Source organism: Streptomyces sp. NPDC048288, assembly GCF_043201555.1.
In the GTDB taxonomy this organism is placed as follows: domain Bacteria; phylum Actinomycetota; class Actinomycetes; order Streptomycetales; family Streptomycetaceae; genus Streptomyces.
Genome location: NZ_JBICZD010000015.1, coordinates 1 through 112,277 on the forward strand (window position 1 = coordinate 1; position 112,277 = coordinate 112,277).

99 protein-coding genes and 1 pseudogene (1 of these 100 running past the window's edge) are annotated in these 112,277 nt (G+C 71.2%); 44 read left to right on the plus strand and 56 right to left on the minus strand.

Annotated features, from left to right (window positions below):
- A partial coding sequence (locus ACGFZS_RS40655) for a hypothetical protein (RefSeq protein ID WP_393799367.1) occupies positions 1-739 on the minus strand: 739 nt, incomplete at its 3' end.
- Between the two features lie 172 nt (positions 740-911).
- Here ACGFZS_RS40655 and ACGFZS_RS40660 point away from each other — a divergent pair.
- Positions 912-1,349 carry a glutaredoxin domain-containing protein gene (locus tag ACGFZS_RS40660; protein ID WP_393799368.1) on the plus strand — a complete coding sequence of 146 codons (438 nt, stop codon included), beginning with the start codon at positions 912-914 and terminating at the stop codon, positions 1,347-1,349.
- A gap of 40 nt (positions 1,350-1,389) precedes the next feature.
- On the opposite strand, the gene ACGFZS_RS40665 is transcribed toward ACGFZS_RS40660, so the two are convergent.
- The 3 genes from ACGFZS_RS40665 to ACGFZS_RS40675 all read right to left on the minus strand — a co-directional run bounded on the left by ACGFZS_RS40665 (position 1,390) and on the right by ACGFZS_RS40675 (position 4,399).
- Positions 1,390-2,766, minus strand: a complete 1,377-nt coding sequence (locus ACGFZS_RS40665) for an MATE family efflux transporter (protein ID WP_393799369.1) — start codon at positions 2,764-2,766, stop codon at positions 1,390-1,392.
- A gap of 355 nt (positions 2,767-3,121) precedes the next feature.
- Entirely contained in the window at positions 3,122-4,006 is an 885-nt protein-coding gene (locus tag ACGFZS_RS40670; protein ID WP_393799370.1) for an SDR family NAD(P)-dependent oxidoreductase, read from the minus strand.
- Between the two features lie 36 nt (positions 4,007-4,042).
- Positions 4,043-4,399: a nuclear transport factor 2 family protein gene (locus tag ACGFZS_RS40675; protein ID WP_393799371.1), complete on the minus strand. Its 357-nt coding sequence runs from the start codon at positions 4,397-4,399 to the stop codon at positions 4,043-4,045.
- 152 nt (positions 4,400-4,551) lie between these two features.
- Between ACGFZS_RS40675 and ACGFZS_RS40680 the strand changes: the two genes are divergently transcribed.
- Complete coding sequence (locus ACGFZS_RS40680; protein WP_393799372.1) at positions 4,552-5,391, plus strand: MerR family transcriptional regulator; 840 nt, start codon at positions 4,552-4,554, stop codon at positions 5,389-5,391.
- Positions 5,392-5,487: 96 nt separating this feature from the next.
- Here ACGFZS_RS40680 and ACGFZS_RS40685 read toward each other — a convergent pair whose 3' ends face one another.
- The 3 genes from ACGFZS_RS40685 to ACGFZS_RS40695 all read right to left on the minus strand — a co-directional run bounded on the left by ACGFZS_RS40685 (position 5,488) and on the right by ACGFZS_RS40695 (position 7,426).
- On the minus strand, positions 5,488-5,967 hold the full coding sequence (locus tag ACGFZS_RS40685) for a hypothetical protein (RefSeq protein WP_393799373.1): 480 nt from the start codon (positions 5,965-5,967) through the stop codon (positions 5,488-5,490).
- 209 nt (positions 5,968-6,176) lie between these two features.
- Positions 6,177-6,839 carry an epimerase gene (locus ACGFZS_RS40690; protein WP_393660651.1) on the minus strand — a complete coding sequence of 221 codons (663 nt, stop codon included), beginning with the start codon at positions 6,837-6,839 and terminating at the stop codon, positions 6,177-6,179.
- A 32-nt stretch (positions 6,840-6,871) separates the two neighbouring features.
- Complete coding sequence (locus tag ACGFZS_RS40695) at positions 6,872-7,426, minus strand: TetR family transcriptional regulator (RefSeq protein ID WP_393799374.1); 555 nt, start codon at positions 7,424-7,426, stop codon at positions 6,872-6,874.
- A gap of 126 nt (positions 7,427-7,552) precedes the next feature.
- Between ACGFZS_RS40695 and ACGFZS_RS40700 the strand changes: the two genes are divergently transcribed.
- The gene (locus ACGFZS_RS40700) at positions 7,553-8,986 is read left to right on the plus strand and encodes an aldehyde dehydrogenase (protein ID WP_393799375.1); all 1,434 of its coding nucleotides are present in this window, start codon (positions 7,553-7,555) and stop codon (positions 8,984-8,986) included.
- Positions 8,987-9,316: 330 nt separating this feature from the next.
- Here the strand turns inward: ACGFZS_RS40700 and ACGFZS_RS40705 are convergent, their stop codons facing one another.
- Entirely contained in the window at positions 9,317-10,099 is a 783-nt protein-coding gene (locus ACGFZS_RS40705; RefSeq protein ID WP_393799376.1) for a phosphotransferase, read from the minus strand.
- Positions 10,100-10,188: 89 nt separating this feature from the next.
- Entirely contained in the window at positions 10,189-10,485 is a 297-nt protein-coding gene (locus tag ACGFZS_RS40710; RefSeq protein ID WP_393799377.1) for a hypothetical protein, read from the minus strand.
- Between the two features lie 186 nt (positions 10,486-10,671).
- On the opposite strand from ACGFZS_RS40710, the pseudogene ACGFZS_RS40715 reads away from it, so the two are divergent.
- Positions 10,672-10,818: pseudogene (locus ACGFZS_RS40715) on the plus strand (DUF4188 domain-containing protein); the annotation flags it as partial.
- An 81-nt stretch (positions 10,819-10,899) separates the two neighbouring features.
- Here the strand turns inward: ACGFZS_RS40715 and ACGFZS_RS40720 are convergent.
- Positions 10,900-12,018: an XdhC family protein gene (locus ACGFZS_RS40720; RefSeq protein WP_393799378.1), complete on the minus strand. Its 1,119-nt coding sequence runs from the start codon at positions 12,016-12,018 to the stop codon at positions 10,900-10,902.
- A gap of 264 nt (positions 12,019-12,282) precedes the next feature.
- On the opposite strand from ACGFZS_RS40720, the gene ACGFZS_RS40725 reads away from it, so the two are divergent.
- From ACGFZS_RS40725 to ACGFZS_RS40755, 7 genes are read left to right on the plus strand one after another with little or no spacing between them, the layout of a single operon-like run.
- Positions 12,283-13,164: an FAD binding domain-containing protein gene (locus ACGFZS_RS40725; protein ID WP_393799379.1), complete on the plus strand. Its 882-nt coding sequence runs from the start codon at positions 12,283-12,285 to the stop codon at positions 13,162-13,164.
- Between the two features lie 2 nt (positions 13,165-13,166).
- Complete coding sequence (locus tag ACGFZS_RS40730) at positions 13,167-13,691, plus strand: (2Fe-2S)-binding protein (protein WP_393539367.1); 525 nt, start codon at positions 13,167-13,169, stop codon at positions 13,689-13,691.
- On the plus strand, positions 13,688-16,084 hold the full coding sequence (locus ACGFZS_RS40735; RefSeq protein WP_393539369.1) for an aerobic carbon-monoxide dehydrogenase large subunit: 2,397 nt from the start codon (positions 13,688-13,690) through the stop codon (positions 16,082-16,084). Before ACGFZS_RS40730 ends, ACGFZS_RS40735 begins: the two co-directional genes overlap by 4 nt.
- 46 nt (positions 16,085-16,130) lie before the next feature.
- Positions 16,131-17,018 (plus strand): XdhC family protein, encoded by an 888-nt coding sequence (locus ACGFZS_RS40740; RefSeq protein WP_393799380.1) that lies wholly within the window; start codon positions 16,131-16,133, stop codon positions 17,016-17,018.
- Between the two features lie 3 nt (positions 17,019-17,021).
- The gene (locus ACGFZS_RS40745) at positions 17,022-17,915 is read left to right on the plus strand and encodes an AAA family ATPase (protein ID WP_393799381.1); all 894 of its coding nucleotides are present in this window, start codon (positions 17,022-17,024) and stop codon (positions 17,913-17,915) included.
- A 3-nt stretch (positions 17,916-17,918) separates the two neighbouring features.
- Complete coding sequence (locus ACGFZS_RS40750) at positions 17,919-18,734, plus strand: SRPBCC family protein (RefSeq protein ID WP_393799382.1); 816 nt, start codon at positions 17,919-17,921, stop codon at positions 18,732-18,734.
- A gap of 15 nt (positions 18,735-18,749) precedes the next feature.
- Positions 18,750-20,006, plus strand: a complete 1,257-nt coding sequence (locus tag ACGFZS_RS40755) for a VWA domain-containing protein (protein WP_393799383.1) — start codon at positions 18,750-18,752, stop codon at positions 20,004-20,006.
- Positions 20,007-20,093: 87 nt separating this feature from the next.
- Here the strand turns inward: ACGFZS_RS40755 and ACGFZS_RS40760 are convergent, their stop codons facing one another.
- Both ACGFZS_RS40760 and ACGFZS_RS40765 read right to left on the minus strand, forming a co-directional pair.
- The gene (locus ACGFZS_RS40760) at positions 20,094-21,056 is read right to left on the minus strand and encodes a LysR family transcriptional regulator (RefSeq protein ID WP_393799384.1); all 963 of its coding nucleotides are present in this window, start codon (positions 21,054-21,056) and stop codon (positions 20,094-20,096) included.
- A gap of 114 nt (positions 21,057-21,170) precedes the next feature.
- A complete protein-coding gene (locus ACGFZS_RS40765) occupies positions 21,171-21,617 on the minus strand; it encodes an anthrone oxygenase family protein (RefSeq protein WP_393799385.1) in 447 nt (148 codons plus the stop codon).
- Positions 21,618-21,708: 91 nt separating this feature from the next.
- Between ACGFZS_RS40765 and ACGFZS_RS40770 the strand changes: the two genes are divergently transcribed.
- Complete coding sequence (locus tag ACGFZS_RS40770) at positions 21,709-22,287, plus strand: TetR/AcrR family transcriptional regulator (RefSeq protein ID WP_393799386.1); 579 nt, start codon at positions 21,709-21,711, stop codon at positions 22,285-22,287.
- 29 nt (positions 22,288-22,316) lie between these two features.
- Here the strand turns inward: ACGFZS_RS40770 and ACGFZS_RS40775 are convergent, their stop codons facing one another.
- From ACGFZS_RS40775 to ACGFZS_RS40785, 3 genes are all read right to left on the minus strand, one after another.
- Positions 22,317-22,697 carry a toxin Doc gene (locus tag ACGFZS_RS40775; RefSeq protein WP_393660667.1) on the minus strand — a complete coding sequence of 127 codons (381 nt, stop codon included), beginning with the start codon at positions 22,695-22,697 and terminating at the stop codon, positions 22,317-22,319.
- Positions 22,697-22,936, minus strand: coding sequence for a hypothetical protein (locus ACGFZS_RS40780; protein WP_393799387.1), 240 nt, complete (start codon positions 22,934-22,936; stop codon positions 22,697-22,699). Before ACGFZS_RS40780 ends, ACGFZS_RS40775 begins: the two co-directional genes overlap by 1 nt.
- A gap of 133 nt (positions 22,937-23,069) precedes the next feature.
- Positions 23,070-24,293, minus strand: coding sequence for an FAD-dependent monooxygenase (locus ACGFZS_RS40785; protein ID WP_393799388.1), 1,224 nt, complete (start codon positions 24,291-24,293; stop codon positions 23,070-23,072).
- 226 nt (positions 24,294-24,519) lie between these two features.
- On the opposite strand from ACGFZS_RS40785, the gene ACGFZS_RS40790 reads away from it, so the two are divergent.
- The 4 genes from ACGFZS_RS40790 (at position 24,520) to ACGFZS_RS40805 (ending at position 28,605) form a co-directional block, all read left to right on the plus strand.
- Positions 24,520-25,596 carry a fatty acid desaturase family protein gene (locus tag ACGFZS_RS40790; RefSeq protein WP_393799389.1) on the plus strand — a complete coding sequence of 359 codons (1,077 nt, stop codon included), beginning with the start codon at positions 24,520-24,522 and terminating at the stop codon, positions 25,594-25,596.
- A 91-nt stretch (positions 25,597-25,687) separates the two neighbouring features.
- The gene (proS, locus tag ACGFZS_RS40795; protein ID WP_393799390.1) at positions 25,688-27,100 is read left to right on the plus strand and encodes a proline--tRNA ligase; all 1,413 of its coding nucleotides are present in this window, start codon (positions 25,688-25,690) and stop codon (positions 27,098-27,100) included.
- Between the two features lie 65 nt (positions 27,101-27,165).
- Complete coding sequence (locus tag ACGFZS_RS40800) at positions 27,166-27,456, plus strand: hypothetical protein (RefSeq protein ID WP_393799391.1); 291 nt, start codon at positions 27,166-27,168, stop codon at positions 27,454-27,456.
- 66 nt (positions 27,457-27,522) lie between these two features.
- On the plus strand, positions 27,523-28,605 hold the full coding sequence (locus tag ACGFZS_RS40805) for a protein kinase family protein (protein WP_393799392.1): 1,083 nt from the start codon (positions 27,523-27,525) through the stop codon (positions 28,603-28,605).
- Here the strand turns inward: ACGFZS_RS40805 and ACGFZS_RS40810 are convergent.
- Positions 28,588-29,235, minus strand: coding sequence for a hypothetical protein (locus tag ACGFZS_RS40810; RefSeq protein WP_393799393.1), 648 nt, complete (start codon positions 29,233-29,235; stop codon positions 28,588-28,590). The two genes, ACGFZS_RS40805 and ACGFZS_RS40810, sit on opposite strands and share 18 nt — an antisense overlap.
- 155 nt (positions 29,236-29,390) lie before the next feature.
- Between ACGFZS_RS40810 and ACGFZS_RS40815 the strand changes: the two genes are divergently transcribed.
- Together ACGFZS_RS40815 and ACGFZS_RS40820 are read left to right on the plus strand one after the other, a co-directional pair.
- Positions 29,391-30,029, plus strand: a complete 639-nt coding sequence (locus ACGFZS_RS40815; RefSeq protein WP_393799394.1) for a hypothetical protein — start codon at positions 29,391-29,393, stop codon at positions 30,027-30,029.
- Positions 30,030-30,175: 146 nt separating this feature from the next.
- Positions 30,176-30,742, plus strand: coding sequence for a hypothetical protein (locus tag ACGFZS_RS40820; protein ID WP_393799395.1), 567 nt, complete (start codon positions 30,176-30,178; stop codon positions 30,740-30,742).
- Positions 30,743-30,865: 123 nt separating this feature from the next.
- On the opposite strand, the gene ACGFZS_RS40825 is transcribed toward ACGFZS_RS40820, so the two are convergent.
- Positions 30,866-31,087, minus strand: a complete 222-nt coding sequence (locus ACGFZS_RS40825; protein ID WP_393660678.1) for a helix-turn-helix domain-containing protein — start codon at positions 31,085-31,087, stop codon at positions 30,866-30,868.
- Positions 31,087-31,578, minus strand: coding sequence for a DUF2975 domain-containing protein (locus ACGFZS_RS40830; protein WP_393660679.1), 492 nt, complete (start codon positions 31,576-31,578; stop codon positions 31,087-31,089). Before ACGFZS_RS40830 ends, ACGFZS_RS40825 begins: the two co-directional genes overlap by 1 nt.
- A gap of 92 nt (positions 31,579-31,670) precedes the next feature.
- Between ACGFZS_RS40830 and ACGFZS_RS40835 the strand changes: the two genes are divergently transcribed.
- The 3 genes from ACGFZS_RS40835 to ACGFZS_RS40845 all read left to right on the plus strand — a co-directional run bounded on the left by ACGFZS_RS40835 (position 31,671) and on the right by ACGFZS_RS40845 (position 34,940).
- A complete protein-coding gene (locus tag ACGFZS_RS40835; protein WP_393799396.1) occupies positions 31,671-33,815 on the plus strand; it encodes a hypothetical protein in 2,145 nt (714 codons plus the stop codon).
- 49 nt (positions 33,816-33,864) lie between these two features.
- Complete coding sequence (locus tag ACGFZS_RS40840) at positions 33,865-34,467, plus strand: HD domain-containing protein (RefSeq protein WP_393799397.1); 603 nt, start codon at positions 33,865-33,867, stop codon at positions 34,465-34,467.
- Positions 34,468-34,607: 140 nt separating this feature from the next.
- A complete protein-coding gene (locus ACGFZS_RS40845) occupies positions 34,608-34,940 on the plus strand; it encodes an antibiotic biosynthesis monooxygenase family protein (RefSeq protein ID WP_393799398.1) in 333 nt (110 codons plus the stop codon).
- 10 nt (positions 34,941-34,950) lie between these two features.
- On the opposite strand, the gene ACGFZS_RS40850 is transcribed toward ACGFZS_RS40845, so the two are convergent.
- Positions 34,951-35,577 (minus strand): hypothetical protein, encoded by a 627-nt coding sequence (locus ACGFZS_RS40850; protein ID WP_393799399.1) that lies wholly within the window; start codon positions 35,575-35,577, stop codon positions 34,951-34,953.
- A gap of 310 nt (positions 35,578-35,887) precedes the next feature.
- Positions 35,888-38,158, minus strand: coding sequence for a M4 family metallopeptidase (locus ACGFZS_RS40855; RefSeq protein WP_393799400.1), 2,271 nt, complete (start codon positions 38,156-38,158; stop codon positions 35,888-35,890).
- 740 nt (positions 38,159-38,898) lie between these two features.
- Here ACGFZS_RS40855 and ACGFZS_RS40860 point away from each other — a divergent pair.
- The 3 genes from ACGFZS_RS40860 (at position 38,899) to ACGFZS_RS40870 (ending at position 41,302) form a co-directional block, all read left to right on the plus strand.
- Positions 38,899-39,426 carry a hypothetical protein gene (locus tag ACGFZS_RS40860; protein ID WP_393799401.1) on the plus strand — a complete coding sequence of 176 codons (528 nt, stop codon included), beginning with the start codon at positions 38,899-38,901 and terminating at the stop codon, positions 39,424-39,426.
- Positions 39,427-39,533: 107 nt separating this feature from the next.
- Complete coding sequence (locus ACGFZS_RS40865; RefSeq protein WP_393799551.1) at positions 39,534-40,640, plus strand: sensor histidine kinase; 1,107 nt, start codon at positions 39,534-39,536, stop codon at positions 40,638-40,640.
- Complete coding sequence (locus ACGFZS_RS40870) at positions 40,637-41,302, plus strand: response regulator transcription factor (RefSeq protein ID WP_365678073.1); 666 nt, start codon at positions 40,637-40,639, stop codon at positions 41,300-41,302. Before ACGFZS_RS40865 ends, ACGFZS_RS40870 begins: the two co-directional genes overlap by 4 nt.
- A gap of 109 nt (positions 41,303-41,411) precedes the next feature.
- On the opposite strand, the gene ACGFZS_RS40875 is transcribed toward ACGFZS_RS40870, so the two are convergent.
- The 3 genes from ACGFZS_RS40875 to ACGFZS_RS40885 all read right to left on the minus strand — a co-directional run bounded on the left by ACGFZS_RS40875 (position 41,412) and on the right by ACGFZS_RS40885 (position 44,484).
- A complete protein-coding gene (locus tag ACGFZS_RS40875) occupies positions 41,412-43,193 on the minus strand; it encodes a serine/threonine-protein kinase (RefSeq protein WP_393799402.1) in 1,782 nt (593 codons plus the stop codon).
- A gap of 113 nt (positions 43,194-43,306) precedes the next feature.
- Positions 43,307-43,981, minus strand: a complete 675-nt coding sequence (locus ACGFZS_RS40880; RefSeq protein ID WP_393799403.1) for a TetR/AcrR family transcriptional regulator — start codon at positions 43,979-43,981, stop codon at positions 43,307-43,309.
- 86 nt (positions 43,982-44,067) lie between these two features.
- Positions 44,068-44,484, minus strand: a complete 417-nt coding sequence (locus ACGFZS_RS40885) for a MarR family winged helix-turn-helix transcriptional regulator (RefSeq protein WP_393799552.1) — start codon at positions 44,482-44,484, stop codon at positions 44,068-44,070.
- Between the two features lie 179 nt (positions 44,485-44,663).
- Here ACGFZS_RS40885 and ACGFZS_RS40890 point away from each other — a divergent pair, with 179 nt between their 5' ends.
- A complete protein-coding gene (locus tag ACGFZS_RS40890; protein ID WP_393799404.1) occupies positions 44,664-46,112 on the plus strand; it encodes an MFS transporter in 1,449 nt (482 codons plus the stop codon).
- A gap of 343 nt (positions 46,113-46,455) precedes the next feature.
- Here the strand turns inward: ACGFZS_RS40890 and ACGFZS_RS40895 are convergent, their stop codons facing one another.
- From ACGFZS_RS40895 to ACGFZS_RS40910, 4 genes are read right to left on the minus strand one after another with little or no spacing between them, the layout of a single operon-like run.
- The gene (locus ACGFZS_RS40895; protein ID WP_365678087.1) at positions 46,456-47,067 is read right to left on the minus strand and encodes an ATP/GTP-binding protein; all 612 of its coding nucleotides are present in this window, start codon (positions 47,065-47,067) and stop codon (positions 46,456-46,458) included.
- A complete protein-coding gene (locus ACGFZS_RS40900; RefSeq protein WP_359217823.1) occupies positions 47,048-47,422 on the minus strand; it encodes a DUF742 domain-containing protein in 375 nt (124 codons plus the stop codon). The genes ACGFZS_RS40895 and ACGFZS_RS40900 overlap by 20 nt, the downstream gene beginning before the upstream one ends.
- Positions 47,419-47,856: a roadblock/LC7 domain-containing protein gene (locus ACGFZS_RS40905; protein WP_359217825.1), complete on the minus strand. Its 438-nt coding sequence runs from the start codon at positions 47,854-47,856 to the stop codon at positions 47,419-47,421. The genes ACGFZS_RS40900 and ACGFZS_RS40905 overlap by 4 nt, the downstream gene beginning before the upstream one ends.
- Complete coding sequence (locus ACGFZS_RS40910; RefSeq protein WP_393799405.1) at positions 47,853-50,468, minus strand: nitrate- and nitrite sensing domain-containing protein; 2,616 nt, start codon at positions 50,466-50,468, stop codon at positions 47,853-47,855. The genes ACGFZS_RS40905 and ACGFZS_RS40910 overlap by 4 nt, the downstream gene beginning before the upstream one ends.
- Positions 50,469-51,216: 748 nt before the next feature.
- Here ACGFZS_RS40910 and ACGFZS_RS40915 point away from each other — a divergent pair.
- Positions 51,217-51,999, plus strand: a complete 783-nt coding sequence (locus tag ACGFZS_RS40915; RefSeq protein WP_393799406.1) for an SDR family NAD(P)-dependent oxidoreductase — start codon at positions 51,217-51,219, stop codon at positions 51,997-51,999.
- 17 nt (positions 52,000-52,016) lie between these two features.
- The gene (locus tag ACGFZS_RS40920; protein ID WP_393799407.1) at positions 52,017-52,838 is read left to right on the plus strand and encodes a sugar phosphate isomerase/epimerase family protein; all 822 of its coding nucleotides are present in this window, start codon (positions 52,017-52,019) and stop codon (positions 52,836-52,838) included.
- Between the two features lie 207 nt (positions 52,839-53,045).
- On the opposite strand, the gene ACGFZS_RS40925 is transcribed toward ACGFZS_RS40920, so the two are convergent.
- The 3 genes from ACGFZS_RS40925 to ACGFZS_RS40935 form a co-directional block, all read right to left on the minus strand.
- A complete protein-coding gene (locus ACGFZS_RS40925) occupies positions 53,046-54,221 on the minus strand; it encodes a cytochrome P450 (protein WP_393799408.1) in 1,176 nt (391 codons plus the stop codon).
- Between the two features lie 363 nt (positions 54,222-54,584).
- Positions 54,585-55,079 (minus strand): OsmC family protein, encoded by a 495-nt coding sequence (locus ACGFZS_RS40930; protein ID WP_393799409.1) that lies wholly within the window; start codon positions 55,077-55,079, stop codon positions 54,585-54,587.
- Positions 55,080-55,106: 27 nt separating this feature from the next.
- A complete protein-coding gene (locus ACGFZS_RS40935; protein WP_365678098.1) occupies positions 55,107-55,841 on the minus strand; it encodes a hypothetical protein in 735 nt (244 codons plus the stop codon).
- A gap of 197 nt (positions 55,842-56,038) precedes the next feature.
- On the opposite strand from ACGFZS_RS40935, the gene ACGFZS_RS40940 reads away from it, so the two are divergent.
- Positions 56,039-57,061, plus strand: coding sequence for a D-cysteine desulfhydrase family protein (locus ACGFZS_RS40940; RefSeq protein WP_393799553.1), 1,023 nt, complete (start codon positions 56,039-56,041; stop codon positions 57,059-57,061).
- A gap of 159 nt (positions 57,062-57,220) precedes the next feature.
- Here ACGFZS_RS40940 and ACGFZS_RS40945 read toward each other — a convergent pair whose 3' ends face one another.
- Complete coding sequence (locus ACGFZS_RS40945; protein WP_393799410.1) at positions 57,221-59,062, minus strand: FAD-dependent oxidoreductase; 1,842 nt, start codon at positions 59,060-59,062, stop codon at positions 57,221-57,223.
- Positions 59,063-59,195: 133 nt separating this feature from the next.
- The gene (locus tag ACGFZS_RS40950) at positions 59,196-60,182 is read right to left on the minus strand and encodes an SDR family NAD(P)-dependent oxidoreductase (RefSeq protein ID WP_393799411.1); all 987 of its coding nucleotides are present in this window, start codon (positions 60,180-60,182) and stop codon (positions 59,196-59,198) included.
- A 329-nt stretch (positions 60,183-60,511) separates the two neighbouring features.
- Here ACGFZS_RS40950 and ACGFZS_RS40955 point away from each other — a divergent pair, with 329 nt between their 5' ends.
- From ACGFZS_RS40955 to ACGFZS_RS40975, 5 genes are all read left to right on the plus strand, one after another.
- Complete coding sequence (locus ACGFZS_RS40955; protein WP_393799412.1) at positions 60,512-63,724, plus strand: alpha-L-rhamnosidase; 3,213 nt, start codon at positions 60,512-60,514, stop codon at positions 63,722-63,724.
- A gap of 201 nt (positions 63,725-63,925) precedes the next feature.
- Complete coding sequence (locus ACGFZS_RS40960; protein WP_393799413.1) at positions 63,926-64,453, plus strand: hypothetical protein; 528 nt, start codon at positions 63,926-63,928, stop codon at positions 64,451-64,453.
- Between the two features lie 158 nt (positions 64,454-64,611).
- On the plus strand, positions 64,612-66,318 hold the full coding sequence (locus ACGFZS_RS40965) for an MFS transporter (protein WP_393660715.1): 1,707 nt from the start codon (positions 64,612-64,614) through the stop codon (positions 66,316-66,318).
- A 92-nt stretch (positions 66,319-66,410) separates the two neighbouring features.
- Positions 66,411-66,944 (plus strand): GNAT family N-acetyltransferase, encoded by a 534-nt coding sequence (locus tag ACGFZS_RS40970; RefSeq protein ID WP_393799414.1) that lies wholly within the window; start codon positions 66,411-66,413, stop codon positions 66,942-66,944.
- 146 nt (positions 66,945-67,090) lie between these two features.
- Positions 67,091-67,651, plus strand: a complete 561-nt coding sequence (locus tag ACGFZS_RS40975) for a hypothetical protein (RefSeq protein WP_393799415.1) — start codon at positions 67,091-67,093, stop codon at positions 67,649-67,651.
- Between the two features lie 42 nt (positions 67,652-67,693).
- On the opposite strand, the gene ACGFZS_RS40980 is transcribed toward ACGFZS_RS40975, so the two are convergent.
- Complete coding sequence (locus ACGFZS_RS40980) at positions 67,694-68,317, minus strand: TetR/AcrR family transcriptional regulator (protein ID WP_393799416.1); 624 nt, start codon at positions 68,315-68,317, stop codon at positions 67,694-67,696.
- 383 nt (positions 68,318-68,700) lie between these two features.
- Between ACGFZS_RS40980 and ACGFZS_RS40985 the strand changes: the two genes are divergently transcribed.
- A complete protein-coding gene (locus ACGFZS_RS40985; RefSeq protein ID WP_393799417.1) occupies positions 68,701-70,035 on the plus strand; it encodes an NAD-dependent succinate-semialdehyde dehydrogenase in 1,335 nt (444 codons plus the stop codon).
- A gap of 102 nt (positions 70,036-70,137) precedes the next feature.
- Here ACGFZS_RS40985 and ACGFZS_RS40990 read toward each other — a convergent pair whose 3' ends face one another.
- The 7 genes from ACGFZS_RS40990 to ACGFZS_RS41020 form a co-directional block, all read right to left on the minus strand.
- Positions 70,138-70,806: a TetR/AcrR family transcriptional regulator gene (locus ACGFZS_RS40990; RefSeq protein ID WP_393799418.1), complete on the minus strand. Its 669-nt coding sequence runs from the start codon at positions 70,804-70,806 to the stop codon at positions 70,138-70,140.
- Entirely contained in the window at positions 70,803-72,809 is a 2,007-nt protein-coding gene (locus tag ACGFZS_RS40995; RefSeq protein WP_393799419.1) for a CocE/NonD family hydrolase, read from the minus strand. The genes ACGFZS_RS40990 and ACGFZS_RS40995 overlap by 4 nt, the downstream gene beginning before the upstream one ends.
- A complete protein-coding gene (locus ACGFZS_RS41000; protein ID WP_393799420.1) occupies positions 72,806-74,533 on the minus strand; it encodes a dipeptide ABC transporter ATP-binding protein in 1,728 nt (575 codons plus the stop codon). The genes ACGFZS_RS40995 and ACGFZS_RS41000 overlap by 4 nt, the downstream gene beginning before the upstream one ends.
- Positions 74,533-75,432 (minus strand): ABC transporter permease, encoded by a 900-nt coding sequence (locus ACGFZS_RS41005; protein ID WP_393799421.1) that lies wholly within the window; start codon positions 75,430-75,432, stop codon positions 74,533-74,535. The genes ACGFZS_RS41000 and ACGFZS_RS41005 overlap by 1 nt, the downstream gene beginning before the upstream one ends.
- Positions 75,429-76,385, minus strand: a complete 957-nt coding sequence (locus ACGFZS_RS41010; protein WP_362596970.1) for an ABC transporter permease — start codon at positions 76,383-76,385, stop codon at positions 75,429-75,431. Before ACGFZS_RS41010 ends, ACGFZS_RS41005 begins: the two co-directional genes overlap by 4 nt.
- Before the next feature lie 2 nt (positions 76,386-76,387).
- A complete protein-coding gene (locus ACGFZS_RS41015; protein WP_393799422.1) occupies positions 76,388-77,983 on the minus strand; it encodes an ABC transporter substrate-binding protein in 1,596 nt (531 codons plus the stop codon).
- Between the two features lie 157 nt (positions 77,984-78,140).
- Positions 78,141-78,350, minus strand: a complete 210-nt coding sequence (locus tag ACGFZS_RS41020; protein ID WP_393799423.1) for a hypothetical protein — start codon at positions 78,348-78,350, stop codon at positions 78,141-78,143.
- On the opposite strand from ACGFZS_RS41020, the gene ACGFZS_RS41025 reads away from it, so the two are divergent.
- Positions 78,331-78,996, plus strand: coding sequence for a carbon-nitrogen hydrolase family protein (locus ACGFZS_RS41025; protein ID WP_393799424.1), 666 nt, complete (start codon positions 78,331-78,333; stop codon positions 78,994-78,996). The two genes, ACGFZS_RS41020 and ACGFZS_RS41025, sit on opposite strands and share 20 nt — an antisense overlap.
- Before the next feature lie 124 nt (positions 78,997-79,120).
- Here the strand turns inward: ACGFZS_RS41025 and ACGFZS_RS41030 are convergent, their stop codons facing one another.
- The 7 genes from ACGFZS_RS41030 to ACGFZS_RS41060 all read right to left on the minus strand — a co-directional run bounded on the left by ACGFZS_RS41030 (position 79,121) and on the right by ACGFZS_RS41060 (position 87,881).
- A complete protein-coding gene (locus ACGFZS_RS41030; RefSeq protein WP_393799425.1) occupies positions 79,121-79,759 on the minus strand; it encodes a GPP34 family phosphoprotein in 639 nt (212 codons plus the stop codon).
- A 114-nt stretch (positions 79,760-79,873) separates the two neighbouring features.
- The gene (locus tag ACGFZS_RS41035; RefSeq protein ID WP_393799426.1) at positions 79,874-80,533 is read right to left on the minus strand and encodes a response regulator; all 660 of its coding nucleotides are present in this window, start codon (positions 80,531-80,533) and stop codon (positions 79,874-79,876) included.
- Positions 80,530-81,729: a sensor histidine kinase gene (locus tag ACGFZS_RS41040; protein WP_393799427.1), complete on the minus strand. Its 1,200-nt coding sequence runs from the start codon at positions 81,727-81,729 to the stop codon at positions 80,530-80,532. Before ACGFZS_RS41040 ends, ACGFZS_RS41035 begins: the two co-directional genes overlap by 4 nt.
- Positions 81,730-81,799: 70 nt before the next feature.
- A complete protein-coding gene (locus ACGFZS_RS41045; protein ID WP_393799428.1) occupies positions 81,800-82,390 on the minus strand; it encodes a TetR/AcrR family transcriptional regulator in 591 nt (196 codons plus the stop codon).
- A gap of 15 nt (positions 82,391-82,405) precedes the next feature.
- Positions 82,406-84,421, minus strand: coding sequence for a discoidin domain-containing protein (locus ACGFZS_RS41050; RefSeq protein WP_393799554.1), 2,016 nt, complete (start codon positions 84,419-84,421; stop codon positions 82,406-82,408).
- A gap of 177 nt (positions 84,422-84,598) precedes the next feature.
- A complete protein-coding gene (locus tag ACGFZS_RS41055) occupies positions 84,599-85,825 on the minus strand; it encodes an aminotransferase class V-fold PLP-dependent enzyme (protein ID WP_393799429.1) in 1,227 nt (408 codons plus the stop codon).
- 577 nt (positions 85,826-86,402) lie between these two features.
- A complete protein-coding gene (locus tag ACGFZS_RS41060; protein ID WP_393799430.1) occupies positions 86,403-87,881 on the minus strand; it encodes a glutamate--cysteine ligase in 1,479 nt (492 codons plus the stop codon).
- 285 nt (positions 87,882-88,166) lie between these two features.
- Between ACGFZS_RS41060 and ACGFZS_RS41065 the strand changes: the two genes are divergently transcribed.
- Together ACGFZS_RS41065 and ACGFZS_RS41070 are read left to right on the plus strand one after the other, a co-directional pair.
- Entirely contained in the window at positions 88,167-89,300 is a 1,134-nt protein-coding gene (locus ACGFZS_RS41065) for a S1 family peptidase (protein WP_393799555.1), read from the plus strand.
- Positions 89,301-89,441: 141 nt separating this feature from the next.
- Positions 89,442-90,356, plus strand: coding sequence for a class I SAM-dependent methyltransferase (locus ACGFZS_RS41070; protein ID WP_393799431.1), 915 nt, complete (start codon positions 89,442-89,444; stop codon positions 90,354-90,356).
- Positions 90,357-90,460: 104 nt separating this feature from the next.
- Here ACGFZS_RS41070 and ACGFZS_RS41075 read toward each other — a convergent pair whose 3' ends face one another.
- From ACGFZS_RS41075 to ACGFZS_RS41095, 5 genes are all read right to left on the minus strand, one after another.
- The gene (locus tag ACGFZS_RS41075; RefSeq protein ID WP_393799432.1) at positions 90,461-90,679 is read right to left on the minus strand and encodes a hypothetical protein; all 219 of its coding nucleotides are present in this window, start codon (positions 90,677-90,679) and stop codon (positions 90,461-90,463) included.
- A gap of 54 nt (positions 90,680-90,733) precedes the next feature.
- Positions 90,734-91,060 carry a hypothetical protein gene (locus tag ACGFZS_RS41080; protein WP_393799433.1) on the minus strand — a complete coding sequence of 109 codons (327 nt, stop codon included), beginning with the start codon at positions 91,058-91,060 and terminating at the stop codon, positions 90,734-90,736.
- A gap of 11 nt (positions 91,061-91,071) precedes the next feature.
- The gene (locus ACGFZS_RS41085; protein WP_393799434.1) at positions 91,072-94,659 is read right to left on the minus strand and encodes a DNRLRE domain-containing protein; all 3,588 of its coding nucleotides are present in this window, start codon (positions 94,657-94,659) and stop codon (positions 91,072-91,074) included.
- Positions 94,660-94,956: 297 nt separating this feature from the next.
- Positions 94,957-99,027: a beta-galactosidase gene (locus ACGFZS_RS41090; RefSeq protein ID WP_393799556.1), complete on the minus strand. Its 4,071-nt coding sequence runs from the start codon at positions 99,025-99,027 to the stop codon at positions 94,957-94,959.
- A 210-nt stretch (positions 99,028-99,237) separates the two neighbouring features.
- A complete protein-coding gene (locus tag ACGFZS_RS41095) occupies positions 99,238-100,737 on the minus strand; it encodes a PucR family transcriptional regulator (RefSeq protein WP_393799435.1) in 1,500 nt (499 codons plus the stop codon).
- 154 nt (positions 100,738-100,891) lie between these two features.
- Between ACGFZS_RS41095 and speB the strand changes: the two genes are divergently transcribed.
- From speB to ACGFZS_RS41115, 4 genes are read left to right on the plus strand one after another with little or no spacing between them, the layout of a single operon-like run.
- Positions 100,892-101,860 (plus strand): agmatinase, encoded by a 969-nt coding sequence (speB, locus tag ACGFZS_RS41100; protein WP_393799436.1) that lies wholly within the window; start codon positions 100,892-100,894, stop codon positions 101,858-101,860.
- Positions 101,857-103,425 (plus strand): purine-cytosine permease family protein, encoded by a 1,569-nt coding sequence (locus tag ACGFZS_RS41105; RefSeq protein ID WP_393799437.1) that lies wholly within the window; start codon positions 101,857-101,859, stop codon positions 103,423-103,425. Before speB ends, ACGFZS_RS41105 begins: the two co-directional genes overlap by 4 nt.
- Positions 103,426-103,430: 5 nt before the next feature.
- Positions 103,431-104,084, plus strand: coding sequence for a cyclase family protein (locus ACGFZS_RS41110; protein ID WP_393799438.1), 654 nt, complete (start codon positions 103,431-103,433; stop codon positions 104,082-104,084).
- Positions 104,081-104,476, plus strand: a complete 396-nt coding sequence (locus ACGFZS_RS41115) for a nuclear transport factor 2 family protein (RefSeq protein ID WP_365678166.1) — start codon at positions 104,081-104,083, stop codon at positions 104,474-104,476. Before ACGFZS_RS41110 ends, ACGFZS_RS41115 begins: the two co-directional genes overlap by 4 nt.
- A gap of 53 nt (positions 104,477-104,529) precedes the next feature.
- Here ACGFZS_RS41115 and ACGFZS_RS41120 read toward each other — a convergent pair whose 3' ends face one another.
- Positions 104,530-105,447, minus strand: a complete 918-nt coding sequence (locus tag ACGFZS_RS41120) for an MBL fold metallo-hydrolase (protein ID WP_393799439.1) — start codon at positions 105,445-105,447, stop codon at positions 104,530-104,532.
- A 101-nt stretch (positions 105,448-105,548) separates the two neighbouring features.
- Between ACGFZS_RS41120 and ACGFZS_RS41125 the strand changes: the two genes are divergently transcribed.
- The gene (locus tag ACGFZS_RS41125; protein WP_393799440.1) at positions 105,549-106,508 is read left to right on the plus strand and encodes an AraC family transcriptional regulator; all 960 of its coding nucleotides are present in this window, start codon (positions 105,549-105,551) and stop codon (positions 106,506-106,508) included.
- Positions 106,509-106,569: 61 nt separating this feature from the next.
- Positions 106,570-107,007, plus strand: a complete 438-nt coding sequence (locus ACGFZS_RS41130) for an amidase family protein (protein WP_393799441.1) — start codon at positions 106,570-106,572, stop codon at positions 107,005-107,007.
- 95 nt (positions 107,008-107,102) lie between these two features.
- On the opposite strand, the gene ACGFZS_RS41135 is transcribed toward ACGFZS_RS41130, so the two are convergent.
- The gene (locus ACGFZS_RS41135) at positions 107,103-108,041 is read right to left on the minus strand and encodes an Ig-like domain-containing protein (RefSeq protein ID WP_393799557.1); all 939 of its coding nucleotides are present in this window, start codon (positions 108,039-108,041) and stop codon (positions 107,103-107,105) included.
- Between the two features lie 193 nt (positions 108,042-108,234).
- Positions 108,235-108,675 carry a VOC family protein gene (locus tag ACGFZS_RS41140; protein ID WP_393799442.1) on the minus strand — a complete coding sequence of 147 codons (441 nt, stop codon included), beginning with the start codon at positions 108,673-108,675 and terminating at the stop codon, positions 108,235-108,237.
- A gap of 134 nt (positions 108,676-108,809) precedes the next feature.
- On the opposite strand from ACGFZS_RS41140, the gene ACGFZS_RS41145 reads away from it, so the two are divergent.
- Positions 108,810-109,193 carry a hypothetical protein gene (locus ACGFZS_RS41145; RefSeq protein ID WP_393799443.1) on the plus strand — a complete coding sequence of 128 codons (384 nt, stop codon included), beginning with the start codon at positions 108,810-108,812 and terminating at the stop codon, positions 109,191-109,193.
- A gap of 86 nt (positions 109,194-109,279) precedes the next feature.
- Here the strand turns inward: ACGFZS_RS41145 and ACGFZS_RS41150 are convergent, their stop codons facing one another.
- Positions 109,280-112,277, minus strand: the 3' portion of a protein-coding gene (locus tag ACGFZS_RS41150; protein ID WP_393799444.1) for a discoidin domain-containing protein. 1,244 nt of this gene lie beyond the right edge of the window; the window shows 2,998 of its 4,242 coding nt (coding positions 1,245-4,242); its start codon lies beyond the right edge, outside the window; it ends in the stop codon at positions 109,280-109,282.

Consider the following 112,277-nt stretch of genomic DNA (forward strand, 5'->3'; position numbering starts at 1 on the left):
GCGAAACACCCGCCGGTCCCCGCACTTGTGGGGGTATGTGGGCCCTTTTAGCGATCCATACATTAAAAACCCGGCCCCCCCCCCCCCCCCACGGCTTCAGGCCTTGCTCTGCGGCCCGCAGTACCTCACCCGGGGACAGCTCGTCAGCTCCCTCGATCATGATGAGACCCCAGTTCTTCCGGCGGGCCGCGCCGAGTGTCACCGCACGCTCGCGCAACAGGTACTTGACCGCCGAAGCCGCGTCGGCCACGGGAGGACTCACGTGGTAGGCGGCGAGTTTGCCGATGTACCAGTCCAGCCACTGCTCGCCCTCTCGTGCCACGGCCCGGGACAACGCGGACTCCGCATCGCCATCGAGAAAGACCATGACCGGCCGGAGCCGGGCGAGAACCTCGGTGAGGTCCGTCATGAAGGCGTCGATCGTCTCCTCGTCGTGCCCCATGGCCAAGAGCGTGGGTACGAAAGGCATCAGCGCGTCCGTGATCACCACGTGATCGCCGCTCGCCACCACCGCATCGACGAACTCCGCCGTCGCCGCGATCAGTGTCTCCAGGGCGACCGTGCCCGTTGCCTTGAATTCGTCGGCCACCGCGGAGAACTGAGCCCGGGTCAGGATCTCTTCCTCGCGGAAGTGGTCCACCCGCAGTCCGGTATCGGTCAGCCGTTGAGAGAGCCCAGCGCACAGCGTCGACTTGCCCACTCCGGGAGATGCTCCCCACACCGTGATCAGAACGGTCATGGGTGCTGAGCCTAGGGTTGCCGGCCACGACAGCCAACTGCGCGGCGCGGCCGGACCCCGACCGGAGGAGCCGGTCTCGGCCTGTCCATCGTCGACGCGGGCAGGCGTCCGCTGTCTTCCGTACCGGGGCTGGTTCGAGGAGCTGTTCGACCCGTCGGTAGCCTGCATCACCATGATGCGTGCTTGGACCTTGCCGATGCTGCTTGTGCTCAGCGGCGCAGTCGTCGCGGCTGGGCAGATCCTCAAGGGGAGCCCCGGCATGGCCGCAGCACTCCTGCTGGCGTTCCTGGCGCTCGCCGCCGCGACCTCACCCCTGATCTTCCCGAGGTCGATCGGTGCGCAGGAGGCACAGCGCCGCAGCGCGGTCGACGGCCGGCCGATCGTCTTCTGGCGGCCGGGCTGCGCGTACTGCATGCGACTGCGCATCCGGCTCGGCCGCAGCGCCCGCCAACTGCACTGGGTCAACATCTGGCGCGACCCCGCAGGAGCCGCAGCGGTGAGAGCGGTCAACGACGGCAACGAGACCGTGCCGACCGTCGTCGTGGCCGGCCGGCCCCACACCAACCCCGATCCCGGATGGGTGCGCGAACAGCTCTCCCCCTCCGCGTGATCAGGAACCGCGCCCTACGGAGAGGCACCCGCAGGCACCCTCAGCGTTCTGCCCCGGTTCCGGGTACGACGGCGGCAGTCGCGTTCGGCTCTGTCGACGGAACGGACGCACCACCGATCCGGGTGGTGCGGCGCAGGAAAGACCTCAACTTGGTGACGGCCTGGAGCAGGTTCGCACACGCCAGGGCGGTCCACAGACCGGGCAGCCCGGCCGCGTCGGCGACCGGGACGGAGAGCGCGGCCAGGATCCCGAACCAGACCGCGGTGGACACCAGACTCGGCCCGGTGCGTTTGAGCCCGACGAGGCCGAAGCCCGCCACCGCTTGCAGGGCGTCGGTGGCCACCACCGCCAGGATCAGCGGCAACAGCCGGATCACCTGGCTCTCCAGTGCCGGAGACTTGGTGAACAGGCCCAGCAACGGGCCTCGCAGCATGAACAGGACGGTCCCGAGTACGGTGACCGCGCACAGCGCCACCTGGACACCGGCCCACACGCTGCGCCGGATGCGCGCGGCGTCCCCGGCGTCGGCGTATTCGGCGATCAGCGGGACCGTGGCCTGGCCGACCGCGACCGCCGCGGTGAAGACGACGTTCACCAGCGACTCGGACACACTGTGCACGGCGGCGCTGTCGGTGCTGATCCGGGCGGCCGCGAAGGTCAGCATCCCGAGCACCGAGAACTTGACGAATACGGTCGCGCCGAGCGGAAGTCCTACCCGGGCCAGGCGCAGTATCCGGCGTGGATCCGGCCGACCGGGTCGTATCCGCCGGCCGGCCAGCACCGTGCGGTGGCGCAGCGCGTACTGGTTGAGGCCGGTACTGACCAGGCTGGAGGCGAGCATGGCCAGGCCCGCACCGGTCAGCCCGTAACCCGGCACCGGTCCGGGGCCTCCGACGAGCAGCACCGACAGGGTCACCGAAGCCGCGGTACCCACCAGACCGGACCGCATGACGAGGCCGGAGTGGCCGAGAGCGACCAGCACGGACGTCGCCGACTGGCCGACCGCGATCACCAGTACGCTGCACGCCAGCATCCATGGAAATGCGCCCAGCTGGGTGAGGACACCGGGCCGGACTCCCCACAGTCCACCGAGCAGCGGCACCGCGGCCACCGCAGCCGCACACACCCCGCCCACGGCGAACGACAGCCACATACCGCTGCGCACCAGCGGCAGCAGGTTCTCGGGTGCGTTTCGGTGCGGCGCGATGAACGGCATCACCCCGCGGAGCGCCCCCGCCACGGTGGCCGTCGCCGGGCTGAAGACCGCCATCGTCACGGCGAAGGCGGCCAGTGAGACGGTGGCGTGGCGGCCGAGAAGCGCGGTGTCGACAAGAGAGCCCGCCGAAGCCGCGAAGGTGGTCACGTAGAGCGGCGCGGCCGCCTTGGCTATGGCCACGAATGCGCTGCGCTCGCTCACATACACGGATCCTGCCACTCAACCTCGCCTCAGGGCGGACCAGTTGACGATGACGCAGTTCGAGGGCGGCGGTCTCCGTGCCGGTTGTGCTGGTGGGGAAGCGGGCGGGACCCGTGGCTCACGGTGCCTCGCACGTGGGCCTGTCCTTCAGGGCAGTCGGCCGGATGTGTGAAGCACGTCGAACACCAACTGGTCCGGCGCCGAGACCCGCGCACGATCGCCGTAGCCGAACCAGTCCGACTCCGCGATCGTCGATCTCACGCGCCAGGGTCTCGGCATCGGACTCACCCGGCTCCCGCCTCGATGTTCCCCATCCCGGACCCTGCCCAGCCACACCGGCGCACCACCAAAACCGTCAGGATCCAGCACGATCGCGATCACCTGACGAGAGCCCGAGGTCAGGGAAGTCCGCGGCACGGGAGGCGGTCTCCTGGGCGCGCAACTCGGCCAGGGCGCCGTGCAGTTGGTCGTGGACGGCGTCGTAGCCGCCGTTGCCCAGGACGATGCGGCGGGGCGGTGAGTCCTGCCGCATGGCGTCGACCACGGTCCTGACGCCTCGGTGGGGGTCGCCGGGCTGACGGCCGTCCTGAAGGACCATGGCCGCCCGCACCGTCTCCACGAACGCCCGGTAGGCCTCCACGGTCTCGGTCACCGGCTCCTCGACGAAGCCGGCATAGGCCCGGGTACGGAAGGCCCCAGGCTCCACGGCGAGGACCCGGATCCCAAACGGCTCCACCTCGGTGCGCAGCGCGTCCGTCATGCCCTCCACCGCGAACTTGGCCGCACTGTAGAAGCCGAAACCGGGCACGCTCGCGATCCCGGCGACCGAGGACATGTTCACGATCCATCCGCTGCGCCGCTCCCGCATGCCGGGAAGCACCGCGCGGACGAGGTCGACGACGGAGAAGAAGTTCAGCTCGAAGGAACGCCGTACGTCCGCCTCCGGGGAGCCCTCCACCGATCCGTACCAACCGCGGCCGGCGTTGTTGACCAGCACATCGATCCCGCCGAAGTGCGCCTCCGCGGCCCGGACCGTTTCCCGGACCTGCTGGGGGTCCGTGGTGTCCAGCTCCAGCAGCAGGATCCGCTCACGCGCCTCCGTGCCGCGCAGATCGGCCCATTCCTTCAGCTGCCCGGGCCGGCGGGCAGTCAGTACGACGTTGTCGCCCAGCTCCAGCGCGACGTCGGCGTAGGCCCTGCCGAAACCACCGGTACCGCCGGTGATGAACCATGTCTTCACGGAGTCTCTCCTTGGAGTGTGCGGGGCGGCAGTGCGTCAGGGGGCGATGACCAGGCTGCTGATCAGTGCGCCCTCAAGGGTGAAGCGGTACGTGAGGTCGACGCTGCCGCCGGGGAAGTCGCCCTCCAGGTGCTGGATGAGGGTGAACCGGTGGGAGCCGGTGCGCTCGGCGGCCACCGGGGTGGTGGTGTAGGTGAACTCGGAAGCGGCGTTGGCGATCCAGTCGGTGATCGAGGGGATGCCTGTGTGGGTGTGGCCGTCATCGGTCACGCTCGCCTGCGGGGTCAGGATCCCGGCCACCGTGGTGGTGTCCCGGGTGTCGAGCGCGGTCACGAACTGCTGGACGGCCGCGGGCAGGTCGGTGATGTCGATACGGACAGTGCTGTCGGTCATGGGGTGCCTTACATGGGTGACGGCGTGGCGCTGACGGCCGCTGTGGTGATCGCGCCCGTGGACGCCCCGCAGGTGGTTCATGTCGATCACGATGGGGGCTCCCCCAGGGAGAGGGTCAAGCACGTCGAGGCAGGCGGATGCACACTGGGGGCATGGCCTGCGGATTGACGATCGGCGAGTTCTCGCAGTTGACGCACCTGAGCGTGCGGACGCTGCGCCGGTACCACGAGTCCGGGCTGCTGGAGCCCGCCTCGGTGGACCCCGTCAACGGCTACCGCTGCTACACCGGCGACCAGATCCCCACCGCGCAGGTCATCCATCGGCTGCGTGAACTGGACGTACCGCTGGCCGACGTGGCCAAGATCCTTGCCACCGAGGACACCGTGGAGCGCGCGGAACTGGTCGGTGAACACCTTCGGCGGCTGGAGGCAGAGCTGGACCGCACCCGCGCCGCTGTGACCTCCCTGCGCAGCCTGCTGCGCGCCGACGGCGGCGGCCTGCGGGTCGAGCTCCGCCCGGTGGCGGCCAGAACGGTCGCCGGGGTCGAGGACGTCGTCGGCCACGAGGAGGTGCTCTCCTGGTTCGACGGGGCGATGGCCGAACTCGACGCCGCCGTCGCGGGTCTGCCGGCAGGGGGGCCGCCGGGCGGGTGCTACGCCAACGAGCTGTTCACCCGCGGCCGGGGAACGGCGCTGGTCTACCGGCCTGTGGCCGACCCGCCGACCCGAGGCCGGGTGCGACCGGTGGATCTCCCGGCCGGCGAGCTCGCCGTGGTCGTCCATCCCGGACCGCATGACGACATCGACGTCACCTACGGCCGGCTCGGCGCCTGGGTGGTCGACCACGCCCTGGCGGTCGACGGTCCGGTGCACGAGACGTATCTCGTCGGCCCGCGCGACGACCCGGATCCGACGGCCTGGCGTACCGAGATCGGCTGGCCGGTGTTCCGGCTCGCCCCCACACCTGGTCGACAGCAGGCCGACGACTCCTGACCCGCAGGGCGAACCCTTGCTTCCGCCGACGCCAGAACACACGGTTCAAGCGCTTCAACCCCATCTCGGCCAAGCCCCTCCACCCGCGCCCGCGGCTCAATGCCCCTGGCGCTCGGCGAGCCGCTTCAGGTTCAGCAACTGCCGACGGGCCATGATCAGATCGCCGACCGACAGGCCGACGGCCGTCCAGCGGCCGGTCCGCATGACGACTTTCAGCAGCAGACGCGTCCTGTCGTGCTCCTGGGGCACGAGGACGTAGGAGAGAAAGGCACCCATGACGGTGCCCGTCAGCTGCAGTCCGGGTTCGACCGACACGATCCGGCCCAGCCGGCGCCCGCCGACGGCGGTGAACCGCTCTCCCACCCGAGGCTCGGGAAGGCCGGCCAGTTCGCGAGGCGAGCGGCGGCCGAGGTTGTCGATCCAGTCGTACGCGTACGGCGCAAGCCTCACTTGTGCGACCCACGGCCACAGCGTTTCGGCAGGCACCTCCACACCCACGCCGCGCCACGCCTGCAGCGCGGGTGAGGTGACGAAGTCGTCGCACGGATAAGGGCGTGCGATCTCTGCGTCGCTCACACCCCAACGGTCACCGATCACGCATCCGCCCTCCGCCGACATCCCCGTCAGCCGGTACTCGAAGGTTGATACACGCGTCAGCGGACAGGACAACTGAACCGCACGTCGCTGACATCAACCCACCAGTTCAGGCCAGCCGGCTGCTCGGTGAGTGGCCGATGGCCGCGTTCATCGGGCGGCGCCGGACCTGACCGCTGCCAGGCCCGGTCTCAGGCGCCCAGGCGGTTGATGTCCGGGCTGAACAGAATGCGGCTCTCCACGGGGTGACGGGTGACGGCGAGCATGGCGCGGCCGAGGTGTTCGGTGGTCGTGGTGTGTTTCGGGGCGATGCGGTGCAGCAGGGGATACAGCCAGGCGGTGAGGGCGTAGGTGAGGCGGTAGACGGTGGTTCTGGAGACGGCGCCGTGCCGTGGCTGGATATAGCCGGGGCGGAACATGAACGCGCTCATCGGGAGGGCCAACAGGGCGTTCTCCGTGCGGCCCTTGACGCGAGCCCACATGGACCGGCCCTGTTCGGTGCTGTCCGTGCCCTCGCCGGAGACATAGGCGAAGGTCAGTCGGGGGTTGTGCGCCAGGAGCGTATGCGCGGCCGCGAGGGTGAAGTCGTAGGTGACGCGGGTGTACTCCGCCTCGCTGAGGCCGGCGGACGACACACCGAGGGGGTAGAAGCAGGCGTCCACGTCCGTGAGCCGGTCGCTGATGGCGGACAGGTCGGCGAAGTCCTGGTGGATGATCTCCTGCAGCTTGGGATGGGTGGTGCCGAGCGGGCGGCGGTTCACGACCAGGACGCGAGTGACCTCGCTGTCCAGCAGGCAGGCGCGCAGGACGCCGTGTCCGACCATGCCGGACGCGCCGAAGATGACGACGTTCATGAGGGGCTCCGTGCGGAGAGGCGAGGCTGGGATCAGGTGCGCAGGATCGCGGTGGCGACGGCGACGATCGTCGCCCGGCGCCGCTCACGGTCGACCTCGGACCCCATGACGGGCATCAGCGGGGTGTTGCTGAGGGAGAGCAGGATCATGAGGTCACGCAGTTCCCCGGCGGGCAGGCTGTCGGGGACGGCGCCGTCCTTCTGCGCCTGGGCGATGCTCTCGGCCTTCTCCCTCTGCGCGTCGTAGACGACCTGGGGGAGGGTGTGCTCGGGACGCTCCAGCTGCCGCCAGGCCGCGAGGCGCACCACGTCAGGATGCGCCTCGTAGTAGTCGTACAGTCGCCCGGCGTAGCCCGGCAGGTCCGCCGGCTCCATCGGGACCGCGTTGACGATCTCGGTGACGAGGCGGCTGTACACCGTGTCGAACAGCTCCGTCTTGCTGCCGAAGTAGCGGTACAGCAGGGCGTTGTTGACGCCCGCGGTCCGGGTGATGCGATCGACCCGGGCACCGGCGATGCCGTGCTGCGCGAACTCCTCGGTGGCGGCCTCCAGGATCTTGCGCCGGGTCTCGTCTGCGTTGCGTGCCATAGGCACAGCATAAGTAAGTAAGTGCCCACTTGCATAGTTGCCACGACAGTCGTACGGTCGAAAAGTAGGTAACCACTTACATTCCTTCCGGCCCCCTTACGCCGGATCAGCGCAACAGAAGGCATCATGATCAATTACGAGAAGCTGTACATCGGCGGCCACTGGGTCGCCCCGTCCCTCGACGAGCGGATCGAGGTCCGCTCCCCGCACGACCACTCACTGGTCGGCCGGGCGGCGCAGGCGGCTCCCGTCGATGTCGACGCGGCCGTCGCCTCGGCCCGGCAGGCGTTGGACCACAGCCCCTGGCCGACCCTTCCGCCCGAGCGACGCCGCGCGCTGGTGGCCCGGTTCAACGAGCTGCACGCCGCCCGCGCCCAGGAGATCGCCGCTCTGGTCACCTCGGAGAACGGGTCCCCGGCCTGGTTCACCCAGTCGCTGCAGACCTCGCTCACCGAACAGACGGCCGCCTATCTGAGGTCCTCGGAGAGTTTCGGCTGGGAGGAGGAGGTGACCGGCCCGTCGGGTGCCCGGTCCCTGGTCCGGCGTGAGCCGGTCGGCGTCGTGGCGGCGGTGGTCCCCTGGAACGCTCCCCACCAGTCCGCGCTGGTCAAGGTGGTCCCGGCGCTCCTCGCGGGCTGCACCGTGATCCTGAAGGTGGCCCCGGAGACGCCGCTGGACGGTCTGCTGCTGGGTGAGCTGTTCACCGAGGCCGGCTTCCCCGACGGGGTCGTCAGCATCCTCCCGGCAGGCCGGGAGACCAGTGAGTACCTGGTGTCCCACCCCGGCATCGACAAGATCGCCTTCACCGGCTCCACCCGTGCGGGACGCCGGATCGCCGCCATCGCCGGCGAGCAGCTGAAGCGGGTCAGTCTCGAACTCGGCGGCAAGTCGGCCTCCATCGTCCTGGACGACGCCGACCTCGACGCCGTCGCCGGGGCCGCCCCGCTGCTGGCGTTCGCCAACAACGGGCAGTCCTGCGTCGCCCACACCCGCCTGCTGGTCCCCCGGAGCCGCTACGAGGACTTCGTCGCCGCGGTCGCCGCTGCCGCCGAGCAGGTCACGGTCGGCGACCCGGCCGATCCCCGGCACATGGTCGGCCCGCTGGTCACCGCCGCCCAGAAGGAGCGGGTCGAGTCCTACATCCGGTCAGGACTGGACGACGGCGCCCGGCTCGTCGTAGGCGGCCTCGGTGCCCCCGAGGGCCTGCGGCAGGGAAACTACGTCAAGCCCACCGTCTTCGCCGACGTCGACAACTCGATGCGCATCGCCCGGGAGGAAATCTTCGGCCCGGTGCTCGTCGTCATCCCGTACGAGGACGAGGACGACGCCGTGCGAATCGCCAACGACTCTCCCTACGGCCTCGGCGGCGGCGTATGGACCCCGGACACCGAGCGCGGCCTCGCCGTGGCCCGTCGTGTCCGTACCGGAACCTTCCTCGTCAACGGCGCCCCCATCGGCTTCGACGCTCCCTTCGGCGGATACAAGGCCAGCGGCATCGGCCGGGAGTTCGGCACGGTCGGCCTCTCCCAGTACGTCGAGCACAAGTCGATCTCCGTGTAGCCCTTCCGCCCGACGACCACCCACTCCCCCGACCAGTCGTCACAACCGGCGGCGGACCGTGGCCACGGGCTTCGCCGACGTCAAGGACGCCTTCGCCGACGCGCAGAACAAGGACCCCGGCAACGCCCAGTTGTGCGTCCACCACCAGTGCCGCCCCGTGGTCGACCTGTGGACCACGTGTGCCTCACCCCTCTGGAGATCACCGTGTTCGTCTCACCGCACTACATTCGCTCGACTGCCGCCTCCAGCCGTAACCGCTCCCGAAACTACCGGCGTTCAGCGGTCAGTCTGCCCCCTTTGTACTACGCCTCGGCGTCCGGCCAGGTCGTGTCAATCGCGGCCGAGGAATTCCTCGCGCCGAGCCAGTGCCCACGCGCGCTCCTCCTCGACGTCAGGGATGAAGTTCTGTCGTAGAAATGCCGCCCAGGGATCCGCGCCGAGCGGGCCCAGGCGCGCTATCCGCTCGGTCTCGGCGCGTTGCAACCGTGCGAGCGCGTCCAGTACGTCGCCTGGATCCGTCCCGTAGGCGTGGCAGAGCAGCCGCAGCCGTCGAGCCAAGGGGGCGCCGCCCGCGCCGTAGCCGACCTTGTGCTGACGGTCCGGAAGCCGCAAGGGCACGCTGTACCAGGCGAGTTGCGCGAGGTCGTCCAAGGCCTCGCCGGGGATGGCCAGGTCCCAGTCGATGACGCCCACCAGGCGGTCGTCGGCCCAGACCGAGTTCCAGCTCGTCAGGTCACCGTGGCGCATGATCAGCCCGGGACGCCAGCGGGCGTCCGGGTCGCACCAGACGGCCTGCGAGGAGGGGCGGAAGTCGCGTACGGCCTCGTGATAGTCACGCAGCCACCGCCCGAGCGCGGTGACGCCCTCGTCCGCGAGGAGCGCCCGCGGCCACGGGTACAGCCCGACTTCGCCCCGCAGCAGCGACACCAACTCGTGGCCGTCCACGGGACCGTCACCCAGGGCGCGCGGCGCGCCGGTGAATCCCACCTGCTCAAGGTGGCGCAGCAGTTCTCGCACTGCGGGGGTCCACGCGCGCCAGGGCCTGTGAATGGTCTCGCCCTCACGACGCACCGTCGACAGGCCGCCGCGCATCGATTCACCGTCCGCGATCATGCTGGAATCCTAGTGAGCGGGGGGATTCTGGGGCCGGGCGCGGTACCGCCTCCGGAGAGGGATCCGGTCTGCTGTGGTCGGGGCGGCGGTCAGGGTGTGTCGCCGGAGTAGTAGAGGCGGCACATCACACCCGGGCCCGGCGTGCGCGCCTCACCCGGGCGTGGGTCGTACAGGGCGCGGCCGCCGGGCCATCGTGACAGCTCTGTGGACAGGGCAACACCGTCGTCGACTTCCTCGGTCGGCCAGCCGTGGATGTCCAACAGCAGGCCGTCCAGCGGTCCGCCGACCAGTTCCGCATAGGTCCGGTGCGCAAGCGGGCCGGGGTGGGCGTCGTCGTGGTCCGCGCCGTACACACGGCCGTTCAGCAACTGCTCATCGCCGTTCATGCGGTCCAGACTCGCAGCCGCCACCGACAACGCGGGTTTGCCCACCGTCACCCTGGGCTTGCCCGCGCCGCCGTCGCGAGGCCTGCCCGGCAGACGCGTTCGTCGGCTTCGGGCTGGTGCTCGGCCGCTACAGCCCCGGTGTCATCCCTTGGAGCAAGGACGGCAGCCCGCTCTCCCCCTCACCGTCACCGGACGTTTCTCGTCCCGGCGGGCTCCTACCAATCGGTGTACGTCGACATGCCCGCGTACGGCCTCGCCGCCGCGACCGGTGTCGTACCGGTCGGCCGGCGCGGCGACACGGCGGCCCAGCGGCTGCGGGCGGCAGAGAGGTAGGCGTCCGGTCGAGGAGGGGCGCTGTCGTGCGGCACCGGCGCCGCGCAGTCCTGGACGCCATCTGCGGCGGGAGCGAGGGCGTCAGCGGTGAATGGGGAGGGGGGTCGTCTCGACGAGGCGGCGGCCGGTGCCGCCCCAGCGGAGGGCGATGATCTCGGCCATGATGGCGACAGCGGTCTCCTCGGGGGTGCGGGCGCCGAGGTCCAGGCCGATGGGGGAGGAAAGTCGGGCCAGTTCCGGCTCGTCGAGTCCCGCCTCGCGCAGTCGGCGCAGCCGGTCCTCGTGGGTGCGGCGGCTGCCCATGGCGCCGATGTAGCGGGCGGGGGTGCGCAGGGCGCGCTGGAGGAGGGGGATGTCGAACTTGGGGTCGTGGGTGAGGACGCAGATGACCGTGTTCTCGTCCACCACGGTCTCGTCGAGGTAGCGGTGCGGCCAGGAGACGACCAGTTCGTCGGCGTCGGGGAAGCGCCGGCGGGTGGCGAAGACGGGGCGGGCGTCGCACACGGTGACGTGATAGCCGAGGAACTTGCCGATGCGGGCGACCGAGGAGGCGAAGTCGATGGCGCCGAACACCATCATCCGCGGCGGCGGGGCGAAGGACTGCACGAACACGGGGAGATCGTCACGCCGCTCCTCCCCCGCTCTTCCGACGTGTACGACGTCGGTGCCGCCCCGCGCGAGCAGACCCCGGGTCCGCTCGGCCACGGCGCTGTCGAGGCGGGAGCCGCCGAGCGTGCCGAGGACGGAGGCTGGGGTGACGACCAGCTCCCCGGTCAGCTCCCCGGTCGCCCCTCCGGCGGCGCCTTCCCCCGGCAAGGGCATCGCCACCGCCACGGGACGGCCCGCCGCGATGTCCTCCAGGACGGCCGGCAGCTCCGGAAACCGCCCCGCGCCCGCCGGGCGGACCAGGATCTCGATGATCCCGCCGCAGGTCAGTCCCACCGCCAGCGCGTCGTCGTCGCTGACGCCGTAGGTGGCGAGGGCCGGCTCGCCCGTCCGCAGCACCTCGCGGGCCAGTTCGTACACCGCCCCCTCCACACAGCCACCCGAGACGCTGCCGATCACCTCGCCGTCCTCCGCGACCGCGAGTGACGCGCCGGGTCTGCGGGGCGCCGAGTTCCAGGTCCGTACGACGGTCGCCACGGCGAACCGCAGGCCCGCCGCGCTCCAGGCGGCCAGGCCCTCCGCGATGTCCCGCATCCGTATGCCTCCTTCGCCCGCGTCCAACACGGCGTGCCGTGCCGCCGGGGCGTCGGGCCCGGCGTCCGGAGCATGCGAAGGCGGTCCGGCCCATGTCAACGGCTCCTTAAGGCTTCGCTTAGGTCGGCGGAGGGATCGGACGCGAGTGAGTTAAGCGATCGGTTAAGCAGCCGTTGACACCCCTCGCGGCCGAGGGCCCAATGAGGGCGGACACGGCGCCCGAGGCGTCCGGCCGCGCGCCGGGCGGGACAGGGGGAGTTCGGTATGCAGGTTCCCGCTCCGTTCGAGTACCAGCGGGTGAGCACGGTGGACGAGGCGGTCACGCTCCTGGACCGGCTGGGCGACACGGCGCGGCTGGTGGCCGGCGGGCACAGCCTCATCCCGATGATGAAGCTCCGGCTGGCCAACTTCGAGTACCTGATCGACATCAACGAGCTGCACGACGAGCTGGGTTACATCCGCGTCGAGCCGGGAGAGATCCGCATCGGCGCGATGACCCGCCACCGCGAGCTGCTGGAGTCCGACGAACTGGCCGCCGCGTTCCCGATCTTCCGGGACGCGGAACGTGTGATCGCCGACCCCGTCGTCCGCAACCGGGGCACGCTCGGCGGCTCCCTGTGCCAGGCGGACCCCTCGGAGGACCTCTCGGCGGTGTGTACGACGCTCGACGCGTCCTGCGTGATCCGCGGGGTGGACGGCGAGCGGGTGGTGTCGATGGAGGCCTTCCACCAGGGGCCGTACGAGACGGCCGTCGGCGACGCCGAGATCCTCACCGAGGTCCGCTTCCCGGTCCGGCCGCGCGGGTCGAGCGCCTACGAGAAGGTCGAACGGCGGGCCGGCGACTGGGCCGTGGTCTCGGCGGGCGCGGCGCTCTGGCTGGACGGGGCGGGACTGATCACGGACGCCCGGGTCGGGCTCTCGGCCGTCGGGCCGAACACCGCCGGGATTCCGGGGATCGCGGACGCCCTGCGCGGACGGCCGCCCGCCGAGGAACTGTGGGCGCGGGCCGGCGACATCGCCACCGAGGCCTGCGCCCCGGTCACCGACCGGCGCGGCAGCGCCGAGTACAAGCGGCATCTCGCGCGCGAACTGACCGTACGCGTACTGCGCCGGGCCGTGGCCCGGATCAACGGACAGGAGGTGTGATCGTGCAGGTCACCATGACCGTCAACGGCGAAGAGGTCACCCGGGAGATCGAGGGGCGGCTGCTGCTGGTGCACTTCCTGCGCGACCACCTGCGGCTGACCGGCACCCATTGGGGCTGCGACACCAGCAACTGCGGTACGTGCGTGGTGTGGTTGGACGGCGAACCGGTCAAGTCCTGTACGGTGCTGGCCGCGATGGCGGGCGGCCACGACGTGCGTACCGTCGAGGATCTGGAGCAGAACGGCCAATTGGACCCGGTCCAGCGCGGGTTCATCGAGTGCCACGGGCTGCAGTGCGGGTTCTGCACCCCGGGCATGATGATGACCGCGCGCGCCCTGCTCGACGCCAACCCGGACCCCTCGGACCAGGAGATTCGCGAAGCGATCTCGGGGCAGATCTGCCGCTGCACGGGCTACGCGACCATCGTCCGCTCGATCCGCTGGGCCGCGGCGGAGGAGGCCGGGACCCGCACGACGGCCCCGGACACCGAGCACACCGTCGCGACCGCCCCGGGGAGCGCGTCATGAGCACCGTCGCGTCGAACGGCCACCGCACCGCGTTCGTGGACAACGACCAGAAGCCCACCGGGCACGGCCGGATGCTCCGCAAGGAGGACCCGCGCTTCGTCCGTGGCAAGGGCCGTTACGTCGACGACCTCCAGCTGCCCGGCATGCTGCACCTCGCCGTCCTGCGCTCCCCGCTGGCGCACGCCCGCATCGTGTCCGTGGACACCACCCTGGCCGAGGCCCATCCGAAGGTCCGGCTCGTGGTGACCGGTGCCATGCTCGCCGAGAAGGGCCTGGCCTGGATGCCGACCCTCTCCAACGACGTGCAGGCGGTGCTCGCCACCGACAAGGTCCGCTTCCAGGGCCAGGAGGTCGCCTTCGTCGTCGCGGAGGACCGCTACGCGGCGCGCGACGCACTGGAGTTGATCGACGTCGAGTACGAGGCGCTCGACCCGGTGATCGACGTCCGCACCGCCCTCTCCCCCGACGCGCCCGTCATCCGCGACGACCTGGAGGGCAAGAGCGACAACCACGTCTTCGACTGGGAGACCGGCGACGAGGCCGGGACCGACGCGGTGTTCGCCCGCGCGGACGTGGTGGTCACCGAGGACATCGTCTATCCGCGTGTCCACCCGGCGCCGATGGAGACGTGCGGCGCGGTCGCCGACTACGACGCGGTGGACGGCAAGCTCACCCTGTGGTCCACCACGCAGGCCCCGCATGCCCACCGCACGCTGTACGCGATCGTGGCGGGGCTGCCCGAGCACAAGATCCGGGTCGTCTCACCGGACATCGGCGGCGGCTTCGGCAACAAGGTGCCGATCTACCCGGGTTATGTGTGCGCGATCGTCGGCTCGCTGCTCACCGGAAAGCCGGTGAAGTGGATGGAGGACCGCGCGGAGAACCTGATCAGCACGGGCTTCGCCCGCGACTACGTGATGCGCGGCGAGATCGCGGCGACCCGGGACGGGCGGATCCTCGCCGTCCGCACCAACGTGCTGGCCGACCACGGCGCGTTCAACGGCACGGCGGCACCGGTGAAGTACCCGGCGGGCTTCTTCGGTGTCTTCACGGGCAGTTACGACCTGGAGGCCGCGTACTGCAAGATGACGGCCGTCTACACCAACAAGGCGCCGGGCGGGGTGGCGTACGCCTGCTCGTTCCGCATCACCGAGGCGGTGTACCTGATCGAACGGATCGTCGACTGCCTGGCGTTCGAGCTGGGGATGGACCCGGTCGAGCTGCGCATGAAGAACTTCATCCGGCCCGAACAGTTCCCGTACCGCACGAGAACGGGCTGGGTGTACGACTCCGGGAACTACGCCCCGACCATGGAACTCGCCAAGGAGCTGGCGGGCTACGACGCGTTGCGCGCCGAGCAGGCCGAGAAGCGGGCCCGGGGTGAACTCATGGGCATCGGCGTGTCGTTCTTCACGGAGGCGGTCGGCGCGGGGCCCCGCAAGGACATGGACATCCTCGGCCTGGGCATGGCCGACGGCTGCGAACTGCGGGTCCATCCCACCGGCAAGGCGGTCGTGCGGCTGTCGGTGCAGTCGCAGGGGCAGGGGCACGAGACGACGTTCGCGCAGATCGTCGCCGAGGAACTGGGCATCCCGCCGCAGGACATCGAGGTCGTGCACGGTGACACCGACCAGACGCCGTTCGGTCTCGGTACCTACGGCAGCCGGTCCACGCCCGTCTCGGGCGCGGCGGCGGCGCTGGTCGCGCGCAAGGTGCGGGACAAGGCCAGGCTGATCGCGTCCGGGATGCTGGAGGTGTCGGTCGCGGACCTGGAGTGGGAGAAGGGCTCCTTCCGGGTGGCGGGCGACCCGAACGCGTCGGTGACCATCCAGGCCATCGCGATGCGCGCGCACGGCGCAGGCGATCTGCCCGAGGGCGTCGAGGGCGGCCTGGAGGCGCAGATCTGCTACAACCCGGAGAACCTGACCTATCCGCACGGCGCGTACATCTGCGTGGTCGACATCGACCCGGGCACGGCGAAGGTGACGGTACGGCGGTTCGTCGCGGTCGACGACTGCGGCACCCGTATCAACCCGATGATCATCGAGGGGCAGGTGCACGGCGGGCTCACCGACGGTGTCGGCATGGCGCTGATGGAGATGATCGCCTTCGACGAGGACGGCAACTGTCTGAGCGGTTCGCTGATGGACTACCTCATCCCGACCGCCCTCGAAGTCCCCGACTGGGAGACCGGGTTCACGGTCACGCCCTCGCCGCACCATCCGATCGGCGCCAAGGGCGTCGGCGAGTCGGCGACGGTCGGATCGCCGCCGGCGATCGTCAACGCGGTGGTGGACGCGCTGGCGCCGTTCGGGATCCGGCACGCGGACATGCCGCTGACGCCCTCCCGGGTGTGGGAGGCGATGCGGGGCCGTCCGGTACCGCCGATCTGAGCGACGGGCCGGGACACAGGCGAAGGCGGCGGTGGAGGTGACAGGAATGGCCGGCACGGTGAGCGCACGGGCCCGCGAACTGGCCGAGCGGCGCGTGCCGTTCGTCCATGCCCGCGTCGTGCGCGCCCAGGCTCCCGCGTCCGCGCACCCGGGCGACGAGGCGATCGTGTTCGGCGACGGCACGATCGACGGGTTCGTCGGCGGGGTGTGCGCCGAGGGCTCGGTGCGTACGGCGGCCCTCGGTGCCCTGCACGGCGGCGGCCCGCTGCTGCTGCGGGTGCTGCCGCAGGGGGCGGCCGTGTTCCCGGACGCGCCGGGGGCGCAGGTGGTGGTCAATCCCTGCCTGTCCGGAGGGGCGTTGGAGATCTACCTGGAGCCCGTACTGCCACCGCCGCTGATCGAGGTCGTCGGACACACCCCGATCGCCGAGGCGTTCGTCGCCCTCGCGGACATCCTCGGCTACACCACGGCCCGTTCGCTGCCCGACGGTCCGCCGGCCGAGCAAGCGGACGCGGTGATCCTGGCCGGGCAGGGCCGCGGTGACGCCGAGGCGCTGCGTGCCGCGCTCGACGCGGGAGTGCCGCACATCGCGCTGGTCGCCAGCCGCCGCCGGGGCTCCGCCCTGTTCGACGAACTCGGCCTCACCGAGCAGGAGCGGGCCCGGATCCACTCCCCGGCCGGGCTGGACATCGGCGCCCGTACGGCACCTGAGGTCGCGCTGTCGATCCTGGCGGAGGTCGTCGGGTCCGTACTCCCGACCCACCGCCTCGGCCGGCCGGTAGCCGACGGCCGCCCGGCGGAGGCGGTGGACCCGGTGTGCGGGATGACCGTGACCGTGGGCGCCGACACTCCTCATCTGGCCGCCGGGGACGAGGAGTTCTGGTTCTGCGGGACCGGCTGCCGGGACCGCTGGGCGGCAAGGACGGTGGGCTAGCGGGTGAGCGAGTTGTTCTCCGACGCCAAGGACGTACGACGGCGCCTCGCCGAGGTCGGCCACCTGGTCGACGAGGGCACCGCGACCGCTCTCCACCTGGCCACGGTCCTCGACCGGCCGCTGCTCCTGGAGGGTGAGCCGGGTGTGGGCAAGACCAGCGCGGCCAAGGCGCTCGCCGAGGCACTGGACACCCCGCTGATCCGGCTGCAGTGCTACGAGGGCCTGACCGCGGGCGAGGCGCTGTACGAGTGGAACTACCAGCGTCAGCTGCTCGCCGTACGGCTCACCGAGGCGCACGGGACGCACCTCGCCGACGCGGACCTGTTCACCGAGGAGTTCCTGCTCGACCGGCCCCTGCTGCGGGCCGTACGGCATCCGGGCCCGGTGCCTCCGGTGCTGCTCGTCGACGAGATCGACCGGGCCGACGACGAATTCGAGGCGCTGCTCTTCGAGTTCCTCGGCGAATGGGCGATCACCATCCCGGAGCTGGGCACGTTCGCCGCCGTCCGGCCGCCGGTCGTGGTGCTCACCTCCAACCGCAGCCGCGAGCTGCACGACGCGCTGCGCCGCCGCTGCCTCTACCACTGGATCGACTTCCCCACCCCCGAGCGTGCCGTGGAGATCCTGCGCCGCTCGGTGCCGGCCGCGAGCGAACCGCTGATCGCGTCCGCCGCCGAGTTCATCGGCCGGGTGCGCGCCCTGGATCTGGACAAGGCGCCCGGCATGGCGGAGGCCATCGACTGGGTCTCCGCCCTCGCCGCGCTGCGGGTGTCCCGGCTGGCCCGCCGGGACGTCGTCACCACCCTGAGCGCGGTCGCCAAGAGCCCCGACGACCGCACCACCATCACGGCGGCCCTCGAAGAACTCGGCCACCCCGAAGAGGCGAGGAGACCATAAGCCATGAGGATTGACAACGAGTTCGGCGTCGACGTACCCGTCGAGCGGGCGTGGGAGGCGCTCACCGATCTGGAGGCCCTCGCCCCGTGCATGCCGGGCGCCCAGCTCACCGGCGTGGACGGCGACGTCCACCGCGGCAAGGTCCGGGTCAAGGTGGGGCCGGTGATCAGCCAGTTCCAGGGCACGGCCCGGTTCGTGGAGAAGGACGAGGCCGCGCACACCGCCGTGATCAAGGCGGCGGGCAGGGACATGCGGGGGCAGGGCAACGCGTCGGCGACCGTCCACGCGCGGTTGCGCCCCGAGGGCACCCGCACGATCGTGTCGGTCAGCACGGATCTCAGCATCAGCGGAAAACTCGCCCAGTTCGGCAGCGGCATGATCAAGGAGATCTCGGAGAAGCTCTTCGCCCAGTTCGTCGCGAACGTGGAGGAACAGCTGCTGGCCCCGGCCGACCCGCCCACCCCGGCACCGGAGCCCGTACCTACGGCGAGCGTGCGAGCGGATGCGGCACAGGCCTCGGCAGTCGTACGACCCTCCCCCGCCCCCGAGACGGTGAGCGACCCGGAGCCGGAGCCGGTCTCGGACCCTTCGTCCGGCGCACCGCGCGAGGCGGCGTCCCCGTCGGCGTCGGCGTCCCCGTCGGCGTCGGCGTCGGCGTCGGCGTCGGCCGAGGCACGACCGGTGTCCGTGCCGGCCGGGGAGGAGAGCGAGCCGCTGGACCTGATGCGGCTGGCCGGCAAGTCGGTGTACAAGCGGCTGATCCCGTTGGCCGTGGCTGCTTGTGTCATCGGTGTGCTGGTCTATCTGCTGGTGCGCTGATCCGGAGCCGGTGTGATGACACGGACCGACCTGTTCCTGCCCGCCGTCGACCGGGCCGCGTTCGCCGTGGCGCTGGCGGACCGGCTACGGCTGCGGGGCGTGCCCGTGGGTCTGACCGCGACGCAGGACTTCGTGGCCGCGCTGGCCGCGTCGCCGCCGGTCACGCGCACGGCGCTGTACTGGGCGGCGCGCGTCACGCTCGTCCGCGACCAGCCGCACCTGGCCCGGTTCGACGAGGTCTTCGACACCGTCTTCGGCGAGGCCGTACTGGCGGTGGACCCGCACGCGCGCCGCGCCGGCCGCACCGGCTCGTCCCCGCGCGGGGACGGCACCCATGCGCCACCGCCCGGAGCACCGGGCGACCCGGTCGAGGGTGCCGGGCTGCCGTGGGTGACGCTGCCGCCGGTGGTCGCGGCCACCGCCCACGACGACGCGTACGCCCTGACCGTGCCGGAACGACTGCCGACCGATGTGGCCGGTGCCGTGGGCACACCGTTCGAGCAACTCGGTGAGCGGGAGGCCGAGTTGCTCGGGCGGTGGCTGGAGAGGGCGCTGACGCGGTGGCCGACACGGCGTTCCCGACGGCATGCGGTGCGGCCGGGCGGGCACCGGGTGGCGATCCGGGAGACGGTGGCGCGGGCCCGCCGCACCGGCTGGGAACCGGTGCGGCTGGTGCGCACGGGGCCTGTGGACCGCCCGCGCCGGGTCGTCGTGCTGTGCGACGTGAGCCGGTCGATGCAGGCACAGGCCGTGGCGTACCTCCACCTCATGCGGGCGCTCGCGCTGACGACGCGGGCCGAGGTGTTCGCCTTCGGGACATCGCTGACGCGGCTCACCACGGTGCTGGCGCACCGCTCGGCCGAGACCGCGTTCGAGGAGGCGGCGGAGCGGGTCGTCGACCGGTTCGGCGGGACCCGGATCGCGTCCTGCCTGGAGACTCTGCTGGCCTCGCACCACGGCGGCACGCTGCGTGGCGCGGTCGTCCTGATCGCCTCGGACGGCTGGGACGGCGACCCGCCCGAACGCCTGGCCGCGGCCATGGCCCGGCTGGGCCGCCGCGCGCACACGGTGGTCTGGCTCAACCCCCGTGCGGGCGCCCCGGGGTTCACCCCGCGCACGACGACGATGGCGGCGGCGCTCCCCCATGTCGACCTGCTCCTCCCGGCCGAAACGTTCGCGGCGCTGCTGCGGGTGCCGGGCGAGATCGCCCACCGCACCGGCCGCGGCGCCGGGCGGTCGGGCAGCACTCCGAAGGGGCGCGGGGCCGTATAGATGTGCGGTTGCCGCCGCGCGGGCGCGAGCAGCCACGACAGCGCTGCGGACGATCCACGACACAGCGCGGCACTTCGAGCGGAGCGCTCAGCTCCAGAGCGTCACATGGATGGCCGGCCGGAAGCGGCCCGGGGTGACGCCCGCACCGCGCAGCATGGCCTGGATGGCGCGGGGCGTGGTGACGAAGCGGCGCAGCTCGGCGGCGGCGGGCAGGGCTTCGCGGTCACCGAGGGCGAGGAGGTTCCAGGAGCCGCGGGCGGGCAGCTGCGGCCCGTTCAGCTCGTGGAGGCCGCCGTCGGCCAGGTCCTTCGCGACGGCGGACGCCACCGCGAGCGCGATGCCCTTGCCGTGCTTGGCCTCGTCGACGGCGGCGGCATGGCTCTGGAAGATGCGCTGGTTGTGCTCGGCCACCCCGATGCGGCGGACCACGGCGGGCACCAGACCCACCCGCCCCACCGCCGACGGACCGAGCAGCCACGTCTGGTCGCGCAGTTCGGCGATCCGAGCCGGTCCGGTCCTGGACGCGAGGGGATGGTCGGCGCCGACGACGGCGATGAGCTGGTAGTTCAGGAAGTGGGTGCACGTCATCGTGTCGTCGATGGTGGCGGGCCGGGGCCCGATGGCGACGTCGACGGTTCGCTCGGCGAGCAGGAGTCCGAAGCGCTGCGGGTCGTGGAGGCTCAGCTCGACGTCGAGGTCGTCGGCGCGGCCGGCGAACAGCTCGATGAGTCCGGGCGCGGCGTACTCGGCGAACAGGCTCGACGCGGCGACCCGCAGCAGCCGCCGCCCGGAACCGGCCTGCCGGACCTCCAGGACGGTCTGCTCCTGCAGTCCCAGCATCTCGGCGGCGCGGCTGGCGAGCCGCAGCCCACCGGGTGTGAAGGCGAGTCCGTTGGCGGTCCGGGTGAACAGCCTGTCACCGAGTTCCTTGCGCAGATGCGCGATGTGCATCGAGACCGCGGCTTCCGTCACGCTCAGGTCCGCCGCTGCGGCCTTCACAGAGCCGAGGCGGACGGTCACCGAGAACGCCCGCAGTTGTGCCGGGGTCAACAACCACCTCCCGCACCACGGATGCCCATTCACCTGTGACGTGTGTTTCAAGCTAGCGCACAGATCCATCGGGAACCGTGGAAACGACCAAACCCGCCACCGGGGTTCTCGGGTTCAGGCGAGGGCGGCGACCAGCAGGGTGAAGGCGGCGATGAGGACGGCGACGCGGACGTAGTGGTAGCGGCCCCACCGGTTCAGCTGCTCCTTCCAGTCGGCGGGACGGTTCTCGGGGGTCCAGGTCTTGTTCCGGTTGTTGATCGGGACGAGCAGCAGTATCGACATGACCACGCTGACGATCAGCAGTGCGGCGGCGACGACGACAAGTCCGGCGCCGTGGTGGTGCCGTCCGGCGATGGCCCAGATCGCGCTGAGGACGAGCGAGCCTACGTACCAGAACGGCATCAGGGCACCGAGCATCCGGCCGCCGTGGGCGTGGCCGAGCTGCCCGCTGTCCTCGGGAAGCGCGTCCAGGATCCGGTTCATGATGAAGGCGACGGAGAACTCCACCCCCACCAGCAGGCCGACGACGACGGTGGTGACGACCTCAAGTGCGTTGAGCATGACGATCCCTCCGTTGATCTAGCGTTGCTAGCAGATAAGGCAACACTAGACCTGCTGCCGCTCCGATGTCTAGCAGTGCTAGGATCGATGCATGTCGGTACAGGAACGCAAGGAGCGCGAACGGGCGGCCCGAGAGCGCCTCATCGTGGCGACGGCCCGCGAACTCGCCGAGCAGCAGGGCTGGGACGCGGTCACCACCCGCCGGCTCGCCGAGCGCATCGAGTACAGCCAACCCGTCCTCTACAGCCACTTCCGCGGCAAACGGGAGATCATCGGCGCCGTCGCCCTGGAGGGCGCCACCGAGATGGCCGCGTTCCTGCGGGCCGCGACCGCCGCCGAGGACGACCCGCGCGCCCGTGTCGCCGCCCTGGCCCGGGCCTACCTCGACTACGCCGCACGCAACCCGGCGGTCTACGACGCCTTGTTCCAACTCGACGGCGGCCTGCCGTACGCGCGGGAGGACACCCCGCAACCCCTCAAGGACGCCTTCGCCGCCCTCATGGAGAGCCTCGGCGAAGTCGCCGGGGACGGCGTAAACCCCGGGCTGTTCACCGAGGTGTTCTGGGCGTCCCTGCACGGCCTGGCGACCCTGACCCGCGCGGGCCGCCTGCTGCCCGAGTACGCCGAGCCGCGGGTGGAGCTACTGGTGGACCGGCTCGCCATGATCTGACACACCGCCCCGGTGGGCCGAGTTCTTCGCTACAGCTTCCAGTTGCGCAGCTGGTCGGCAACGTCCTGGACGCCGATACGAGTGTCGCGGACCTTGCGGACCAGATCCGACAGCGCGCCATAGGGGGGATCGATGCCCTCGCCGGCCTGCGCCATGTACTGGGCGGCGATGAACGCGGCATACAGGCTGTTGCGGTGCGGCAGCGGCTCCAGGCGCACGATCGTGTGCAGCAGCGCCGCGGCACGCCAGGCCGTGTCCGGGTCGGCGGCCGCGAGGGTGGGCAGCCGGGTCTTGTGGCGGGCGACGGCGGCGACCAGCGCCGAGTAGTCCGAGACGGACAGGTCGTCGTGACCGAGCGCGTTCTCCTGGACGTCCAGCAGCCAGGAGACGTCGATGTAGAGGGGCGGCATCAGGCGGCGGCAGCTCCGTCGCCGCGATCGGCGGGTGGCACCTCGTCGGGGAAGGCCTCGTCGAACTCGCCGCGCAGCCGCTCAGCCCATTCGGACGCGCCGGCGACGAACCGCTTGCGCTGCATCTCACGGACGCCGAGGTCGTGAAGGTACTGCTTGAGGCTCTTGCCCTCGGCCGCGGCAGCGGCCCGGACACCCTCGAGTTCCTCGTCGGTGAAGGACACGTTCAGGGATGGCATGCCCCTCATGGTACCTACTTGGTGCCAGCCGAGTGAAGCGGCCATGGGCAGGGGCGCAAACCCCGGCAAACCCCGGCCTCACTCCCGCACCGTCCGCACTGCCCGCACCGCCCGCACCGCCATCACCGCCGCGCTAATCCGTCGTCGGGTAGTCGTCGACGCTCACGGAGTCGTAGAAGCGAGCGCTCTTGGTGATGAGGCGAAGAAGGGCGCGGCTGGGGCGCGCGGGCAGAGCGGAGATCAGGCGCGCGCCCTGGGCCAGCCCCCACACGCCGCTGCGGGACGTGGGAATCAGTGTCCTCGCCGCACTCAGCGCGACCGTGCGGCTGCCTCGTACATGCGCTGCCATCGCCCGCTCGTACGCGGGAAAGGCCCGCTCGTGGTCGCCGCCCGCCCGTGCCAGCTCTCCGGCGAGGACGTACGCGCCCACGACGGCCAGGCTGGTGCTGCCGCCGACGGCCGGACCGGGGCAGTAGCCCGCGTCCCCGACGAGCGTGACCCGCCCGCGCGACCAGGTGTCCATGTGGAGCTGGGTGATCGAGTCGAAGTAGAACGCAGGAGTGCGGTCGAGCTCGTCCAGCCAGCCGTCCACGTGGGCGTGCATACCGGCGAACGCGGCGCGCAGCAGTTCCTTCTGCCGGAGCACGTCGCGGTGGTGGTAGTCGAGTTCGCGCTCGCTGCGGAACAGGAACAGCGCCCGCGCGTCGCCGAGATGCCGGGCACCGTACAGGCCGGCGGTGCGGCCGACGCCGACGTGGATGAGGAGTTCACGGTCGAGGCCGGGGGCGTTCGGCAGGGTCAATACCCCGAAGTAGGCCCCGATGAAGGCGTGATCGTGGCTCTCCTCACCGAAAACGAGGCGGCGCACGGTGGAGTGCAGTCCGTCCGCGCCGACGACGAGGTCGAAGCGGCGCAGCGCGGCGTTCTCGAACCGCACTTCACCGTCGGGTGAGATCGCGGTGATCGAGTCGCCGAAGACGTACTCGACGTCGTCGCGTGCGGCGTCGTAGTAGATCTCGCTCAGGTCGTCGCGCATGATCTCGACGTGCCGTTCGGAGGTCGCACCGAAGATCTTGGAAAGGTCCGCCCGCACGGGACCGCGCAGGCCCTCCCCGTAGACGGTCATCCGCTTCGTGCCGGTGGCCCGCTCCTCGACGCGCGCGAGCACGCCCATCTTCTCCGAGATGTTCATCGCGGGCCGGAACAGGTCGACCGCGTGCCCGCCGGTCCTGCGCAGACCCGGCGCACGCTCGACGACGGTGACGGAGAAGCCGTGCCTGGTGAGCCAGTAGGCCAGCACCGGACCGGCGACGCTGGCGCCCGAGACCAGAATCCGCATGGAACTCTTCTCTCTCATTCAGTGGTCATAGGCCCACTGTGTCCGCCGGTGGGCGCCGGTGGATTGGACGAATGTTCCCCCCAGTCGCGCCGGGCCTGTGCCTCGCTGCCTGCGAGCGTGCAGGGCCAGGTCAGGTGGTACGGGGGTGGGGACAACCCCATGGGGTGGTGGGGGCTCGGCCCCCGGGGAGGCCTGCAGCTGACCGGCTGGTCCCGGTGGGAGGGCCGTAACGAGACTCGGGTGCATGACGACTTCTTCCGACGCCTCGGTCGCGACCGCAGCGGCCGCCGTGCGTCCCAGCAGACTCCGCACCGACGTCGGCAGCGACTTCGCCGGGCTCTCCCGGCGCATCACCGAGGCAGGTCTGCTGCGGCAGCGGCACGGCTATTACGCGGTGCGGCTCACTGTGGTGATCGGACTCCTGGCGGCGGGCTGGGCGGCGTTCGCCGTGCTGGGTGACAGCTGGTGGCAGCTGGCGGTCGCCGCCTTCATGGCCCTGGTCTTCGGCCAAGTGGCGCTGGTGGCCCACGACCTGGCGCACCGGCAGGTGTTCCGGCACCGCCGCACGAGCGCGATCTGGGGCCGGCTCTTCGGCAACCTGGGCATCGGCATGAGCTACGGCTGGTGGATGAACAAGCACACCCGCCACCACGCCAACCCCAACCACGAGGAACTCGACCCCGACGTCGCCCCGGACATCCTGGTGTGGTCCACGGAGCAGGCCCGCAACAGCAGTGGGCTGGCCCGCCTCATAGGCGGCCACCAGGCGTTCCTGTTCTTCCCGCTGCTGACGCTGGAGGGCTTCAACCTGCACGTGTCGGGCATACGGGCGCTGTTCTCGCCTTCCTTGAAGAGCCGCCGGCTGGAAGGCGGCCTGCTCTTCCTGCACATGGCGCTCTACCTGTCCGCACTGTTCCTGGTGCTCTCCCCCGGCAAGGCGGTGGCGTTCCTCGCCGTCAACCAGTGCCTCTTCGGGGTGTATTTGGGGTGCGCCTTCGCCCCCAACCACAAGGGCATGCCCACCTTCACCGGCGACGACCGGCCCGACTTCCTGCGCCGCCAGGTACTCACCTCGCGCAATGTGCGGGGCGGCCCGCTCACCGACCTGATGCTGGGCGGGCTCAACTACCAGATCGAGCACCATCTGTTCCCCAGCATGCCGTCTCCGCATCTGCGGCGGGCCCAGGTCGTCGTACGCGCGTACTGCGAGGAGATCGGCGTGCCCTACCACGAGACCGGGCTGATCCAGTCGTACCGCGAGGCACTCACGCACCTGCACCGGACCGGGGAGCCCATCAGGCGGCAGCGAAAGGCGTCATGACCGCGGGGCGGCTCGTGTGCCGTTGACGTGCGAGAAGTACGACGGGTAATGGGTTCGCGCCCGGGCGGGCCCGCCCCCTACTCTGCGCGCCATGGCGAAAGCACGCGTGCTCACACCCCGGGCGGACGATTTCCCGCGCTGGTACCAGGACCTGATCAACAAGGCTGAACTGGCCGACAACGGGCCGGTGCGCGGCACCATGGTCATCCGGCCCTACGGATACGGACTGTGGGAGCGGATGCAGCAGGAAGTCGACGCCCGGATCAAAGGGGCCGGCGCGCAGAACGCGTACTTTCCCCTCCTCATCCCGCAGTCCTATCTGACCAGGGAAGCCGAACACGTCGAGGGCTTCGCACCCGAACTGGCCGTCGTCACCCACGGCGGCGGCAAGGAACTGGAGGAACCCGCCGTCGTCCGGCCCACCTCCGAGACGATCATCAACGACTACTTCGCCAAGTGGGTACAGAGCTACCGGGACCTGCCGCTGCTGATCAACCAATGGGCGAACGTGGTCCGCTGGGAGCTGCGGCCGCGTGTCTTCCTGCGCACGACCGAGTTCCTGTGGCAGGAAGGTCACACGGCGCACGCCACCCAAGACGACGCCCGTACCTACGCGGCACGTATCCACCAGGAGGTCTACGCCGACTTCATGGAGAACGTCCTCGCCCTGGACGTCGTACCCGGACGCAAGACAGCCCGGGAACGCTTCGCCGGCGCCATCAACACCCTCACGCTCGAAGGCATGACGGGCGACGGCAAGGCCCTCCAAATGGCCACCAGCCATGAGCTCGGCCAGAACTTCGCCAGAGCCTTCAACACCCGCTACCTGACGAAGGACGGCCGACAGGAATACGTCTGGCAGACCTCCTGGGGCTCCACCACCCGCATGGTCGGCGCGCTGGTCATGATGCACGGCGACGACGACGGCCTGCGCGTCCCGCCGCGCCTGGCCCCGGTCCAGGCGGTCGTTCTCGCCGTCAAGGACGACGAGGTCGTGGTCGCCAAGGCCCGCGAACTCGGCGAACGGCTGACGGCCACGGGCGTCCGTGTACACGTGGACGACCGCACCGACGTGCCCTTCGGTCGCCGCGCGGTCGACTGGGAGCTCAAAGGGGTCCCCGTACGGATCGAGATCGGACCCCGCGACCTCCACGAGGGCACCGCCGTACTCGTCCGCCGCCTGCCCGGTACCAAGGAACCGACACCACTCGACGCCCTGCCCGCACTCCTGCCGACCGTCCTCGAAGACGACCAGGCTCTGCTGCTGGCGCAGTCCCGCAAACACCGCGAAGACCACACCGTCGAGGTCACCACCGTCCAGGAGGCCCTGGAGGCGGCGAACACCGGCTGGGCGCACATTCCCTGGACAGCGCTGGGACCTGAGGGCGAGGCGAAACTCGCCGAACACGGCGTGACCGTACGCTGCCTCACCACCGCGGACGGATCAGTGCCCCACGACGACAACCAACCAGGCACCACCGCCGTCATCGCACGCGCCTACTGACCCCGATAACATCACGTCGGCCGACACACCCGCCGCGCCGCCAAAGAGAAACGGACTCGACGAGGATGACCCGATGGATCGTGCTGGCCGTACCCGTCGCCGGCGTCGCGGACATGGATCGGGAGGCGCAGACCGTCGCGGAATTCGAGGGAAGCGCGGAAGAAGCGGCGGCAACACTCCTGCAAGCGGCGACCGGCTTTGACCACGGCCGGCGGAAGACCCGCCGCCGCGAAGTCTTCAAGGCCTCCGACCGCTCCTACTTCGTGCGCCTTCAAGGACGGCTGTCAACATACAGCTTCCTCATCCAGCTCGCTGAACTCGTCCACGACACGGATGCAACGCCCGGGGCCCGCTGAGAAGTCGCGTCCGCCGAGCCGGAATGATCAAAAGATGCCGGATCTGATGTCAGGTGGGAGTCGCCGATGGACATGACCGACTCAGCGCATAGCGCGCGGGTGTCCGCTTGCGCGGCCGTGGGAACACGGCTGTCCCTGTTCAGCGACCGTCGGCTTGCGGATGCGGTCTCCGCCGCGCCAGGTCTTGGCTCCGGTATCGGCGGCAGGTCGGCGGAGATGGAGGTCGAGGGCGTACGCGTCTTCGTCAAACGGGTCCCGCTGACGGACGTCGAACTGCGGCCGGAGCACGTGCGGTCGACGGCGAACGTGTTCGGGCTTCCTCTCTTCTACCAGTACGGGGCGGGGTCGGCGGGGTTCGGTGCCTGGCGTGAGCTGGCCGCGCACATCATGACGACAGGCTGGGTGCTGAAGAACGAGTACGCCGGTTTCCCGCTGCTGTACCACTGGCGAGTCCTGCCCGACACTCCCCCGGACGGTTTCGTCGACGGGCTCGGCGGCGTCGAGGGGGCCGTAGCGCATTGGGAGGGTTCGTCGGCCGTTCGGCGTCGGCTGGAGGCCATCGGACAGTCCTCCTACAGCCTCGTGCTCTTCCTGGAGCATGTGCCACGAACGCTCGCCGCATGGCTCGGCGACACCCGTGACGCGGCCCCGTCGCGGCGCGGAGGCGAATCGCCCTATCAGTGGGTCGAGAACGCGCTGGCGCGCGGGACGGAGTTCCTGAGCGCGCGCGGACTGGTCCACTTCGACGCGCACTTCACCAATCTGCTCACGGACGGCCGGCGGGTGTACTTCGCCGACTTCGGGCTCGCGCTGAGCCGCGATTTCGAACTCTCGGCGGAGGAGCGCGATTTCCTCGCCGATCATCTCGTCTACGACCGCTCCTACGCACCGAACCACCTCCTTCGCCACCATCTGCCGGACGGCGTGCGCGACGGTGCCGAACACGGGGATTTCCTGCGCGAATGGGTGGACGGCCGCCAACCCACCGGCATTCCCGCCGACATCGCCGCGGTCATCAACCGTCACGCTCCACACGCCATCGTCCTGGACGATTTCCACCGTCGATTCCTTACCCAGAGCAAACGCACTCCCTTCCCCGCAGCCGAAATCCAGCGGGCTCTGGCCGACGCGTCATCTCCAGGGACGTAGGGGCCCGCTGCTCCGCTCCGGTCTTCGGCGCAGGAGCAGGTCCGCGGGCCGCCACAGGGCGAAGGTCATGCCGAGGCCGAGTGGGATCTGCAGGAGCTGCTGGATCACCGGGGGCCCTGGCTTGTCCCCCCGCCTGGGCGGGACACGGCCCTGCGGATCGACGGTCACCGGGTAAGTGCCGCCTACCACCCACTTCCAGCCGATGAGCCCCCCGTTCTCCTCGATCGGAGCCAGCGGTGGGCCGTCGAGGACGGTGACCGTGTAGAGGTGGGCGCTGTCGCCCATGCCGTCGCCGTCGGTCCACTGAATCTGTCGGACCCTGACGTGTTCGGTACGCCCGCGCTCGTGCAGTGCCTGCTGATCCAGCTCCTTGTTCTGCAGGAACAGCACCCCGAGGAGGCATACCGCACACAGCAGCCAATGGATGCCCAAGTACCAGGACGTGGACAGGAACACGCAGCCGAGAAGCGCCAGCGCGCACAGCACGTCGATCCACTGGGCATGCGTGACGAAGGCTGTGCGCTCGATCAGCCGTACGGCAGCCCACAGTGCCAACGCCGCGCCGCTGCTCGCGGCACCCACCAGCACCCGCCGGCCCACGCCTGTCCGCCCTTTGTGTACTTCCTCCACGCTCAACTTCACCCCTGCTCTCGATGAAACCGCCGGCCTGGTGGTGCACGCGTTCCAAAGTATGGATTGTTCAACGATCCTTCAATAGGATCGTTCAAGAATCCATCGTCGGCATCGCGGACGCGGAACGGCAACCAACCGGAGGGCTGCAGAAGATGAGCCGGTATCAGTTCGAACAGATCGACGACCTCGGGCGGATCCTGTTCTGCGACGACCCCGCGCTGCGGCTCGAGCACGTGCGGATGGCTCCGAAGACCGCCGAAGGCACGGTCACCCTCGATCACGCGCAGACACGTCACATGCCCGCCGCCCTCTTCGAGTTCAGGCAGGCCCTGGGCGTGGGCTACTTCGGGTACATCGCGCCGAAGGGGGCCTCGCCCGACGAGATACCCGAGGAACCGCAGATCGAAGGCGCCATCCTGTTCGGCATGAGGCGCCTACCGCCCGAACCCTCCGACCTGCACTGGATCCCCGGATGGGAGCTGCACGAGACGCCCGATGAACAGCCAAAACTGGAGCAGCGCTTCGGATACACCTACTCCCGGCTGGAACTGCGCACGCCCGACGGTGAGATCTACTCCCGCACCTGGGTCCCGCACGACCCCGAGTGGAAGGCCGCCGCCCTGCGTCACGGGTACGTCGTGTGCCTGTGCGGCGTGGAACTGGGGATCCGCGCACCGTACGCGATGACCGACGCGCAGCACACCCCGCCCATGCGCTACGAGGCCTTCCGCAGCGGATGCGCGGTGGGTCTGACCATCGGCGGACTCGTCGCCTACGTCAATCACCGCTGACACGCGAGACCGACCCGGCACGCATCGAGTACGAACCGGGCCGCGACGCGCGTTCGAGCGGGCCCGGCGGACGACGCGGTTCGGCGTCTTGGCTTGTGCGTGCGTCTCTGATCGCGCAAGGCTTCGGCTGACGTGGAGTTCGGGGTTTGTTCGGACAGGACGGGGACAGGCAGGTGTGCAGTACGAATCTGGTCGCCAAGGAGACAGCGATAACTCGGTTCCGCCAGGAATATCCGCTGGCTGCTGAGGCCGGCCGTGGCCATCACGCCCTCCTCGGATGCGAGGATGTCCGCTGGTCCGAGTTCCCGGAGTGCCCGGCGGCGATCCCGGTGCTGCTGCACGGCCTTCTCGATGAGGCTGCCGCGCCCGAGGCCACGCGCGTACTCACCAATTCCCTTCTCGACAGCGTCAGAGAGATGAACCCGAGCGTTCCGACAGCGCTGCCGTTCCTGATCCGCCTGGCAAGCGACCCGCGGGTTCCCGTGCGGTCCCGGCTGCTGGGTCTTCTGGTCTGCATCGCCGGCTTCTCCAAGCCGACGGACGGACGCAACGAGGGCGTGGTGCGCTGGTTCGGCAGTGACAGCGATCATCCCGAGCGTGAACAGTGCCGGGCTGTGTTCGCGGAGCACGCGAGCGTCGTGGCGATGTTGGCGGAGGATGTGACCCGACCCGACGATCGAGCAACACTTCGGCAGGCCGCCGGACTTGAGTGAGTCACCGCGTCCAGGTCACTGCCGCGACCGCGGGTGGCGATACGGGGAGGGCGACCACCTCGTCGATGAACGCGCCCTGCCCACGCCGGAATTCGCCACCCGCTGAACGTCAGCAGGCCCGGTTCATTCGCTCACGGCGTCCAGGGCCTCCCAGCGGAGCAGGTCGCCCGGCTGGCATTCCAGCACCTCGCAGAGCGCGGCGAGTGTCGCGAAGCGGACCGCCTTGGCGCGGCCGTTCTTGAGTACCGCCAGGTTGGCCGGTGTGATCCCGACGCGGTCCGCGAGTTCACCCACGGACATCTTGCGCTTGGCCAGCATCACGTCGATGTCGACGGCGATCGGCATCAGATCACCTGGTCCAACTCGGCCTGCATCCGCGTCGCTTCGACGTCGCGTGCGACGGCCTGGGCGAGCAGCATCCGCAGTACGAGCACGATGAGCGCGACCCCGAGGATGGCCACGCCGATCCCGCCCATGATGAGAGTGACGCCCGGGTCGTCCCGCTGGCCCGGCGCGTTGACGGCCGTGACCGCGAACCACACGAGGGCGGCCGCCACGATCGCGCCGATCACACCGTCCACGTACCGGAACGCGGCGTGCGAGAACACCGTTCCGCGCCGCACCATCGTCACCAGCCGCCCGACGCAGACCAGCGCGACCTGGACCGCCACCATGCCCAGGATCGTGATCACCCGCAGCGAGGTCAGTGGGAGCGTCCCGTCCTCCGGGTCGTTCTTGCCGACCAACGCCCACACCATCCCCGCCTGCACGAACAAGGTGCCGACCAGTACCACCCCGAGCACGGTGCGCAGCGCACCTACCGCCAGCTTTCCCATGACCCGCCCTTCCATCGATTCACGATGGGAATCTATCGAAATTCGATAGACAAGGCAAGGTGATGTCAGAGGTCGGTGACACGATGCTCCGCATGGATCTCGCACACGCCCTCGATGGCCTGGATGACCGTCCCTGGTCCTCTCTTTCCCACGCGTACGGCAGCGCGGAAGACGTTCCCGATCTGCTGCGCGCGCTGGCCGGCGCGGACGCCGAGGAGGCGTTGTCGGAGCTCTACGGGAGCGTTCTGCACCAGGGGACCGTCTACGCGGCCAGTGCGGAGGCGGTGCCGTTCCTGGCCGGGATCGCGGCGGCCGGGCACGGTACGGCGGACGTTCTGGCGTTGCTCGGGGGCATGGCCGAGAGCGAGGACGAGTACGGCGTGGCAGCGGGCGAGGTCCGGGCGGCCGTGACGGAGCAGCTCCCGTTGCTGCTTCCCCTGCTGGCCTCCCCGGAGCCGGAGGTCCGCCGGATCGCCGCCTGGACGGTGTCCCACACCCGTGCGACCGGGATCGTGCTTCCGCGCCTCCGTCCGCGCTGGGACGAGGAGTCCGAGGCCGCCGTACGCGCCGAGGTCCTGGCCGGCATTGCCCGGCTGGATCCCCCGGGCGGCGCGGCGTTGGCCGCCACGGTCCTGGAACCGTCCTCCCCCGCCCAGGTGCGTCTGGCCGCCGTCTTCGCCGGCCTCGACGCGGACGCTCCATGGACCGAGGCCCTGCAGACCACAACGCTGTCCCTGCTGCCTGCCGACTCCCTGCGCTCTGATCTCGACCACGCACGCGCCGAGCCACTGACCGCTGTTGTCCAGGCCCTTCTCGGCCGAGGCCACCATGCGGCGCGCGACGCGGCGTTCACCCTGGTCGACGCGGCTCTGCGCGACGGCAGGGCCCCGGTACGGGCTGAAGGACTCTGGGCGGCCGATCGCGCGTGCATGCTCTCCCGCAGTGCCCCGCGGCGACTGGTGCGGAGCCTGATTGCGGCGGCCGTGGACGAAGAGTCGGCGCTCGCCATGGCGTCTCTCCTGGGTCGTCTGGGCCGCGTCGCCGCACCGGCCGCTGACGTACTCGCCCCGCTCGCCGGGCGGAATCCGCACCGGGACGACGACCATGCGGACCGGGCCCTGGCCGCGCTCGTGCTCATCGCGCCGACGCAGGCCGCACCACTCCTCGCCGCCGGCATCGGGCGACGGCCGCGCGCCCTCGACGCGGCCGCCGGGTTCCGGCGGCCGCAGGACTTCGCCTTCCCCTACGACGGCGAGCTCCTCGACGCCGTCCGGGACCGTCTCGCCCGGCCCGAGGACCTGAGCGGCAACGAGCCGTCCCAGTTGACAAGCCTGCTAGCGGGTTGGGGCGCCGAGGCGGCGCCGGCATTGCCGGAGCTGTGTGCGGCGCTCCCGCGCTTTCCCGGCCAGGCCGCTCGGGCCATCGCCTCCGTCGCCGCCGACCGAGCCCCGGCGGACCGCGCCCGGGCCGTCGCCGTCTCCGCGTTGCGGGAGCGGGCCGAGCAGGGCGTCCTCCTCGCGGCGAAGGCCTTGTACGACCTCACCGGCGAAATCGCGCCCCTACTGCGCTGCCTGGAACAGGAACTCCAGTGTGGTGGCGGTCAGTTGCGGGACGCCGCCAGAACGGCCGGTGCGCTCGGTCCCCGCGGAGTGGCGCTGGCGCCGGTCCTTCGTGAGGCGCTCAGCTCTCCCGAGGACGAGGCCACGCCTGCCCTGGACAAGGACACGGAGGTCGCCGAGGCTCTGTGGCGCGTCACGGGGAAGGCGGACGAAGCGGTCGCCGTTCTGGATTCGGTCTTCTCCCGCGCCGGACAAAATCCCTGGTCCCGGTGGTCGGTGGCGCGGGCCTCCCGCACTGCGGCGCTCCTCGGCCCCGCCGGACGACCGCTCGCCGCCCGCCTGGAAGCCGCACTCGACGATCCGGCGCAGGCACCGGCAGCGGTAGCGGCCCTCATGGCCGTGGCCGATCCCGACGCACTGGACCGCACCGCGCTCGCCACCGCCGCCTTGCGGTCAGCCGAGGTGGACGCCGATCCGGCGGGTGCCTGTGATGCGCTGCAAGCTCTCGGCCCTGGCGCGTTGACCGGCGAGCACCTACGGCGGCTCGCCGTCCTTGCCGACGGCGACGCCCGGGTGGTCCGCTCGGGAGTCGAAGACCGCGTCATCGACCAGGACGACGCCTTCCGCAGCCGCGCTCAAGCGCTCCTCAACGTCTTCACGGATGCCACGGCCCGCTGACCTGCCGACCGGTTTTCTCGGCTGCTTGTCGATCGGTAATGTCTGCGGGATGACCGCGACGCCCACGGACTTCTTGGTACTTGCCCTGGACACCCCGGGCGAGCCGCCTCTGCGGCCGCTGCCGGCCGCGGTGGCAGAACTGTTGCGTTCGCTGGACGCCCCACCCCGGCTGGCGGCGCATCTGCGTGCGGTCCACGACGTTGCGGTGGAACTGACGGACTGGGCGCGGGATCGCTACCCGGAACTGGGCGTGGACCGTGACAGTGTCCTCTTCGGTTCGGCAATCCATGACGTGGGCAAGGTCCTGCATCCCGAGGAACTCACCGGGGCCGGCTCAGCCCACGAGGACGCCGGTCGTGAGCTGCTGCTGAGCCGTGGCTTCCCGCCTTCCCTGGCCCGGTTCGCCGCCACTCACGCCAGCTGGGACGACCCCCTCGTGACGATCGAGGACCTCCTGGTCAGCACAGCCGACAAGGTGTGGAAGGACAAGCGCGTCACCAGCCTTGAGGACAGGCTCGTCAAGGCGCTGGCCGCGGCGACACAGCGGGAGCCGTGGGAGGAGTTCCTCGCGCTCGACGATGTCCTCGCTCGGCTCGGGGCAGGCGCCGGGCCTCGCCTGGCCTTCCAGTCGGCCTTTCCGGTGTACACCTGACTCGGTTGCTCGATGCACGTGCGTCAGTTTCAACCAGGAGATACGCGCACAGGACTGCCGACGCGGACCCTTTCCGGACCGCTTTGGTCAAGAGTCGGATCCCTCGTGGATCCCGTTCAGGAAAGACGCGGTATCGCCGGGTGCGTCCGCCCTACAGTCGACGTCATGAGACTCTGGTCCTGGGTCCGCATGGCTACAGCGAGACCAACGCGCGTATGGAGGACCTGGTGAAGGACATTCCCGGGTACCTGGGAATGGATTACGCGCAGAGTCCTGGCGGGCTGGCCATCACCGTCGGGTACTATCGCGACGCCAAGGCCCTTGCGGAGTGGCGGTACAACGCCGAGCACCGTGCTGCGCAGAAGCGCGGGTGGGCGGAGTGGTACGAGAGCTACTCGCTGCATGTGGCCAAGGTGGAGCGGAGCCACGGGTTCGTGCGGGCAAGGGCCCCGCAGAGCCCAGCAACGGGCTGACCCGACGCGGTCACCCCGCCGGCCGTCCCACCACCCGGTCGGACCGCCGCCGCGCTCCCGCGTAGAAGAGCGTCGCGGTCGTGGCGGTGAACAGGCCGGCCGTGGCATACAGGCCGACGACGTCCACAGTTCGGTCGTCCGTGGCCTCGGCCCACGGTTCGAGGACGTCCAGTGGATCCTTGTACAGGACGATGTGCTGGCCGCGCTTGAACTGGCCTTGGCAGTTCTGCTGTTCGGTCAGGTCCTGGACCTTGCCCGAGGTGTCCACGACGCGGCAGACGGTGCGCTCGCTGTTCCTAGCGTTCTTGTACGTCGCGGTGTCGGCGACCAAGGCGTCGGTCTTCTCGCCGACCTGCTTGACGTACGTCTCGAACAGGCTGGGCCCCGCGAAGAGACCGAGGGCGAACGTCGTCACGGCTGCGAAGGTCGCGGCCCCCGCGCGATTCCAGACGCCGCCTGCCACGGCGGGCGCGGTGAACCCCGCGAGGACCACCACGACGATGCCGATCAACGACCAGGGAAACTGGGCAAGGACCGCTCCCGTCACAGCTACCAGCGGGATCGCCAGCGCCCACATCAACGAGTTGAGCGTCTTGGTGCGGCTCGGGGCGGCGGCTTCCTCTATCGGGTCGGCCATGCCCGCTGTCCCGGACGTTCCCACGCTGATCCCCCTGTTTGCGACTGGCAGTTGCTGTGAAGATCAGCTTAAGCGAGCTCGGGCACTGTCCTGGGCCCGCACGCACCGGCGTGGCCTCAGAGAAGGCAACGGCCCTCTCCGCGACAGGTCGGGACGACGTCGACGATCTTCCCGTCCCCACGCGCGGACCACCTGCTCGATGTGGTCGCGGGCGTGATCCTGACGGACCGGCCGGCTTGAACGGGTTGTCCCGGGACGCGGTGGGCGTCCCGGGACGAGGGGTGTCTACGACCGTTGCGGCCGAGTGGGGTCAGGGGATGAGCCGCCACTGGGCGATGTAGCCGACGTCGATCGCGGCGTGGTCCTGGACCCGGAGTTTCCAGGTGCCGGAGAGGGGTTGTGCGGAGGCGTCGAGGGTGAACGTCTGGTCGACGTTGTCGGCGGAGCCGCCGCTGCGGTTGAGGAGCGAGTAGACGGTTCCGTTCGGGCCGACGAGGTCGACGGTCAGGTCGCCACGGTAGGTGTGGACGATGTTGACGTAGACCTGGGTGGTGGCGGAGGCATTCCCGGTGCGGCCGGTCACGGTGACCGGGGACTCCACCGCGGCGGCGTTGTCAGGGATGTCGACCCGGGTGGCGTTGGCGTAGACGTAGGCGATCTGCCAGGAGAACCGCTCCGTGGCGGAGGCACCGGTGTCGTCGGTGACCGTGACGGTGACGTCGCTGGTGCCGAGGGTGGTCGGGGTGCCGGATATCAGGCCCGTGTCGCTGATCGTGAGGCCGTCCGGGAGGCCGGTCGCCGTGTATGTCAGGCCGGCGCCGGAGTTGGTGGTGTAGGCGTCCGTCTGGAAGGACACCGCCTGCCCGATTCCGCTGATCTGGTCGGCGATGGGCGCCACGTTCACGCCGAGCGCGATCCGGTTGCCGACGTTGATCGCCGCCCACGCGTCGGCCACGGCGAGGTAGGAGGGGCTGTAGGCGCCGAAGAGGTCGGCCGCGGCCTGGAGGGTGGCCGTGCGGGCGCCCGCGTAGTTCGTGCTGGACGTCATGTAGGTGGTCAGCGCCCGGTACCAGACGCGCTGGGCGTTCTCGATGCCGATGCCGGTCACCGGCTGGCCGTCGTAGGTGGGGCTGTCGTACGAGACCCCGTTGACGGTCTTCGCTCCGCTGCCCTCGGAGAGGAGGTAGAAGAAGTGGTTGGCGGGGCCCGAGGAGTAGTGGACGTCGAGTCCGCCCAGGGACGGGCTCCAGTAGTCGCTGGACGCGCCGTCCTTGGAGGGCTTGTCCATGTAACGCAGGGGCGTGCCGTCGCCGTTGATGTCGATCTTCTCGCCGACCAGGTAGTCCGGGACGTCGGCGGGCAGGTTCTCGTAGAACTCGACGGCGGCGGCGAAGATGTCGGAGGTCGCCTCGTTCAGGCCGCCCGACTCGCCGGAGTAGGTGAGGCCCGCGGTGGCGGCGGTGACGCCGTGGCTCATCTCGTGTGCGGCCACGTCGAGCGCGGTCAGCGGATGGGTGTTGCCCGATCCGTCGCCGTACGTCATGCAGAAGCAGGTGTCCGACCAGAAGGCGTTGACGTAGCCGTTGCCGTAGTGGGCGCGGCTGTAGGCGGCGACGCCGTCGTTGCGGATGCCGTTGCGGCCGAAGACGTTCTTGTAGAAGTCCCAGGTGGCGGCGGCACCGAAGGCGACGTCCACGCCCGCGGTCTGCCGGTTGGCCGGTGTGCCGTCGCCCCAGACATCGTTGTCGTCCGTGAAGAGGGTGCCGGTGCCGGAGGTGCCCTGGTTCAGGTCGTAGGTGCGGTGTCCGGCGCGGTCGCCGTCGACGAGTTGGTAGGTCGAGCCGGAGAGCGTGGTGCCGAGGGGCACGGTTCCGTTGAACTGGCCGGTACCGGTGCCGGTTTCGATGCCCTGGTACTGGAAGATCCGCTTGCCGGAGGCCGCGTCGGTGATCACGTGGAGTTCGTTGGGCGTGCCGTCGTCCTGGAAGCCGCCGACCACGGACTCCCAGGCCAGGGCGGGCTTGCCCGAGGCGGCCCAGACGACGAGACGGGGGCTGGCGTCGACCGCGGGCCGTTCGGCGCCCGCCTTCGCCGCGAGGGTGAGCGCCTGGGCCTTCGCCGCGGCCGAGGAGATCTTCGCCTTGGTGGACGGGACCGCGAGGTTCGCCTTCGAGGCCCGGGACACGGTCAGGCGGCCCGCGCTGTCGTGGACGACCAGGTCGCCGCCGAGGACGGGGAGGCCGGCGTAGGTGCGGGCGTAGCGGGTGTGCGTGGTGCCGTCGGCGTCCTGGGCGACGTCCTTGACGAGGAGTTTCTCGTGGGTACCCAGGCCGAGGGTCTTCGCGGTGCCCGAGGCGCCGGCTGCGGCGTTCTTGAGCAGGGCGGCCCGCTTGGCCGGTGAGAGCGGGGTCGGGGCCGCGCCGGCCCGGGGCGTGGCGTGGATCCTGGCGGGGCCGGGGTCGCCGGGCGCGGCCAGGGCGGTGCCGTTCTGGAGGCCGGCCGCGAGGAGGGTGGTCGCCGCGGTCAGCGCCAGGGTGATGCTGTGTCTGACACGGCGGTGGTGACGGTCCTGCCGGAACATGGCGTTCTCCTTCTGTGGGGTGGTCGGGCTCGGTGGAGCCCGGGAGAGCGGGTCGGCTGGGTCGAGCCGTCCGGCGGCGCGCGGGTCCTGGGGGTGGGCAGGGCGGGAGAGCACGGTGCGACGGGGTGACGTCTGCTCGGCCGTGCGGTGAAGTGGGGGCTGAGATAGGGATATTGCGTGAGGGAGCTGTGAGTTCGCGGTGAACTTTCGCAGAGCAGATTGACATCCGCCGCTCGCGATTGTCATGAGCGCAACACCACAACGGCTTGAACTGACGGTTGCGAGCTACGGTTTCGACCGGCGCGGCAACGGTTTTTGGCCGGGTGGGGGCGGCGGGGCAACGGGACTGCGGGGCGGGGTGCCACTCGGGTCCGGCGTACAAGTGGAGCGCGGTGACGAGCGGGGGGCGTCGGCCGCGGTCGCTGTACTCCCCCGCCAAAGACCGTGATCGCAAGACATCAAGGCCGCAAGGCAGTAAGGCAGTAAGGCAGTTGAGGCAGGCGTCCTGCCGACGGCCGCCCTCGCACCCGATCCGTGCCGACTGCTTCATGGCGCTGTGGACCTTCGCGCTGCGGGCCTTGCCGGCCGGTCGGATCGATCACCGTGGCCGGTGTGCGTCAGGTGGACGTGGCTGTCCTTGCGCGTGGCGGGGGTGGAGATCGAGGAGGTGGCTGATCTCCACCCTCGTTTCCACCTGTGGGTCCAGGTGCTGCGGGCGTGATCGCAGCAGGCTTGGGGGCATGACAACAACCGAGTGGATCACCGACATCGCCCTCGTCCTGGTCGTCTTCCGGCAGCTGCGGGAGGGCCGGCTCGACCTCAAGTCCTTCCTGATCCCGCTGGGCATCGTGGTCTTCGTGGCCCACCAGTACCTGGACAGCATCCCCACCGCGGGCAACGACCTGGTGCTGGTCGGGGTCCTGATGAGCGTCGGTGCCGCGCTGGGCGTGGCCGGCGGCGTCTACACCCGACTCCGGGTCGTCGGCGAGCACGTCCTGATCAAGGCCGGTGCGGTGTCGGCGATCCTGTGGGTGCTGGGCATGGGAGCGCGCATGGGTTTCCAGCTGTGGACCGAGCAGGGCGGGGGCGCCGACGACGTCGCCCGTTTCAGCGTCGCCCACCAGATCACCAGCGAGCAGGCCTGGGTGGCGGCGTTCGTCCTGATGGCACTGACCGAAGTGGTCACGCGGCTGGCCACGATCTTCATACGGGGCCGGATCACCCGGGCTGCGGCCGCCCCCGTGCCCGTCCTCGACGGCGTGGCCTGACCGTGCGTTATGTTCTGCCCATGACCGCAACCGAGAGCGCCTCGCCCCCTGGCCGGTCCACGGCCCAGGGGGCGGCCCCGCAGCCGATTCCCGGACGGGACCCGCGTGTGCAGTGGCTGCTGACCCTCGCGGTGGTCGTCATCGGGATCCTGACGGTCCGCCCGATGGGTTTCAGCGGCTGGGGCCTGGCCGTCACCGCTCTCTTCGTGGTCAACTCCGTGGCCCTGCTGGCCCGGCACCTGCCCTTGCACAAGGTCCCCGACCGTCCGGCCCTCCTCTGGCTGACCCTCGGCGTCGTCGCGGCCGCCGCCCTGATCGGTGCCAGCCGCAGCGGATCGGGCTATCTCTTCGCCTTCTTCCTCGCCGGTCACATCGGTTACCGCCTGGAGACCAAGCCGGCCCTCGCGCTGGCGGGGATCTGCAGTCTGCTCTGCGGCGGCGTGCTGTACTTCGCCCTCGGGCCGGGGCATCACGTATTGTCCTGGACACTCGGGCTCGCCACCGGCATCCCGGTCCTGATCGGCATCGTCAACCGCAGCCAGCGCCGGGCCGTGGTGGCGGCGATAGAGGCGGCCGAGTCGGCCGAGCGCGCCGCCCGCGCCGAGGCCCGGACCGCCGTACTGACCGAACGCAGCCGAATCGCCCGGGACGTGCACGACGTGCTGGCGCACTCGCTCGCCGGCATCAACATGCAGCTGGAACTGGCCGACGCGCTGATCGACACCGGTGACCTGGAGAAGGTCAGGGAGGCCAACAACAAGGCCCACGGCCTGGTCAGAGAGAGCCTGAAGCAGGCGCAGTGGACCGTGCACGCCCTGCGCGAGGACTCCCTGCCGCTGCTGGAGAGCCTTGCGGCGATGCTCGAATCGTCGGGCCACCGGGACGTCCTCACCGTCACCGGGACCGTCCGGGAGGTGCCGCCTCAGGTGACGCAGAACCTGCTGCGGATCGCCCAGGAGTCGCTGACCAACGCCGCCCGGCACGCCCCCGGCGGAGACTTGGCCGCCGAACTGGACTTCGCCGGCTCCTCGACGACCCTGACGATCCGCAACCGCCCCGCCACGCGCGCGGTGACGGCGGGGATCGGCAGCGGGATGGGGCTGATCGGAATGCGCGAACGCGTCGCCCTGCTGGGCGGCACCGTCACCGCCGGCCCGGTCACCGAGGGACCGGACCAGGGCGGCTGGAATGTGAAGGCAGTGATCCCGGGATGAGTGAACCGACCGAAATTCCACAGCGGTTGAGGGTGGTCGTCGCCGACGACCAGGCCGCCGTCCGGGAGCCGCTGGCCGCCGTGCTCGGGCTGTCCGAGGGCATCGACGTCGTCGCGGCCGCGGCGGACGGCAGCGAGGTGCTGGCGGCTGTCGCCGCCGGGCCGGTGGACGTCGTACTGATGGACCTGCGCATGCCCGTGATGGACGGGATCGAGGCGACCCGACGCCTCGGCGAGGAGTACCCCGAGGTGGCGGTGGTCGTGCTGACCACGTTCGCCGACGACGACTCGGTCCTGGGCGCGCTGAGCGCAGGGGCCCGCGGCTACCTCACCAAGAACGCGGGACGCCAGGACATCACCCGGGCGATCCGGGCCGCTGCCGCCGGCCAGTCCGTGCTCGACCGCGAGGTGCAGGACCGACTGCTCGCCGCCGTCCGGACCAAGGCGCCGACACCCGGACAGGGTCTGCCCGAGGACCTCACTCCCCGGGAACGCGAGGTGCTCACGCTGATCGGGCAGGGCCTGCCCAACCGGGGCATCGCCGAGAAGCTCTTCATCAGCGAGGCCACGGTCAAGACCCACATCAACAACCTGTTCGCCAAGGCGGGTATCCGCGACCGCGCCGACGCCGTCCGCCGCGCCATCGAGGCAGGTCTGACCTGACCTTCCCGCTCACCACGGGCGTCGCATACACCGCCCCGCCGGTTTGCAGACGCCAGCCTTCCTCGCCGGTGACCGCTTCCAAGGAACTCGTCGTCTTCGCGCGTGCGCGTCAGCGACGGCGACCGGATGCGGCGGAGCCTCTGGCGACCGGTTTCGTCGTGGGCCGCCAGCGGTGACCCGCGAAAAGCTGGATCGGCGCGATCAGTTTCCTGGGGTCGACGCGGGTGGCGTCGCCCCAGTTCTTCTCGTAGACGACGAAGGAACCGCCGCCCTCCGAGGTGACGGAGTTCAGCTCACACCACGCCCCGGTCGGAGCATGCCCGGGGACGAAGCGCAGGTGCACCTTGCCGTAGGGCTTGTCGCGATGGTTGCTGACGAACACCGCGTCCACCAGCGCCCAGGGAATGTCCAAGGAACGGCGCGACCCGGTGCTGCGGCGGATGTGCAGTCCCTCGCTGTCGATGAGCACCCGGTCGGAGCGCCGTAGCAGCGCCGCGGCCCCGGCGAGGAGACCCACCACAGCCCAGGCGGCGAACCCGGTCGTGAAGGCGCCGACCGCCACGTTTCCGAAAGTCGAGGTCTCGTATGCGTCGAGGTAGCGCAACGGGATGACCGGGTGGCCCTGTGAGGTCAGCCCTGCGACCGCGCCGAACACCGCGAAGAATCCACCGATGCCCTGACCCCAGGAGCTTGTCCCGTCGCTCACCATGGCGCCGACCGACTGGACCACGGTCACCGGCCCTGTCCTCAACTCCGGGGCGTCGACGGCTGCGTGCTCCGCCGCCCCGAGGGCGCCGCCCTGGTGGGACGCACGTCCCTGACCGGCTGCGCGGTCGGGATCGGGGTCGGGGTCGGAGGTGCGTCGTGCCAGGGCCAACTGCAGACGGTATGCGCTGTCGGCCACCTCTGCGGCTCGCCGGACGTAGAGAGTACGGAACAGCGTGGCCGCGTCGGTCAGCAGTCGGGTGCGGTGTTCGAGCCGCTGTGCGTCCGTGCTGCCGTCCGTGGTGCCGTCCGTGCTGCCGGGTCCGCGCCGTGGCTGTCGGCCGATGCCCCGCAGCCGTGCGGCGACGGCGACGGCGTCCGCCGGGCGGTCCGCGGGGTCCTTGGCCAGGAGGTCCAGCACGAGCCGGTCCAGTTCCTCGGGGATGTCCGGCCGGGAGGCCGCCGGCCGCGGTGGGGCGACCTCGAAATGCTGGTACATGGCGGCCGGCCAGTCCGCCCCGGGGTCCACCCATGTGCGCCCGGCCAGGAGTTCGTAGAGCACGCAGCCGAGCGCGTACAGGTCGCTGCGGTGGTCGACCGCCAGCGTGGCGAACTGCTCGGGCGCCATGTAGGGCAGGGTCCCGGCGACCTGGAACCCGGTCAGCAGATGCGTTGCGTTCGCCAGCCGGGAGATGCCGAAGTCGCAGATCTTCACCAGGCCGGAGTCCTGCAGGAACAAGTTGGCCGGCTTGACGTCACGGTGCACGACACCCTGCGCGTGAGCCGCGCCGAGCGCGGCCGCCACCTGTCCGGCAAGGTCGACAACCTGCTCCACCGGCAGTCCCCCGGGGTGCCGGGCAAGCTCTCCTGCGAAATTGTGCCCGACGAGCCGCTCCATCACGATGTACCAGGGCGTGCGGCCGTCGTGGGAGGGGCTGCCCATGTCGAAGACCGTGGTGATGCCGGGGTGGGACAGCATCGCGCCGATCTCCGCCTCCCGGCGGAACAGAGCCAGGTCACGCGGCTCCGGAACGCCGGCAGGCGAAAGGATCTTCACGGCGACGCGCCGCTTGAGGCGCAGGTCCCTGGCTTCCCACACCTGGCCCATGCCGCCACGCCCCAGCGTGTGCAGGAGCTCGTAGCGCCGGCCCAGCAACAGCCCGGCCGAGACCGTTCCGCCGTACATGCGCTGCCTCCGCGCTCGGGTCCGACAGTCGGCGTTGCTGTCGCAGCATACTCAGTTCACCCACCCAAAGGAACACCCGTGTCTTTTAGGGACGCAAGGGGGTGGGCGGCCGGTCAGGGACGCGAGCCCAGTAGGCCGGCGTCCCAGAGCCGCCGCACGTAACGGTTCAACTCCTCCCCCGCGGCATCGAGTTGGCCGCGGTCCCCATCGGCCACCGCCGAGGTCGCAAGGGCCGTCGTGGACGCCAGGATCATCCGGCAGACGAGCCGGCCCTCCTCGTCCGCGACCCCAAGGGTCTCCGCGACCAGGTCCACCACGGTCTCGTACAAGGGCGCCCGGACGGGGAGCACGCCGGGACCAGCCGCGAACGCCTCCACCAGGCAGAGCCGGGCCGTGGGCCAGTCGGCGGCCAAAGTACTGAGGTAGGCACTGACCAGCCGTTCGAAACGGAGCGGCGAACCGTCCTGCGCGCCACCCCCGGAGCCGCTGGAGCCGCCGGAGGCGCCGTCCAACACGGCCATCCGGTCGAGGACCTGCGCCAGCAGACTCTCTCCGGCCGCCTGATAGGCCGCGGCGAAACAGTCCGCCTTGGAGTCGAAGTAGCGGTAGAACGTCTGCCGGGACACCCCCGCCCGCCTGATGACATCCTCGACGGTCACGGCGGCGTATCCCCGCTCGGTCAGCGCCTGCGCCATCGCCGTGTACACCCTGCCCCGCTGTACGACCTCCGCCTGGTCGGCCGGCAGGGCACTCCTGCCCCGGGGAAGCTTGCGCCGCGGTGTCGTCACAGACGCAGGCTAACCCTCCGGCGACGCCGCCGACTTCACCGAAGTGGACTTCACCATCGAGGGACGGGTTTGTCAGCGGCGGGGTTTCACGGTCGAGGCCACGGTCGGCCTTCGAGACGCTCGATTCCGCTGTTGAAACGCCTCAGATAGCCGGCGAACGCCGCGATGTCGTCTTCCGGCCAGTCGTCCATGACGCGTTCCAGCGCCGCGATCGTGGCCTCGCGTTCCTCGTCGAGCAGTTGCCTGCCGTTCTCGGTGAGGCAGAACTTGCGGGCGATGCCTCCCTCCGGATCGGGAATGCGTTCCACCAGGCCGTCGCGCTGGGCTGCGGCCGTCTGGCGGTTGAGAGTCGAGGCGTCGAGCCCGAATGCCTCGCTGAGCTCGCCGATCGACATGGGTCCCTGGATCCGCAGACGGCTGAGAATGACGTAGGCGCTGCGCTCGATGAGTCCGTCCTTGCGCCGTCCGCCGCGTCGACCCAGGCCGTGCCGGCTCAGGAGCATTTGCTCGTACTCGACTTCGTGCACGGGGTCAGTCACGCGAATGCCACCTCCGCTCCCCGGTCCACTCTGTCGAGCCTGCCTGTCATGTGTATCACCCACGGCCGATGCACCATGCATACAACATGCGTGATACACATCATGTGCACAATACACATCCCCGGAACCGTAGGAGTCCTTGAATGGACACCCCCGAGCCGACCGGCCATGCCGGCCGCGTGGTCGCCACCCTGGCCTTCGCGGGCACGGTGGCAGCGATCATGCAAACGCTCGTCACCCCGCTGATCGCGGAGCTCCCGACCATCCTTCACACCTCGTCCTCGAACGCCGCCTGGGTCATCACCGTCACCCTGCTGGTGTCCGCCGTGTGCGTACCGGTCACCGGCCGCCTCGGCGACATGATCGGGAAGCGGCGCATGATCCTCGTCTGCACCGTGCCCCTCATGGCCGGATCCGCGGTGTGCGCAGTGTCCTCGTCCGTCGCGCCGATGATCGTCGGACGCGGCCTCCAGGGGATGGGCATGGGCATGGTCCCGCTGGGCGTGGCGCTGCTGCGCGACGTGGTCCCGGCGGAACGGCTCAGCTCCTCCATCGCGCTGGTCAGCGCTTCCATGGGCATCGGCGGCGGCCTGGGCCTGCCCATCGCGTCCGCCGTCGCCCAGTACGCCAGTTGGCGCGTCCTGTTCTGGGGCGCGGCGGCGCTGGCCGCGGTGATCGCCGTGCTGGTCTGGAGGTTCGTCCCGGACGTACCCGTCGTGGCCCGGCGCGAGCGCTTCGACACAGTCGGCGCTCTAGGCTTCGCCGCCGGACTGGTCTGTCTCCTGCTGGCGGTGTCGAAGGGTGCCGACTGGGGCTGGGCCTCCGGCTCGATACTCGGGCTCTTCGCGGCCGCCGTGGTGCTGCTGCTCGGCTGGGGCATCTGGGAACTGCGCATCCCCAGCCCGCTGGTGGACCTGCGCACGACGGCCCGGCCACGCGTCCTGGTGACCAACCTCGCATCGGTGTTCGTCGGCTTCGCCATGTACGCGAGCCTGCTGATTCTGCCGCAGTTGCTGCAGTTCCCGAAGGCCACCGGTTACGGTCTCGGACAGTCGATGCTCGCGGCCGGCCTGTGGATGGCGCCCGGCGGACTCATGATGATGATCGTCTCCCCCTGGGGCGGCAAGCTCACCAACGCCCGCGGGCCGAAGTTCACGCTCATCTCCGGTGTCCTGGTCATCGCGCTGGGTTACGGCCTCTCGCTCGCGCTCATGGGCCAGGCGTGGGGCTGCATGCTGGTCAGCATGGTGATCAACAGTGGGGTCGGGCTGGCGTACGGAGCGATGCCCGCCCTGATCATGGGCTCGGTACCGCCCGCCGAAACCGGGGCCGCGAACGCCTTCAACACGCTCATGCGTTCCCTCGGGACCTCGATCGGCTCGGCGGTCGTCGGCGTCGTACTCGCCCAGATGACCTCCACGGTCGGCGGCTACACCTTCACCTCCGAAAGCGGCTTCCGCACGGGTCTGCTCGTCGGGTGCGGTGTCGCGGTGACCGCCGCACTGGTCGCCGCCTGCATTCCCGCCGCCCGCGCCGAGGCCGACGACCGGCGGAGCGACGAGAAGGCCGAGGAGCAGGTCGCGACCGCCTGATCCGGGCCACCCCGCACCCGTGCCCCCGTGTCCCCGTGCCGTCAGACCCCGGAAGGGTATGACGGCACGGGTCCCCACGGCGGCGGACCGACCGGTTGAGAGTGGACCGACGTGGCATCAGCCGACTCGCAGCCGGCGCCACACCTCCGCCGCGCGGGAGGATCGCGGTGGTCCCTCCCAACCACTGCGCCACAACCGACGACTGGCCGAGCGTGTCGCCGACGCCCACGGGCTGCCGGACGGCGGTCACCTCCAGGGCAGGCTCGTCGTCACTGTCTGAGCCCCTCGCGGGGCCTCGCGTGCGCGCGGCCCCGCTGGCGCGAACTCGGACGTCACTCGGACGTCACCTCCAAGCCACGTCCGCAGAGGCCTCGGCGGCCAGTCCTCGCATCACGTGTTCGAGCAGGGCGAGCAGCACGTTCTTGACCGACTCCCTGTCCCTGGCGTCACAGAGCACGAGCGGTACCCCGGGCGGGAGGTCGAGGGCCGCGCGGATGTCCTCGGGGTCCTCGTCGCACATGCCGTCGAAGCAGTTGACGCCGACGGCGAAGGGGATGCCGCGGTGCTCGAAGAAGTCGACGGAGGGGAAGCAGCTGTCCAGCCGCCGGGTGTCGGCCAGGACGACGGCGCCGAGGGCGCCACGGGACAGGTCGTCCCACATGAACCAGAAGCGGTCCTGTCCGGGTGCCCCGAAGAGGTAGACGACGAGGGCCGTGCTCAGGGTGATGCGGCCGAAGTCCATGGCGACGGTCGTGGTGGTCTTGCGCTCCACGCCGGCCAGGTCGTCGACGCCCACGCTGGCCTCGGTGATCAGTTCCTCGGTGCGCAGGGGCTCGGTCTCGCTGATGGTGCCGACGAGCGTGGTCTTCCCGACGCCGAAGCCGCCGGCGATGAGGATCTTGGCCGTCGCCGCGTCGGGCGAGACCGCGGTGAGGTCAGAGTCTTCGAATGCCATCGATCACTGCCTGAAGGAAGCGGGCGTCGGGGGTACCGGCCGCCGTGGGTGCGGAAACGGAGACGAGTTCGGTGTCGAGAAGGTCGCCCAGCAGGATGCGTACGACCGTGACGGGCAGGTCGAGGCAGGCCGCGACCTCCACCAGCGCCGTCGGCCTGCGGCACAGCGCGAGCAGCCGGTGTTGTTCGGGCTGGAGCCGCTGGGCGCGGGTGGGCGGCCGGACGGTGCTGATCAGCGCGATCAGATCGATGTCGGCGAGGGCGGAGTGGGTACGGCCGCCGGTCACGGTGTAGGGGCGGATGAGGTGGTTGGGGTCGTCCTCCGCCCAGGGGTCTTCCTCGGACCAATGTCTCATTCATGCTCCCCCGTATGTGGACCGCCGGTGTACTGGGGAAAGCGGGGGGCCGCGCTGAGGTACTGGCCGACCTGGCGTACCAGCATCGTCATCTCGTAGCCGACGTTGCCGACGTCCACCGCCGAGGTGGCCAGCACCGCGAGCCGGGCTCCGCCGCCGGCCGTGGTGACGAAGAGGAACAGGTCGTCCATCTCGATGACCGTCTGCTGGACCCGTCCGCCGCCGAAGTGGCGGCTGGTGCCCTGGGCCAGGGAGTGCACCCCTGAGGCGATGGCCGCGAGCTGCTCGGCGTCGGCCCTGGCGAGTCCGGCCGAGGAACCGACCAGCAGACCGTCCTCCGAGAGCACGATCGCGTGCCGGGTCTCCGGGATGCGGTCGATCAGGTTGTCCAGAAGCCAGGACAGACCTTCGCGCGCGGTGTTCGTTCGTGTCATGGGGTGGTGTTCCTTGTCGGGCTGGTGCGGGTGGGCAACGGACGCTGGTGGGACGGGGGCTGGGGCCAGTCCGGTGCGGGCACCTCGTCCTGGGCGCGGGCCCGCCGGGTGCCGTCGCGCAGTGCCGCGAGCATCGAGCGGGCCTGTTCCGGGCGGCGCTCCTCCGCCGCCCGTCCCGGGCCGTGGTCCGGCTGTTCCTCGTGCCGCTCGCGAAGCTGGGGAGCGAGGTTGGCGAGCCGGACCCGGCGCGGGAGCCGACTCGGGCCGCCGGGGCGCGACGGGCCCGCCATGGCCGACGAGCCTGTCATGGCGGACGGGCCTGTCATGGCCGACGGGCCTGCCGTGGCCGTGCCGCCGGGAACCGGTCCGGTCCCGTCGCCTCCTCGTCCGGCCGCCTGCGGCCGGGCCGCCGCCGGGCCGCCCCGGGCCGGGCCGGGCGAGGGCGGTCCGGTCGGAGTCGCGCCGGGCGCGGCCGGCGGCCGTATCCGGGCGGCGGCCGGAGTCGGGGCAGGAGCGGGAGCCGGTGCCTGGGACGGTCCCGGAGCCGGGGCCGCCGTACGGGTCCGCCTCGGCATGCCGGCGATCGTCGACTCCTCCGGCGGCGCGCTGTCGACCGAGGCCAGATGGCGTTCCGCCCGCGGGTCCAGTGTCATCGGCGGGAGGTCGGCGGCCGGTTCGGTCAGGTTGTGCGGCAGGATGACGACGGCCAGCGATCCGCCGTACGACGACGGCTGCAGGCTGGCCTTGATGCCGTGCCGCTGGGCGAGATGGCCGACGGTGAACAGCCCCAGGCGCGGATCCTCGCCCAGCGAGGTGATGCTGAAGTCCTTGGGTTCGTGCAGCAGGACGTTGGCGGCCTCGTACTCCTCCTGCGCCAGCCCCAGGCCGCGGTCCTCCACCTCGACGGCGTATCCCTGGGCCACCGGCAGGGCGCGGACCCGGACTTCGGTGTGCGGGGGCGAGAACGTCACGCCGTTCTCGATCAGTTCCGCCATGAGGTGGATGGTGTCGCCGACCGCCGGACCGGCCAGGGCGATCGCCGGCATCGGCTCGACCACCACCCGCGTGTAGCCCTCGATCTCGGACACCGCGCTGCGCAGCAGGTCCGCGAGGGACACGGCCTGCTTCCAGCGGCGCCGGGGCGCCGAACCCGAAAGGACCGTGAGGCTCTCGGCGTTGCGGCGCATCCGGGTGGCCAGGTGATCGACACGGTAGAGGTCGGCGAGGAGCTGGGGGTCCTGCTCCTTGCGTTCCATGCCGTCGATGACCGTGAGCTGCCGGTGCACCAGGATCTGGATACGGCGGGACATGTTGAGGAACACCGTCCGGGCGCCCTCGCGCAGCTCGGCCTGTTCCAGGGCGACACTCACCGCGATCCGCTGGGCGCTGTTGAAGGCCTCCGCGACCTTGCCCAACTCGTCCGTCCCGTAGTCGAGTTCGGGGAGGTCGTCGGGGCCGGCGTGCTTGCTGTCGGTGCGCAGCCTGCCGATCAGTTCGGGGAGCCGTTCCTGGGCCAGGTCGAGGGTGGCCTCGCGCAGGCCGGTCATCCGCCCGATGAGCGATCGCGTGATGCGCCAGGACAGCACGGCGACGGCGAACACCGCGAGCAGCGCGAGGGCGCTGCCGGCCATGACCCGGTCCCTCAGCTCGTTGTTGCTGTCCACGTTGTTCTGGGTGACCTGGGCCAGGTACTGGTTCTCCACGCCCTGGACCTCGGTGAAGACACGGCTCGGCGCGGCGGCGCGGGCGGCCGTGAGGCGGGGCACCTCGATGGCGTCGCCGCCGCCCTCGGCCGCCGTGGGAAGGGCCGCTTCGAAGGCGTTCAGCTCGGCCCAGTCGCGGCCGTCCATGGTCTTCGCCAGTTCCTGCCGCAGCTCGGCCGGCAGATAGGGGGCGACCTCGTTGGTGAGGATGGAGGCGCGAACGGCGGCCTCGGCGGCCAGAGTTGTCCGCTCCTCGACGCTCAGCCGGCCGCCCGCCGCGGCCGCGTCCAGGACGGCCCGCTCCCCCGCGAGCGCCTCGGCCGCCCGCAGGAACGACAGGGCGTGCGCGGCCTCCGCCGCCGTGGCCCCGCTGCCGTTGTCCGTGCTCAGCGTGCCGAAGAGGTTCAGCACCGACTGGATCGTCTCCGAGTACACCTCGTAGGCGTGCCGCCGGTCGGCCTTTCCGCCGTCGACGGTGGCTCGTTCCGAGGTCAGGGCGTCCAGCCGCTTCCGCACGGTGGCCAACTGGGCCTGGTACTCGGCCGATCCATCACTGGCGGAGGCGGCGTCCGCCTTGTGGAAGGCGGCGAGGACACGGTCGGTCCGGGCGCGCTGGGCGACCAGCGCGGCACGGTGCCCGTTTCCGTGCGGCGACAGCAGGAGCACCGTCAGCTGGCGTTCCTTCTGGAACTCGCCGACTCCCGGCACCAGCGCGTACGTCGTCTTCGCCGCGTCCCCGACGTGGCCGGCCTGGCGCCACTGGTTGAACAGCACGGCCGAGCCGCTGAACCAGAGCAGGACCATCGCCACCGCCGGAACCAGCGCGAGCGAGATCAACGAGGCGCGGATGCTGCGGCCCCGGCCGGTGTTCGGCCTCGTGCGTACGGCCTTCCCCCGGTGCCTGCTCACTTCGCCCGCCGACGGGGGGCGGAGCGGGGGCGGAAGCGGTCTGCGGCATGGAGCTGGAGCACCGGGAACTTTCCTTTCCGGAAGGGAGGCGCGCACTGCGTCGCGGGCATGACGAACATGCCGACGGGGGCCGGGAGTTGGGTGGAGCACGAGTGGACGTGCACGAAGGCTGCTGCCGATTCGGGCGGGCCATCCACCCTGTCAGGAAGCTGAGGTAAGCATGAAACCGACCATGCGGAGCACGGTCAAGCTGGTGCACAAATATGCCGCAACGACGGTTTAGGACAGTCAGTACACTATGCGCGTAGACCTTTCTGACGCCCCCTCATGCGGAACCTCCCCCTCACTGTTGCGTTTTGACTGATTACACATGGTGAGGCGAGGGCTCCGCCCCCTCCGCGCGCTGACGACGGGTCCCGTGTCACCCCGGGAGGTCACATCCGCCACCCCTGTGCCGTGTGGCGCAGATCACAATCGACAAGAGACGTGAAAGCCCTTTCCCTCCCCTTCACCAGCTCGCCACAACCTTCAACGGAAGCCGGGGCGATTCAGCCGAGAAGATTGGGGCGCTCGGTCGAAAACGCCACTCGTGGCCGCAGGGGCGACCGAACCCGACATGACACAGAGACGTACTCAGTACACTCAATTAGCGTGACTGCCGCTACAGTGGGCTCCACCCACGAAGGCGCGGGGACCGTCGACGCGGCGGCTCACGGCGTCTCCGACGCCGAGGCAGAGGAGTTTGTCCGTGACGCAGGCGAGCGTGTCCACGGAGCCCCGGATGCTGTCCGGGCGCCGCATCCTGGTCACCGGAGCGGCCGGCGGGATCGGAGCGGCGGCGGTGTCCGTGTTCCTCGCGGCAGGGGCACGGGTCGTCGGCCTGTTCCACTCGAGTCCACCGCCGGACGAACTCCGCGACCGGTGCGACTGGCTGAGCTGCGACGCGCGTTCCCGGGCTTCGGTCGACGCGGCGTTCGCTACGGCCTCCTCGCTCCTCGGCGGCCTGGACGTGCTGCTCAACGCCGCGGGCAACTGGCGGGCGGGCGTCCCGGAATCCCTCTCCGGTGACGAGTTCGACGCGGTCCTCGACGTCAACCTCCGGTCCACGGTCTTCACCAACCAGGCCGCGTTCGAGCACATGCGGCACACCGGCGGACAGATCATCAACCTCGGGTCGGGCGAGGGCGTACGCGGCAACCCGCTGGCACCGCACTACGCGGTGGCGAAGGCCGGCGTGCACGCCTGGACGCGTTCCGTGGCCTCGGCCTGGGGCAGGCACGGGATCACCGTGAACGCCCTCGCGCCCGCGGTCCGGACCGCGGGCGCGGACCGCCTCTGGGAACACCTGGGCACGGAGGGAGCCGCGCAGTTCAGGCAGAGCCTGCGGACGGCCATGCCGTTGCGAGGCGAACTCGGCGATCCGGAGGCGGACCTCGGCCCGGTGATGGTGTTCCTGGCCGGCCCCGGGGCCCGTTTCATGACCGGCCAGCTGATCGCCGTCAACGGCGGCATCCAGATGCTCGGCGCCTGATGACACAGCATGAAGAAATGAGTGACCTCTATAGCGCTCGCGTTGGTCTTGAACACCTCACGCTTCGCGCGGCACCGCTGTCCGGGTTCGTGGCCGCCGCGCGAGCGGGCGACGCCGCGAGTGTCTGTCTCAGCGTCGCGCATCCCGGCGTCCGCGACCGGAGCACACGTCACGAGGCGGTGGCGCGGCTGGAGGCGGCGAACATCCCGGTCGCCATGGGTGACGGCTTCCTCCTCGGCTCCGGTACGGGGCTGGACGGCCTGCGGCGGCAGCTCGACATCCTCCAGGACATCGGTGCCCCACTCGCCAACACCTGCGCGTTCGAGCCCGACCCGGACGCGGCGCGGGACCCGGCCACCGTGGCGGACCTCCTGGGAGAGTTCTGCCGGATCGCCCGCAGCGCGGACGTCGGTGTCCTGCTGGAGTTCACACCGCTCTCGCATGTGCCCACACTGGCGGCGGCGGTCGAACTCCTACGGCAGCTCGACCAGCCGAACCTGAGGATTCTCGTCGACACGCTCCACCTCGTACGCGCCGGGGAGGGACCGGCCGAGCTGCGCGCGATCGATGAACGACTCATCGGCTACTGCCAGTTGAGCGACGGCCTCCTGGAGTCCGCCGACCTCTCGGCCTACTTCGAGGAGGCGATGCACGATCGGACGATCCCTGGTCAGGGCGAGTTTCCGCTGCTGGAGATTCTGTCGCTGATACCCCGGGACGTGACCGTGAGCGCGGAGGTTCCGCTGCGGCGCCTCGAACGGGCCGGGGTCCCACCCGAGGAACGCGCCCGCCGGATCCTGGACGGCAGCCGTCGACTCGTGGCCCGAGCACGGATGTGATCGCGCCCGACGGGTCGGCACAGCGGTCCGGTTTCCTGATCCGCAACGAGTCCCTCGGGGGCAGCTCGCACAGCGCGGTTGGCCGCGGGCCGACCGCGGCGGGCCGTCAGCCAAGCAGCTCGGCCGACGCGACGATGATCCCCTCGGGGCCGCGGAGGCAGCCGCCCGCCGCTTGGCAAGCAGCCTGTCGAGGTCTGCCGGGAGCCGTCAGGCCCGAACGTCCCACAGCACGTGCAGCGCGTCCGGCTTGCGGAACACCAGACCGTACGGCGTGGCGGGCCGCTCCGGGTCGAGGCGGAGCCCGGGGAGGCGTCGGAGCAGGTACTGAAGGGCGATACGGGTCTCCAGGCGGGCCAGGTGGGCGGCGAGGCAGTGGTGCGGGCCGTGGGCGAAGGCCAGTTGGAGGCGGGCCTCGGCGCGGCGGACGTCGAAGCGGTCCGGGTCGGTGAAGACGGCCGGATCCCGGTTGGCGCCCGTGAGGGAGACGCTGACCAGGTCGCCGCGGCGGATCGCGGCCGAGCCGAGAACGGTGTCGCGGGTGGCGTAGCGGTCCACCACGGCGGCGCCGGGCTCCAGGCGCAGGGACTCCTCGACGGCTCCGTCCAACAGGCTGGAATCGTCCTGTACGAGGGCGAGCTGGCCGGGGTTCTGGAGCAGGTGGAGCAGCGCGTTGGTGATCATCGCCTCGGTCGTCTCGATGCCGCCGAACATCAGGACCGCCGCGTTGGACGCCACTTCGGACAGTTCCAGTTGCCCGGCGGCGGAGACGAGGAGCGAGGAAGCGTGCCGGTCGGCGACGGTGGCCTCGACGGCGGACCGCAGCCGCGCGTAGGCGGCGGGACCGGCCGGGCCTGCCTCCAGGCCCGCGGTGAGGTCCGAGACCGACCTCACGATGGCGTCGTACCAGGAGAGCACCGTGTCGGTGGTCGCCCCGACCAGTCCGAGTGCCTCGGTGACGACAGCCACGGCGAGCGGTCCGGCGAACGAGCGGCGCAGTTCGGTGGCGCCCGCCGGTTCCAGTGCGGTGACGAGACGGTCGGTCTCCCGCTCTATGAACCCCGCGAAGCCCTCGTGCACTCTCCGGGGCCGGAAGGGGGCCGCGAACGGCTCCCGGTGGCGGGCGTGCTCGGCGCCGTCCAGGGACAGCATGCTCGGGCCGACGACCTGGGCGGTGGTAAAGCGGGGGTCGTCGACGGTGAAGGTGACGGAGTCCCGCATGACGTCGAGCGCCAGGTCCCGGCGGGTGACCAGCCAGCCGTTCAGCTCGGGCAGCCACGACACCGGTTCGTGGGCCCGCAGCAGCGCCAGGCGCGGGTGCGGATCCCGGGCGAGTTCGGCGAGCGTGGTCGAGGCGCCGAGGGGGAAGGAGACGGCGGTACTCATCGCGCCGTCCGGCCAGGGAGCGGAAAAGGGTTCACGGGGCATCGTAACCACGACACTCCGACCGACCGGTCCACCGACCACGGCGTGACGGTCCGTCGGACCGCCGGGCGCGGGCTGCGGGCTTGCGGCTGCGGCTGCGGCTGCGGCTGCGGGCTGACGAGCCATGAGCGTCGGTTTGACGAGCCGTCGGCGCCGCGCGGCCCTGCCGAGGGCCGTTCTCGCCGCCGGGAAGCGGCGAACCAATCCTCGCCGTCGGGCCGCGGGTGTGGTCCGGGGTCCTCATCCCCGGCACTTCCAAGGGGCAACGCGGCACTCGGCGAACGGGCTTGGCGTCGGCGCGCGCGGCGAGTTCGGCGACCGTGGTCAGACGTCCTGGGCAGGCGCGTCCTCGGCCGTCACGTCGTCGACCGACACGGAGATGGGGGTACCGGCCTCGACGGTGCGGCTGACGGTGCACAGCCGGTCGTGGGAGACGGCGACCGCCCGGGGCAGGATGGCGCGGGAACGATCGCCCTGCGGGCCGGCCGGGAAGGTGACGTGGAAGCTGACGGCGAGGTCGGTCATGCGGTTGCCGTCGTCGTCGCTGACCTTGTGGCCGCTGACGGTGACCGTGAAGGCGGTGGGCTCGGTGTGGCGGCTGGTGGAGGCGTCGACGTCGGCGGCCGTACAGCCGCCGATGGCGGCGAGCAGCAGCTCGACCGGGGTGAATTCCGTGCCGTCGCCGGCACCGGTGCCGGCGCCTGTGCCTGTGCCTGTGCCTGTGCCGAAGTCGATCGTGCCGCCGCGGGCGTTCGTCGCGGTGAAGTGGCCGGTGCGGGTGCGCTCGACCGTGACGAGGCGCAGGGAGTCATCGCTCATGTCGAGAAACCTAGGACACCCCTGCCGTCAGCGCAGGATGTTGACGGCCCGCGCCACCACCAGCACCACCGTCACCAGGGAGACCGTGGACTGCAGCATCATCAGCATCTTGGCCCAGCGGGACAGCGGCATCACGTCGGTCGGGCTGAAGGCCGTGGAGTTGGTGAAGGAGAGGTAGAGGTAGTCCAGGAAGGCCGGTTCCCAGTCCGTCGGCGCGGTCTCGGGGCTCTGCATCTGTACGAAGAGGAAGTCCGCGTACTGCTGGTGGCCGCGGACCCGGGCCATCGGTCCGCCGCGGTCCCACTCCCAGTACCAGAGGGCGAACACGATGACGTTGGTCAGCCAGATGCCGCCACCGGTCAGCAGCAGGGGTCCGGCGTCCTTGCCCTCGGTGCCGTTCACGAGGCCTGCCACCAGTCGGACCGCCGACCAGCCGTTGGCGACACTGATCACGGCCATGAGGGCCAGGCCCAGCAGGCGCAGCCATCGGGTGCGGGGCTCGACCCGCCGGGGGTTGCCGGCGATCAGGCCGGCCAGCAGCACCGTCTCCAGGACCGGCAGGACCCAGTACGGCTGGAAGGCGAGCCGGTGCGGCAGCATCAGCTGGAGGGCGACGGCGACCAGGATGACGGCGGTCACGGCCCACCGCGGCTCGCCCTGTGTGGCTCTGCGCCACGCGGGCACGACATCGCGCTCGCCGCTCTCCAGCCGCCGTTCGATTCTGGCCAGCCGGTCCTCGGCATCGCGCATGCGGTCGCTCATGGAGCTCATTGTCCCGGGCCGGGCCGCCGGGCGGTCGTACGGCCTCGCGGATCTTCGTCCGTCTCTTACCTGGAGTCCGGCCGGTCCGGGGTGGGGTGGGGCGAGGTCGGTGTTGAGCGGGGTACGTCCTGGCGAAAACATGGGTGCGGCGGGACGGACACGCCGGCACGGAGACGAAGGGTTGTCGCATGGACACGATGCGCGGGGAGCACCGCAGGGTCACCCTGGCCTCCTGGCCGACACCGCTCGAACCGGCCCCGCGGCTGGCCCGGGCGCTCGGTCTCGGGCCGGACGACCTGTGGATCAAGCGGGACGACCTGATCGGGCTGGGCGGCGGAGGCAACAAGGTCCGCAAGCTCGAGTGGACCTGCGGTCAGGCTCTGGCGGAGGGCGCGAGGACCCTGGTCACCAGCGGAGCGCCGCAGAGCAACCACGCGCGCCTCACGGCGGCGGCCGGAGCCCGTCTCGGCATGGACGTCGTACTCGTCCTCGCGGGCGAGCCCGCCGAATGCGGCAGCGACAGCGCCGGAGTAAAGGACACCGTCACGGCCGCGGGCAATCTGGCTCTCGACGGCCTTCTCGGCGCGAGGATCGTCTGGGCGGGCGCGGTGGGCGGGGCGGAACTCGCGGCCGTCGTCGACCGTGTCGTCGGGGAGCTGCGCGAGCGGGGCGCTGCTCCGGCGCTCATTCCCTTCGGCGGATCGAGTCCCGTCGGCGCCCTGGGCTATGTCGAGGGTGGGCGCGAACTCCTCGCGCAGGCTCCCGGCCTGGCCACCGCCGTGGTCGCGGTGGGCAGCGGGGGCACGATGGCCGGGCTGGTACACGCCCTGGGCCCGGAGCGGGTCCTGGGCGTGCACTGCGGGGCGGTGGCGGATCCCGCACGGACGGTCGACCAGTTGCTGACCGGCCTGTACGCGCCCTCCCCCGCACCGCGACAGCCACCTCTACGGCTACGGCTGGACCAGGTCGGTGCCGGGTACTCCCGCCTCACCGAACCGGTCGCGGACGCGCTTCTGCTTGCCGCCCGGACCGAGGGGCTCGTCCTGGACCCCGTGTACACCGGGCGGGCCATGGCCGGTCTCGTCGCCGCCGTGCGCGAGGGAGGCATCCGCCCGGGTGAGCGCACCGTCTTCGTCCACACCGGAGGGCTTCCCGGCCTCTTCGGCCATCCGGAGGCACTGGTACGGACCGGAGAGGCTCTCGCGGCCCGCACGAGGTGATCGAGGGCCGGCTCCACATCCCCGGGTCCCCCTATCAGGCCTTCCTGATATGTCCCCCTATCAGGCCTTCCTGATATCAGGCCGTCCGCGGACCGAGGCCGACACGCTCACCCACGCCCACCGGCCATCCGGATGCGTTCCGGGTCCGGGCCCCGGGGGCTACCCCAGGTCGAAGGTGTTGGGCAGGCCCAGGCGGTAGCGTACGTCGTCGATCCGTTTCAGGGGCTCCATCTCCGGGGGCCGGAACAGCTCCCAGAGGTGGCACCGCGCCGCGGTCGAACCGTCCGCGTCCAGGAGTGCGTTGACGGCGCGTCGTGCGGATTCGTTGGCGCCTTCCATGGTGGCCAGGTCCACGTCGGTGTGGACGTAGTCGCCCGCGAGGAAGAAGTTCGGTACGGCGGTCCGTGCCGACGGGCGGTTGTAGAGGGTGCCGGTGGGGTGGATGAGGAGTTGTTCGCGGTTCTGCGGGTCGGGGCCGCCGAGGCCGGTCACCGCCGGGTCCATGAACCAGCCGAGGCGGTCCTCGTCCCTGAGGGTGGTCTTGCCCGAGTCGTTGAGCCCGTCCTTGAGCTGGGCCCAGAGTTCGCTGACGATCTCGTCCTTGGTGCACTCGCGGGCCGTCTTGCCGTACAGGATTCCGGGCTTGTCCCACTCGGAGATGATGGTGGACAGGCACTCGTGGGCCTGCCCGTCCCCGTAGTCGCGTGCGAAGTCCCGTCCGTCCCAGAACTGCGTCTGGCCGATGCCGGTGACCGCCCAGGGTGAGTCGAGGCAGTTGATGTGGCCGTGCACGACGGGGGTGGGCGTGCGCAGGTAGAACATCACGCCGGTCATCCAGTCCGTCTGCAGCGCGTCGCACCGCGCGAGTTGCGGGTCGGCGGCGCGCAGGGCCGGGCCCCAGGTCACGCGGGCGTGCTCGACCGGGAGGGCGGAGACGTAGTGGTCGGCGGTGATGGTGCGCCCGCGGCTGCCGTCGCGTGCCGCCACCCGTACGCCGGTCACCCGGCCGCCGTCGTACACCACCTCCCGGACCTCTGTGCCGAGCACGAACTCGACGCCCAGGGAGCGCAGATGGGTCTCCCAGGGGTCGATCCACGCCTCGCTGGTCGGGGCGTTCAGCACCCGGTCGATGTCCGCGTCGCCGTCCATGCCGCGACCGAGCAGGCCCCACAGGATGAGCGCCTCGATGATGACGCGGCCGACGGTGCGGGTGGAGGCGATCTCGGCGCGGGTGGCGACGAGGTTGCGGGTCTGTCCGATGCCGAGGAGCACCTGGTACTCGCGGCTCATCTCACCGGCGCGGATGAAGTCCCACCAGGCGACCTTCTCCCACTGGCCCTCGCGGCGGGCGTCGCAACTGGTGAGGTGGACCAGGAGGCGGTCGGCGAAGTAGGCGGCCTCGTGGGCGGGCAGGTGGGTGGCGAGGTCCAGTACGGACAGGACCTGGTCGCGGATCCAGGACGGGGTGAGGTCGCCGGGGGCGGGCGGGGCGGTGGCGCGGCGGAGCGGGAAGTGCAGGTCCGGGCGGCCTGAGTCGCGGGCGAACAGCTCCTCGGTGCCGTTGCGGAGGTTGTCGTGGACGCCGTTCGTGTTGCCCGGGAAGGGGATACGGCGCATGGTGTCCGGCAGGTTGCGGTAGAAGCCGGGGAAGAAGCGGAAGCCGTGCTCGCCGGGAAGCGGCTTGCGGCCGCCCGTTCCGGTCCCGGGGACGTCTATCGAGCGGGCCTTGCCGCCGAGGACGTCGTAGTACTCGTAGACCGTGACCTCGTAGCCGCGTTCGGCGAGTTCATGGGCGGCGCTGAGGCCGGAGACCCCGCCGCCGAGGACGGCGACGCGCCTGCCCGGGGAGGCCGCTGCCGCCGCACTGCCGGCGGCGATCCCCAGGGCACCGGCCGCTCCCCCGCCGACGACCCCGGCGACCGTCGCCCCGGTCGCCGTCAGGAAGTGTCTCCGGCTGTGTCCGTCATGGCTCTGGGACTGGTGCGCGTGTTCTGTTGCCATGGGCACCGGAGGCTAGGGAGGGTCCCTGGGTGCCGGAAGCCCTTTCCCTTGTCACCTACAGCATCCTCACAATCACAGGGAGTCCTTTCCAACTTCCTTCCCGGGCAGGCAGGTTGATCCGACGAGCCCGGCCCTAACCGATGGCACCGACGGCACCGATGGCAGTGCCGGGGTCGACGCCGGTCAGGTCGCCGCTCGCGTCCCACAGTCGGGCCGCCACCGACGGATCGGCGACATGGCTCCACACCGGTTCGGGTCGGGGTTCGCCGCGCAGGCCGAAGATGCGCGGCCCCCACAACAGGCCGCCGTGCACGGACGGGTCGAGTACCGCCCGGACCGCCGGCCAGGCGCCGGCGTGCTTGCCCTGGACGAGCAGGGCCGCGGGTGCGGCGCCCCACCGGGCGCCGGCTGTGCGCGCATGGACCGGGGGCCGTGGCGGGGTGAGGGAGTCCAGTGCGCCGCCGGGATGGACCACCACGCTCGCCACCGTGCTCCCGGCCGCCCGCAGCCGCCGGTCGAGTTCGACTCCGAAGGACATCTGCGCCAGCTTGGAACGTCCGTAGGCGCGCTTGGGCCGGTAGTCCTTCCGGGACTGCAGGTCGTCCAGATCCAGCCGCTCGGACTTGGCCGCGAAGCTGCCCGTGGTCACCACGCGGGCCATGCGGGCCATGTGGGCCGCCGGTGCGGCTGCGAGCAACGGCATCAGCCACCGGGTCAGCGCGAAGTGCCCGAGGTGGTTGGTCGCGAACATGAGTTCGTGGCCGTCCGCCGTCTCCCTGCGCGGCGGATCGTCGAGCGCGACACCCGCGTTGTTGACGACGGCGTCCAGGTGTCCCACGCCCAGCGACCCCACCGAGGCTTCGAGCGACGGGAGGTCGGCGAGGTCCAGCCGTACGGCCCGCACCCGCGCGTCCGGGACCTGTGCGCGTATCGAGGCCATGGCGGCCTCGGCCTTCGCGCTGTCACGGCTGCCGAGCACGACGGTGGCCCCGGTGGCGGCCAGCTGCTCGGCCACGAAGTACCCGATTCCGGCGTTGCCTCCGGTGACCAGGAAGACCCGTCCGTCGGCACGCGGCAGCCGGTGCACATTCCAGGGCGGTGGGGCGGAGGTGGACGACATGGCGGCGGGCTCCCTTGCTGTCGGGGGCGAGGCGATGGGGATCGTGGCTGCCGCACCGGGCAACTCGGCGGCCACGGTTCCAGCGAGCACCGACAGACGGCCGACGGATCACCGACAGCTCCGGGCGACCGAGCCACGTGCTCACAACGCATTGAAACCGTTCAATCGAGTTGCCCCCACCCTCTGACGCCCCGCACTGCTCGACCCCTCGAACCGAGCACGTGAGAAAAGGACTGCACGACGATTGACCCTCACCCCTCCCGGCTCTACGTTTTCCACGCCTCTCCGTTCTGAATCGATTCATTCCTTTCTCTGTGCGAGGAGTCGTCATGATCAGCAGGAGGAACATTCTCGCGAGCGCCGCCGCCGCGGTCGTCGCGGCGGCCGTCGACAACGGATCGGCGGTGGCCGCGCCGGTGCGCGGAACCGCACGGGCCGGAGCGCGGGGCACGGGCCCGCACGTCGCCGGGCCCACCGTGGAGTACGTGCGCCACCCCCTGGGCATCGACACCCGACACCCCCGTCTCAGCTGGCCGTTGACCGCCGCCGGGACGGGTGTGCGGCAGAGCGCCTACCAGGTCCGGGTCGCCACCAGCGCCTCGGGGCTGGCGCGTCCGGACGTCTGGGACAGCGGGAAGGTCACCTCCGCCGAGTCCGCGCTCGTGCCGTACGCCGGGCCCGCCCTCGAGCCGCGCACCCGCTACCACTGGACCGTGCGCGTGTGGGACGGCGACGGCGAGGTGTCCGGCTGGAGCGAACCCTCGTGGTGGGAGACCGGGCTCATGGACACCGGGCAGTGGACCGCCGACTGGATCTCCGCCCCGGCGAGCCTCACCGACGCGCCGTCCTTCGAGGGCGGTTCGTGGATCTGGTACCCCGAGGGCGACCCGACGAGCAGCGTGCCGGCGGCCACCCGCTGGTTCCGCGGCCGGGCCGACCTGCCCGAGGCCATCACGGCGGCCACGCTCGCCATCACCGCCGACAACGTGTACGCCGTCTCCGTGAACGGTGTCGAGGTGGCCCACACCGGCCTCGACACCGACAACGAGGACTGGCGCCGCCCGGCCGTCGTGGACGTACTGGACCAGGTGCGCGCGGGGGACAACGTTGTCGCCGTCGCCGCCACCAACGCGACCGTGGGTCCGGCGGGGCTCCTCGCCGTCCTCGTGGTCCGTACCGCCGCCGGTGAGCGGAAGGTGTTCACGGACGCCTCCTGGAAGACCACCGACCAGCAACCCGCCGACGGGTGGAAGGAGTTGGGCTTCGACGACGGCGGGTGGCCGGCGGTCCGGGTGGCGGCGGCCTGGGGCGGCGGTCCCTGGGGGCGGGTCGTCCCGGTGTCGTACGCCGTCACCCAGCTGCGGCACACGTTCCGGCTGCCGCGCAAGAAGGTGTCCCGCGCCCGTCTGTACGCCACCGCGCTCGGCCTGTACGAGGCCCACCTCAACGGCAGCCGGGTGGGCACCGACCAGCTCGCGCCCGGCTGGACCGACTACCGCACCCGCGTGCAGTACCAGACGTACGACGTCACCGGCCTGCTCAGACCGGGCGCCAACGCCCTCGGCGCCTACCTCGCCCCGGGCTGGTACGCCGGGAACGTGGGCATGTTCGGGCCCGGCCAGTACGGCCCGCACCCGGCGCTGCTCGCGCAGCTGGAGGTCGAGTACGCGGACGGGACCGCCGAGCGCGTGACCTCCGGCGCCGACTGGCGGGCCGCCGCCGGGCCGATCGTCGCCGCCGACCTGCTGAACGGGGAGACGTACGACGCGCGCAAGGAGACCCCCGGCTGGACCTCGCCCGGGTTCGACGACGGGAGCTGGCTCGCGGTACGCGGCGAGGGCGACATCGGGCCGGGGCTGATCGTCGCGCAGGTGGACGGACCGGTGCGGGTGGAACGGGAGTTGACGCCGACGGCGGTGACCCGGCCCAAGCCCGGGGTGTATGTGTTCGACCTGGGGCAGAACATGGTCGGCTCGGTGCGGTTGCGGGTCTCCGGCGACGCGGGGACGACCGTACGGCTGCGGCACGCCGAGGTGCTCAACCCCGACGGGACCGTCTACACCGCCAACCTGCGCAGCGCGGCGGCGACGGACACGTACACCCTCAAGGGCCAGGGGGAAGAGGAGGTCTACGAACCGCGCTTCACCTCGCACGGGTTCCGGTACGTCGAGGTGACCGGGTTCCCCGGCACGCCGACCGCGCGGGCGGTCACCGGGCGGGTCATGCACACGGACGCGCCGTTCACCCTCGACTTCGAGACCGACGTGCCGATGCTGAACCAGCTGCACCACAACATCACCTGGGGGCAGCGCGGCAACTTCCTCTCCGTGCCCACCGACACGCCCGCGCGCGACGAACGGCTGGGCTGGACCGGCGACATCAACGTCTTCTCGCCGACCGCCGCCTACACCATGGAGTCGGCGCGGTTCCTGTCCAAGTGGCTCGTCGATCTGCGGGACTCGCGCACCTCGGCGGGTGCCTTCACCGACGTGGCACCGGTGGTCGGCACGCTCGGCAGCGGTACGGCGGGCTGGGGCGACGCCGGTGTCACCGTCCCCTGGGCCCTCTACCAGGCGTACGGCGACCGCCAGGTCCTCGCGGACGCCTGGCCGTCGGTGCGGGCCTGGCTCACGTATCTGGAGCAGCACAGTGTCGGGCTGCTGCGGCCGGCCGAGGGGTACGGCGACTGGCTGAACGTCGACGACGACACTCCCAAGGACGTCATCGCCACCGCCTACTTCGCGCACAGCGCCGACCTCGCGGCCCGGATGGCCGGTGAACTCGGCGAGGATCCCGCGCCGTACAGCGACCTCTTCGGCCGGATCCGGGCGGCCTTCCAGAACGCCTACGTCACCGCGGACGGGCGGGTGCGGGGCGACACGCAGACGGCGTACGTCCTCGCCCTGTCGATGGACCTGCTGCCGGACGCGTCCCGGAAGGCGGCCGGCGACCGGCTGGTGGCCCTGATCGAGGGCCGGGACTGGCACCTGTCCACCGGGTTCCTCGGCACGCCCCGGCTACTGCCCGTCCTCACCGACACGGGACACACGGATGTCGCCTACCGACTGCTCCAGCAGCGCTCGTACCCGAGTTGGGGCTACCAGATCGACCGGGGCTCCACCACGATGTGGGAGCGCTGGGACTCGATCCGGCCCGACGGCAGCTTCCAGGACGCGGGCATGAACTCCTTCAACCACTACGCCTACGGGTCGGTGGGCGAGTGGATGTACACGAACATCGCGGGCATCGCGGCGGGGCGGCCCGGCTACCGGGAGATCGTGGTCCGCCCGCGTCCGGGAGGCACGGTCACCTCCGCCCGCGCCACGTTCACCTCGGTGTACGGGCCCGTCTCCACCCGCTGGCGGCTGCGGTCCGGCCGCTTCACCCTGACCTGCGCGGTGCCGCCCAACACGACCGCCGAGGTCTGGATCCCGGCGTCCGACCCGGCGACGGTCACTCACACGCACGGCACGTTCCTGCGCCGCGAGGACGGCTGCGCGGTGTACCGGGTGGGCTCGGGGACCCACGAGTTCACCGCCTGACGGCCACCGCGTCCGGCACCCGCACGAGGGGGTACCGGACGCGGTGGTTCCGGCGGCGGCGTGCGGGGCGGCGGGCCGCCGCCGGAGGGGGCGCGTTCCGAAGGGAGGCGTGGGCAAATCGCCTCAGGGGTGGCGGTGTTGGGGTGGGCGGGGTACGCCAGGGGTGTCATCGTGAGCGGTACGGGCGGGATTGGCGGCGGTATGGAAGAACTGGCGAAGCTCGGGGAGTGGGTCGCGCTGATCGACGCGTGCGTCGAGCCCATCGCGACGGGGCAGGTGGATCTCACCGACCCCGACTGGGTGCGGAAGGTGCAGGAAAGCGCGCATCCGCTGGACGAGGCGGGGCTGCGGCCGGAGGCCGAGGCGGCGCTGCGGGACGTGCTCTCCCGGTACGAGGCGGGCGGCGAGGACGTCCGGGCCGCCCTGCGCGCACTGCTGGAACGGTGCCACTCGTTCTCCTGGGCGACGACGCTGCCCTTCGCGGCCACGCCCCAGGGCTTCCGGCAGCGCCTGCTGGAGATGTCGGTCGAGGATCAGGGCCAGGACACGCGGGACATGATGGTCGCCCTGAACGATCTGTGCGGGCAGGCACGGGATGCCGGTGTCGACATGCGGCCACTGCTGCTGGAGGTGGCCGGGCTCTCCAGTGACGTCGACAAGTACGGGATGGGTTCCACGCGGGACATCCTGCTCCGGGCGGCCGGAAGGGAGCCCACCGGACTCTGGTGAGGGTGTGCCGGGTCAGGTGAACTGCCTCGTGCCGCCCCTCTAGGCGTACCGACTAGTCGGTACTACCCTCTGGCCACGCTCTCGGAGCCGGGTCGCCGCGCACCCTCGTCGAACCGACGTGGGCACCCGGTCTTCCGGGCATCCCTGGGAGGAGCCGTATGTCCGCCGCTACGACGCCGTTCGACGCCGACAGACCCGCGCCCGATGGGCCCTCCGCGGACGCCCGCGGCCCGCTGGCCCGGCTGTACCGCCGTGAACTGGCCGACTATCCGTCCACCGGCCGCCGCATGACGTATCTGGCGATCGTGGTCGTCACGACGGTCGTCCTGTACTACATGCTGTACATCCAGTACGCGGTGGCGACGTCGATCATCACGCACTTCGGCATGACGTACCGCTACTTCATCTGGGTCTCGGTGATCGGCAACGCGATCGGGGCCTTCGCCTCGCTCGTGGCCGGTCTGGCGGACCGCTGGGGCCGGGCGAACCTGGTGGTCTACGGGCTGCTGGTCGCCGCGCTGCTGGTCTTCCTCGGGCTGCCGAACGCGGCGGACAAGACCACCTACCTGGTGCTCTTCGCGCTCGTCAGCTTCATCGAGGGCATCGTGCTGGTCGCCACCCCCGCGCTGATCCGGGACTTCTCCCCGCAGCTCGGCCGGGCCACCGCGATGGGGTACTGGACGATGGGCCCGGTCATCGGCTCCCTGGTGGTCACCACCGTCACCAGCAACACCCTCGACAGCGCCACCTGGCAGGACGAGCTGCGGTACTCGGCGATCGCCGGGTTCGTCGTCTTCGTCGTCGCGATCTTCGCGCTGCGCGAGCTGTCCCCGGCGCTGCGCGACCAGATCATGGTGACGCTGCGGGACCGGGCGCTGGTCGAGGCGCGTGCCAAGGGTCTGGACACGGAGGCTCTGCGCCGTGGCGAGTGGCGGCAGATGATGCGACTGGACGTGCTGGGCTCGGCCTTCGCCATCGCCGTGTTCCTACTGCTGTACTACGCGGCGGTCGGCAACTTCGTCGTCTACTTCGCGACGGTCTTCGGCTACAGCGAGCAGCGCACCAACGCGCTGGCCAACTGGTACTGGCTGGCGAACGCCATCGCCCTGGTGCTGGTCGGTCTGCTGTCGGACCGGCTGAAGGTGCGCAAGCCGTTCATGATCGTCGGTGCGGTCGGCTCCATCGCGGTGACCGCGGTCTTCGCCACCCGCGCCACCCATCTGACGACCGACTACTACACGTTCGCCTGGCTGTTCGTCGGCATCGGCGTCTTCAGCGGCATCGCCTACGCGCCCTGGATGGCGAGCTTCACCGAGACGGTCGAGAAGCACAACCCCGCGGCGACCGCGGCAGGGCTGGCGGTGTGGGGCTGGACGGTGCGGATCGTGGTCGCCGTCTCCGCGGCCTTCATCCCGGTGCTGGTCACCTCCGTGACCCCGCTCGTGGAGCACGGCGCCGAGGTCAAGGCCGCCTCGGCCCAGGCGGCGCCCGCGCTGGCCGTCATCGACGCGCACCCGGATCTCTTCGCCGAGCTGAACAAGTACACCCCCGCAACCGTGCCGGCCGCGCTGAACGCCCGCGCCCTCCGGGAGGTCGGCGCGGCGGACCTCGCCGTCGTACAGAAGGCGGCGCCGCAGCTGAAGGTGTTGCAGGAGCACGGTGCCGAGGTGCAGAAGGCGACCAAGGACGGGCCCGGCGAATGGCGCGACTGGTGGTGGATCTGTGTCGGCGGCCAGGTGCTCTTCCTGCCCTTCGTCTTCGTGATGGCCGGTCGCTGGAGCCCGCGGAAGGCGCGGATGGACGCCGAGGCGCACCAGGCCGCGGTCAGCCGTGAGCTGGCCGCCCTCGCCGCCGCCGAGGACTGATCGCCCGTGCGGTCGGCCGTCCGTGGGCGGGGCGGCCGGCTGCGCGGCACCGGATTTCCGACGCGGCCCTCGTCTTCGGCAGGATGGGCGCCATGACCGAGATCCGCACCCCCCGCCTGCTCCTTCGTCGCTGGTACGACGACGACCTCGCGCCGATGGCCGACATCAACGCCGACCCGCGCGTCATGTGCTGGGTCGACGACGGCTCGGTGCGCGACCTGGAGGACACGGCCACGGCCATCGAGGAGTGGGAGGAGGAGTGGGACGAGGAGGGCTTCGGGCTCTTCGCCGTGGAGCTGCTGGGCTCGGGTGAGCTCGCGGGGTTCACCGGTCTGTCCGTGCCCGGCTTCCTGCCGGAGGTGATGCCCGCCGTAGCGGTCAGCTGGCGGTTCGGCTCACAGTTCTGGGGGCAGGGCTACGCGTCCGAGGCCGCCCACGCCACACTGGAGTTCGCCCTCCAGGACCGCGGCCTCGACCGCGTCATCAGCATCAGCCGACTGGGGGACAGCGCCTCCGAGAACGTCATCCGCAAGCTCGGCATGGTTCCCGAGCGGGAGACGGTGCACCCGGTGTACGCCCATCCGCTACGCGTTCACTCCATCGATCTGACGGAGTTCCAGGCGTGAGACAGCCGCACCGTCGATCTTCAGACGGCCGCTGAGCGCGGGCCGCGCGTCCCTGGACCGCACGCATCCGGGCAGACACGGCCCGTGCTTTCATGGCACTGCAGCCGGGTCCGGATCCGGATGCCGCTGTCAGGGAGGCGACGCCGGTGTGCAAGGTGGATCACGAGGCCGCGGCGACGGCCGCGACAGCGGCTCTCGCGGCGGCCTACCCGCACCTGGGACAGACGTCTTCCACACATCCCGCGCTCGAAGGGTGCGAGGCGGTGGAGTGGTCGTCCATTCCCGGGTGCCCGGTCGATGTCCCGGTCGTCCTGCGCGGGCTGGTCGATCCCGACGCGGCCGAGATGGCCGAGCGGGCGTTGGACTGGCTGGTGATGTCAGGGCCCATGTCCATCAGTCCCACGATGGCGGCGGTCGTCCCCTATCTGCTCCGGCTGGCCGCCGATCCATCGGTTCCGCGCCGCACCGAGCTGTTCGGGATCGTCCTCGTGGCCGCCGCCCTGTCCGCACCGACCGACCCCCACAGCCCCTGGGATCTGGCGGTCAGCGGACCCGAGTCCGACCATCCTGAACGGGCCCTGTGCCGAGCGGCGTTCGCCGCCGACGCCGCGTGGGTACGACGTCTGCTGGCCGACGATCAGCTGCTGGCCGAACTCGGCCTGGACGACGGCGAACGGGCGTCGCTGGCCCAGGCGGCCGGCTTGTAGGGGGCCGGGGCTCTCCTGGACCACCCCGGCCGGCAGGAGGGCTCAGTCCGTGAGCAACATGCCGGGTCGTAGCCCGAGTTCGGACTCGGCCACGGTGCGCGGCATGTCCTGCGTGGGCGCCCTGCGGTGGTCGGCGCTGGTGTTGATGTAGGCGCTGGCGCCGTCGATCGCGACGAGGACGCGGGTGGCCGCTCCCCAGGGATCCGCGCAGCCGAAGACCCCGGCCGCCGCCCCGGCGGCGATGAGCTCCTCCAGGCGCCGGCACCACCGCAGTTCCTGCCGCGTCACGTGCTCGCGCAGTACCGGACGGTAGCGCGACAGGTGCCGTGCGTTGAGCCAGAGCTTGCTGACGTCGTCGAAATCGGCGCTCGCCGTCAGGCCGAAGAACCGCCGGAAGGCCTGTAGGGGGTCGCCCGGCTCGGGCGGCAGCAGGCTGTCGAGTTCCTTCATCGTGGCGTGGGTGAACGCCTCGGCCACCAGCTCGTCCACGGCAGGGAAGTAGTGGCCGACGAGTCCGGGCTGGACACCGAGCTCGTCGGCGACCCGGCGCAGGGTGACGCACTCCAGGCCTTCGGTGAGCCCGATCCGCGACGCCGTGGCGACGATCTCGGTGCGGCGTTCGGCGGGCGCCTTGCGGACGCGCCTGCCCGGGGCTCTTGACGTCATACGACTAATGTTATTGAGTGGGTGACCAATAAAGCAATTGGTCACATGCCCAATAAGTGGGATCGGCCGGAAACCGACGCTCGCAGAGGGGCCGATGTCCGCCCGAGACCACCGCTCGCCGCGGCCCCCGGCCGACGCAGCACCGTCAGGAGACCCGCGTGAACGACTCCCCCACCGATGCCGGTGAGCCGGGCTGTCTCCGTGGACCCCACGTGGATGCGGGCGGTCGTCGTCGCCTTCCCCGGCCCCGCGCCAAGCTCGCGGGCCCCGCACCGACGGCCCACACTGAAGAAGTGAAGGCCTCCAACTCCGGCTTGAGGACCGTCCTCCACCCCTGACCACCTTCCTTCCCCCTCCCTCATCCCCCGCCACTTGGAGACACCATGTACGCCGTCACCGACCCGGCCACCGGCGAGATCGTCGAGACCTACCCGACCGCCACCGACGCCGAGATCGCCGCGGCCCTCGACGCCGCGCACGCCGCCGGCGCCTGGGGCCGGTCCAGCTCCGTGGCCGAGCGCGCCGCGCTGCTGCGCCGCCTGGGTGACCTGCACGCCGAGCACAGTGCGGAACTCGCCGCGAGCATCGTGCGGGAGATGGGCAAGCCGCTCGCCGAGGCGGAGGGCGAGGTCGGCTTCTGCGTCGACATCTACCACTACTACGCCGACCACGCCGAGGAGTTCCTCGCCGACGAGGTGCTCGACGTCACCTCGGGCCCCGGCACCGCCGTCGTGCGCCGTGGTCCCGTCGGCGTGCTGCTCGGCATCATGCCGTGGAACTTCCCGGCCTACCAGGTCGCCCGGTTCGCGGCCCCCAACCTGGCCGTGGGCAACACCATCGTCCTCAAGCACGCCCCGCAGTGTCCCGCCACGGCGGCGCTGCTGGAGCGGCTGTTCGCCGAGGCAGGCTTCCCGGCGGGCGCGTACGTCAACGTGTACGCCACCAACGAGCAGATCGCCGACGTGATCGCCGACCCCCGCGTGCACGGCGTCTCCCTCACCGGCTCCGAGCGGGCCGGGGCCGCCGTCGCCGAGATCGCCGGCCGGAACCTGAAGAAGGTCGTCCTGGAGCTCGGCGGCTCGGACCCGTTCGTGGTGCTGTCCACCGACGACCTGGACGGCGTCGTGGAGGCCGCGGTCGCCGCCCGCCTCGACAACACCGGCCAGGCCTGCAACGCCGCCAAGCGGTTCGTGGTCGTGGCGGACCTGTACGACGCGTTCGTGGAGAAGTTCACGGCCCGGCTCCTCGACTCCGCCACCGGGGCCCCGCTCTCCTCGGCGGCCGCCGCGGAGACCCTCGCCCGGCAGGTCGGCCAGGCGGTGGCGGAGGGCGCCACCCTGCACGGCTCCGGCGAGCGGCAGGGCGCCTACTTCCCGGCGGGCGTCCTCACCGGCCTGACCACCGAGCACACGGCGGCCCGCCAGGAGCTGTTCGGACCGGTCGCCATGGTCTTCCCGGCCGCCGACGAGAACGACGCCGTACGGATCGCCAACGACACCCCCTACGGCCTCGGCTCCTACGTCTTCACCACCGACCCGGAGCAGGCCACGCGGGTCGCCCACCGCATCGAGGCCGGCATGGTCTTCGTGAACGGCGTCGGCGCGGAGGGCGCCGAACTCCCCTTCGGCGGCGTGAAGCGCTCCGGCTTCGGCCGGGAACTCGGCCGCCTCGGCATCGAGGAGTTCACCAACAAGAAGCTGATCCGCACGGTGGCCTGAGCGGTAGGGCGGACGGGCCCCGGGCGGCACAGCGCGCGGGGCCCCGGCCGTCGGCCGCTGTCCCGTCGGCAGCGCACCGGCGGTCCGTCGCCACCGTCGCGGTCAGCCGCGGTCCGTCCGCACCGCGAGTTCCGTCTCCACCAGCCGGTTCAGGTGCCGGCGGGCGTCCTCGGTGCTGAGCGGCGGTGACTGGCGCAGTCGCTGGAGGGCGAGGCCGTCGGCGAGGGCGGCGAAGCGGACGGTGAAGCCGTCGAGGTCGGCGCCGTCGAACTCGCCGTCCGCGACGCCCCGTTCGGCCAGGGCGCGGATCTGCCGGTGCCAGGCGGTGTAGCGCTCCGCCTGGCCGCGGGCGAAGGCCTCGTCGGTGGCCGGTTCGCCCGCGTGCCAGTAGTCGAACCACATCCGCCAGTGCCGGTCGGTGTCCTCCGTGAAGAGGGCGTCGACGAGCAGCCGCAGCGCCTCGGCGCCGCTGCCCGCCTGCTCGGCGGCCTCGCTCAGCTCCGCGTAGTAGCGCTCGATGTGCAGCACCATCGCCTCGGACAGGATCTCCTGGACGCTGCCGAAGTGATAGGTGACCGTGCCGACGGAGACCCCGGCCGCGGCGGCCACGTCCCGGACGCCCACCGAGGCGTAGCCGCGCTCCGCGATCAGCGGGATGGCCGCCTCGACGATCAGCCGCCGGCGCACCTCGGTGGGCTGGCGGGTGCGGTCGGCGGCGGCGACGGCCCGGCGCGGGGGCTTCGCGGAGCGCTGCGGCTTGGCGGCGGTCATCCCGACGTCCTCGCGCTGGTGTGGTGCCAGGACCGCTTGACCACTGTCTCTCCGTTCGCCCGTGCCTCGATACGGCTGTCCATGACGAAGTCCGCCACCGAGGCGCGCAGCTCCGTACGCGCCATGATCTCAGCGTCGTACTCGTCGCCGCGCCGCAACCGGATCCGCCACTCGGACACGGCGCTCGCGGACAGCGGGTCGTCGCCGCGGACACGGTACGTCTCGCAGGCGCTCTCCTCGTAGCGGAGCCCGTCCGGGTACGTCCGTGATCCCCCGTAGTTGGGGTCGACCTCCAGGGTCCACTCCCCCGCCGCCACGTCGTGCGTGACGAGACGTTCGGGGCGGGGCTCGGCGGGACGGTCGTAGGTCACCGGGAGCGGTGGCGCCTGCTCCGGCTCCTCGAAAGCGATCGACGGTTCCTCTCCGGCCGCCCGCACGGGCAGGAGCAGGGCGCTGTCGGCGGGTACGACCCGCAGTTCGCCGCGCTCGCCGTGCGGCCACACCCACGGCCAGTAGACGTCGGAGACGGCGACCCGGACGCGGTGGCCGGGCGGGAAGGCGTAACCGATGCCGGTGAGTTCGATCTCGACGTCCTCGTACGTGCCCGGGGTCCACTCCACCGTCCGGTCCCGGCCGTGCCGGCTGAGGAGGTTGAGCACCCCTCGGGTGACCAGCGTCGAGGAACCGTCGGGAGCGACGTCGCAGAGCCGGACGATCACGTTGGCGCGCGGGGTCGCGCTGTCCAGGCGCAGCCGGACGCGGGGCCTGCCGAGGATCTCGACGCGTTCGGCGAGGGGTTCGGAGTCGAAGCAGACCGAACGGCCGTCCTCCTCACGCTGGTCGGGCGGCAGGTCGCTCGCGTTGCCGAAGGGGAAGAAGCGGCCCGCGTCGAGACCGGTGTGGAGCGGCGAGCGGACCAGGACCGGCTCGCTCCCGGCTGCCAGGGTGCGCTCGCTCCAGGTCACCTTCGGGGAGGGCCAGTTGTCGTCGCCCACCCAGCGGCCGGGCATCACGTCGTACGACGTGGCGGGCGGGACAGGGTCGTTGATCCAGGCGCGCAGCAGCGGTTCGCGCATCACCCCGGTGTCGGTGCCCTTGAGGTGCTGGTCCCACCAGCGCAGGGTCTCCTGGAGGAAGCCGATGGCCGGGCCGGGCGGCAGCCCCCGGTCGGGGTACTGGTGGGACCAGGGACCGATGAGGCCGCGGACCCGGTCGGCCGGGAGGTGCTCGACGAGGCGGAGGACGGTGTCGCGGTACGGGTCGTGCCAGCCGCCGACCGCGAGGACGGCGGCGTCGATGGCGCCGTAGTCCTCGCAGACGCTGCCGTGCTTCCAGTAGGCGTCGCGTTCCTGGTGGTCGAGCCAGGTGTGCAGGAAGGGTCGGAGGGCGTCGAGGCGTTCGCGCCACATGGGCAGCCAGCGGTCGGCGCCGACGTTCGCCGGGTCCGGCGGGCGGGAGGCGAAGGCCAGCATGGTGCCGGCCCAGGCGAGCATGTCGATGCCGAGGACGGCGCCACCGGTGTAGTGGACGTCGTTGTCGTAGCGGTCGTCGGTGGAGCAGACGGTGACGACCGCCTTGAGCGGTTCGGGGGCGAGGGCGGCTATCTGGAGGGAGTTGAAGCCGCCCCAGGAGATGCCGAACATGCCGACCTTGCCGGTGCACCAGGGCTGTGCGGCGAGCCAGTTGACGACGTCGACGCCGTCGGCGAGTTCCTGGGCGTCGTACTCGTCGCCCGGGGTGCCCTCGCTGTCGCCGTGGCCGCGGATGTCAACGCGGACGGAGGCGTAGCCGTGTCCGGCGTACCAGGGGTGGCGCTGGGCGTCGCGGGGCGCGGTCCAGTCGCTCTTGCGGTACGGGAGGTATTCGAGCAGCGCGGGTACGGGGTCGGCCCCGGCGTCCACGGGCCGCCAGATCCGTGCGTGCAGCCGGGTCGCGCCGTCCCGGGTGGGGATCCAGACGTCCTCGCGGACGACCTGGCGCTCGAACTGTTCGCGGTACTTCACGAAACTCCTTCGGCCACGGGGGTGTTGAGGGGCGTCCAGCGGCGGACGCGGTGACCGTCGCCGAGATCGGTCCAGACGGCGTCCGCGTCGCCGGCGTCCGCCCAGTCGGGGGCGTCGTCGGTACGGGGCGGTGCGTCGGGGTCGGGTTCGAGGGCGGCGGCCATCAGGCGGCGGGTGTAGGGGTGGCCGGGCGCGCCGAAGACGGCCTCGGTGGGCCCTTCCTCGACGACGACCCCGTGCCGCAGGACGACGACCCGGTCGGCGATGCCGCGCACCACGGCCAGGTCGTGGCTGATGAACAGGCAGGCCAGGTCGCGTTCCCGGCGCAGGTCGTCCAGGAGGCGGAGCACCTCGGCCTGGACGGAGACGTCCAGGGCGGTGGTGATCTCGTCGGCGATCAGGACGTCCGGTTCTCCGGCCAACGCCCTTGCGATGCCGATGCGTTGGCGCTGTCCGCCGGAGAGCTGGGCGGGCAGCCGGTCGGCGAGGGCCGGGTCGAGGCGCACGTCGGCGATGAGCCGGCGGGCCTGCTCGGCGGCCTCGGTACGGCCGGTCGCGGGGCCGAAGAACCGCAGCGGGCGGCGGACCGCGTCGCCGACGGAGCGGCGGGGGTTGAGGGAGGTGTCGGCGTTCTGGAAGACCAGCTGGACCCGGCGGCGCAACGAGAGCGGGCGCTTCGGGGCCGGGCGGCCCAGGTCACCGGCCTCGTGCGTCATGGTGCCGCCGGAGGGGGTGCGCAGTCCCGCCAGCGTCCAGGCCAGCGTGGACTTCCCGCTGCCCGACTCGCCGACGAGGGCGAGGACTTCGCCCCGGCGCACGTCGAAGGACACGCCGTGCACGGCGCGGGTGCTGCCGTAGTCGATGGTCACGTCGTGCGCGGCGACGGCGACCGGCGCGCCGTCCGGTACGGCGGCCTTGGCGCGGACCGTCCGTTCCCCCGACTCGTCGACGACCGCGAGTCCGGCGTCGTCGAGGCGCGGCACGCTCGCCAACAGCCGCTTGGTGTAGGGGTCCTGGGGCGCGGTGAACAGTCGGCGGGTGGCCGCCGACTCCACCACCCGGCCCGTGTTCAGGACGCACACCTCGTCGGCCATGTGCGCGACGACGCCGAGGTCGTGGCTCACCAGAACGGCGGCCAGGCCGAGTTCGTCGCGCAGGGCGGCGATCAGGTCGAGGACGCTGCGCTGGGTGATGACGTCCAGGCCGGTGGTGGGTTCGTCGAGGACGAGGACCTTGGGGCGGGCGGCGATGGCCATGGCGATGGCGACGCGCTGCTGCTGGCCGCCGGAGAGTTCGTGCGGGTAGCGGCGGGCGAGTTCGGCGGGACGGGGCAGGCGGACCTGTTCGAGCAGGTCGACGACCGGCACCTCGCCGCCCACCTCCTCGATCTGCCGCCCGATGCGCATCGTCGGGGTCAGGGCCTGTCCGGCGTTCTGGCCGACCATGGCGACGGTCCCGCCGCGCAGCAGCCGCAACTCCCGTGCGGGCAAGGCGAACACGTCCCGCCCGTCCACCCGGACGCTGCCGCCGGTGACACGGGAGCCGTGCCGCAGATGGCCCAGCAGGGTGGCGGCGACGGTGGACTTGCCGCTGCCGGACTCGCCGACGAGGGCGAGGGTACGGCCCGGGGCCACCTCCAGGGACACCTCGTGCACGACCGGCACCTCGCGGCCACCGGAACGGTAGGCGACGGAGAGGGAGTCGACGGAAACGACAGAGGTCATCAGGAACCCTCCCTGATCCGGTCCACGCCCCACGCCTTGGAGAGGCCGTCGGCCGCGAGGTTGAGCCCGACCACGAGGGTGGCCAGGGCGATGATCGGCGCGAGGCTCGCCATCGGGACGACGGTGATGGCGGTGCGGTTCTCGGCGACCATCAACCCCCAGTCGGGGGTGGGCGGGTCGGCGCCGAAGCCGAGGAAGGACAGCGAGGAGATCAGCAGCACCACCCAGGAGGCGCGCATCGCGAACTCCACGCAGACCACGTCGGTGATGTTCGGCAGCACCTCCCGGCGCAGGATCGCCCAGGTGCTCTCGCCCCGGGCCCGGGCGGCGGTCACGTAGTCCATGGGGACCACGGCCAGCGCGGCGCCGCGCACCACGCGGACGACCTGCGGGACGTAGACGACGGCGATGGCCAGGACGATCACCGCGGGCCCGGTGCCGAGGGCGGTGACGATGACGAGCAGGGCGAGGATCGACGGCACGGACAGGATCGCGTCGAGGACCCGGCCGAGCAGGTCGTCGAACCAGCCGCCGCGCAGGGCGGCGGCGCAGCCGACGACCGTGCCGAGGGCGACGGTGATCAGGGTGGCGGCGACGGAGACGCCGAGCCCGTACCGGCCGCCGTACAGCACCCGGGCGAGGACGTCGCGGCCGTACTGGTCGGTGCCGGCCCAGTGTTCCCAGCTCGGGCCGAGCAGGGCGTGCGAGGCGTCGTTGGCGATCGGGTCGTAGGAGGTGAGCAGCGGGGCGAGCAGCGCCACGAGGACGTGCACGCCGACGACGGCCAGGCCGATGAGGGCGGTGCGGGACGAGCGCAGGCCGCGCCAGGCGCGGACGGCCGCGTGCGGGGCCGCCGGGGCGGTACCGGCGGTGGCCGGGGTGGTGTCGAGTGCGGTCACCGGGTCCTCCCTCGGGTGCGGAGCCTAGGGTTGAGGGCCATGGCGCCGAGGTCGGCGGCGAGATTGCAGACGACGTAGATCACGGCGCTGACGAGGGCGATGGCCTGGATGACGGGCAGGTCGCGGTTCTGTACGGAGGAGAGCATCAGCTTGCCGATGCCGGGGTAGTTGAAGACGTTCTCGACGACCGCAACCCCGCCCGCGAGCCAGGCGACGTTGAGGGCGATCACGTGCAGGGTGGGCAGCAGGGCACTGGGCAGCGCGTGCCGGGTGACGATCCGCCAGGTGGACAGGCCCTTGAGGCGGGCGGTGGTGACGTACTCGCCGGCCATGACGTCGATGACGGAGGTACGGGCCATCCGCACGATGTAGGCGGCCATCACCACGGCGAGCGCGAGCGCGGGCAGCCATACGGCGGGCAGGAGTTGACCGACGCTCGCCTCGGGGCCGTAGAGGACGACCGCCGGGAACCAGGGCAGCGCGACCGAGAAGACCAGCACCAGGACGGTGGCGACCACGAACTCGGGGACGCTCATGCCGACCAGGCTCACGGTGGAGATGAGGTGGTCGGGCCAGCGGTCCCGGTACAGGCCTGCGAGGACGCCGAGGACGAGCGACCCGGTCACCGCGAACAGCACGGTGACGACGGCGATGAGCGCCGAGTTGCCGAGGTACAGGGCGACTTGGCCGCCGACGCCCTTGCCGGAGACCAGCGAGGTGCCGAAGTCGCCGTGCAGGGCGCCCTTGATCCAGTCGAAGTAGCGTTCCCATGCGGGCCGGTCGAGACCGAGCTGTTCGCGCAGGGCCGCCACGGCGTCCGGGGTGGCGTCCTTGCCGAGGATCTGCGTGGCCACATCACCCGGCAGCGCCTGTACGGCGAGGAAAACGAGGACGGAGGAGAGGAAGAGTGTGCCGACGGCCGAGGCCAGCCGGCGCAGGGTGAACGACAGCATGCTCAGGCCCCCTTCACACCGATGTTGAGGTGGTCGAACTCGAAGCCGTGCTCGGCGTAGCCGCGGACCTTCCGGGAGATGCCGACGAGCCGGTCGGCGAACATCGGGGTCATCGCCCCGCCCCGCTCGATCACCAACGTCTGTGCCTCGCCGTACAGTTCACGGCGTCTCGTCTCGTCGGTCTCGGCGCGGGCCCGGTCGAGTACGGCGTCGAACTCCTTGTCGGACCAGGCGGTCTCGTTGTAGGAGGAGCCGCTGCGGAAGATCTGGGTGAAGAGCTGGTCGACGGGCCGCCCGGTGAACCAGTAGGTGGCCATCAGCGGCTTCTTCATCCAGATCTGCGTGTAGTACGAGTCCGCAGCGGCCGTCTTCACCTTGATCCGGATACCGGCGCGCTTGGCGGAGTCCTGGTAGGCGAGGGCCATCGGCGTGAACAGCGGGTCGTACGACGAGGTGTAGAGGTCGATGCTCAACCCCTCGTACCCGGCCTGCTTGAGGAGGTGTCGGGCCTGCTCCGGGTCGTGCGCGGGGTGGGTGGCGATGTGGGCGGGGTCGCTCGGCGGCACGGGGTTGTCCCACCCCGCCGTGCCCGCGCCCTGGAGCGCGACCTTCACGACGTGCTCGGGGTCGTAGGCGAGCTTCATCGCCTGCCGGACGCGGACGTCGGTGAAGGGCTTCTCGGTGGTGAGCATCGGGAGCACGTACCACTGCGCGTCCTTGACCCGGGCGACGGTGGCCCGGTCGGAGGCGGCGACCACCCGGGCGGTGGCGAAGTCGAGGTTGGTCTGGGAGAGCAGGTCCACCTGTCCGGCGAGCAGGGCGTTGGAGCGGGCGGACATGTCGGCGACCGAGTAGAAGGCGATGGCGTCGAGGACGGGGCGGCCGGCCCAGTGGTCCTTGTTCGCGGTGACCCGGCCGGGGCCCGCCGGGGCGAAGGACTCCAGCTTGAAGGGGCCGGTGCCGATGCCGGTGCGGCCGATGCCCTTGGCGCTGCCGTCGGGGATGACGTAGCAGTTGTAGTGCGTGAGGAGGCTGGGGAACTCGGCGTTCGGGGTCTTCAGGGGGACGACGAGGGTGTGGGCGTCCGGGGTGCGCAGCGTGCTCGGGTCGACGAGCGGGGCGAGGACGGCGGCCTGGGGTGAGGCGGTGGCCTTGTCGAGGATGTGCCGCAGCGTGTAGGCGGCGTCGGCGGCGGTGAAGGCGCGTCCGTCGTGGAAGGTGACGCCCTTGCGGAGCCGGAAGGTCCAGGTGCGGGCCTTGGCGTCGGACTCCCAGGACTCGGCGAGGTCGGGGGCGAGTTCGCCGTCCGCGCCGACGCGGACCAGCCGGTTGTAGAGGGCGCCGAGGTATTCGTACGCCGACAGGGAGCTCGCCGGATCGAGGGTCTCGGCGTCGGAGGCCGGCGGCCGGGCGATGCGCAGGGTGCCGCCGGGGTCGGGGGTGCCTTTCAGGGCGGCAGCCGTCAGGTCGGGGGCTGCGGCTGCCCCCGTACAGCCGGTGAGCAGCCAGGACGCGCCGAGCGAGGCCGTCGCGGCCGCGCCCGCGGCGAGCACCGCGCGGCGCCCCGGGAGGCGCCCCGGGAGGTGGATGTCGGGCATGGACCGACCGTCTCTCTCGCTATTCGTTCAGCGGAACGATTGAGTGGAGTTCGTGAACGATAACCAGGAGACGACTTCCAGCCAACCCTTCGGGCCCGGAAATTAACCTGCGGAAACGCATCGGTAACGGCACCTGAGACGCAGGGGGCGCCCCCGCCTAGGCGTGCCGGACGTGGGCGGCGGTCGCGTGGTGCTCGCCGACGAGGTGACGGAGCCAGGTGTGGGCGGGGTCGTCGGTCATGGTGGTGTGCCAGAGCGCGGTGACGGTGTACTCGGGCATGGGCAGGGGCGGTTCGACGGCGGTCAACGCCAGCGCGTCGGCGTAGACGGTGGCCGCGTGGGTGGGGATGGTGGCCAGCGCCGGCACCCGGGAGCTCGGCTGCCACGCCGTCGTCGGTGCGGTGGAACGGCGGCGGGGCACCCTGTACTGCGTCGCCCTCTTCTTCGGGCCCGACGGCTACCTGGGCCTGCATCGCAAGCTCATGCCCACCGCCGCCGAACGCTGTCTGCGGGGCCAGGGGGACGGCTCCACCCTCCCCGTCGTGGACACCGGCGCCGCCCGCATCGGTGCGGGCATCTGCTGGGAGAACTACATGCCGCTGTTCCGTATGGCGATGTACGCCAAGGGCGTCGACCTGTGGTGCGCGCCCTCGGTGGACGACCGGGACGCCTGGCAGGCCACCATGCGGCACATCGCGCTGGAGGGGCGCTGCTTCGTCCTCGGCGCGAACCAGTATCTGCGCCGCAACGCCCTGCCCGCGGACCTGCACCCCGTCCAGGGCGACGACCCCGGTACCGTCCTGATCGGTGGCGGCTCCGTCATCGTCTCCCCGCTCGGCGAGGTGCTGGCCGGCCCACTGCGCGACGGCGAGGGCATCCTGACCGCCGAACTCGACCTGGACGACCTCACCCGCGCCCGGTTCGACTTCGACCCCGCCGGCCACTACTCCCGCCCCGACGTCTTCACCCTCCACGTCGACGAATCCGCCCGCGCCACCGTCCGCACCGTCTGACCGGCGGGGCTGCGGGCCAGGCCGCCGCCATGGGTACGGCGGTCGGGGCGCAGCCGAAGCCGGTCGAGGCACGGCCGCCCCAGGTGGTCGGGGCACGGTGCATGCGGGTCGTCTCGCCCTCCGGTCAGCTGCCGCCGATGCCGCCCTGAGCGGCGATCATGGTCGTCGGCAGTGCGCGTACGGCTTTCTCCAGGCCGGGCGCGAGCGCGGCCAGACGTCCCGTGCAGGCGTCGATACGGGTCCGGTAGGCCTTCTGGTCCGGTCGGGACACGACCGAGCGGACGCGGCCCGCCGCCGCCAGGGCCAGCAGTGCGGCGTCGGTGGCGGGAATCTCGCCGACGGGCCCGTCCCCGCGCAGGGCCGTGGAGACCCGGGCGCGGAGGGCGGCGGCGACCGCTGGATCCGTCAGGGTGAGCCGTCGGGCGCCGAAACGGGTGCGGGGTGCCCGCACGGTGAGGACTCCGGCCGTGGCGAGCCGGTCCTCCACCTCCGTCCGGGTCCGTCGGCGGTGGCGGCGCATGAGCCCCTTCCAGCCGTGCCCGGCGGCCGCGTCGCGCAGCACGCCGTCCAGGACGGGGTCACCGGTCGGTGCCGTGCCGGAGACGGTGACCGTGCCGCCGTCCTCCCCGAGCCGGCCGCGCGACGCGAGGTCGACGAGGGCGGCGGCGCGCAGGAGCAGTTCGGTCCGGGAACGGTCGTAGGGGCCGCCGGCCACGTCGTCGTGGGCGAGCAGGTACATGAGGCAGGCGAGGTCGTCGATCACCCTTCGACGCTAGGGCCGGCCGCCCCGGGCGCGGATCGGCCGCGGGGACGGACCGGGACTGGGAACGTGGGAGGACCGCGGCCCGGCCTCCTCCTTGAGGAGGAGACGGTGTGCTCAGGGGCGGCGCGGGTGCACGAGGCCGTGGTCGTAGGCGGCGACGACGGCCTGGACGCGGTCGCGCAGCCCCAGTTTGCGCAGCACGGCGGTGACATGGTTCTTGACGGTGGCCTCCGACAGGCGCAGCCGCTCGGCGATCTCCGCGTTCGACAGTGCCTGGCCGATCAGGGTGAGCACCTCGCGTTCACGGCCGGACAGGTCCCGCAGGGACGGCGGCGGCGCCGGGTCGGGCGTGGTGCGCAGGAACCGGTCGAGGACGCGGCTCAGCACAGCCGGTGCCAGCAGCGCGTCGCCGCGCGCGGTGAGACGGATCGCCTCGACGAGTTCGCCGGGGCGGATGTCCTTGAGCAGGAAGCCGCTCGCCCCGGCCCGCAGAGCGGCGACCACGTGCGCGTCCACGTCCCAGGTGGTCAGCACGAGCACCCGGGACCGGCTGCCGCTCCCCGCGATCCGCCGGGTCGCCTCGATGCCGTCCACGACGGGCATGCGGACGTCCATCAGCACCACGTCGGGGTCCAGTTCCCCGGTCAGCCGTACCGCCTCCTGGCCGTCGGCGGCCTCGCCGACCACCTCCAGGTCGTCCCGGGCGTCGATGATCATGCGGAATCCGGTGCGGACCAGGGCCTGGTCGTCCGCCACCACCACGCGCAGCGTCATGACACGCGCTCCACGGGCAGTCGCGCCGCCACCTCGAACCCGCCTCCGGGCAGCGGGCCGGCCCGCAGGCTGCCGCCGACGAGCCGCGCGCGCTCCCGCATCCCCACCAGGCCGCGTCCCGCTCCCGGAGAGGCCGGGCCGCTCTGCCGGGTCCGCCCGTTGTCGACCACCGTGACCTCCACGCACTCCCCTTCCACTGCCACCCGCACCCGCACCTCGTCGGCGCCGTCGGCGTGGCGCAGCGTGTTGGTGAGGGCCTCCTGGACGATCCGGTACGCCGCGAGGTCCACCGCGGCGGGCAGCCCCTCGGCGGCACCCTCGCGGTGCACGCGCACGGTCATCCCGGTCGCGCGCACCCGGTCGGCCAGCTCGTCGAGCCGCGCGAGCGAGGGCCCCGGCCGGCGGTCGCTTTCACTGTCACCGCCGCCAGGTACGGTCTCCGCCTCCCCCTCCCCCTCCGCCTCGGGCCGGAACGCCCGCAGCAGCAGGCGCAGTTCGCCGAGGGCCGAGCGGGCGCCGGTCTCGATGGCGCGCAGTGCCTCGCGGGCCTGTTCGGGCCGCTGGGCGAACACGTCGTCGGCTGCGGCCGCCTGGACGACCATCACCGAGAGGGTGTGTGCGACGACGTCATGGACCTCGCGGGCGATCCGCGCCCGCTCCTCCACCACCGCCCGGCGCGTCTCCGCCCTGCGCCGCGCCTGCTGCGCCCCGCGCCACTGCCCGGCGGTCCACGCCAGGAGCACCGTCAGCAGATAGACCGCGAGCCCGGCGGATCCGCCCGCGTGGAACCCCAGGGGCGCCGGCAGGCACATCGCGGCGAGCGCGCGTACCGAGGCCCGCCGTGGTCTGGTGGCGGACAGCACGCACAGGGTGACCTGTGCGGCGAGCAGTGCCCCGGTCAGGCTCACCGCGGGCAGCAGCGCCCACACCGCGAGGCCCGTCAGCGCGTTCACGGCCAGGACCAGGACGGGGGCGCGGGTCTGCCACCGCAGGGCGCAGGCCTGGACGAGGACCAGGGCGACGGCCACGGGAAGTCGGCGGCCGTGCCCGGTGCCCGCGACGAGCACCGAGGTGCCGAGGACGGCGAGCACCAGACCGGCCGACCCGCACCACAGCGCCCGGGCCGACCGGGCCGACAGCTCGCCCCGCGCTTCCCCGGCACGCGCCTCGCCTGGCTGTCTGTTCCAGCGGTCCACGCCCCGACCCTACCCAGCGGCGTCGGCCGGGCCGCTCAGCGAACCACCGGCGCGGTGCGCCGAGCGTCTCTCAGGCCACCAGGCCCGCGATGTGGGCGGTGACCGTGTCGAGGATGTCGTTCCAGGCCGACTCGTCGCCGAGGACGAGGTAGTTGAGGGTGAGGCCGTCGGTCACGGCGGCGAGGTAGCGGGCCAGTACGAAGACGGGGACGCGGAGTTCGAGGTCGCGGCTGCTGCGCAGCCGCTCGATCAGCTCGGTGTAGGCGGCGCCGTACAGCTCGTACTGCCGGCGGGCCAGGTGCTCGCAGCCCGGCTCGCGCAGGGCGTACTGGGTCAGTTCGTAGGTGAGCATGTGCTCTTCGGGGCGGTCGCGGACGTGGTCCCAGTAGGCCTCGAAGCCGGCCCGGACGGTCTCCTCCAGCGTGGTCCTGGGCCGCAGTGCCTCGCGTACGACGGTCACCGAGTGGTCGGTGAGGGTGGTGATGACGGACTCGATCAGGGCCTGCTTGGAGTCGAAGCAGTAGTGGAAGACGCTCAGTGACACGCCCGCCTCGGCGGCGATGGCCCGGGTCGTCGCCTTGGCGACACCGTCCCGGGCCATCGTCCTGATGGCCGCTTCCGTCAGCTGTTCGCGCCGCTGTGCCGACGGCATGCGTGCCATGCGTGAACCCCCGCCTCAGGCGCTGTGGACCCCGACCTCGTAGAGCGAGTATCCCCAGTCGGTGCCTCGGTCGAGTCCGTGGACCCGGACGTAGCGGGCCGGGGTTCCGGTGAACCGGGCCGTGTCCAGGCCGCCGTCGCCGCTCGTGGTGGACCAGGCGGTCTGCCAGGTGGTGCCGTCGGTGGAGAGTTCTATGCGGTACGACTTGCCGTACGCGCGCTCCCAGTCCAGCGTCACCCGGGAGACCAGGTGGGTGGAGCCGAGGTCGACCTGCCACCACTGGTCGTCGCTCCAGTCGCTGGCCCAGCGGGTGGAGTCGTCGCCGTCGACGGCGCGGCCCGGCTGGTAGCTGGTGAACGGGTTCGACTCGGACGAACTGGCCGTCGCCGGCTGCCCCTTGGCGAGGTTGACCGAGGCCTGGTGCTGTTCGGTGGCGCCCCAGGTGTCCAGGTAGGACTCGGCGCCCCGGAACAGGTCGTTCACCACGGTCTGGCCGCCGACCTGCCGGATGTCCTCGATCCAGTCGGGGATCATCCCGGCGTGGGCCGCGCCGTCGGTGTTGATGTCGAAGGTGCGTTCGCCGGAGGTCTGCTTGTCGATGACGGAGCCGCCGTCGACGCTCGTGAAGGGGTACGTCACCTTGTTCGCTGCGTCCGCTCCGCGCGGGGCGGGGTGGTCGCCGATGCCGTTGAAGTCGGTGCCGTAGCCGTAGCCCACGTTGTACTTGTCGCGCAGCGCCTTGGTGCGGGCGGCTTCCGCGACGAAGCCCTCGGAGCCGTGCATGTACTGGGCGACGAAGCCGCCGAGGGCGTAGACCCGCTCGGTCCAGTTCAGGTCCATCCAGCTGTGCGAGGAGATCACGCCGGGGTAGGACGCGGACTCCAGTATGTCGAGGGCCTGGCCGACGGCCTTGACGCCCATGTGGTCGATCTCCAGCATCATCTTGCGCTTCATCATGCCCCGCACGGCGTACTCGCCGAGTTCGGTGAGACCGCGCTTGTTGCACTGGGCGTCCGAGTCGTAGGCGGGGACGTCCACGCCCGCCGGCAGGTCGGACTCGGCTTCCGAGGAGGCGCTGCCGATGGGGTTGTCGTGCTGCGCGCCGGTGCACTTCTCGGTCTGCCAGAAGGTGCCGGTGGAGAGGAACTGGCCGACGTTGATGGCCGTTCCGAGGCCGCCGGAGTCGAAGCGGACGCCGCACAGCGCGTTGTCGAACTTGTGGCAGAGGAACATGGAGCGGACGCCGAGCGCGTAGAGCTCGTCGAGGCCCTTGTCGATGTCCTCCTTGCTGCACTGCGGGATGTCGAGGATCTGCTTGCAGCCGAAGGGTTCGGAGGTCTCGACCCCGAGGACGACGGCGAGTTTGCCCTCCTCGATGACCTGCCGGGCCTGTGCGCTGTCGGTGACGATCCGGAACCAGCCCTTGCCGGTGCCGCCGTACATCGTGTCGATGTAGGCCTGCAGCGCGTAGGTCATCTTCGCCTGCAGCCGGATCGAGGTCATCTCGTCACAACTGCGGTCCTTGAAGGGGTAGATGGAGCAGATCATGCCGTTGGTGACGAGGTCGTTGACAAGCACGCGCTGTCCGCCGCGCCAGGCCCGCTCCACCCAGGCGTAGTAGTCGGCCTGGTGGGTCATCGAGTCGTACGCGGGCCAGTCCTTGAAGGTGGGCCAGCCGACCGGGTCGTGCTTGCCGTCGCCGCCGTGGGTGATGTAGTCGAAGAGGGCGAGGGTGCCGTCCGGGTAGTGCTCGGGGCAGTCCTTGAGGGCGTCGGCGACACCGGCCTCGGAGAAGACCTTGCCGCAGATCAGCCGGCCGCCGAAGGCCTCGTTGCCGAACAGGTGGTTGTGCGCGTCGACGAACCCCTGTACTTCGCCCGCGGAGTTGGTGCCGGTGAACGGCTCGCCGGTGACGTTGATCTGGACGTCCGGGACGGGTCGGGCGGTCGGGTCCCACCAGTTGCTGCCGGCCGCCGAACTCGGCGTGGGCCCGAGGGCCATGGTCAGTACCAGGAGCAGCAGCGACAGCATGGTGACCTGCCTGCGTCTGCGGTACGAGCGTCGAGTCGGCGTCACGGCCCACGTCCCTCGGTCGGCGGGGGCGCGGTTGACGAAACCATGGCGTTGTCATGAACCGCGCAATACCTGGGACGAGGATCGGGCCGCGCGCCCATCGAGTCAAGTGTCCGGGACGCTTGACCTGATGACTCAACTCCTCGATTCCCGGGCCCAGTCGGCGAGTACCGGGACACACCGCTCAGCGAAGTGCTCGTAGTCGGCCGGGGTGTTGTAGACGTGGGCGGACACGCGCAGGTAGCCGATCCCGTCGAAGCTGGTGAAGGCGGCCTCGACGGCGAGTTCGCGGGCCACCCGGTCGCGCAGCGCGTCGGCCTCGATCCGGCTGCGCCCGAGACCGTCGGGCAGCCGCACCAGGCGCATGCCGGGGACCGGCATCCCGACCTCGGCCCGGCTGTCCGCGCCCGTGAGGCGGGTGAAGGCGGCCCCGATGACCTGGGCCGCGTGGTCCGCGAGCCGGTCCATGTGGCGGCGGGCGGCGGACCAGCCCCAGGCACGCTCGACGAAGGCCAGGGAGGTCGGGGCGGCCAGGTAGGAGGTGGCGTCGAGGGTGCCCTGGTGGTCGAAGCGGTCGGGGTAGGGCTCCCCGGCGCCCCAGGAGTCGATCAGCGGGTGGAGCAGGTCCCGCAGCGGCCCGCGGGCGACCAGGGCCGCGGTGCCGCGCGGAGCGCAGCCCCATTTGTGGAGGTTGCCGGTCCAGAAGTCGTACGGGGCGTCGGCGAGCGGCGCGGCGAGCAGACCCGGCGCGTGCGCGCCGTCGACGAGCATCGGTACGCCCCGGCGGCGCGCTTCCGCGCCGATCCGCTCGACCGGCAGCCGGCGGGCGGTCGCCGAGGTGATCTGGTCGATCACGACCAGGTCGGTGGCCGCGCCGATCTCGGCGACGACGGCCTCGTACGCCTCGTTCTCGTCCGCGCCGAGCGGCACCCGCGCCGTACGCACCCGGCCGCCCCAGCGGCGGGCCAGCCGCTCGGCTCCCATGGTGACGGCCCCGTAGCCGTGGTCGGTGACGACGATCTCCCCGCCCGCGCGGCGTTCGAGCGCGTTGTAGACCACGCTGGCCCCGGCGCTGGCGTTCGGCACCAGGGCGAGGTCGGCGGCGTCGACACGCAGGAAGCCGGCGAGGTCCGCCCGGGTGGCGGCCAGCCGCCCCGGCAGTTCCGGGAACCACACCACCGGCGCGCGCTCCATCTCGGCGCGCAGTTCCGCCTGCCGCTCCTGGGCCACCAGCGGGACGGCGCCGAACGATCCGTGGTTCAGGTGCAGCAGGGCCGGGTCCAGCGACCATGCCTCGGCGGCGGGCCTGCCGTCGGGCAGCAGCAGGGGGTGCGGCGCGACGGCCACCTCGGTCTCACTCACGCGGGCAGGCCTCCGGGAACAGATGTGATCACCCGGCATCCTGACACGGCGGTGACCCGCGCCCGGGCGGCGGGGCGGCCTCGCGGCCGGGCCGCACGACGCGGAGCCGCCCGGCGCAGAACCACCCGGCGCGGAGCCACCCGGCGCAGAACCGCACGGCGCAGAACCGCACGGCGCAGAACCACCTGAAGCAGGACCACCCGACGCAGAACCACCCGACGCAGAACCACCCGGCACGGAGCCTCACGACGCAGAACCCCCGGCGCAGATTCGCCCGGCGCGGAGCCTCACGACGCGGAGCCGCACGGCGCGGAGCCGCACGGCGCGGAGCCGCACGGCGCGGAGCCGCACGGCGCAGATTCGCCCGGCGCGGAGCCGCACGGCGCAGATTCGCCCGGCGCGGAGCCGCACGGCGCGAAGCCGCACGGCGCGTCCTTCGCCCGAGGCGGCGGCCTTCCCACGGCGGCCCGGAACGGTAGCCGTTCGCCGGGTGGTCTCCCGTCGGGCGGTCCTTCCCGTCGCGGTGCCCTCCAGTCCGGCTCCCTGTCCGTGGCGGCGCTTGTTCGCGGCGCAGTGCTCAGTCCACGGGCCAGGTGTGCGCGGCCGCGTTGAGGTGCATGTAGTCCATGTATGTGGTGGTCATCCGGCGCAGCGCCTCCCGGCGGTCGTGGATGCCGGCGTTCTCCAGGTGGTGGACCGTCTCCGCCTGCCACAGGGCGCCGTTGCGGCCGTCGACACAGCGGCGCTCGATGATGCCCAGCATGGGCTCGCGCCAGGAGGCGTCCAGGCCGGCCAGTTCCAGGCCCCGGTGGGCGAGCGGCAGCAGCCGTCTCAAAACCAGCTCCGTGACGGGTACTTCGCCGGTGCCGGGCCAGTACAGGCGGGCGTCGATGCCGTCGCGGGCGGCCGTGTGGAGGTTCTCCTCGGCGACCGCGAAGGACATCCGCGACCACACCGGGCGGTCCTCGTCCACGAGGGCGCGGGTCAGGCCGTAGTAGAGCGCCGCGTTGGCGATGATGTCGGCCACGGTGGGGCCGGCGGGCAAGACCCGGTTCTCGATGCGCAGGTGCGGTCCGCTGTCGGTGACGGCGTAGACGGGGCGGTTCCAGCGGTAGATCGTGCCGTTCTGCAGGGTGAGTTCGCCCAGCTGGGGCACCCCGCCGGCGTCGAGGGTGCGCCGCGGGTCCTCGTCGTCGCACAGGGGCAGGAGCGCCGGGTAGTAGCGCACGTTCTCCTCGAACAGGTCGAAGACGCTGGTGATCCACCGTTCGCCGAACCACACCCGCGGTCGTACCCCCTGGGCCTTGATCTCCTCGGGGCGGGTGTCGGTGGCCTGTTCGAACAGGGGGATACGGGTCTCCCGCCACAGTTCCCTGCCGAAGAGGTAGGGCGAGTTGGCGGCGAGGGCGATCTGGACGCCGGCGACGGCCTGGGCCGCGTTCCAGTAGTCCGCGAACTCCTTGGGGGCGACCTGGAGATGGAACTGGGTGCTGGTGCAGGCGGCCTCGGGGGTGATCGCGTCCGCGTACATGGAGAGGCGGTCCACGCCCTCCAGCCTGATCCGCAGGTCCTCGCCGCGGGCCGCGAAGATCTGCTCGTTCAGCAGGCGGTAGCGCGGATCGCCGGACAGGGACGTCTCGCCGACGTCCGACTCCCCCAGCGTCGGCAGGATCCCGATCATGATGAGGTGGGCGCCCACGGTCGCGGCGCGGTCCTCGGCGTGGTTGAGCGCGTCGCGGATCGTCTGTTCCCAGGCGCCGGGGCCGCCGGACGTCAGCTGCCGGGGCGGGATGTCGATCTCCAGGTTGAAGCGGCCCAGCTCGCTGGACCAGGCGGGGTCGGCGATCGCCCGCAGCACCTCGGTGTTGCGCATCGCCGGGAGCCCGTCGTCGTCCACCAGGTTGAGCTCGATCTCCATGCCGACCTGGGGGCGCTCGCTCTCGAAGCCCGATCCGCGCAGCATCTGCGCCAGTGCGTCGAGACAGCCGTGCATCTTCTCGCGGTACCGGCGCCGGTCCTCCCGTGTGAACACCCGGGCCGGCACATCACGTCCCATCGGGCCCTCCCGAGTCCCCTCGGCGGATGCCTTTCGTCCCAGCGTCGCACCTCACCGGTGTCCCCGACACTCGTCGTCGCCCCGCTCACGCGGCGCACCCGGCGGAGGGGCGGAGAGTGACCGGCGGCGCACGTCCCATCAAGAGGTCAAGGATTGGCATGGACCTGTCCATGATCAGCGGCTAAGCTCGGCCGCGTACGCCTGAGAGCGCTCTCACCGGTCTGCCGTTCCACCCCCACATCACTGGAACAACGAAGGGGCACTCCCTTGAGACGCACCACAGCCATGCGCTCCGCCCTGTCCGCGCTCCTGCTCCTCGCCACCTGGGCGACCGCGAGCACCCTGCCCGCCTCCGCCGCCGACACCCCCGCCCGGACCGCGGCCGAACCCGCCGCCCCCGCCCTCGTCTCCGCCATGCAGCGCGATCTGGGCCTGACCAGGACCCAGGCCGAGGCCCGGCTCGCCGCGGAGCGGACGGCGACCACCGTGGAACGCGCGGCGAAGCGGGCCGCCGGAGCGGCCTACGCCGGCTCCTGGTTCGACGCCGGGAGCGGCACCCTGACCGTCGCCGTCACCCGTGGCGCGGACACCGGCGCCGTGCGCGCGACCGGCGCGACCGTACGCCTCGTCGAGCACAGCGCGCGGCAGCTCGACGCGGCGAAGGCACACATCGACGACCTGCCCGCCCCCAAGGCCGTCGCGAGCTGGTACGTCGACCCCGCGGCCAACGCGGTCGTCGTGAACGTCGTCGACGGACACCGCGCTGACAACGATGTCCGCTCCTTCCTCGCGCGGGCCCGCTCGGCCGGGCCCGTCCAGGTGCGGCGGACCGCGTACGCGCCGAGCACCCTCGCCGCCGGCACCGTGGGCGGCGATCCCTACTACACCGGCAACGTCCGCTGTTCCATCGGCTTCTCGGTGTACGGCGGCTTCGTCTCCGCCGGCCACTGCGGCCAGCCCGGCGCCGCGGTCTACGGCTGGGACGGCTCGTACGTCGGCACCTTCCAGGGCTCCTCGTTCCCGGACAACGACTACTCCTGGGTGAGCGTCGGCAGCGGCTGGTGGACCGTACCGGTGGTGCTCGGCTGGGGCACGGTCTCCGACCAGCTGGTGCGCGGTTCCGCCGAGGCCCCCGTCGGTGCGTCCATCTGCCGTTCGGGCTCCACCACGCACTGGCACTGCGGCACCGTCCTGGCCAAGAACGAGACGGTCAACTACAGCCAGGGCACGGTCTACCAGCTCACCAAGACCAGCGTGTGCGCCGAACCCGGTGACTCCGGCGGCTCCTTCATCAGCGGCGACCAGGCGCAGGGCGTCACCTCCGGCGGCTGGGGCAACTGCTCCTCCGGCGGCGAGACCTGGTACCAGCCGGTCAACGAGATCCTCAGCCGCTACGGCCTGACGCTCCACACGGCCTGATCCCGGGCCGGGTGCACGACGCGAGCCCGCCCTGGACGACACGGCCGCTCCCCCCGGCCCGCCGTCCCTGTCGGTTCGCGTCGTGCACCGCCGCCGCTTCGCACGGCGCCCGGCCGGCGGCGTGGTGTTGAATGCGGGTTCATGAGCGAAAACGGACGTGCGGCGAGCCGGACGGCGGTACTGGTCTGCCAGGGGCGGGCGGTGGCGGACGGCACGATCGCCACCGGACGGTTCGTGGATCCGCTGGCGGTACGGCTGCTGCGCGCCGCCGAGCGGGTGCCCGTGGACGAGGTCCGGGCCGGCACGGTGCCGCAGGGCTGGCAGGCGCGGGTCGCGTACGAGAGCGTGCGGGCGTGCGCCGAGGTGGTCGTGCCGAGGTCGGTCGCGATCGACGACGCGTTGCGCGCCCGTCCGACCGGCCAGCTCGTGATTCTCGGCGCCGGTCTGGACACCCGCGCGTGGCGGCTGCCCGAGCTTTCCGGGACGGATGTGTGGGAGGTCGACCATCCGGCCTCCCAGCAGGACAAACGCGACCGCCTCGCGGACGCCGCGCCCCTGGCGCGCGATCCCGGGGAGGACGGTCCGGGTACCGCCGGACCGGCAGCCGTCGCCCGTTCCGTACGGTTCACTCCGGTCGACTTCGCCGTCGATGATCTCGGCGCGGCGCTGGACGCGGCCGGGCACGACCCGTCGGCCCCGACCGTCTGGCTGTGGGAGGGCGTCGTGCCGTACCTCACCCGCGACGAGGTGCGCACCACGGTGGCCGCCCTCGCCGCCCGGACCGCCCCGGGCAGCGCACTCGTCGTCAACTACCAGGCCCCGTCGGCGAGGGCGACCGTCGGCCGCCGTCTCGCCCACGTGCTCGGCAGCTCCGTGACCTCGGGCGAGCCGTGGCGCTCGCTGTGGCGGCCCGGGCAGCTGGCGCACCTGCTCACGGAGTACGGCCTGCGGGTGGTGTCGGACGACGATCTCCTCACGCTCGCGGCCGCTCTGAGCAGCCCGGCGGACCGGCGGTCGTCCCTGCGGTCCGGTCGGGTGGCCGTGGCGGAGAGCTGATCCGGTGCGCGTCCGCGATCGCCGCAAGCCCGGCTCCCGAGGTGGTCGGCCGCCGGGGTTCGACGGGACCGACCACCACGAGCGTCATGCGCCCGAGCGCGGCATCACTCGGTGTACAGCAGCCACGCGTTGGGCAGCGAGACCATGAAGGCCGTCAGGTACCGAAGAGCGACGAGAGTCCATTCCGTTCCCCTCCAGACCGCCTGGCGTCTCGTCACCATCCAGAAGGTGAGCGGTATCGAGCCCAGCACCCCGCCGATGCCCCACAGCACCAGGGGATATACCTGTTCCGGGTAGGCGAGGCACAGGTAGATCCACCACATCGCGCACCCTGCGGAGAAAACCCCTTCGATGAGCACCAGCGTTCTGTGACCGCCTCACAGGGAGAACAGCAGCGTCGTGAACTGCGGGATCAGGAACCCCAACGGAAACACCACGAGCACCGGCACCCGCAGAACGACCACCGCCCAGCCGATGCCTCGCAGAACGCGGCCACCTAGGCTGAAGAGCACCGCGCTGAGACCCACCGACACCGCCACGCCCATTGCGACACGCAGCAGCACCGCCCGGGTCCCCAGAGGGGTGTACGGGTCCGTCCAGGCCCAGACACCGGCCACGAGAACCAGGACGAGCGCCACCGCCGCCTCGGACAGGACGAGTCTCCCGTACCGGGAGGCCGGGCCGGGTTCCGTCGTTGCTGTCACGGACTCTTGGGTCATGAGTACCACTCCGGATAGACCTTGTAGATCCAGATCTTCATGTCGGGCACGAGCTTCTTCTGGGTGGTGAGAGGACGGTAGGCGAAGTTGCGGTTGTGCTGCGCAACGAAGATCTTGCCGTTCGCGTCGATCTTCGAGATGACGGAGGAGTGTTCCACACCGTCCTTCGCGGACGGGTCCCAGTCGTAGAAGATGACGTCGCCGACCTGGGCGCTGCTGGTGGAGTGCGACGTCCAGTACGCCCAGTGGTACACGAAATTCTTCAGGGCCGCGGCGTTGATCCAGGTCTTGGACTGGTTGTAGTCGTAGATCTTGCCCTTGTACCGCCACCAGTAGTCGAGGTCTCCCTCGTTCAGGTAGGCGTAGGAGTCGTACTTCTTCTTCATCCCGCCGCCGAGGTGCAGCGCCCGGGAGACGAAGTTGGTGCAGTCCTGGGAGTACATGGCCGCTTGGTGGGCGTGGGCGACGGCCCAGCTGGCGATTCCGCCGTACGACATGGAGACGCTGGCCTGCTGGGCGTCGTAGGAGACGCTGGTGACCGTGTTGTTGATGTTGACGCTGTCGCCGTCGAAAGCGGAGGCGTCGTCGGTGTCGTCCAGGGTGCCGGTGTCGACGCTCTCGCCGAAGTCGGCGAGCGCCTCGGCGCCCTCGCTGACGGTCGCCTCGTCGGCGTCGGCCGTGGTGTGGCCGGTGAGGACGGGGGCGGTGCCGGCGGTGAAGGTGTAGACGTCGGTGGACACCCCGGCGTCGTCGGTGGCGTCGGGGGTCGAGCCGTCGACGCCGGACACATAGGTGGCGGTGGTGGTGGCGGTGGCCCTGAGGTCGACCGTGGAGCCGGTGGTCCCGGGCATGGCGAGGACGTCGGTGAGGGTGCTGGCGGGTTCCTCGGCGTCCATGTCGTCGCCGGTCACCCCGGCCCGCTCGGTCAGGGGCGTGGCCTGCTCGGCGTCGAGGACGTCGGAGAAGGCGTCGCCGCTGTCGCTGGCTTCGGCAGCGGTCGCGGCGCCGGCCTGGTCGCCGTTGAGCAGCGCGTTCTGTGCGGCGAGGTACTCGGCGAGGACCGTGGTGTACGCGGCCGTGCCGCCCGTGACCGCGACCGGGGTGACCGACGCGGAGGTGGCCGCGGTGCCGGTGCCGTAGTCGTTGGCCGGGGTCACGGTGAAGGTGTACGCCGAGCCGTTGGCAAGGCCGGTCAGGACCGCGGACGTGCCGGTGGTCGTCGTGGTCGCGGCGGTCGTGGTGCCGAGCTTCGCGACGACGGTGTAGGTGACCTCGTCGTCCTCGTCCCCGGTGAACCGGGACGGGGCCCAGGTGACCAGGGCACCCTTCTCCCCGGCGCGGGCGGTCAGTTCGGTCACCGCGGTGGGGGCGGTGCCGGTGGTGTCGTCGTCGGGGGTGGTGGTGTCCGCCGCGGCGACGTCCACGGTGAAGGACTTGAGCGAGCTGTACGAGGAGCAGACGGTGCCGACGCAGGCACGCGCCTTCCACTTGTACGTCGCCTTGTCCGTCAGCAGTCCGTCCGGGACCTGGAACGCGGCGCGCTCACCAGAGGCGACGGTGGCGGTCCCGAGGGGGCTCGTGCCGACGACCGCACCGGTGCTGTCGTAGAGCAGGTACTGCGTGGCGATGTCGTCCTGTCCGAGCGCGGTGGCGACGGCAGTCAGCAGCGGGGTGCTGGTCTCGACGGCCCCGGTCTGCAGGTCGCCGGGCACCTCCGGGATGTCGAGGGCACCGGTGTCGACGGTGAACGTCTGCCAAGACGTCCAGGCCGTGGAGTAGTCGGTGCCGTCGTAGGCGCGGGCGCGGATGCGCAGATGGGTGCCGTCAGGGAGCGGGCTGGTGGACGGGACGGTCAGTGCGGTCGCCTTGCCCGAGCTGACGTACGCACTGGACTGCGTCAGCGTATAGCTGGTGTCGGCGTAGTCGGGGTCGGGTTCGATCGCGTACTGCACCCGGACCTTGGCACCGGAGTCGACGTCGCTGACCTTCGCGGAGAACACCGGGGTCAGCGAGGTGACGACCTTCTCGCTGCCGCTGGTGGTGCTGGGCGCGAGGGTGAGCGAACCGGGTGTCTTCGGGTACGAGTTGTACGTCACCGTCAGATGCGGCTCGGTGGAGCCGTCACCGGAGACGTAGTTGGCGGAGCGGAAGCGGCGCCAGGTGTAGGAGTCGGTCTCGTCGAGGCCGCGGATCATCAGCCCGTAGTTGGCGGTGCCGTTCGCCCACGCCTGGACGATGTCGTCGATGTCGAAGTTCATGGTGCCGGCGGGGCAGGCGCTGCTGTACCCCTTGGCCGCGGTGTTGATCACCTGGCCGGTGGTGGTGCCGGCCGGCTTGGTGGACCAGGTGATGTCCGACGACGACCAGGACTCGGTGATCCGGCGCACCGCGGTGCCGGTGCCCCCGGTGCAGGAGGAGGACCAGTAGGAGTACAGGGCCAGGTTGGTGTCGGTGATGTGGGTGCCCACGAAGTCCGAGACGTCGAACTTCAGGTAGGAACGGGCCACGGTGTCGCCGCCGTTGTAGGTGCCCGACTTCAGCTCGGTGGAGGAGATCTGCGAGTCGGTGTAGTTGGTGGCGACCCAGGTGTCGGTGGTGACCGCGAGGGTGGAGGTCGGGTCGACCGTGACCGGGTAGGTCAGGTCCTGCGCGAAGTAGTCGGCGTCCCGGTGCAGTACGAGGGTCTGGGTGCCGTCCGCGGCGGTCTCGATGTCGGTGTCCACGGACGCGAGGTGCCGGGACTCGCCGGAGACGGCGTCCTTCGAGGAGTCCCACATCATCGGTGCGGGGGCCTCGGCCACCAGGTCGCCGGCGGTGTTCCTCAGCAGCAGATGGCCGGAGTCCGCCTCGGAGAGGGTGAGTCCCTTGAGGGTGACGGGGATGCGGTAGGTGAGGTCGCCGTCGGGGGCCTCGTCCAGGACAACGTTCTGGGAGAAACCTTCCTTCAGGGCGGTGACGGTGAGCGTCTGCCCCTCACCGAGGTCATAGGCGGCGGTGTCGCCGGTCACCTTCGGCGTGGGCAGGGTGTCCTCCCAGCCCAGGGCGAGCGAGGCGGAGCCCTCCGTGACCGAGGCCAGCCGCTTGTCGCCGCCGTCCGAGACGGTGATGTCGGCGGCGGCCGCCTCGGGCTCCAACGCGGGTCCCTCGTCGGACAGTTCGGTGTCGATGTCCTGCCAGGAGCCGTTCTCGTCCTTGACCCGTACGGGCCCGGCGTACGACTCGGTCGTCAGGGTGCCGTCCGGGTTGACGTAGGTGGTGGAGGTCTCGGTGCGCTGCGAGGCCAGCTCGACCCGCTCACCGCTCAGCTTCGCCTGCCGGCGGGCGAGTTCGTCCTCGGACAGGAAGGACAGTGCCTTGGCGGCCGCCTGGCCGCTGGTGTCGTCCAGTGTGGTGACGGGGACACTGGCGGGTTTCCCACCACCCGCGGTGCCGCTCCACTGCTGCTGCCCGGCGGTCGCGGTGCTCATGACGAGCCCGGCGAGCAGCAGCGCCGAGGCGGCGGCCAGCGCGCCGCGTCCGTATCCGCGTCCGTATCCGCGTCTGAGGCCCGGCGCGCCGGGCACGGCTCTGTCTCTCTTCTTCACATTCCCACCCTCAAGTGCGGCGATGACAGCGAGAGTTCGACTGTCGTGGGCGGGAAGGTAGCCGCCGCACTTGTGTGACCAGGCAGAACGCGGGCGCGGGCGGCGGGGCCGCTGTCCAGCAGGTGTGGATCACCGAAGCGGAAGCACTCGTGCCGCTATGGGCCGGCTGTACGCGTATCGGGCGGTGTCCACATTTCCTCCCCGGGGAACGCGCATCCGCGTCCCCCGGGGTCGTCGCCGGACGGCTCCTGGAATTTGATCAAGCTGTGACCTGCGCCGATCGACCGCGGAACCGGCCTAACCGCACGTCAGCGTCGGTGTCCCCCAGTCGCCGTGGTCGTTGCCGTTGCCGTCGCCCGCGTCGCCGACCCTGAGGTCGATCACCTGGGCGCCGCTGATGTCGACGTCGATCGGTGCGGCCGCCTGTTTGCCGTGGATCGTGGGTGTGGTGACGAGGGTTTTTCCGTCGGCGATGACGGAGAAGGTCACCGTGCCCGCGCCGTTGGTCTCGTCGTCGATGCCGACGTCCGCCGTCAGGCGGGAGCAGGTTCCGGCGAGGTAGAGCTGGACGTCGCTGACCGAGTTGGTGCCCAGGCCCTTGGTGTGGGTCACGCCGGCGATGCTGATCGTCCGGCCGTCCCCGGCCGCCTGTTCGCCGACGCTGCTGTCGCGCTCCACCGGTCCCCAGCCGTTGGTGGCGGACAGGAACGGCAGGTCGCTCACCGCGCTCTTGCCGGAAGGGGGAGCCGGTGGGATGCCGCCGACGATGCGCTCGTCGGCACCGGTCGCCTGCCGTCCGTGCTGTACGTAGTGCGCCGTGGCGGTGAGGGCGGAGGCGGACGGCAGGGTGCCGGTCGGGGGGACGACGTTCCAGGTGAAGGTGGCCGATCCGCCGGACCGTACCCGGTCGACCGAGGCGGGGCCGGTGGCGGTGACGCTCCAGCCGTCGGGGGCGGCGAGGGTAGCCGTGAGCTGGGAGGCGGAGGACGCGTTCTCGGGCACCCGGACGGTGGTGCGGGCCGTGAAGGCCTGGGCCGGCTGGGCGGTGTCGGGCACGTCCAGGGTGACATCGGCGCCGGGACGCTTCGGCATCGCGTAGGTGTGGGCGTCGTAGCGGGGGCTGTCGTTCTGGGCGACGCGCAGGGAGGACGCGTAGCTGCCGTAGTCGGTGAGCGCGACCTTGCCGAGGCCGCCGGTGCTGCCGTCCAGGTTCCAGACGGCGATGGCGATGCTGTTGTGGCCGTTCGGGTTCAGGATCCCGTTGGGGATCGGGAAGGTGTGCTGCGGGCCGAGGTAGTTGACGTAGTTGCCGAGCTGCCAGCCGTTGACGAAGATCGTGGCGCGGTACTCGCGCGACGCGTCGTCGGTGAACGTCAGTCCGACCGAGGTGTCCTGACCGCGCGGCAGGTCCAGGTCGGCGTCGGTGCGGTACCAGGAGACGCCGGGCCGGGTGTCGGTCGTCGGCAGGGTCACCCTGTTCCACTTGGCGTCCGGGTAGCCCGGCAGGGACCAGCCCGCCCGTTCGCCGTACAGGCCGCCCGTCGACAGCGGGCCGCGCACGGTGTCCTGGAGGTCCTCGCCGCCGCGCACGCCCTGTAGCCGCCAGGTGACGGAGGTCAGCGGGGCGCCGACGAGGGAGGCGCTGGTCAGGCCGCGGGCGGTCTTGTTGCCGTTGGTGGAGTTGTAGTCCTCCTCGTGCCCCATGTTCACGGTGAGCACGGAGAGGATGTTGTCGCCCGCGGACCTCAGCGCGCCGGCCGGGAAGGTGAAGTCGCCGCTGCCGGTGGTGGAGCTGCCGAGGAAGGTGCCGTTGAGCCAGACGGAGAAGGCCTGGGCGTCGCCGCCGGAGTCCGAGACCAGGTGGATGCCGGTCTCCTTGCCGGTGGCGCGGAACCGGCCGCGGTACCAGGTGTTGCCGGTGTGGAAGCCGTAGTCGTCGGCGTAGAGCACCGGCAGCGAGTTGGCGCCGGAGACGCTGTTGGTGGTCGACCTGTCGGCCACCTGCCAGCTGGTGTCGTCGAAGCCGGGGGCCGCTTCGGGGGATTCCTCGGCGTGCTTCCAGTTCGTCAGCGCCGGGAGGTGCACCGCGGCGGCGACCGGGATCGCCCCGGTGAGGCTCGCGGTGCCGGTGGTCCGGGTGCGCACGGTCCGGCCGTTCCAGGTGACGCGGGCGGCGGAGGTGAACACCTCGATGTTCTGGTCGTCGGCGTTGTCGCCGGTGAGCGCCACGGTGCGGCCGCCGTCCAGGCTGGTCGCGGTGCGCAGCAGGTGGGTGCCGCGGACGAGGACCGGGCCGTTCGCGGTGTCCTGGCGCCAGAAGGTCTTCGCCGTGTCCTTGTCCGCGACGAGCAGGAGCAGCGGGCGCTTGCCGCCTCCGCTGATGCTGATCCGGGTCAGGCCCTGGTGCGTGTAGTTCAGCCGCAGGTCACCGGTGGCCGGGTCCCAGGTGGTGGCGGCGGTGCCGTCGCTGGTGGTCACGGTGGGCTCGGAGGAGTAGCGCAGGACCGTCTCGCCATCGCTGCCCGCGTCGCCGTAGAGCACGGCCACGTCCCGGTCGCCGATGGTCGCGCTGGTCATGATCTCGGAGGTGGAGTACTGCAACTGCGCTTCGCCGAGCCGGTAGTTCGCCACGATCACGTGCGAGTCGCGGCCGTCGAGGGTGATCGCGGTGCCGGGCTGCTGGGGGACGACCGGGTAGGTCGGTGTCGCGGTGTCGGCGGTGGGCACGTCGATGGCGTCGACGGCCACGTAGTTGTCCGTGGACGCCGAGCTGTGGCTGCCGCTGACCACGATCTTCAGCGTGTGCGCGCCGGGAGTCAGGCCGGTCTTCTGGAAGAGCACCGCCTGGTTCTCGGAGCCGGAGTCGTCGACGGTCGCCTCCTTGGTGCCGTCGAGGTAGACGTCGGCGTAGCCGTGGTTGTTGGTCTTCGAGCCGATCCAGCGGATCGCGGTGCCGTCGAAGGGGACGGTGAGCGAGTCGCCGGCCTGCTTGGAGAAGGACTCGGTGTGCTGGTAGTCGCCGCCGGTGTAGCTGGTGTTGGCGACATGCGACCACGAACCGCTGTACTGGAGGGCGGAGTCGGGGTCGTCCCAGGTGTAGGTGGTGTCCGTGACGGGCTGGGCGTTGAAGTCCAGGGAGATGTGGGTCTTGTCGACGGCCGTGGAGGTGGAGTTCCCGTGCCGCAGGACGTGGAACTGCGTCTTGGTGTCGGGGTTCATCCGGGCGGTGTCGACGACGGCGGAGTCGTCCGGCGGGGTGGCCCTGATCGCCTCGGTCTTGGTCAGCGGGGCGACTGCCTGGGTGAAGTACCCGATCAGCTTGTCCTCGTCGTACTTCGGGTCGAGCTGCCGGTTCTCGCGGATCGCGGCCCCGTAGTCGTACGACGTGTAGTTCTCCGGCATGCCCAGCCAGCCCCAGTTGGTGCCGCCGTAGGTCATGTAGAAGCTCTGCGCGGTGGCGCCGACGGCGATGTTCTGCTTGTAGAACACGTTGGCGAACTGGTCGTTGATGAGCTGGGCGCACTTGTCGTAGCCCGGTCCGCCCCAGGGGTCGAAGGCGCCGCCCTGGAACTCCGGTGAGTACAGGGGCTTTCCGGCGGGGTGGTCGTAGCTGATGTCGGGGACACCGTTCCACTTCGAGGGGTTGGAGCAGTTGAACCCCTGCGGGTAGGAGTCCGGGCCGTCGACGTCCAGGGCGCCGGTGCCGGAGTTGAAGGTGCCGTTGTTGTTGCCGGTCAGCGGGACCGTGATGCCGTCGGCGCGGGCCTTGTCCTCCAGGTGCTGCATGTAGGAGCGGCCGGCGGCGGAGCCGTTGTAGTACTCGTTCTCGACCTGGTAGGCGATCACCGACCCGGTGCCGTTGGTGAGTTGGTGGCGGGCGATGATCCGGTCGATCTGCGTCAGCCACTCGTCGGCGTACTTCAGGAACCGCGGGTCGTCGCTGCGGTTGTTCCCGGCCTTGGTGGTCAGCCAGCCGGGCAGGCCGCCGCTGTCGACCTCGGCGTTGATGTACGGCGCCGGGCGGGCGATGACGTAGAGCCCGGCCTCCTCGGCCATGTCGAGCAGCTTGTCGACGTCCCGCACCCCGGTGAAGTCGTACACCCCGGGCTTCGGCGAGTGGTAGCCCCAGTCGAAGTACAGGGAAGTGGAGTTGAAGCCGGCGGCCTTCATCTTCTGGAAGATGTCGCGCCACAGGTCCTGGCTCGGGAGCCGGAAGTAGTGGAACTCGCCGGACCACAGGTAGGTGCGTCGGCCGTCGACGAGGAACGAGTAGCCGTCGAGGTTCACCGTGTGCGGCTGCGGGTCGGCGGCGGGCGCGGCGGCCGGTGGCTGCCCGCCGGTGTCCCGTGCCGCGGCGGGCGCGGTCATGCCCACGGCCAGGGCGATGGTCGCGGTGGTCGCGAGGACCGCCCTCCACCACCGGCCACGGCCGGGTCTCGCGACCTCTGAACGGATCCGACTGCTCCCCACCGCGGCCTCCATCCGCCTGAGCAATCAGGATCGAACAGACTCAGGCAAAGCCGAACAGTAGAGCCACACGAGTTCCCACACAATGGGGCGGGAGGACACCTCTCAGGCCTAAGGGCCTTCCGCCGCCACCCCCAGCTCGGTCGCCGCGCGTACGGCGAACCAGACCTCGGTGAAGGCGGCGGTCGTCGCCAGGTCGCGGCCGGTCACCTCGCCGAAGCGGCGCAGCCGGTAGGAGAGGGTGTTGGGGTGGATGTGGAGGGCCGCGGCGGCGTCCTCGGTGCGGCGGTCGCGCTCCATCCAGGTGCGGACGGAGACCAGCAGCTGGGAGCCGTGCGCCTCGTCGTAGCGCAGGGCCTCGCCGAGCACCTGCTCGACGAGTGCGGCCAGCAGCCGGCGGTCCTCGGGCAGCCAGCGTCCGGTGGCGTCCTCGCCGTAGTGGACGAGCGGCTTGCCCGCCTCCTCGGCGCGCCCGGCCGCCCACTCCGCCTCCTGCCGGGCGACCCGCAGGGGCTCGCCGACGGTGAAGGGCCGGCTCACCCCGCACACCGCGCCGGGCAGGTCGGCCAGGGCCTCGGTGAAGCCGGGCTCGGCCAGGACCAGCCGGTCGTCGCCGCGGCGCAGGGTGAGGTGGGGGTGGTCGGAGAGGGCCACGCCCAGGTGCTCGTCCGGGGCGCGCCGGACCACCGCGAGGACGACGGGCCGCCGCGCGTCGAGGCCGTGGTGGGCCAGCCGGCGCTGGGCGCCGGCCGGGTCGAGGGTGTCCTGCAGCATCTCGGCGAGGGTCTCCGCCCCCTCCCGACGGAGCACCTCGCGCTCCTGGCGGACCATCGCCAGCCGCAGCGCGGCGACGGTGGCCAGGTGCTGGACGACGGCCAGTCCGGCCGGGCGGGCGCCGGACTGCTCCAGCGCGACCAGGTAGCCGGCCGCGCCGCCCGGGCCGAGGACGGGGAGCACGAAGCCGCCGGGCACGGTCGGCGGGGCGTCCGGGTCCGCGGGGAGCACGGAGAGGTCCTCTGGGGCGGCGACGCCGGGCAGCAGCGGGCGTCCCTGGGTGGTGCAGAGGAAGATCCGGTAGCCGCTGAGCTGCTCCAGGCGGGCGAAGAGCGCGGGGATGTCCAGGTTCTCCTCGGCCATCCAGCGCAGCGCGCCGAAGACCTGGAGCTGGGCGCCGAGCCGCTCGGCGGACTTCTCGCTGACGGCGGCGGCCACCTCCTGGGCGATGGTGACGAAGGGGACCGCGAGCGGTACCTCCAGCACCGGGAAGCCGCGTTCCTCGGCCGCGGCGAGGAACGCCTGGCGCAGCGGCGGGGTCCGCAGCTGGGTGCTGAGCACCAGGCCAGCGACGCCCGCGTCGTCGAGCCGCTCCAGGTAGCGCCGCTGGCCCTCGCCGGTGCGGGGCACGGCGAGGCCGACGGTCATGATCACCTCCGAGCCGTGCAGCCAGGGGGTGGGGTCCTCCAGCTCGCTGACGTGCGCCCAGGAGACCGTACGGCCCAGGCCGCCCCTGCCCGCGAGCAGGCGCATCTGCAGCGCCGGGAAGGACAGCAGATCGCGGACGGTGAGGGCGGAACGGGCCGGTCCCGCTCCATCGGTTTTGTGGTCGGACACAAGTCCACTGTAGTTCTTCGTGTCGTCAACAATTGACCGGATGGGCAGCCGCTTCGCACACTGAGGCATCCCCCGCTACCGGAATTGTTCACTCCGAGTACGGGATCCGTTCTTTCCCGGCGGTGCGCTTCCGGGCTCGACAGGAAGGTGCCCGATGACGACCGAGCCCCGTGGACCCGTGGATTCCTCCCGTGTCCCCCGCTACGCGGGACCGGCGACCTTCGCCCGGCTGCCGCGGCTGGACGAGGTGGCGCGGGCGGACATCGCCGTCGTCGGCGTCCCCTTCGACACCGGTGTCTCCTACCGGCCCGGCGCCCGGTTCGCCCCGGCGGCGGTGCGCGAGGCGTCCCGGCTGCTGCGCCCGTACCACCCGGGGCTCGACGTGTCGCCGTTCGCGGCGGTGCAGGTCGCCGACGCCGGTGACATCCCGGTGAACCCGTTCGACATCAACGAGGCGATCGAGACCGTCGAGGAGGAGGCGGGCCGGCTCCAGTCCGAGGGCACGAAGCTGGTCACCATCGGCGGCGACCACACCATCGCGCTGCCGCTGCTGCGCGCCGTGTCCAAGCGGCACGGCCCGGTCGCCGTCCTCCACTTCGACGCGCACCTCGACACCTGGGACACCTACTTCGGTGCCGAGTACACCCACGGCACCCCGTTCCGCCGCGCCGTGGAGGAGGGCATCGTCGACACCGAGGCGCTCAGCCACGTCGGCACCCGCGGCCCCCTGTACGGCAAGCGGGACCTGGAGGAGGACCGTCGCCTCGGCTTCGGCATCGTCACCTCCTCCGACGTACTGCGCCGGGGCGTCGACGAGACCGTGGACGCGCTGCGGCAGCGCATCGGCGACCGTCCGCTGTATGTCTCCGTCGACATCGACGTCCTCGACCCCGCACACGCCCCCGGCACCGGTACCCCGGAAGCCGGCGGCATGACCTCGCGTGAGCTGCTGGAGATCCTGCGCGGCCTGGCCGGTCTCAACCTGGTCGGCGGTGACATCGTCGAGGTGGCACCCGCCTACGACCACGCCGACATCACCTCGTTCGCCGCGTCCCACGTGGCCTACGACCTGATCAGCCTGTTGACCCTGGACTCCGCCGTCCCCCGCGAGGAGCAGAGATGACCACCAGCCCCCAAGGGGAGCAGCACGACGCCCCGGCGCTGACCGAGATCGAGACCTACGGCGTCGAGCGCATCCCCGACGCCGACCGCACCGCCCGGCCGCTGGACCTGTTCCGGGTGGCCTTCGGCGGCGCGAACACCTTCGCCACCTGTGTCCTGGGCGCCTTCCCGATCCTGTTCGGGCTGTCCTTCTGGCAGGGCCTGGCGGCCACCGGCCTCGGCCTGGCCGTCGGCGCGCTGATCCTCGCGCCGCTGGCCGTGTTCGGGCCGCTGAACGGCACCAACAACTCGGTGTCCTCCTCCGCCCACCTCGGCGTGCACGGCCGGGTCGTCGGTTCCTTCCTCTCCCTGCTGACGGCGGTCGCCTTCTTCTCCATCTCCGTGTGGTCCTCCGGCGACGCCCTCGTGGGCGGCGCGCACCGGATGTTCCACCTGCCGACCAACGACGGTGTGTACGCGCTCGCGTACGGACTGTTCGCGGCGCTGGTGCTGACGGTGTGCATCTACGGCTTCCGGTTCATGCTCTTCGTGAACAAGATCGCGGTCGCCGCGGCCTCGCTGCTCTTCGTCCTCGGTCTGTTCGCGTTCGGCGGCGACTTCGACGCCGGCTACCAGGGCAGCTTCCACTCGCTGAGCACGCCCGGTTTCTGGCCGGCGTTCATCGGCTCCGCGCTGATCGTGCTCTCCAACCCGGTCTCGTTCGGTGCCTTCCTCGGTGACTGGGCCCGCTACATCCCCGCCGACACCCCGCGCCGCCGGGTCATGGGCGCGGCCTTCCTCTCCCAGATCGCGACGATCCTGCCGTTCTTCTTCGGCCTGGCGACCGCCTCGATCATCGCCGCGAAGGCGGGGAAGTTCCTCGACCCGAGCGCCCCGGACTACGTCGGCGGCCTGCTCGCCGTCTCGCCGTCCTGGTACTTCCTGCCGGTCTGTCTGCTCGCGCTGATCGGCGGCATGTCCACCGGCACCACCTCGCTGTACGGCACCGGCCTGGACTTCGCCAGCGTCTTCCCCCGGTTCAGCCGGGTGCAGGCGACCGTGTTCATCGGTGTCCTGTCGATCTCCTTCATCTTCGTCGGCCGGTTCGCCGCCAACCTGACCCAGTCCATCTCCACCTTCGCGACGCTGATCATCGTCTGCACCGCGCCGTGGATGGTCATCATGACCCTGGGCTTCCTCACCCGTCGCGGCTGGTACGACCCCGACTCGCTGCAGGTCTTCAACCGCCGTCAGCGGGGCGGCCGTTACTGGTTCACGCACGGCTGGAACTGGCGCGGTATGGCCGCCTGGCTGGCCTCCGCCCTGCTCGCGGTCCAGTTCGTGAACCTGCCCGGCCAGTTCGTCGGTTCCCTGGGCGACCTCGCGGGCGGGGTGGACATCTCCCTGCCGGTCGGGCTCGGCCTGGCCGCGATCAGCTACCTCGCGCTGCTCTGGCTGTTCCCCGAGCCGCGTGCCGTCTTCGGTCCCGAGGGCCCGCGGCTGGTGCGGGCCGTCGACACCCCGGTGCCGCCGATCACCTCCGCCGACGGGTCGACCGTCGGCGTCCCCGAGCCGGCCGAGGTATGAGCGGGATGCGGCTGATCGACCTGTCCGTGCCCCTGCGCACCGGCATGCCGGTGTACCCCGGGGACCCGGAGGTCGACATCCGGCCCGCGCTCACCGCCACCGAGGACGGTGTCAACGTCCTCCACCTGCGGATGGGTTCGCAGTCCGGTACCCACGTGGACGCCCCCTCCCACATCGAGGACGGCCTGCCCGCGCTGGACGAGCTGCCGCTGGACCGTTTCGACGGCCCCGCCCACGTGGTCGACGCCCGGGGCCTGCCGCCCCGGGCGGCCATGGGGGCGGAGCTGTTCGCGGACGTGCCCGCGGGCCGGATCGTGCTGCTGGCCACCGGCTGGTCCGCCCACTGGGGCACCGACGCCTACCACGGCCACCCCTACCTGACGGAGGAGGCGGCCGCCCTCCTCGTCGCCCGTGGCGTGCGGACCGTAGGGATCGACGCGCTCAGCGTCGATCCCACCCCCGGCGAGACGCTGCCGGCCCACCGCATCCTGTGCGGCGCCGGAGCCGTCATCGCCGAGAACCTCACCAACCTGGCCGAGGTCCTCGACGCCCAGGACGCCGGCCACGACGTCCACGTCAGCCTCTTCCCCCTTCACCTGCCCGGCGCGGACGGCGCACCCGTCCGCGCCGTGGCCCGGATCCCGGAGCCGCAGCCATGACGAACGACCACGACACCGTCCTCGCCGCGGCGGACGCGCTGATCGCCGCCTTCGCCGAGGGCCGTACCGACGACTACTTCGACGCCTTCTCGCCCGACGCCAGCTTCGTCTTCCACACCACCGGCAAGCGGCTGGACTCCACCCAGGAGTACCGCGACCTGTGGCGCACCTGGAGCGAGGAGGACGACTTCCGCGTCCTCGCCTGCGACTCGGCGGACCGCCGGCTCCAGCTCTTCGGCGACACCGCCGTCTTCACCCACTCGGTGACCACCCGCGTCTCCACCAAGGCCGGGGAGGAGACGGTGCACGAGCGCGAGACCATCGTCTTCCACCGCACCGGCGACGGCGACTGGCCCGCCGTACACGAGCACCTGTCGCCCGCGGCTGCCTGACCTGGGCGGTCGGCGGCCGCCCACGAGCCGACCGCCGCCGAGAGAGGGAGACGCTAGCGCGCGGCCGTGGCCCAGGGCCCGAGGGTGAACCCGCCGTTCCCCCGGCGTACTTCGACGGCGCCCGCGCCGGCGAAGTGCGCGGGGACGAGCAGCTCGCGTTCGTCGGCCGCCCGTTCGAGGATCCGGCGGCGGCTGAGCGCCGCCTGTTCCGGGTCGAGGCAGGCGCTGCTGTTGCAGCAGGGCCGGAGGATCTGCACCGGGCTGTGCACCAGGTCGCCGACGAAGACCGCACGGTCGCTCCCCGACGCGAGGCGCAGTACGGAGGAGCCGGGGGTGTGGCCGGGCGCGGACTCCAGCGTCAGGTGTTCGTCGATGCGGTGCAGGCCGTCCCACAGCACGACCTGTCCGGCCCGGTGCACGGGCGCGACGCTGTCCTCGTAGATCAGGCGGTCGACCTCCCGGAGGCCGTCCCCGCCGGTGTTGCGCGGGCCGTAGTGGAAGTCGTCGGCGGCCGATACGAGGTACCGGGCGTTCGGAAACGTCGGTACCCACTCCCCGCCCGCGTCGACGGTGTTCCAGCCGACGTGGTCGACGTGCAGGTGGGTGTTGACGACGACGTCGACGTCCTGCGGGCGCACCCCGGCCCTCGCCAGCCGGCCGAGGAAGTCGCCCTGGCGTCGGTGGAACGGCGCCATGCCCGGCCGCTCGCGCCCGTTGCCCACCCCGGTGTCGACGAGGACGGTCCGCCCGGCGCTGCGCACCACCCACGTCTGCAGGGCGAGCACCGCCCGGTCGCTGTGCGGCTCCCAGTGGTCCGGCGCCAGCCAGTCCTCGTTCTCCTTCCACACCTCGGCGGGAACCTCCGGGAACATGCCGGAGGCCGGCGCGAACGGCTGCTGCCACTCGACCACCCGGATGACCTCGACATCCCCCAGCACCATGCTCTGCGCACTCTCGGTCTCGTTCGTCATGCGTTCGAGCCTAGGCAGGCCGGGTGAGCCTCTCAATGCGTTTCACGCTCACCCGGATATGCATCCGTCTCATGCGCTTGTACGACGGATACGCTGTACGCATGGACGTGGTCAGCGACGCGATCTCCGCCGTACACCTGGGGCACCCCTCCTCGAACCGGGTGCGGATCGGTGGGAGCTGGTGCACACGGCTGGATCCGTACGACGGCGCGGGCTTCCACGTGGTGCTGCAGGGCGGCTGCTGGCTGCTGCCCGACGGCGGCGCCCCGGTGTCGCTCGGTGTGGGGGACGCCGTCCTGCTGCCCCACGGCACCGGCCATGTGCTCGCGGACTCCCCGCTCGACCCGGCGGTCGCGGCGGCGAGGGCGGTGCCGTTCGAGCGCTGGTCCGAGGGGACCGGGCCGCGGGCCTGGCCGCCCGGCCGGGACGCGACGGAGCTGCTGTGCGGCAAGTACCGGCTCGACTGCAGCCGGATGCACCCGCTCATGACGGAACTTCCCGAGGTCGTCCATCTGCCCAGCAGAGTGGGCCGCCACCCCGAACTCCGGGCCGCGATCGACCTGCTCGCCGGCGAGCTGGACGAACGGCGGGCCGGGGCCGGAGTGGCGCTGCCGAGCCTGCTCGACCTCCTCCTCGTCTACATGATCCGCTCCTGGATGGCGGAGACCACGGGGGGAGCCTGGCCCGCCGCGCTGGGCGACCCGGTGACGGCCGCCGCCCTGCGCGCCCTGCACGCGGACCCGGCGGCGCCCTGGGGCAACGACCGGCTGGCCGCGGCGGCGGGCGTCTCCCGCCCGACCCTGGCGCGCCGGTTCACCGCGCTGGTGGGCCGCCCTCCGATGGCGTACCTCACCTGGTGGCGTCTGATCATCGCCGCCGGGCTGCTGCGGGACACCCCCGACACCCTGGCCGCCATCGCGGACCGGGTCGGCTACGGCAGCCCGTACGCCCTGTCCCACGCCTTCGAGAGGGAGTTCGGCCTCACGCCGGGGCGGTACCGGGTCCAGGCCGCGGAGCGCGGGCAAGGTCTCCCGGAGGCAGCGGCCCCTCCGGGGGCGTGAACGCGGGAGCGGGCTCCGAGTGCCTCGCTGCACGTCACCGGTACGGTCCGCTGCGCTCCCGATGATCGAGGCGATCGGTGGCGCGGACGTCAACACCGCGCTGCGCGGCCACTTCGCGGCGGCGACCGCGCTGTGGGGGGAGCGTCCCGACCTGCCGACGTACATCAACGGCTGGGCCCGGCGCGCCACCCTCGTCACCAGGCTGCAGGAACTCCTGGGCGGCGACCGGCTGTTGCTCACCCCGGTGTGCGCCGAACCGGCCTTCGAGCAGGACGCCGACATCACCGACCCGAAGCGGGCGCTGGAGCTCTATCCGGCGATGTGGCCGATGACCTCGATCCCGGTCCTGGGCTTCCCCGCGGTGACCGTGCCCGCCCGCCTGGAGGACGGACTACCCTACGGCGTCCAGCTGGTCGGGGGCCGCTTCGAGGAGGATCTCGTGCTCGACGCGGCGCAGGCCGTCGAGGACCGGGCCGCGCTGCCGCCGCTCTGGGCCTGAACCGGCGTCGCCGCTGCCCGCCGTACAGCAGGACGGCCGTACGGACACCCCCCTGAACGGAGGTCGCCCGTACGGCCGTCGAGATCAGCCGCGGATCACAGCGTCGTGGTGGTCTGCTCCCCGGATCCGCTGCCCGCGAGCCACTGGCTCCAGTCCAGGTTGAAGTCGGCGTAGCCGTTGTCGGCGGGGGCCTTGCCGCGGGGCGAGCCGGTGATGGTGACGGGGTCGCCCTGCTTGACCTGGCCGTAGAACCACTTGGCGTCCGCCAGGGACAGGTGGACACAGCCGTGCGAGCCGCGCGCGCTGCCGCTGCCCGGGTAGGGGTCGCCGGTCGAGTAGTGCACGTACGTGCCGGACTGGGTCAGGTGGATGTCCCAGGGCAGGGTCAGGTCGTAGTAGTTGGGGCTGCCCTTGTCGCAGCTGATGCCGACGCTGCAGGAGGTCATGTGGACCTTCTCCTGCTTGTCGATGACGGCCATCGTGCCGTCCCACGTCGGGTACTCGGCGCTGCCCGCGTTGATCGACAGCGTACGGACCGCCTGGCCGTTGCGGGTGACCTTCATGGTGTGGCCGGTCACCGAGACGTCGGCGCGGACGTCGTTGCCGACCGTGAAGGTGTGGGTGTAACTGTGCACGCCATAGCGTCCGTTGCCGTTGCTGACCCCGGTCATGTCGGCGTCGATCCGCACCTTCGTGCCGGAGGGCCAGTAGTCCTTCGGCCGCCAGTCGGCGCGCTTGTCGCCCATCCAGTGCCAGGCGCCGGCCACCGACTGCGAGGCGCTGACCTTCATGTGCTTCTCGACGGTGGCCCGTGCCTTCTCCGCCACCGGGTTCGTGAAGATCACCGAGATCGGCATGGCCACGCCGACCGTGGTGCCGGTCTGCGGGGTGATCGTCTCCAGCAGCATCGGCGGGCCCGCGGGCTTCGTGGGCGACGGCGAGGCGCTCGCGCTCGGCTTGCCCGATGCCTTCGCGTCCTGCCCGCTCGCCTTGTCGCTGCTGCCCCCGCCGCAGGCGGTCACACCCACCAACATCGCGACCACACCGAGTGCGATTCCTATGCCGCCCTTGCGCCGTCCCACGCCCTGCCTCGCTCTTCTCACGTTTTCCGGTCTCCGGTTCCCGAAGGCCCCCACATTCCTGTGTGACCCCTCCGGCGGGGGTCGCGGTTCCGTGCGGCGCGTAAAGCGTGGATCAAGAATCGGTGTGCGGCCCCTTCACCGGCCTTCAGCCGAGCTGCTTCGCCAGTCCGACGACGATGCCCTCCGGCCCGCGGACGTAGCAGAGCCGACAGACGTTCTCGAACTGCACGATCTCGCCGACGAGTTCGGCTCCCTGGGCGCACAGGCGGGCGACGACGTCCTCTATGTCGTCGACGGCGAACATGACGCGCCGGAGGCCGAGCGTGTTCGCGGGCGCCTCTTTCGGCTCGGGGGTGATGGCCTTCGGCCGGTGGAACTTCGCCAGCTCCACCCGCCCGGGGCCGTTCGGGACCCGCAGCATGGCGATGTCCTGCCGCACGTCGTCGAGCCCGATGACCCGCTCCGCCCCGCGCCATTCGAGCGGTCCCTTGCCCTCCAGCTCCATCCCGAGTTCCACGAAGAACGCGATGACCGCCTCAAGGTCGTCGACGACGATGAGGACGTTGTCCATCCGCTGGATCGCCATGCTGGGCCTCCTTCACCGGCACGGCCACGGTAGCCGCGTCCGCCCCTGGGACGGAGCCGGTGAGCCGTCCTCGACATCCACGGCCGCATCCCCCGACTCGCCTTCCACCCCCCGTGCCGTTCTACTGTGGCCCGATGAGAAACGACCGACGTGTCCGCCGCCTCGTGGTGGACGGGGTCGTCTGGAACTGGACCGTCCGGCAGCGGGTGAAGCCCGACTACGCCGACTGCCGCCTGACGCTCTCCTTCTTCCCGGAGGCGTCGGAGGCATCGGCGGGGAGCGGCCGGCGTCGGCTGTCCCTCGTCTTCGCGCCCGGGCCGGACCGGATCGTCTCGAACTCGTACTTCGAGGCGGGCGCGGTCGTGCGGCTTCCCGACCGCAGCTGGCTGAACCTCTACGAGCCGGGAACGGCCCGGCGCCTGTTCGACGCCGCCGCGACCGCTCTGGGGATCCGGGCGCTGGAGCGCGATCTCGAAGTGGACGGCTGGCCCTACTTCGCCGTGGTCGTCAGCGGCTGACGGTCCTCGATCGCCGGGACGCGCCTCACGGCGAGGGGGCCGCCCCTGGCGAGGGCGGCCCCGAACCGTTCGGCGTCGTAGAGCGGTTACTCGATGTTGATCTTGAAGGTGCTGGTCGTGTTGCGGATGTCCTGGGCGTTGCCGCTCATCCGCAGGTTCCGGAAGGTGGCCTCGCCGACGGCGGGGCCCTGACCGGGTTCCGGCAGCTCGTTGGCCCAGATGCCGAAGCCGGACTTGGCGTCGAAGGTGTCTCCGCTCTTCCTGGAGTCGGTGATGGAGATGTCGGTGAAGATCGTGTCCTTCACCGGGAACTGCGGCTGGCCGCCGACGTAGTTGGTCTGGAACATCACGCCTCCGTAGGTGGAGTCGTCGATGTCCACGTCGTTGACCCGGATCCCCTGGAAGACCTTGGAGGCGGAGAAGGCCCAGATGGCGGGGAAGACCTGGGAGCCCCAGAAGTGTCCGCCGGTCCGGTCCAGGGAGACGTTCTCGATCGTCGTGGGATCGGTGCCGAAGCCGTTCATCGGGTAGCCGAAGTCCAGCGAGGAGATGGTGATCCCGGAGTAGACGAGGGTGTCGGCGACGCGGATGTTGCGGAAGGTGTTGTCGTAACCGCCGTAGACGGCGATGCCGGCCGCGCGCCAGGTGAGGGTGGACGTCAGGTTCTCGTAGAGGTTGTTCTTCTCGTCGGCGCCGCCTGCGTCGATGGCCGAGAAGAGCGCGAAGCTGTCGTCGCCCGTGGCGCGGGCGTCGTTGTTGACGACGTGGTTGTCCGTGGAGCCGTTCGTCATGTTGATGCCGTCGGCGAACGTGTCACGGATACGGGAGTTCGAGATGGTCATGTGGTCGGTGTTGGCGCCCCAGTAGAGGCACACCATGTGCTCGGCCCAGATGTTGTCGATGGTGATGTCCGAGACGTTGGAGAAGTCGAAGACCTTGCCCGGGCCGTCGATCCGGGACGTGTAGTTGCCGAAGTAGGCGAAGCCGGTGAACGTCGAGCCGTTGGCGGTGGACTCCGCGCGGAAGCCGATGTCGGTGTTCTCCTGCGAGGAGGGGGCGTGGAAGCGGGTGAACCACGGGCCCGCGCCGACGACCTTGACCGCCTTGCCGTAGACCTGGAACTTGCCGGCGGTCTCGTAGTCACCGGTGGGGAGGTAGACGCCGACGAGCTTGCCCGTGGTGTCCATGCGGACCTTGTCGAGGGCGTTCTGGACGTCCTGCTGGGTGAAGCCGGCCGGGACGGTGTAGGCGGCCGGGTCGGGGTTGGGGATCGCCGTCGCCTGTTCGGTGTTGACGAAGTCGATGGCGTAGGTGGAGGTGTTGGCCGCGTCCTTCTGGAGGCGGATCCTGGAGCCGGCCGGGACGGTCCTGCCGAGCGGCAGGTTCGCCTCGTCGTAGATGTGGCGCGGGGCGCCGGAGCCGGGTGAGTTGCCGGGTGCGGTCTCGTTGCCGTAGAGCCAGGCGTACTTCGAGGTGAGGTCGACGGCCTTGAGGAACTGGCCGTCCACGTAGACGTTCAGGGTCGTGTCGGTGCCGTCCGGGACGGAGAAGCGGGTCACCAGGGTGTTGGTGGCCGCGCGGGTGGTCCACTCGACGTACTGGCCGGTCGCGTCGAGGGTGACCGCCTTGCGGCCGCTTGCCTCGCCGGCGATGTCGCCGACGGTGCGGTTGGGTCCGACGACCTTGGCACCGCCGCCGACCGTGCCGTCCTCGGCCTCGTACATGTCGTACGGCATGTCCGCGCCGCGGCCGACGAACAGGTTCTGCGTGGTGGTGTTGTTGGTGCGCTTGACCGGCAGTTCGTTGGTGTCGTCGGCGATGACCGTCGTGACGGTGTACTTGCCGTTGACGGCCGTCCAGGAGCCGAGGCTGATCGGCGCGGTCGTCCGGCCGGCCGCAATGGTGCCGTCGTAGGAGCCGGAGAGCGTCCTGACCGTGGCGCCGCCCGCGTCCTTGACGGTCAGGGTGACGCCGTGCGCGCCGGAGGCCGAGTCCACCGTCCCCTGGTTCTTGACGGCGACCGTGAACGCGACCGGGTCACCGGCCGAGGCGCTGGAGGGCGTCCAGGCGACCGGAGCCGCGACCAGGTCGGAGCTGGCGACGGGCTTGACCACGAGGGCGTCGGAGCGGGTGAAGGTGTTGTTGCCCTCGTTCTGCTCGATGACCTTGTCGGATGGGTCGACCTCGGCGCCGACCGGGTAACTGCCCGCCTCCCGGGTGCCGATGCTCGCGGTGACCGTCGCCGAGGCACCGGCCGCGAGGGCGGGGACGTCGGCCGTGGCCGCCTTGGTGCCGCCGAGCGTGAAGTCGAGGTCGGTGGCCCTGGACGCCTTGCTGCCGCTGTTGGTGACGGTGGCGGTGAGGCTCACGGCGTCCGACTCGACGGGTGCGGCGGGTGCGTTGGTGATGCCGGTGACCTTGAGGTCCGGGTTGGCGGCCGGGGTGCCGATCACCTGCACCTCGGCGACCTGCGCGCCCGGGGCGCCGGTGTTGGAGGCGAACTTGAGCTGGATGTCGGCGGCGGCGCCGGAGACCGGGATGGTCACGGTGTTGCCGGTGGCCGGGTTGAACGTGTAGTCCTTCGCCGCGACGAGGCTGGTGAAGGACGTCGCGTCCTGGTCGCGGCCGAGCACCTGGATGTTCTGGGTACGGGTGGACCAGGCCGGGTCCGGGTTGAGCTTGACGACGACCTGGCCGAGGTCGGCGTTGGCGCCCAGCTCGGTGGTGAGGGTGGCCGGGTAGGCGCCGCCGGCGCTCTCCCAGTAGGTGCCGATCTGGCCGTCGTTGGCGTTCGCGGCGACATAGGTGAAGGTGTACGAGGAGGCCTCGACGGGCTTGCCCCGGGCGAGGTCGGAGCCGGTCCCTGAGCCGGGCCGGGTGACACTGCCGGACGCTGCCGAGACGTTCCCCGCCGCGTCCTTCGCCTTCACGTAGTAGGTCACCGTGGCCGTCGCCGACGGGGTGTCCGTGTACGTCGTCACGTCGCCCGCCACGCTCTTCACGAGCTGGTCGTTCGCGTAGACGTCGTACCCGGTGACCTGGACGTTGTCGCTGGGCGCCTGCCAGGTGAGCTGCACGTCGCTG

Excerpts from the sequence above, each read along its gene's own strand:
- ACGFZS_RS40775 (WP_393660667.1), bottom strand. The coding sequence starts at position 22,697 with ATGCCGCCCCTCTACATCGACGTCTCCTGGCTGCTGGACGTCCAGGAG.
- ACGFZS_RS40835 (WP_393799396.1), top strand. The coding sequence starts at position 31,671 with ATGGATCTCGCACACGCCCTCGATGGCCTGGATGACCGTCCCTGGTCC.
- ACGFZS_RS40785 (WP_393799388.1), bottom strand. The coding sequence starts at position 24,293 with ATGAGAGAGAAGAGTTCCATGCGGATTCTGGTCTCGGGCGCCAGCGTC.
- speB (WP_393799436.1), top strand. The coding sequence starts at position 100,892 with ATGACGACCGAGCCCCGTGGACCCGTGGATTCCTCCCGTGTCCCCCGC.
- ACGFZS_RS41140 (WP_393799442.1), bottom strand. The coding sequence starts at position 108,675 with ATGGCGATCCAGCGGATGGACAACGTCCTCATCGTCGTCGACGACCTT.
- proS (WP_393799390.1), top strand. The coding sequence starts at position 25,688 with ATGGCGAAAGCACGCGTGCTCACACCCCGGGCGGACGATTTCCCGCGC.
- ACGFZS_RS40690 (WP_393660651.1), bottom strand. The coding sequence starts at position 6,839 with ATGAACGTCGTCATCTTCGGCGCGTCCGGCATGGTCGGACACGGCGTC.
- ACGFZS_RS40945 (WP_393799410.1), bottom strand. The coding sequence starts at position 59,062 with ATGGCAACAGAACACGCGCACCAGTCCCAGAGCCATGACGGACACAGC.
- ACGFZS_RS41075 (WP_393799432.1), bottom strand. The coding sequence starts at position 90,679 with ATGTGGTGGATCTACCTGTGCCTCGCCTACCCGGAACAGGTATATCCC.
- ACGFZS_RS40920 (WP_393799407.1), top strand. The coding sequence starts at position 52,017 with ATGAGTGACCTCTATAGCGCTCGCGTTGGTCTTGAACACCTCACGCTT.
- ACGFZS_RS40840 (WP_393799397.1), top strand. The coding sequence starts at position 33,865 with ATGACCGCGACGCCCACGGACTTCTTGGTACTTGCCCTGGACACCCCG.
- ACGFZS_RS40900 (WP_359217823.1), bottom strand. The coding sequence starts at position 47,422 with ATGAGACATTGGTCCGAGGAAGACCCCTGGGCGGAGGACGACCCCAAC.
- ACGFZS_RS41135 (WP_393799557.1), bottom strand. The coding sequence starts at position 108,041 with ATGTTGGTGGGTGTGACCGCCTGCGGCGGGGGCAGCAGCGACAAGGCG.
- ACGFZS_RS40970 (WP_393799414.1), top strand. The coding sequence starts at position 66,411 with ATGACCGAGATCCGCACCCCCCGCCTGCTCCTTCGTCGCTGGTACGAC.
- ACGFZS_RS40940 (WP_393799553.1), top strand. The coding sequence starts at position 56,039 with ATGCGCGGGGAGCACCGCAGGGTCACCCTGGCCTCCTGGCCGACACCG.
- ACGFZS_RS40750 (WP_393799382.1), top strand. The coding sequence starts at position 17,919 with ATGAGGATTGACAACGAGTTCGGCGTCGACGTACCCGTCGAGCGGGCG.
- ACGFZS_RS40755 (WP_393799383.1), top strand. The coding sequence starts at position 18,750 with ATGACACGGACCGACCTGTTCCTGCCCGCCGTCGACCGGGCCGCGTTC.
- ACGFZS_RS41045 (WP_393799428.1), bottom strand. The coding sequence starts at position 82,390 with ATGGCACGCATGCCGTCGGCACAGCGGCGCGAACAGCTGACGGAAGCG.
- ACGFZS_RS41070 (WP_393799431.1), top strand. The coding sequence starts at position 89,442 with ATGAGCGAAAACGGACGTGCGGCGAGCCGGACGGCGGTACTGGTCTGC.
- ACGFZS_RS41120 (WP_393799439.1), bottom strand. The coding sequence starts at position 105,447 with ATGACGAACGAGACCGAGAGTGCGCAGAGCATGGTGCTGGGGGATGTC.
- ACGFZS_RS40790 (WP_393799389.1), top strand. The coding sequence starts at position 24,520 with ATGACGACTTCTTCCGACGCCTCGGTCGCGACCGCAGCGGCCGCCGTG.
- ACGFZS_RS40925 (WP_393799408.1), bottom strand. The coding sequence starts at position 54,221 with ATGAGTACCGCCGTCTCCTTCCCCCTCGGCGCCTCGACCACGCTCGCC.
- ACGFZS_RS40960 (WP_393799413.1), top strand. The coding sequence starts at position 63,926 with ATGGAAGAACTGGCGAAGCTCGGGGAGTGGGTCGCGCTGATCGACGCG.
- ACGFZS_RS41105 (WP_393799437.1), top strand. The coding sequence starts at position 101,857 with ATGACCACCAGCCCCCAAGGGGAGCAGCACGACGCCCCGGCGCTGACC.
- ACGFZS_RS41115 (WP_365678166.1), top strand. The coding sequence starts at position 104,081 with ATGACGAACGACCACGACACCGTCCTCGCCGCGGCGGACGCGCTGATC.
- ACGFZS_RS40965 (WP_393660715.1), top strand. The coding sequence starts at position 64,612 with ATGTCCGCCGCTACGACGCCGTTCGACGCCGACAGACCCGCGCCCGAT.
- ACGFZS_RS40875 (WP_393799402.1), bottom strand. The coding sequence starts at position 43,193 with ATGTACGGCGGAACGGTCTCGGCCGGGCTGTTGCTGGGCCGGCGCTAC.
- ACGFZS_RS40850 (WP_393799399.1), bottom strand. The coding sequence starts at position 35,577 with ATGGCCGACCCGATAGAGGAAGCCGCCGCCCCGAGCCGCACCAAGACG.
- ACGFZS_RS40870 (WP_365678073.1), top strand. The coding sequence starts at position 40,637 with ATGAGTGAACCGACCGAAATTCCACAGCGGTTGAGGGTGGTCGTCGCC.
- ACGFZS_RS40950 (WP_393799411.1), bottom strand. The coding sequence starts at position 60,182 with ATGTCGTCCACCTCCGCCCCACCGCCCTGGAATGTGCACCGGCTGCCG.
- ACGFZS_RS40780 (WP_393799387.1), bottom strand. The coding sequence starts at position 22,936 with ATGCCATCCCTGAACGTGTCCTTCACCGACGAGGAACTCGAGGGTGTC.
- ACGFZS_RS40830 (WP_393660679.1), bottom strand. The coding sequence starts at position 31,578 with ATGGGAAAGCTGGCGGTAGGTGCGCTGCGCACCGTGCTCGGGGTGGTA.
- ACGFZS_RS40700 (WP_393799375.1), top strand. The coding sequence starts at position 7,553 with ATGATCAATTACGAGAAGCTGTACATCGGCGGCCACTGGGTCGCCCCG.
- ACGFZS_RS40675 (WP_393799371.1), bottom strand. The coding sequence starts at position 4,399 with ATGACCGACAGCACTGTCCGTATCGACATCACCGACCTGCCCGCGGCC.
- ACGFZS_RS40710 (WP_393799377.1), bottom strand. The coding sequence starts at position 10,485 with ATGAACGGCGATGAGCAGTTGCTGAACGGCCGTGTGTACGGCGCGGAC.
- ACGFZS_RS40680 (WP_393799372.1), top strand. The coding sequence starts at position 4,552 with ATGGCCTGCGGATTGACGATCGGCGAGTTCTCGCAGTTGACGCACCTG.
- ACGFZS_RS40705 (WP_393799376.1), bottom strand. The coding sequence starts at position 10,099 with ATGATCGCGGACGGTGAATCGATGCGCGGCGGCCTGTCGACGGTGCGT.
- ACGFZS_RS41015 (WP_393799422.1), bottom strand. The coding sequence starts at position 77,983 with ATGCCCGACATCCACCTCCCGGGGCGCCTCCCGGGGCGCCGCGCGGTG.
- ACGFZS_RS41050 (WP_393799554.1), bottom strand. The coding sequence starts at position 84,421 with ATGCTGTCGCTGCTGCTCCTGGTACTGACCATGGCCCTCGGGCCCACG.
- ACGFZS_RS40765 (WP_393799385.1), bottom strand. The coding sequence starts at position 21,617 with ATGCTCAACGCACTTGAGGTCGTCACCACCGTCGTCGTCGGCCTGCTG.
- ACGFZS_RS40930 (WP_393799409.1), bottom strand. The coding sequence starts at position 55,079 with ATGAGCGATGACTCCCTGCGCCTCGTCACGGTCGAGCGCACCCGCACC.
- ACGFZS_RS40805 (WP_393799392.1), top strand. The coding sequence starts at position 27,523 with ATGGACATGACCGACTCAGCGCATAGCGCGCGGGTGTCCGCTTGCGCG.
- ACGFZS_RS41060 (WP_393799430.1), bottom strand. The coding sequence starts at position 87,881 with ATGGGACGTGATGTGCCGGCCCGGGTGTTCACACGGGAGGACCGGCGC.
- ACGFZS_RS40735 (WP_393539369.1), top strand. The coding sequence starts at position 13,688 with ATGAGCACCGTCGCGTCGAACGGCCACCGCACCGCGTTCGTGGACAAC.
- ACGFZS_RS41145 (WP_393799443.1), top strand. The coding sequence starts at position 108,810 with ATGAGAAACGACCGACGTGTCCGCCGCCTCGTGGTGGACGGGGTCGTC.
- ACGFZS_RS41090 (WP_393799556.1), bottom strand. The coding sequence starts at position 99,027 with ATGACCGCGCCCGCCGCGGCACGGGACACCGGCGGGCAGCCACCGGCC.
- ACGFZS_RS40935 (WP_365678098.1), bottom strand. The coding sequence starts at position 55,841 with ATGAGCGACCGCATGCGCGATGCCGAGGACCGGCTGGCCAGAATCGAA.
- ACGFZS_RS40660 (WP_393799368.1), top strand. The coding sequence starts at position 912 with ATGATGCGTGCTTGGACCTTGCCGATGCTGCTTGTGCTCAGCGGCGCA.
- ACGFZS_RS40955 (WP_393799412.1), top strand. The coding sequence starts at position 60,512 with ATGATCAGCAGGAGGAACATTCTCGCGAGCGCCGCCGCCGCGGTCGTC.
- ACGFZS_RS41000 (WP_393799420.1), bottom strand. The coding sequence starts at position 74,533 with ATGACCTCTGTCGTTTCCGTCGACTCCCTCTCCGTCGCCTACCGTTCC.
- ACGFZS_RS40860 (WP_393799401.1), top strand. The coding sequence starts at position 38,899 with ATGACAACAACCGAGTGGATCACCGACATCGCCCTCGTCCTGGTCGTC.
- ACGFZS_RS40980 (WP_393799416.1), bottom strand. The coding sequence starts at position 68,317 with ATGACGTCAAGAGCCCCGGGCAGGCGCGTCCGCAAGGCGCCCGCCGAA.
- ACGFZS_RS40985 (WP_393799417.1), top strand. The coding sequence starts at position 68,701 with ATGTACGCCGTCACCGACCCGGCCACCGGCGAGATCGTCGAGACCTAC.
- ACGFZS_RS40885 (WP_393799552.1), bottom strand. The coding sequence starts at position 44,484 with ATGCTCCTGAGCCGGCACGGCCTGGGTCGACGCGGCGGACGGCGCAAG.
- ACGFZS_RS40895 (WP_365678087.1), bottom strand. The coding sequence starts at position 47,067 with ATGGCATTCGAAGACTCTGACCTCACCGCGGTCTCGCCCGACGCGGCG.
- ACGFZS_RS40825 (WP_393660678.1), bottom strand. The coding sequence starts at position 31,087 with ATGCCGATCGCCGTCGACATCGACGTGATGCTGGCCAAGCGCAAGATG.
- ACGFZS_RS40905 (WP_359217825.1), bottom strand. The coding sequence starts at position 47,856 with ATGACACGAACGAACACCGCGCGCGAAGGTCTGTCCTGGCTTCTGGAC.
- ACGFZS_RS41130 (WP_393799441.1), top strand. The coding sequence starts at position 106,570 with ATGATCGAGGCGATCGGTGGCGCGGACGTCAACACCGCGCTGCGCGGC.
- ACGFZS_RS40890 (WP_393799404.1), top strand. The coding sequence starts at position 44,664 with ATGGACACCCCCGAGCCGACCGGCCATGCCGGCCGCGTGGTCGCCACC.
- ACGFZS_RS40695 (WP_393799374.1), bottom strand. The coding sequence starts at position 7,426 with ATGGCACGCAACGCAGACGAGACCCGGCGCAAGATCCTGGAGGCCGCC.
- ACGFZS_RS40855 (WP_393799400.1), bottom strand. The coding sequence starts at position 38,158 with ATGTTCCGGCAGGACCGTCACCACCGCCGTGTCAGACACAGCATCACC.
- ACGFZS_RS40720 (WP_393799378.1), bottom strand. The coding sequence starts at position 12,018 with ATGCGGGACATCGCGGAGGGCCTGGCCGCCTGGAGCGCGGCGGGCCTG.
- ACGFZS_RS41125 (WP_393799440.1), top strand. The coding sequence starts at position 105,549 with ATGGACGTGGTCAGCGACGCGATCTCCGCCGTACACCTGGGGCACCCC.
- ACGFZS_RS40800 (WP_393799391.1), top strand. The coding sequence starts at position 27,166 with ATGACCCGATGGATCGTGCTGGCCGTACCCGTCGCCGGCGTCGCGGAC.
- ACGFZS_RS41035 (WP_393799426.1), bottom strand. The coding sequence starts at position 80,533 with ATGACGCTGCGCGTGGTGGTGGCGGACGACCAGGCCCTGGTCCGCACC.
- ACGFZS_RS41025 (WP_393799424.1), top strand. The coding sequence starts at position 78,331 with ATGGTGGCCAGCGCCGGCACCCGGGAGCTCGGCTGCCACGCCGTCGTC.
- ACGFZS_RS40740 (WP_393799380.1), top strand. The coding sequence starts at position 16,131 with ATGGCCGGCACGGTGAGCGCACGGGCCCGCGAACTGGCCGAGCGGCGC.
- ACGFZS_RS41065 (WP_393799555.1), top strand. The coding sequence starts at position 88,167 with ATGCGCTCCGCCCTGTCCGCGCTCCTGCTCCTCGCCACCTGGGCGACC.
- ACGFZS_RS40815 (WP_393799394.1), top strand. The coding sequence starts at position 29,391 with ATGAGCCGGTATCAGTTCGAACAGATCGACGACCTCGGGCGGATCCTG.
- ACGFZS_RS41010 (WP_362596970.1), bottom strand. The coding sequence starts at position 76,385 with ATGCTGTCGTTCACCCTGCGCCGGCTGGCCTCGGCCGTCGGCACACTC.
- ACGFZS_RS40770 (WP_393799386.1), top strand. The coding sequence starts at position 21,709 with ATGTCGGTACAGGAACGCAAGGAGCGCGAACGGGCGGCCCGAGAGCGC.
- ACGFZS_RS40725 (WP_393799379.1), top strand. The coding sequence starts at position 12,283 with ATGCAGGTTCCCGCTCCGTTCGAGTACCAGCGGGTGAGCACGGTGGAC.
- ACGFZS_RS40990 (WP_393799418.1), bottom strand. The coding sequence starts at position 70,806 with ATGACCGCCGCCAAGCCGCAGCGCTCCGCGAAGCCCCCGCGCCGGGCC.
- ACGFZS_RS41110 (WP_393799438.1), top strand. The coding sequence starts at position 103,431 with ATGCGGCTGATCGACCTGTCCGTGCCCCTGCGCACCGGCATGCCGGTG.